Source organism: Gloeobacter kilaueensis JS1, from assembly GCF_000484535.1.
GTDB classification, from domain to species: Bacteria; Cyanobacteriota; Cyanobacteriia; order Gloeobacterales; family Gloeobacteraceae; genus Gloeobacter; species Gloeobacter kilaueensis.
Map to the genome: position 1 here is coordinate 1,126,597 of NC_022600.1, position 111,411 is coordinate 1,238,007.

At 61.0% G+C, this 111,411-nt stretch carries 111 protein-coding genes and 1 pseudogene (2 of these 112 cut by a window edge); 57 read left to right on the plus strand and 55 right to left on the minus strand.

Annotation, left to right across the window (positions count from 1 at the left end):
- The 6 genes in view from GKIL_RS05370 to GKIL_RS05395 are tightly spaced (at most 58 nt apart) and all read right to left on the minus strand, a layout consistent with a single transcriptional unit that may run on beyond the window.
- On the minus strand, positions 1-1,462 hold the 5' portion of the coding sequence (locus GKIL_RS05370; RefSeq protein ID WP_023172417.1) for a sensor histidine kinase. The gene continues 23 nt to the left of window position 1, outside the view; 1,462 of the gene's 1,485 nt are visible here — the first part of the coding sequence; it begins with the start codon at positions 1,460-1,462; its stop codon lies off the left edge, out of view.
- Complete coding sequence (locus GKIL_RS05375) at positions 1,449-3,203, minus strand: ATP-binding protein (protein ID WP_023172418.1); 1,755 nt, start codon at positions 3,201-3,203, stop codon at positions 1,449-1,451. Before GKIL_RS05375 ends, GKIL_RS05370 begins: the two co-directional genes overlap by 14 nt.
- Positions 3,190-4,218 carry an ATP-binding SpoIIE family protein phosphatase gene (locus GKIL_RS05380; protein ID WP_023172419.1) on the minus strand — a complete coding sequence of 343 codons (1,029 nt, stop codon included), beginning with the start codon at positions 4,216-4,218 and terminating at the stop codon, positions 3,190-3,192. The genes GKIL_RS05375 and GKIL_RS05380 overlap by 14 nt, the downstream gene beginning before the upstream one ends.
- Positions 4,219-4,276: 58 nt before the next feature.
- The gene (locus tag GKIL_RS05385) at positions 4,277-4,681 is read right to left on the minus strand and encodes an anti-sigma regulatory factor (protein ID WP_023172420.1); all 405 of its coding nucleotides are present in this window, start codon (positions 4,679-4,681) and stop codon (positions 4,277-4,279) included.
- Positions 4,662-5,078, minus strand: a complete 417-nt coding sequence (locus GKIL_RS05390) for an STAS domain-containing protein (RefSeq protein WP_023172422.1) — start codon at positions 5,076-5,078, stop codon at positions 4,662-4,664. The genes GKIL_RS05385 and GKIL_RS05390 overlap by 20 nt, the downstream gene beginning before the upstream one ends.
- Positions 5,071-5,940, minus strand: coding sequence for an STAS domain-containing protein (locus GKIL_RS05395; RefSeq protein WP_023172423.1), 870 nt, complete (start codon positions 5,938-5,940; stop codon positions 5,071-5,073). Before GKIL_RS05395 ends, GKIL_RS05390 begins: the two co-directional genes overlap by 8 nt.
- Positions 5,941-6,087: 147 nt before the next feature.
- On the opposite strand from GKIL_RS05395, the gene GKIL_RS05400 reads away from it, so the two are divergent.
- The 4 genes from GKIL_RS05400 (at position 6,088) to GKIL_RS05415 (ending at position 10,317) form a co-directional block, all read left to right on the plus strand.
- Entirely contained in the window at positions 6,088-6,813 is a 726-nt protein-coding gene (locus tag GKIL_RS05400; RefSeq protein ID WP_023172424.1) for an esterase/lipase family protein, read from the plus strand.
- A gap of 121 nt (positions 6,814-6,934) precedes the next feature.
- Entirely contained in the window at positions 6,935-7,885 is a 951-nt protein-coding gene (locus GKIL_RS05405; protein ID WP_023172425.1) for a 30S ribosomal protein S1, read from the plus strand.
- A gap of 44 nt (positions 7,886-7,929) precedes the next feature.
- On the plus strand, positions 7,930-9,639 hold the full coding sequence (gene ribBA, locus GKIL_RS05410; RefSeq protein WP_023172426.1) for a bifunctional 3,4-dihydroxy-2-butanone-4-phosphate synthase/GTP cyclohydrolase II: 1,710 nt from the start codon (positions 7,930-7,932) through the stop codon (positions 9,637-9,639).
- 54 nt (positions 9,640-9,693) lie between these two features.
- The gene (locus tag GKIL_RS05415) at positions 9,694-10,317 is read left to right on the plus strand and encodes a pentapeptide repeat-containing protein (RefSeq protein WP_023172427.1); all 624 of its coding nucleotides are present in this window, start codon (positions 9,694-9,696) and stop codon (positions 10,315-10,317) included.
- 8 nt (positions 10,318-10,325) lie between these two features.
- Here GKIL_RS05415 and GKIL_RS05420 read toward each other — a convergent pair whose 3' ends face one another.
- The 4 genes from GKIL_RS05420 to GKIL_RS05435 are packed head-to-tail and all read right to left on the minus strand — an operon-like array spanning position 10,326 to position 12,136.
- Positions 10,326-10,547, minus strand: a complete 222-nt coding sequence (locus tag GKIL_RS05420) for a hypothetical protein (RefSeq protein ID WP_023172428.1) — start codon at positions 10,545-10,547, stop codon at positions 10,326-10,328.
- A gap of 56 nt (positions 10,548-10,603) precedes the next feature.
- Positions 10,604-11,254: a YqiA/YcfP family alpha/beta fold hydrolase gene (locus GKIL_RS05425; protein ID WP_023172429.1), complete on the minus strand. Its 651-nt coding sequence runs from the start codon at positions 11,252-11,254 to the stop codon at positions 10,604-10,606.
- Positions 11,255-11,257: 3 nt separating this feature from the next.
- Complete coding sequence (locus tag GKIL_RS05430) at positions 11,258-11,770, minus strand: DUF2808 domain-containing protein (protein WP_023172430.1); 513 nt, start codon at positions 11,768-11,770, stop codon at positions 11,258-11,260.
- A gap of 27 nt (positions 11,771-11,797) precedes the next feature.
- Entirely contained in the window at positions 11,798-12,136 is a 339-nt protein-coding gene (locus GKIL_RS05435; protein ID WP_023172431.1) for a hypothetical protein, read from the minus strand.
- A 112-nt stretch (positions 12,137-12,248) separates the two neighbouring features.
- Here GKIL_RS05435 and GKIL_RS05440 point away from each other — a divergent pair, with 112 nt between their 5' ends.
- The 4 genes from GKIL_RS05440 (at position 12,249) to ribD (ending at position 16,769) form a co-directional block, all read left to right on the plus strand.
- Positions 12,249-13,424, plus strand: a complete 1,176-nt coding sequence (locus GKIL_RS05440; protein WP_023172432.1) for a 5-(carboxyamino)imidazole ribonucleotide synthase — start codon at positions 12,249-12,251, stop codon at positions 13,422-13,424.
- A gap of 11 nt (positions 13,425-13,435) precedes the next feature.
- Entirely contained in the window at positions 13,436-13,948 is a 513-nt protein-coding gene (purE, locus tag GKIL_RS05445; RefSeq protein WP_041243748.1) for a 5-(carboxyamino)imidazole ribonucleotide mutase, read from the plus strand.
- A gap of 100 nt (positions 13,949-14,048) precedes the next feature.
- The gene (locus GKIL_RS22350) at positions 14,049-15,623 is read left to right on the plus strand and encodes a Kelch repeat-containing protein (protein ID WP_023172434.1); all 1,575 of its coding nucleotides are present in this window, start codon (positions 14,049-14,051) and stop codon (positions 15,621-15,623) included.
- A 60-nt stretch (positions 15,624-15,683) separates the two neighbouring features.
- Entirely contained in the window at positions 15,684-16,769 is a 1,086-nt protein-coding gene (gene ribD / locus GKIL_RS05455; RefSeq protein WP_023172435.1) for a bifunctional diaminohydroxyphosphoribosylaminopyrimidine deaminase/5-amino-6-(5-phosphoribosylamino)uracil reductase RibD, read from the plus strand.
- A gap of 3 nt (positions 16,770-16,772) precedes the next feature.
- Here ribD and GKIL_RS05460 read toward each other — a convergent pair whose 3' ends face one another.
- The 8 genes from GKIL_RS05460 to GKIL_RS05495 all read right to left on the minus strand — a co-directional run bounded on the left by GKIL_RS05460 (position 16,773) and on the right by GKIL_RS05495 (position 25,646).
- Positions 16,773-16,955: a hypothetical protein gene (locus GKIL_RS05460; protein ID WP_023172436.1), complete on the minus strand. Its 183-nt coding sequence runs from the start codon at positions 16,953-16,955 to the stop codon at positions 16,773-16,775.
- Between the two features lie 84 nt (positions 16,956-17,039).
- On the minus strand, positions 17,040-19,244 hold the full coding sequence (locus GKIL_RS05465; protein WP_023172437.1) for an AAA family ATPase: 2,205 nt from the start codon (positions 19,242-19,244) through the stop codon (positions 17,040-17,042).
- 43 nt (positions 19,245-19,287) lie between these two features.
- Complete coding sequence (locus GKIL_RS05470) at positions 19,288-20,340, minus strand: ABC transporter ATP-binding protein (protein WP_051382683.1); 1,053 nt, start codon at positions 20,338-20,340, stop codon at positions 19,288-19,290.
- Complete coding sequence (locus tag GKIL_RS05475; protein WP_023172439.1) at positions 20,324-21,307, minus strand: ABC transporter ATP-binding protein; 984 nt, start codon at positions 21,305-21,307, stop codon at positions 20,324-20,326. Before GKIL_RS05475 ends, GKIL_RS05470 begins: the two co-directional genes overlap by 17 nt.
- Positions 21,308-21,324: 17 nt before the next feature.
- Complete coding sequence (locus GKIL_RS05480; RefSeq protein ID WP_023172440.1) at positions 21,325-22,230, minus strand: ABC transporter permease; 906 nt, start codon at positions 22,228-22,230, stop codon at positions 21,325-21,327.
- A gap of 6 nt (positions 22,231-22,236) precedes the next feature.
- Entirely contained in the window at positions 22,237-23,157 is a 921-nt protein-coding gene (locus GKIL_RS05485; protein WP_023172441.1) for an ABC transporter permease, read from the minus strand.
- Between the two features lie 10 nt (positions 23,158-23,167).
- Complete coding sequence (locus GKIL_RS05490) at positions 23,168-24,829, minus strand: peptide ABC transporter substrate-binding protein (protein ID WP_081705175.1); 1,662 nt, start codon at positions 24,827-24,829, stop codon at positions 23,168-23,170.
- A complete protein-coding gene (locus GKIL_RS05495) occupies positions 24,810-25,646 on the minus strand; it encodes a cyanophycinase (RefSeq protein WP_023172443.1) in 837 nt (278 codons plus the stop codon). Before GKIL_RS05495 ends, GKIL_RS05490 begins: the two co-directional genes overlap by 20 nt.
- 126 nt (positions 25,647-25,772) lie before the next feature.
- Here GKIL_RS05495 and GKIL_RS05500 point away from each other — a divergent pair, with 126 nt between their 5' ends.
- Positions 25,773-26,477, plus strand: a complete 705-nt coding sequence (locus GKIL_RS05500) for a response regulator transcription factor (RefSeq protein WP_023172444.1) — start codon at positions 25,773-25,775, stop codon at positions 26,475-26,477.
- Between the two features lie 96 nt (positions 26,478-26,573).
- On the opposite strand, the gene GKIL_RS05505 is transcribed toward GKIL_RS05500, so the two are convergent.
- Positions 26,574-27,407: an SDR family oxidoreductase gene (locus GKIL_RS05505; RefSeq protein WP_023172445.1), complete on the minus strand. Its 834-nt coding sequence runs from the start codon at positions 27,405-27,407 to the stop codon at positions 26,574-26,576.
- Between the two features lie 107 nt (positions 27,408-27,514).
- Between GKIL_RS05505 and GKIL_RS22355 the strand changes: the two genes are divergently transcribed.
- Positions 27,515-27,985 carry a MarR family winged helix-turn-helix transcriptional regulator gene (locus GKIL_RS22355; protein WP_051382684.1) on the plus strand — a complete coding sequence of 157 codons (471 nt, stop codon included), beginning with the start codon at positions 27,515-27,517 and terminating at the stop codon, positions 27,983-27,985.
- Positions 27,986-27,987: 2 nt separating this feature from the next.
- Here the strand turns inward: GKIL_RS22355 and GKIL_RS05515 are convergent, their stop codons facing one another.
- A complete protein-coding gene (locus GKIL_RS05515; protein ID WP_023172447.1) occupies positions 27,988-29,112 on the minus strand; it encodes a polyamine ABC transporter substrate-binding protein in 1,125 nt (374 codons plus the stop codon).
- 51 nt (positions 29,113-29,163) lie between these two features.
- On the opposite strand from GKIL_RS05515, the gene GKIL_RS05520 reads away from it, so the two are divergent.
- Both GKIL_RS05520 and GKIL_RS05525 read left to right on the plus strand, forming a co-directional pair.
- Positions 29,164-30,132, plus strand: coding sequence for an NAD-dependent epimerase/dehydratase family protein (locus GKIL_RS05520; protein ID WP_023172448.1), 969 nt, complete (start codon positions 29,164-29,166; stop codon positions 30,130-30,132).
- Positions 30,132-30,983, plus strand: a complete 852-nt coding sequence (locus GKIL_RS05525) for a tyrosine-type recombinase/integrase (RefSeq protein ID WP_023172449.1) — start codon at positions 30,132-30,134, stop codon at positions 30,981-30,983. Before GKIL_RS05520 ends, GKIL_RS05525 begins: the two co-directional genes overlap by 1 nt.
- Here GKIL_RS05525 and GKIL_RS05530 read toward each other — a convergent pair.
- Entirely contained in the window at positions 30,966-31,634 is a 669-nt protein-coding gene (locus tag GKIL_RS05530; protein WP_023172450.1) for a transmembrane-type terpene cyclase, read from the minus strand. The genes GKIL_RS05525 and GKIL_RS05530 overlap by 18 nt on opposite strands.
- A 111-nt stretch (positions 31,635-31,745) precedes the next feature.
- Between GKIL_RS05530 and GKIL_RS05535 the strand changes: the two genes are divergently transcribed.
- From GKIL_RS05535 to GKIL_RS05550, 4 genes are all read left to right on the plus strand, one after another.
- Positions 31,746-32,009, plus strand: coding sequence for a YlxR family protein (locus GKIL_RS05535; protein ID WP_023172451.1), 264 nt, complete (start codon positions 31,746-31,748; stop codon positions 32,007-32,009).
- A 37-nt stretch (positions 32,010-32,046) separates the two neighbouring features.
- A complete protein-coding gene (infB, locus tag GKIL_RS05540) occupies positions 32,047-34,710 on the plus strand; it encodes a translation initiation factor IF-2 (RefSeq protein WP_023172452.1) in 2,664 nt (887 codons plus the stop codon).
- A gap of 121 nt (positions 34,711-34,831) precedes the next feature.
- The gene (locus tag GKIL_RS05545; RefSeq protein ID WP_023172453.1) at positions 34,832-37,018 is read left to right on the plus strand and encodes a TonB-dependent receptor; all 2,187 of its coding nucleotides are present in this window, start codon (positions 34,832-34,834) and stop codon (positions 37,016-37,018) included.
- Between the two features lie 32 nt (positions 37,019-37,050).
- Positions 37,051-37,377 (plus strand): PepSY domain-containing protein, encoded by a 327-nt coding sequence (locus GKIL_RS05550; protein WP_023172454.1) that lies wholly within the window; start codon positions 37,051-37,053, stop codon positions 37,375-37,377.
- 576 nt (positions 37,378-37,953) lie between these two features.
- Here GKIL_RS05550 and GKIL_RS05555 read toward each other — a convergent pair.
- On the minus strand, positions 37,954-38,274 hold the full coding sequence (locus tag GKIL_RS05555; RefSeq protein ID WP_023172456.1) for a hypothetical protein: 321 nt from the start codon (positions 38,272-38,274) through the stop codon (positions 37,954-37,956).
- Positions 38,275-38,601: 327 nt separating this feature from the next.
- Here GKIL_RS05555 and GKIL_RS05560 point away from each other — a divergent pair, with 327 nt between their 5' ends.
- Complete coding sequence (locus GKIL_RS05560; RefSeq protein ID WP_023172457.1) at positions 38,602-39,177, plus strand: Uma2 family endonuclease; 576 nt, start codon at positions 38,602-38,604, stop codon at positions 39,175-39,177.
- Positions 39,178-39,568: 391 nt separating this feature from the next.
- On the plus strand, positions 39,569-40,597 hold the full coding sequence (locus GKIL_RS05565) for an IS110 family RNA-guided transposase (protein WP_023171280.1): 1,029 nt from the start codon (positions 39,569-39,571) through the stop codon (positions 40,595-40,597).
- Positions 40,598-40,830: 233 nt separating this feature from the next.
- On the opposite strand, the gene GKIL_RS05570 is transcribed toward GKIL_RS05565, so the two are convergent.
- The 3 genes from GKIL_RS05570 to GKIL_RS05580 form a co-directional block, all read right to left on the minus strand.
- A complete protein-coding gene (locus GKIL_RS05570) occupies positions 40,831-41,241 on the minus strand; it encodes a nitrate reductase associated protein (protein WP_023172458.1) in 411 nt (136 codons plus the stop codon).
- Between the two features lie 48 nt (positions 41,242-41,289).
- On the minus strand, positions 41,290-42,480 hold the full coding sequence (locus GKIL_RS05575; protein WP_023172459.1) for a PstS family phosphate ABC transporter substrate-binding protein: 1,191 nt from the start codon (positions 42,478-42,480) through the stop codon (positions 41,290-41,292).
- 179 nt (positions 42,481-42,659) lie between these two features.
- Positions 42,660-43,223 carry a hypothetical protein gene (locus tag GKIL_RS05580; protein WP_023172460.1) on the minus strand — a complete coding sequence of 188 codons (564 nt, stop codon included), beginning with the start codon at positions 43,221-43,223 and terminating at the stop codon, positions 42,660-42,662.
- 81 nt (positions 43,224-43,304) lie between these two features.
- Between GKIL_RS05580 and GKIL_RS05585 the strand changes: the two genes are divergently transcribed.
- Positions 43,305-44,885, plus strand: a complete 1,581-nt coding sequence (locus GKIL_RS05585) for a metallophosphoesterase family protein (protein WP_023172461.1) — start codon at positions 43,305-43,307, stop codon at positions 44,883-44,885.
- A gap of 6 nt (positions 44,886-44,891) precedes the next feature.
- Here the strand turns inward: GKIL_RS05585 and bchB are convergent, their stop codons facing one another.
- The 3 genes from bchB to GKIL_RS05600 form a co-directional block, all read right to left on the minus strand.
- Positions 44,892-46,409: a ferredoxin:protochlorophyllide reductase (ATP-dependent) subunit B gene (gene bchB, locus GKIL_RS05590; RefSeq protein WP_023172462.1), complete on the minus strand. Its 1,518-nt coding sequence runs from the start codon at positions 46,407-46,409 to the stop codon at positions 44,892-44,894.
- Positions 46,410-46,475: 66 nt separating this feature from the next.
- Entirely contained in the window at positions 46,476-48,725 is a 2,250-nt protein-coding gene (locus GKIL_RS05595; protein WP_023172463.1) for a YncE family protein, read from the minus strand.
- A 47-nt stretch (positions 48,726-48,772) separates the two neighbouring features.
- On the minus strand, positions 48,773-49,870 hold the full coding sequence (locus GKIL_RS05600) for an AI-2E family transporter (RefSeq protein WP_023172464.1): 1,098 nt from the start codon (positions 49,868-49,870) through the stop codon (positions 48,773-48,775).
- Positions 49,871-50,052: 182 nt separating this feature from the next.
- Here GKIL_RS05600 and GKIL_RS05605 point away from each other — a divergent pair, with 182 nt between their 5' ends.
- Positions 50,053-50,955 carry a sigma-70 family RNA polymerase sigma factor gene (locus GKIL_RS05605; protein WP_051382925.1) on the plus strand — a complete coding sequence of 301 codons (903 nt, stop codon included), beginning with the start codon at positions 50,053-50,055 and terminating at the stop codon, positions 50,953-50,955.
- A 25-nt stretch (positions 50,956-50,980) separates the two neighbouring features.
- Here GKIL_RS05605 and GKIL_RS22360 read toward each other — a convergent pair whose 3' ends face one another.
- Positions 50,981-53,176, minus strand: a complete 2,196-nt coding sequence (locus tag GKIL_RS22360) for an FG-GAP repeat domain-containing protein (protein ID WP_023172466.1) — start codon at positions 53,174-53,176, stop codon at positions 50,981-50,983.
- 154 nt (positions 53,177-53,330) lie between these two features.
- Here GKIL_RS22360 and yabN point away from each other — a divergent pair, with 154 nt between their 5' ends.
- The gene (gene yabN, locus GKIL_RS05615) at positions 53,331-54,812 is read left to right on the plus strand and encodes a bifunctional methyltransferase/pyrophosphohydrolase YabN (RefSeq protein ID WP_023172467.1); all 1,482 of its coding nucleotides are present in this window, start codon (positions 53,331-53,333) and stop codon (positions 54,810-54,812) included.
- Between the two features lie 10 nt (positions 54,813-54,822).
- Here yabN and GKIL_RS05620 read toward each other — a convergent pair whose 3' ends face one another.
- Entirely contained in the window at positions 54,823-55,695 is an 873-nt protein-coding gene (locus GKIL_RS05620; RefSeq protein ID WP_023172468.1) for a Uma2 family endonuclease, read from the minus strand.
- A gap of 122 nt (positions 55,696-55,817) precedes the next feature.
- Between GKIL_RS05620 and GKIL_RS05625 the strand changes: the two genes are divergently transcribed.
- The 3 genes from GKIL_RS05625 (at position 55,818) to GKIL_RS05635 (ending at position 58,980) form a co-directional block, all read left to right on the plus strand.
- Positions 55,818-57,905, plus strand: a complete 2,088-nt coding sequence (locus GKIL_RS05625; RefSeq protein ID WP_023172469.1) for an AAA family ATPase — start codon at positions 55,818-55,820, stop codon at positions 57,903-57,905.
- Between the two features lie 109 nt (positions 57,906-58,014).
- A complete protein-coding gene (locus tag GKIL_RS05630; protein ID WP_023172470.1) occupies positions 58,015-58,623 on the plus strand; it encodes a ferritin-like domain-containing protein in 609 nt (202 codons plus the stop codon).
- Between the two features lie 6 nt (positions 58,624-58,629).
- A complete protein-coding gene (locus tag GKIL_RS05635; RefSeq protein ID WP_023172471.1) occupies positions 58,630-58,980 on the plus strand; it encodes a cupredoxin domain-containing protein in 351 nt (116 codons plus the stop codon).
- Between the two features lie 13 nt (positions 58,981-58,993).
- On the opposite strand, the gene GKIL_RS05640 is transcribed toward GKIL_RS05635, so the two are convergent.
- Positions 58,994-60,190 carry a M20 metallopeptidase family protein gene (locus GKIL_RS05640; RefSeq protein WP_023172472.1) on the minus strand — a complete coding sequence of 399 codons (1,197 nt, stop codon included), beginning with the start codon at positions 60,188-60,190 and terminating at the stop codon, positions 58,994-58,996.
- Between the two features lie 143 nt (positions 60,191-60,333).
- Here GKIL_RS05640 and GKIL_RS05645 point away from each other — a divergent pair, with 143 nt between their 5' ends.
- From GKIL_RS05645 to GKIL_RS05655, 3 genes are all read left to right on the plus strand, one after another.
- Positions 60,334-61,428 (plus strand): mandelate racemase/muconate lactonizing enzyme family protein, encoded by a 1,095-nt coding sequence (locus tag GKIL_RS05645; RefSeq protein ID WP_023172473.1) that lies wholly within the window; start codon positions 60,334-60,336, stop codon positions 61,426-61,428.
- A 163-nt stretch (positions 61,429-61,591) separates the two neighbouring features.
- Entirely contained in the window at positions 61,592-61,852 is a 261-nt protein-coding gene (locus GKIL_RS05650; protein ID WP_023172474.1) for a type II toxin-antitoxin system ParD family antitoxin, read from the plus strand.
- Entirely contained in the window at positions 61,852-62,166 is a 315-nt protein-coding gene (locus tag GKIL_RS05655) for a type II toxin-antitoxin system RelE/ParE family toxin (RefSeq protein WP_023172476.1), read from the plus strand. Before GKIL_RS05650 ends, GKIL_RS05655 begins: the two co-directional genes overlap by 1 nt.
- Before the next feature lie 91 nt (positions 62,167-62,257).
- Here GKIL_RS05655 and nfi read toward each other — a convergent pair whose 3' ends face one another.
- The gene (gene nfi, locus GKIL_RS05660) at positions 62,258-62,959 is read right to left on the minus strand and encodes a deoxyribonuclease V (RefSeq protein ID WP_023172477.1); all 702 of its coding nucleotides are present in this window, start codon (positions 62,957-62,959) and stop codon (positions 62,258-62,260) included.
- Between the two features lie 340 nt (positions 62,960-63,299).
- Between nfi and GKIL_RS24575 the strand changes: the two genes are divergently transcribed.
- Positions 63,300-63,449, plus strand: coding sequence for a sugar kinase (locus tag GKIL_RS24575; RefSeq protein WP_023172478.1), 150 nt, complete (start codon positions 63,300-63,302; stop codon positions 63,447-63,449).
- A 126-nt stretch (positions 63,450-63,575) separates the two neighbouring features.
- On the opposite strand, the gene GKIL_RS05665 is transcribed toward GKIL_RS24575, so the two are convergent.
- Entirely contained in the window at positions 63,576-64,715 is a 1,140-nt protein-coding gene (locus GKIL_RS05665; RefSeq protein ID WP_023172479.1) for an RNA-guided endonuclease InsQ/TnpB family protein, read from the minus strand.
- Between the two features lie 612 nt (positions 64,716-65,327).
- Here GKIL_RS05665 and GKIL_RS05675 point away from each other — a divergent pair.
- Positions 65,328-65,648, plus strand: coding sequence for a hypothetical protein (locus GKIL_RS05675; RefSeq protein WP_023172481.1), 321 nt, complete (start codon positions 65,328-65,330; stop codon positions 65,646-65,648).
- A 71-nt stretch (positions 65,649-65,719) separates the two neighbouring features.
- The gene (locus tag GKIL_RS05680; protein ID WP_023172482.1) at positions 65,720-66,655 is read left to right on the plus strand and encodes a carbohydrate kinase family protein; all 936 of its coding nucleotides are present in this window, start codon (positions 65,720-65,722) and stop codon (positions 66,653-66,655) included.
- Positions 66,656-66,659: 4 nt separating this feature from the next.
- On the opposite strand, the gene GKIL_RS05685 is transcribed toward GKIL_RS05680, so the two are convergent.
- Positions 66,660-67,703, minus strand: a complete 1,044-nt coding sequence (locus GKIL_RS05685) for a DUF6745 domain-containing protein (protein WP_023172483.1) — start codon at positions 67,701-67,703, stop codon at positions 66,660-66,662.
- 150 nt (positions 67,704-67,853) lie between these two features.
- Here GKIL_RS05685 and GKIL_RS05690 point away from each other — a divergent pair, with 150 nt between their 5' ends.
- A complete protein-coding gene (locus GKIL_RS05690; RefSeq protein ID WP_023172484.1) occupies positions 67,854-69,047 on the plus strand; it encodes a pyridoxal phosphate-dependent aminotransferase in 1,194 nt (397 codons plus the stop codon).
- A gap of 23 nt (positions 69,048-69,070) precedes the next feature.
- A pseudogene (locus tag GKIL_RS05695) lies at positions 69,071-69,902 on the plus strand (NADPH-dependent oxidoreductase).
- A gap of 272 nt (positions 69,903-70,174) precedes the next feature.
- On the opposite strand, the gene mtnB reads toward GKIL_RS05695, so the two are convergent.
- Entirely contained in the window at positions 70,175-70,819 is a 645-nt protein-coding gene (gene mtnB, locus GKIL_RS05700; RefSeq protein ID WP_023172486.1) for a methylthioribulose 1-phosphate dehydratase, read from the minus strand.
- Positions 70,820-70,862: 43 nt separating this feature from the next.
- On the minus strand, positions 70,863-71,384 hold the full coding sequence (locus GKIL_RS05705; RefSeq protein ID WP_023172487.1) for a cupin domain-containing protein: 522 nt from the start codon (positions 71,382-71,384) through the stop codon (positions 70,863-70,865).
- Between the two features lie 138 nt (positions 71,385-71,522).
- Between GKIL_RS05705 and msrA the strand changes: the two genes are divergently transcribed.
- Both msrA and GKIL_RS05715 read left to right on the plus strand, forming a co-directional pair.
- The gene (gene msrA, locus GKIL_RS05710; protein ID WP_023172489.1) at positions 71,523-72,191 is read left to right on the plus strand and encodes a peptide-methionine (S)-S-oxide reductase MsrA; all 669 of its coding nucleotides are present in this window, start codon (positions 71,523-71,525) and stop codon (positions 72,189-72,191) included.
- A gap of 6 nt (positions 72,192-72,197) precedes the next feature.
- Positions 72,198-72,731: a hypothetical protein gene (locus tag GKIL_RS05715; protein ID WP_023172491.1), complete on the plus strand. Its 534-nt coding sequence runs from the start codon at positions 72,198-72,200 to the stop codon at positions 72,729-72,731.
- 50 nt (positions 72,732-72,781) lie between these two features.
- Here GKIL_RS05715 and GKIL_RS05720 read toward each other — a convergent pair whose 3' ends face one another.
- From GKIL_RS05720 to GKIL_RS05735, 4 genes are all read right to left on the minus strand, one after another.
- Complete coding sequence (locus GKIL_RS05720; RefSeq protein WP_023172493.1) at positions 72,782-73,159, minus strand: DUF1257 domain-containing protein; 378 nt, start codon at positions 73,157-73,159, stop codon at positions 72,782-72,784.
- Positions 73,160-73,281: 122 nt separating this feature from the next.
- Positions 73,282-74,799, minus strand: coding sequence for a stress-responsive protein Ycf46 (ycf46, locus tag GKIL_RS05725; RefSeq protein WP_023172495.1), 1,518 nt, complete (start codon positions 74,797-74,799; stop codon positions 73,282-73,284).
- A 27-nt stretch (positions 74,800-74,826) separates the two neighbouring features.
- Complete coding sequence (locus GKIL_RS05730) at positions 74,827-75,147, minus strand: slr0373 family blue light stress response protein (RefSeq protein ID WP_023172497.1); 321 nt, start codon at positions 75,145-75,147, stop codon at positions 74,827-74,829.
- 114 nt (positions 75,148-75,261) lie between these two features.
- Positions 75,262-76,077 (minus strand): Tab2/Atab2 family RNA-binding protein, encoded by an 816-nt coding sequence (locus GKIL_RS05735; RefSeq protein WP_023172499.1) that lies wholly within the window; start codon positions 76,075-76,077, stop codon positions 75,262-75,264.
- Between the two features lie 103 nt (positions 76,078-76,180).
- Here GKIL_RS05735 and GKIL_RS05740 point away from each other — a divergent pair, with 103 nt between their 5' ends.
- From GKIL_RS05740 to GKIL_RS05770, 7 genes are all read left to right on the plus strand, one after another.
- On the plus strand, positions 76,181-76,960 hold the full coding sequence (locus GKIL_RS05740) for a class II aldolase/adducin family protein (RefSeq protein WP_023172501.1): 780 nt from the start codon (positions 76,181-76,183) through the stop codon (positions 76,958-76,960).
- 3 nt (positions 76,961-76,963) lie between these two features.
- Complete coding sequence (gene tsaB, locus GKIL_RS05745) at positions 76,964-77,584, plus strand: tRNA (adenosine(37)-N6)-threonylcarbamoyltransferase complex dimerization subunit type 1 TsaB (RefSeq protein ID WP_023172503.1); 621 nt, start codon at positions 76,964-76,966, stop codon at positions 77,582-77,584.
- Positions 77,585-77,838: 254 nt separating this feature from the next.
- Positions 77,839-79,287: a hypothetical protein gene (locus tag GKIL_RS05750; protein WP_023172505.1), complete on the plus strand. Its 1,449-nt coding sequence runs from the start codon at positions 77,839-77,841 to the stop codon at positions 79,285-79,287.
- A 15-nt stretch (positions 79,288-79,302) separates the two neighbouring features.
- Positions 79,303-79,569: a hypothetical protein gene (locus GKIL_RS05755; protein WP_023172507.1), complete on the plus strand. Its 267-nt coding sequence runs from the start codon at positions 79,303-79,305 to the stop codon at positions 79,567-79,569.
- 550 nt (positions 79,570-80,119) lie between these two features.
- Entirely contained in the window at positions 80,120-80,623 is a 504-nt protein-coding gene (locus GKIL_RS05760; RefSeq protein WP_023172509.1) for a hypothetical protein, read from the plus strand.
- 425 nt (positions 80,624-81,048) lie between these two features.
- Complete coding sequence (locus tag GKIL_RS05765) at positions 81,049-81,969, plus strand: hypothetical protein (RefSeq protein WP_144080327.1); 921 nt, start codon at positions 81,049-81,051, stop codon at positions 81,967-81,969.
- Positions 81,970-81,983: 14 nt separating this feature from the next.
- Positions 81,984-83,564, plus strand: a complete 1,581-nt coding sequence (locus GKIL_RS05770) for a S53 family peptidase (RefSeq protein ID WP_023172514.1) — start codon at positions 81,984-81,986, stop codon at positions 83,562-83,564.
- Here the strand turns inward: GKIL_RS05770 and GKIL_RS05775 are convergent.
- The 4 genes from GKIL_RS05775 to GKIL_RS05790 form a co-directional block, all read right to left on the minus strand.
- Complete coding sequence (locus GKIL_RS05775; RefSeq protein ID WP_023172515.1) at positions 83,561-84,754, minus strand: NAD(P)/FAD-dependent oxidoreductase; 1,194 nt, start codon at positions 84,752-84,754, stop codon at positions 83,561-83,563. The genes GKIL_RS05770 and GKIL_RS05775 overlap by 4 nt on opposite strands.
- A 55-nt stretch (positions 84,755-84,809) precedes the next feature.
- Entirely contained in the window at positions 84,810-85,334 is a 525-nt protein-coding gene (locus GKIL_RS05780; RefSeq protein WP_023172516.1) for a pentapeptide repeat-containing protein, read from the minus strand.
- A gap of 147 nt (positions 85,335-85,481) precedes the next feature.
- Positions 85,482-86,075, minus strand: coding sequence for a recombination mediator RecR (gene recR, locus GKIL_RS05785; protein WP_023172517.1), 594 nt, complete (start codon positions 86,073-86,075; stop codon positions 85,482-85,484).
- Between the two features lie 19 nt (positions 86,076-86,094).
- Positions 86,095-86,427: a YbaB/EbfC family nucleoid-associated protein gene (locus GKIL_RS05790; protein WP_023172518.1), complete on the minus strand. Its 333-nt coding sequence runs from the start codon at positions 86,425-86,427 to the stop codon at positions 86,095-86,097.
- A gap of 177 nt (positions 86,428-86,604) precedes the next feature.
- Here GKIL_RS05790 and GKIL_RS05795 point away from each other — a divergent pair, with 177 nt between their 5' ends.
- The 5 genes from GKIL_RS05795 (at position 86,605) to GKIL_RS23380 (ending at position 91,544) form a co-directional block, all read left to right on the plus strand.
- The gene (locus GKIL_RS05795) at positions 86,605-88,104 is read left to right on the plus strand and encodes a cyanophycinase (protein WP_023172519.1); all 1,500 of its coding nucleotides are present in this window, start codon (positions 86,605-86,607) and stop codon (positions 88,102-88,104) included.
- 200 nt (positions 88,105-88,304) lie between these two features.
- Positions 88,305-88,715: a preQ(1) synthase gene (gene queF / locus GKIL_RS05800; protein WP_023172520.1), complete on the plus strand. Its 411-nt coding sequence runs from the start codon at positions 88,305-88,307 to the stop codon at positions 88,713-88,715.
- 3 nt (positions 88,716-88,718) lie between these two features.
- Positions 88,719-90,596 carry an excinuclease ABC subunit UvrC gene (gene uvrC, locus GKIL_RS05805; protein WP_023172521.1) on the plus strand — a complete coding sequence of 626 codons (1,878 nt, stop codon included), beginning with the start codon at positions 88,719-88,721 and terminating at the stop codon, positions 90,594-90,596.
- Between the two features lie 217 nt (positions 90,597-90,813).
- Positions 90,814-91,113, plus strand: a complete 300-nt coding sequence (locus GKIL_RS22365; protein WP_187293893.1) for a hypothetical protein — start codon at positions 90,814-90,816, stop codon at positions 91,111-91,113.
- A gap of 107 nt (positions 91,114-91,220) precedes the next feature.
- On the plus strand, positions 91,221-91,544 hold the full coding sequence (locus GKIL_RS23380; protein WP_023172523.1) for an HNH endonuclease: 324 nt from the start codon (positions 91,221-91,223) through the stop codon (positions 91,542-91,544).
- A 113-nt stretch (positions 91,545-91,657) separates the two neighbouring features.
- Here GKIL_RS23380 and GKIL_RS05820 read toward each other — a convergent pair whose 3' ends face one another.
- The 4 genes from GKIL_RS05820 to GKIL_RS05835 all read right to left on the minus strand — a co-directional run bounded on the left by GKIL_RS05820 (position 91,658) and on the right by GKIL_RS05835 (position 94,378).
- Entirely contained in the window at positions 91,658-92,296 is a 639-nt protein-coding gene (locus GKIL_RS05820; RefSeq protein ID WP_023172524.1) for a Uma2 family endonuclease, read from the minus strand.
- A gap of 10 nt (positions 92,297-92,306) precedes the next feature.
- The gene (locus tag GKIL_RS05825; protein ID WP_023172525.1) at positions 92,307-92,519 is read right to left on the minus strand and encodes a hypothetical protein; all 213 of its coding nucleotides are present in this window, start codon (positions 92,517-92,519) and stop codon (positions 92,307-92,309) included.
- Positions 92,520-92,781: 262 nt separating this feature from the next.
- Complete coding sequence (gene tgt, locus GKIL_RS05830) at positions 92,782-93,918, minus strand: tRNA guanosine(34) transglycosylase Tgt (RefSeq protein WP_051382690.1); 1,137 nt, start codon at positions 93,916-93,918, stop codon at positions 92,782-92,784.
- Positions 93,908-94,378: a hypothetical protein gene (locus tag GKIL_RS05835; protein ID WP_023172527.1), complete on the minus strand. Its 471-nt coding sequence runs from the start codon at positions 94,376-94,378 to the stop codon at positions 93,908-93,910. The genes tgt and GKIL_RS05835 overlap by 11 nt, the downstream gene beginning before the upstream one ends.
- 216 nt (positions 94,379-94,594) lie before the next feature.
- Between GKIL_RS05835 and plsX the strand changes: the two genes are divergently transcribed.
- Positions 94,595-95,587 (plus strand): phosphate acyltransferase PlsX, encoded by a 993-nt coding sequence (gene plsX, locus GKIL_RS05840; protein WP_023172528.1) that lies wholly within the window; start codon positions 94,595-94,597, stop codon positions 95,585-95,587.
- Positions 95,588-95,894: 307 nt separating this feature from the next.
- Complete coding sequence (locus tag GKIL_RS05845; protein ID WP_023172529.1) at positions 95,895-98,294, plus strand: TonB family protein; 2,400 nt, start codon at positions 95,895-95,897, stop codon at positions 98,292-98,294.
- 4 nt (positions 98,295-98,298) lie between these two features.
- Here GKIL_RS05845 and cysK read toward each other — a convergent pair whose 3' ends face one another.
- Genes cysK through GKIL_RS05865 form a run of 4 tightly spaced genes read right to left on the minus strand, consistent with a single transcriptional unit; the run spans position 98,299 to position 101,575 of the window.
- On the minus strand, positions 98,299-99,264 hold the full coding sequence (cysK, locus tag GKIL_RS05850) for a cysteine synthase A (protein ID WP_023172530.1): 966 nt from the start codon (positions 99,262-99,264) through the stop codon (positions 98,299-98,301).
- 6 nt (positions 99,265-99,270) lie between these two features.
- Positions 99,271-99,696: an RrF2 family transcriptional regulator gene (locus tag GKIL_RS05855; protein WP_041244413.1), complete on the minus strand. Its 426-nt coding sequence runs from the start codon at positions 99,694-99,696 to the stop codon at positions 99,271-99,273.
- A gap of 45 nt (positions 99,697-99,741) precedes the next feature.
- Positions 99,742-100,590 carry an alpha/beta fold hydrolase gene (locus GKIL_RS05860; RefSeq protein ID WP_023172532.1) on the minus strand — a complete coding sequence of 283 codons (849 nt, stop codon included), beginning with the start codon at positions 100,588-100,590 and terminating at the stop codon, positions 99,742-99,744.
- Between the two features lie 46 nt (positions 100,591-100,636).
- A complete protein-coding gene (locus GKIL_RS05865; protein ID WP_023172533.1) occupies positions 100,637-101,575 on the minus strand; it encodes an NAD-dependent epimerase/dehydratase family protein in 939 nt (312 codons plus the stop codon).
- 148 nt (positions 101,576-101,723) lie between these two features.
- Here GKIL_RS05865 and GKIL_RS05870 point away from each other — a divergent pair, with 148 nt between their 5' ends.
- From GKIL_RS05870 to GKIL_RS05885, 4 genes are all read left to right on the plus strand, one after another.
- On the plus strand, positions 101,724-102,536 hold the full coding sequence (locus GKIL_RS05870) for a PHP domain-containing protein (protein WP_023172534.1): 813 nt from the start codon (positions 101,724-101,726) through the stop codon (positions 102,534-102,536).
- Between the two features lie 20 nt (positions 102,537-102,556).
- On the plus strand, positions 102,557-103,366 hold the full coding sequence (gene larE / locus GKIL_RS05875) for an ATP-dependent sacrificial sulfur transferase LarE (protein WP_245595901.1): 810 nt from the start codon (positions 102,557-102,559) through the stop codon (positions 103,364-103,366).
- Entirely contained in the window at positions 103,363-103,566 is a 204-nt protein-coding gene (locus GKIL_RS05880) for a DUF6737 family protein (protein WP_023172536.1), read from the plus strand. Before larE ends, GKIL_RS05880 begins: the two co-directional genes overlap by 4 nt.
- A 503-nt stretch (positions 103,567-104,069) precedes the next feature.
- The gene (locus tag GKIL_RS05885; RefSeq protein ID WP_023172538.1) at positions 104,070-104,717 is read left to right on the plus strand and encodes a Uma2 family endonuclease; all 648 of its coding nucleotides are present in this window, start codon (positions 104,070-104,072) and stop codon (positions 104,715-104,717) included.
- Positions 104,718-104,744: 27 nt separating this feature from the next.
- Here GKIL_RS05885 and plsY read toward each other — a convergent pair whose 3' ends face one another.
- Both plsY and GKIL_RS05895 read right to left on the minus strand, forming a co-directional pair.
- Positions 104,745-105,359, minus strand: a complete 615-nt coding sequence (gene plsY, locus GKIL_RS05890) for a glycerol-3-phosphate 1-O-acyltransferase PlsY (protein WP_023172539.1) — start codon at positions 105,357-105,359, stop codon at positions 104,745-104,747.
- Entirely contained in the window at positions 105,356-105,754 is a 399-nt protein-coding gene (locus GKIL_RS05895) for a DUF3119 family protein (RefSeq protein ID WP_023172540.1), read from the minus strand. The genes plsY and GKIL_RS05895 overlap by 4 nt, the downstream gene beginning before the upstream one ends.
- Positions 105,755-105,848: 94 nt before the next feature.
- Between GKIL_RS05895 and GKIL_RS22370 the strand changes: the two genes are divergently transcribed.
- The 5 genes from GKIL_RS22370 to pth all read left to right on the plus strand — a co-directional run bounded on the left by GKIL_RS22370 (position 105,849) and on the right by pth (position 110,828).
- Positions 105,849-108,140 (plus strand): WD40 repeat domain-containing serine/threonine protein kinase, encoded by a 2,292-nt coding sequence (locus GKIL_RS22370; RefSeq protein WP_144080329.1) that lies wholly within the window; start codon positions 105,849-105,851, stop codon positions 108,138-108,140.
- Positions 108,137-108,667: a molybdopterin adenylyltransferase gene (gene mog, locus GKIL_RS05910; RefSeq protein ID WP_023172542.1), complete on the plus strand. Its 531-nt coding sequence runs from the start codon at positions 108,137-108,139 to the stop codon at positions 108,665-108,667. Before GKIL_RS22370 ends, mog begins: the two co-directional genes overlap by 4 nt.
- A 106-nt stretch (positions 108,668-108,773) precedes the next feature.
- Positions 108,774-109,736, plus strand: coding sequence for a TerB family tellurite resistance protein (locus GKIL_RS05915; protein WP_023172544.1), 963 nt, complete (start codon positions 108,774-108,776; stop codon positions 109,734-109,736).
- 63 nt (positions 109,737-109,799) lie between these two features.
- Positions 109,800-110,240: a peptide-methionine (R)-S-oxide reductase MsrB gene (gene msrB / locus GKIL_RS05920; RefSeq protein WP_051382926.1), complete on the plus strand. Its 441-nt coding sequence runs from the start codon at positions 109,800-109,802 to the stop codon at positions 110,238-110,240.
- Positions 110,241-110,249: 9 nt separating this feature from the next.
- Entirely contained in the window at positions 110,250-110,828 is a 579-nt protein-coding gene (pth, locus tag GKIL_RS05925) for an aminoacyl-tRNA hydrolase (protein WP_023172546.1), read from the plus strand.
- Positions 110,829-111,257: 429 nt separating this feature from the next.
- Here pth and GKIL_RS24580 read toward each other — a convergent pair whose 3' ends face one another.
- Positions 111,258-111,411, minus strand: the 3' portion of a protein-coding gene (locus GKIL_RS24580) for a hypothetical protein (protein WP_144080330.1). 119 nt of this gene lie beyond the right edge of the window; 154 of the gene's 273 nt are visible here — the last part of the coding sequence; the start codon falls outside the window, past its right edge; its stop codon occupies positions 111,258-111,260.

The window sequence follows — 111,411 nt, forward strand, 5'->3', positions numbered from 1 at the left end:
TCGTAAATGTCGAACCCTGGCCCTCCCCGGCACTCTCGGCGCGGACCTGTCCACCATGCAGCTCGACGATGTGCCGGACGATCGACAGTCCCAGTCCCAGCCCGCCGTGGAGCCTGGTGCTGCCGCTGTCTGCCTGGCGAAAGCGCTCAAAAACGTGGGGCAAAAAAGCACTCGAGATGCCCTGGCCGGTATCTGCCACCTGCAGGCGGACGTGTTCGCCGACGCGCCCGACCCCGATACTCATCTTTCCCCCCACTGGCGTAAATTTTACAGCGTTGGTGAGCAGGTTCCAGACCACCTGCTGCAGGCGGGTTGCATCCCCATTCAGCAGACTGTTCTCGCCAAAACAGGTCTCGATTGTGATTTTTTTGGCTTCGGCAGCGGCGCGCACCGACTCGATGGCAGCCAGGACCACCGGCAGGAGATCCATTGGTTGCAGCTGAACGCGCAGCTTGCCTGAGATGATTCGCGAGACGTCGAGCATGTCCTCGATCAGCTGCGACTGGAGCCGACCGTTGCGCTCGATCGCCTCCAGCGCCCGCTCAACATTCGCTTCGTTGGTACGACCGCGCCTGAGCAACTGGGCAAAGCCGATGATCGGGTTGAGGGGGGTGCGCAGTTCATGGCTGAGCATGGCTAAAAATTCGTCCTTGGCGCGGTTGGCCGCCTCCGCTGCCTCGCGGGCCGCCTGCTCGCGCTCCAACAGTTGCAGCCGCTCCTCATCGGCGCGCTTGATCAAGGAAATATCGGTGAGGATGGCCACAAAGCCAGTCCCGTGATTCTGTTCGTCCTGCACCCTTGTCAGGTTCAGCCGCCACCAGCGCTCCCCCGCCCGCCATTCCACCGCTTCGCCGCCCGCAAAGGGCCAGGGGAGAATCCCCTCGCGCAGGTCCAGTTTCTCCTGCAGCAGTTGTTCGTAGAACTGCCCAATAAGAGCTTCAGAAGACATTGCCAGGATCGTTCTCATCGCCTGGTTGCAGCGGATGAGAACGCCCTGGGTGGTGAGCAAACTGATGCCGTCGGCGATGGTATCGAAGGTGGTCTGCCACTGTCTGGCCTCGTTTTTGGCCGCTTCCTCCGCCTCGTGTACCCGCAGCAGGGAACGGACCGTCGCTACCAGTTCCCGTGGCTCGACCGGGCGCACCAGATATCCGTCAGCTCCCACCTCCAGACCCTGCACCTTGCTGTCGCTGCCGGTGCGGCTCGCCGTCAGGTGCAAAATTGGCAGCGAGCGCGTCAGCGGATTGGCGCGCAGACGGCGGCAAACCTCAAAGCCATCGATGTCGGGCAGATTGATGTCTAAGATCATCAGATCGCACCCGACTGCCCGTTCGAGTGCTTCGCTGCCACTTGCTGCCTCCTCCAGCCGGAAGCCCGCCTTCTCAAGAACGCGGCCCACTGCGTAGCGGTTGGCCGCGCTGTCGTCCACGTTTAAGATCGTGATCGCATCAACCGCTCTCATGACTGAAAGTCCTCAGCATCTGCAGTAGCCACTCGCGCTCGATTGGCTTGACGCAGAACCCGTCCGCTCCGAGAGCCACCGCTTTTTGGTGATTGTCCACAACTGTCGCAACCAGTACTGGTATCGTGCGGGTCGCCTCGTCTTCTTTGATTTGTTTGAGAAAGCCCCATGTATTTTCGTCCCCGAGCAGCACGTCGAGCAGAACAACGGCAGGCCGAGCATTATCGAGGACACGCTGCGCTTCTTTTAATGTAGGGGCGGGGTGCAAACTGTAGCTCGTTCCCAGTAGGTATTTTTGATAAAGCAGGAGGGTCTCAAGATTGTCTTCGATGGCGAGCACAAACGGTCCAGCCGGATTGCAGTCGCAGTCAGCGGCTGCAAGATCTCGCTCGCTGTCGTAGCACACCGGAATTTCGAGGTAAAAGGTCGAGCCCCGTCCGGGCGAGCTGCCCACCCAGACGCGCCCTTTTAGAAGTTGGGCGAGCTGGCGCGAGAGAGGTAAGCCCAGCCCGGTCCCCTTCGTCCGTTGCTGCAGAGGGCTATCGATCTGGGTGTATTCCTCGAAGATACGTTCTTGATCTTCAAAAAGAATGCCAATACCGGTATCCGCAACCGAGAAGACAACAGTAGCACTCGCTGCCGGGCCGGGCCGGGCGGTGACCCGCACCTCGCCCTGCTCGGTAAATTTTAAGGCGTTGGAAATAAAGTTTCGGAGGATCTGAGACACTTTGCCCTCGTCGGTGTAGAGCACCGGTAGACCGGGCAACTCCTCGAAGACAAGGTTGATCGCCGAATTGGGTGCAAGCAGCGGCTTGAGCATCCCGCGCAGAGCGCCGAACAGGCTCTCTACTTGAAATTCGCTCGGATGGACGCTCACCTTGCCCGCTTCGACCTTGGCCATGTCGAGCAGGTCGTTGACCAGATCCGAAAGCCCCTGGGCGGACTGCTGGATAAAGCTTACCTGCTTGTGCTGCTCCGGGGTGAGGTCGCCGTCCACGCGATCTAAAAGCAGCGCCGAGAGGCTCAAGATCGCATTGAGCGGCGTGCGAAACTCATGGCTCATGTTGGATAAAAACGCGGTCTTCAGTTCGTTGGCCCGAGCGAGGGAGTCCGCTTTTTCGTTGAGTTCGGTGTAGAGGGCGACCACCCCCCGGTTGGTGTCCTCCAGTTCGAGGTTCAATTCGAGCAATTCTGCCTGCCGCTCGCGCAACTCCTCCAGCGTGCTGAGCAATTCTCGGTTTTGCTGCTGGATCTCGCTGAACGGGTCGCGGGGCAGGTCGCGGGCGATCTTCTCGGCGATCTTTTCGATCCCTTCCGCTACCAGCCCATTTTGCCTGGGCAGGACTTTGCCCATGAGCACCACCGTTCCAGTCTTGCTGTCGGTGGTGATTTCAAAACGATCCATCAGGCGGCGAGCGCCCACAATCCCCAGACCCAGGCCGTTGCTCGTGCTGGGACGGCCCTCCAGCACCGCGTCAAGCTCGGCGATGCCAGGCCCCCGATCGCTCACCCGCACCAGCAAGGTGGCAGGAGGCTGCTCATCGAGTAAAAATTCGGCCCTGCCGCCGCCGCCGTACTCGAAGGCGTTGCGGGCAATCTCTGAAACTGCCGTGGCGATCCGGGTCTGCTCCTGGACGCTGAAGCCGAGCGCCTGCGCCACCTGGCGCGCCCGCTGGCGCACAAGGACCACATCCTGCTGAGAACGAATGCCGGCGCTCAAAATCGTTTTATTTTTTTTCATGCTCTTGCGCCTCCGGCTGCCAGACCAGCACCGTCGCATCGTCGCGGGTGCGTCCAAAGTCACGGTACAGGATACCTGCAATTAAGGCGGGATGCCTGAGAACCAGTCCACTGTAGCGTTCAAGCTGCCAGTGTGAACTGAGACCGTCGGTGTGCAGGATAAGCAGTGAACGCGGGCTCCAGGGGTAGTCGAACTGTTGAAAGCGCTCCGCCCGGTGTCCAAGGGTACCGTTATGGGAGATGAGCCCCCGTCTCTGCCTACCGGTGATGAGCGTCGCCCCAATGTTGCCGATCCCGGCAAAGCGCAGAATTTGCTGAGCCGGGTCGATTTCGACCGCCGCCGCTGCTGCTCCCCGCGTATGGCGCAAGGCCCCATGGACGGACTGCAGGGCAAAGACGGGGCTGGACCAGATGTGGCCCTCGAACGATTCGATCGCAGCGATAGCGGCCTTCTCAGCTAAAAGACCGTGACCCAGCCCATCGACCACCAGAACGCGGGTACAGCCGTCTTTTTCGAGGATGGCCCAACCGTCGCCGCAGGCTTTTTCTCCGGCCCGCGCCCGATGCACCACCCCCAGGCGAACGGTGAACGGGGGTCTTGCAGGAGTCTGCAACCAGAAGCGCGATAGCAGGGCTGTGCCCTGGTCGGGGCGAGAATAAATTTCAAGACTGTCCGATAGACGTGCGATCGCTCCCAGGCCGGTACCGCTGCTGCCCACTGTCGAGAAGCCATCGACCATACACTGCTCGACATTGCCCATTCCAGGACCGCTGTCGAGGGCCAGGATCTCAAGGCCACTATTACCGGAGCATGGAATAGATTGCAGCACGATCGCACCGCCGCCGCCATGCTTGAGAATGTTGCTTGCGGCCTCGGTGGCGATGAGGCCCACCCTGGCGCACACCAGCGGCGCAAAGTTGAGCCGCTCCGCCAGCGCCAGCGCCTGTCTGCGCGCTTCGCCGATCTGGCTCAATTCCTCGATCGAGACAGTACTCGAGGTGCTGATCGTTTTCATCCTTGCTCCCGATGCTGCGGGCAGTTCAACCAGCCAAGCGCCGGACTGTCCGCAGCGGTTATCGCCATCTGGTGATCGTTACCTGGGTTCCCTGGCCGGGATGAGAGGTGATTGCAAATTCGTCCACCAATCGCCTCGCGCCTCCCAGGCCGAGGCCCATGCCGCTACCGGTCGTGTATCCGTCTTTAAGCGCCAGATCGACGTTCGCAATGCCCGGTCCCTCGTCCTCGAAGCGCAGCCTCAGTCCAGCGCGCGCGCCCTCCATCAGGCTTTCAAGAACACAGATGCCGCCGCCGCCGTGCTCGAAGGTGTTGCGCGCCAGTTCGCTCGCTGCTGTCACCAGCTTGGTCTGATCCACAATACTGAAGCGCAGGCGCACGCTCCAGTGGCGCACAATCTGACGCACCCGCACGATGTCGCCTGACTGACGGATGGCTATCTTCTCACTCCCCTCGACGATCATGGCGGCTCTCCGCAGGCGGGGAGGTGCCGAGGGCGGCATGCAAAAGCGCGATGCCCCGCTCGAGATTGAGGGCTGTGCGGATGCCGGGTAGCGGCAGGCCCAGCTCCACCAGGGTAATCGCGACGGCAGGCTGCATTCCGACGACGACTGTCTGAGCGTCGAGAACGCGGGACAACTGGGCAATGTTGCCCAAAATCCGGCCAATAAAAGAATCGACGATATCGAGGGCGGTGATGTCAATCAAGACGCCCTTTGCCCTGGTCGCGCTGATGCGCTGGGTCAATTCTTCCTGCAGTCTTATCGCCAGCCTGTCGTGCATATCGACCTGGATGGTGACGAGCAAAAATTCGCCCATCCTTAAGATCGGAATGCGCTCGGCCAGCCCTCCCTCATCCATGGTCGCTGGCCGGGCAGATCTTGAGGTTGCTACGCGCCAGGGCGACGGCAAAAGCGTCCGCGAGCACCGCCTTGGTAGTCACGCTGCTCAAATCCAGACCCAGGTGAATAATTGTCTGAGCAATTTGCGGTCGAATGCCGCTGATGATGCACTCGGTGCCCATCAGGCGAGCGGCGGCGACGGTTTTGAGCAGGTACTGCGCTACCTGGGTATCCACCGTCGGCACACCGGTGATGTCGATGATCACAAACTGCGCACTGGTCTCGACGATCTGTTGCAGGAGCGACTCCATCACCTCCTGGGTGCGGGAGCTGTCGAGGGTACCGACAAGCGGCAGAGCGAGGATTCCCCGCCACAGCTGCACCACCGGCGTAGATAGCTCAAGCATTTCTTGCTGCTGGCGAGTGATCACCGCCTCGCGCTCAAGTTGAAAGACCTCCGTCGTCCAGAGCGCCAGCTTGTCGATCAAGGCGGTCGATGACCAGATCGTTTCGACTAAAGCGCCGGCGTCTTCACCGTAGGCGCGGCGCAGATTCTCAAACAGCGGCTGCTTGAATGAAAGAACAAAAGTGGCGATGGCCATCGGTGTAAAGCCCTGCTCCAGGCGGCTTGCTACGATATCCCGCAGAAAATCGCGCAATGCGTCCCAGGCAGCGGTCTTGAAATCTGCGGAATAGTCGCTGTTGAGCGTCCCGCTAAGAAGCTGCACAAATTCTGTGCATTGCTCGGTCAATTCAGCCCTGCCGATCAGGCCGTTCTGCCAGACTTTAAGGGCACTTTGCTCCTCGATCCAATCATCGACGAGCTTCTGCCTGTTCTCTATCAACACGGTCAGCAGCCGGTTCTCGCCCGTTGAACCCATCTTCGATCCCCTGCGCGCAATGGACCAGAATCCATTTACTACACCGACGCTCTCCACGTTCACGGCAAAATGAGGGTAGAGACCTCTTTTTTAGTATGGCGAGAAAATCGAAAATCAGGCGCTGTCTGGAGGGGGTCTGAGCCGATAATGGGTCTGCAAGTCGAAACTTTGCTCATCCAGATGAATAAGCACCTGCCCACTGTGATCGTGCCCGGTTATCTCGCCTCGGCAGGCGAGTACGCTCAGCTGGCTCGCGATCTTGAGGCGGCGGGTTTTCCGGCTCTTGTGGTGCCCATCCAGTGGTACGGCTGGCTGCCGACTCTGGGCGACAGGCCGATGACGCCGGTCTTAAAGCTGCTCAAAGGTGCAATCGACCTGGCGCTTACCCGCTATCCTGCAGCGGACCGGGTGAATATCGTCGCCCACTCCGCCGGGGGCTGGATCAGCAGGCTGCTTTTAGGTGACAAAGAGTACGCCGGTCGCACCTGGGCGGAGCGGGAGCGGGTGGCCTCGCTCATCACCCTGGGCACGCCCCACCTGAGCATGGAGAAGTACACCGTCAAGAACATGACCTTCGTCAACTCCCAATATCCGGGAGCGTTCTACCGCGACAGTATCCGCTACGTCTGCGTCGCCGGCAGGGCGGTCTTCGGCAAAAAAGGCAGCTTCTGGGAGAACTTTACCTACCGCAGCTACGAACTCACCGTCGGGTGCGGCGAATGCTGGGGCGACGGCATCACCCCGGTCGAAGCGGCCCACCTGGAGGGGGCGACGAACCTGACGATCGAGGGCGTTCTGCACTCGCCGCGCAGCGGGCGCTACTGGTACGGCTCGCCCGAAGCGTTCAGTCAGTGGGTGGGACAACTCATCTAGCCGTACTTCCGCTTGCGCCGGCCTTCAGGTTTGTTTAAACTAGGTAGGTACTGTCGGTTTGGACAAAACCGGCTTTTTCTGTCTTTGTGCGTCCGCAAGCGTTGGAGGAACGTCTATTTTGATGGAACTTGGCATCCCAGCCCCTGCTGCTCCAGACATCGGTTTTACCCGCGACGACTTTGAAAAGCTGCTTTCGCAGTACGATTACCGCTTCAACCCCGGAGACATCGTCAAGGGAACGGTTTTTAGCCTGGAGCCGAGGGGCGCGCTGATCGACATCGGCGCAAAGACCGCCGCTTACCTGCCGCTGCAGGAGATGTCCATCAACCGCGTCGATGATCCCTCCGAAGTGCTGCACGAGGGCGACACACTCGACTTTTTCATTCTTTCCGACGAAAACGAAGAGGGCCAGCTCACCCTTTCGATCCGCCGCATCGAGTACATGAAGGCGTGGGAGCGGGTGCGCAAGCTCCAATCTGAAGATCAGACCGTGCGCGCCAAGATCTTTGCGGTCAACAGAGGCGGTGCCCTGGTCCGCATCGAGGGTCTGCGCGGCTTTATTCCAGGTTCGCACCTGAGTACGCGCGAACCCAAAGAAGAACTGATCGGCGAGGAGTTGCCCCTCAAGTTCCTCGAAGTTGACGAAGAGCGCAACCGCCTGGTGCTCTCGCACCGCCGCGCCCTGGTCGAGCGCCGCATGAACAAGCTCGAAGCCGGTCAGGTGGTGATTGGCCGCGTGCGGGGCATCAAGCCCTACGGCGCGTTCATCGATATCGGCGGTGTCTCGGGACTCCTGCACATCAGCGAGATCTCCCACGATCACATCGAGACGCCCCACTCGGTCTTCAACGTCGGCGACGAGGTCAAGGTGATGGTCATCGACCTCGATGCCGAGCGGGGCCGCATTTCGCTCTCGACCAAGCAGCTTGAGGAGACGCCGGGTCAGATGACCCAGGACAAGCAGGCGGTCTTCGACAATGCCGAGGTGATGGCTGAGAAGTATCGCCAGCAGATGGCTGCCAAGGCGGCGGGCGAAGAGATTTCGACCGCTGACGCGGAGCCGACGGACTGATCTCGAACTTCGACGCGGCCCAAAAACGTAGCGGACGTGTGGCAGTGGAGAAGAAGTTTCATACCGTTCCTGAAGTTCTCGAAGACCTGCGCACCGGCAAAGCGGTCGTCGTCGTCGATGATGAGAGCCGCGAAAACGAAGGGGATCTCATCTGCGCGGCCCAGTTTGCCACAGCCGAGATGGTCAATTTCATGGCCCGGCACGCCCGTGGTCTCATCTGCCTGGCGATGACTGCCGAGCGGCTCGACCAGTTGCAGTTGCCGCTCATGGTCAGCGAAAACACCGACCGCAACCAGACGGCCTTTACCGTCAGCATCGACGCCGGTCCCCATCTGGGGGTGAGCACCGGTATCTCCGCCGCCGACCGTTCCCGAACAATTCTGGCGGCGATCGATGCGCGCACCCGGCCCCTCGATCTCACCCGGCCCGGCCACATCTTTCCGATTCGGGCCCGCGAGGGCGGTGTGCTCAAGCGGGCCGGTCACACCGAAGCGGCGGTCGATCTCGCCCGCATGGCGGGTCTGTATCCCGCCGGGGTGATCTGTGAAATCCAGAACGCCGACGGTTCGATGTCGCGGCTGCCGGAACTTTTTGAGTATGCCCGCCACTTTGGTCTCAAGATTGTCACGATCGCCGAGATCATCGCCTACCGCCTGCAGACCGAGCGCTTCATCAGGCGCGAGACCCAGGCGATGCTGCCCACTGCCTTCGGCAACTTTGAGATCTTTGCCTACCGCGACACCCTCGACGGCAAAGAACACGTCGCCCTCGTCCGCCGTCCCCAGCAGGCCGCCTCCACCCTCTTCGACACCGGTGCGCCCTTCGCCGGTAGCGATGAGCCGGTGCTGGTGCGCGTCCACTCCGAGTGTCTCACCGGCGACACGTTCGGTTCGCTGCGCTGCGACTGCCGTCAGCAACTGCAGGCCGCCCTCAAGCTCATCGACCACCACGGCCAGGGCGTCGTCGTCTACCTCCGCCAGGAGGGCCGGGGCATCGGCCTCATCAACAAACTCAAAGCCTACGCCCTGCAGGATATGGGCCTCGATACGGTCGAGGCGAACGAGCGGCTGGGCTTTGCCGCCGACCTGCGCAGCTACGGCGTCGGTGCCCAGATCCTCAACGACCTGGGGGTGCGGCGCATGAAGCTCATCACCAACAACCCCCGCAAGATCGCCGGACTGAGCGGCTACAACCTCGAAGTGGTTGATCGCGTCCCCCTCATCATCGAAGAGAACGACTACAACTACACCTACCTCAACACCAAAGCCCAGAAGCTCGGCCACCTGCTGCCGAACGTGCGGCTGCTCACCCTTGGCCTGCTCTGGCCTGATGCACCCCTGCAGCCGCTGGCCCCGGAGCGTTCCAACCAGATCGAGGGGCTGCGCCACCTGTTCGCCCAGCACGATCTGTTGATTCAGGAGGAACGCCGCCCGGTGGCGAGTGCTGTCTTCGGCCCCGCCGCCCTCGTCGTCCACGTTGGCCTGCCGCCAGGAACGGTGTCCCTGCCCAACGAGTGGTACGCCGATCTGACCAGCCCCTGCCGCCGGGCGATCCTCGCGGCCCTCGAAGAGTTGGCCGTCACCAGTGCGCCCCGCGTCCTGCAATTTCTGGTGAGTTCCGGTGCTGATCCGCTCAACCACCTGAGTGAGAAGCTGCAGCACCGCGAAGCAGAACTTGACCACCTCTCCGAAATTCTCAAGGGCACACTTGAACCTGAAGTCGTTTATACCTTCGAGGCCACATCCCCTGCATAGAGAGCCCACCTGCGTTCTAAGACTTTTTTGAACTGAACTTGTGGGACAAATGCGATGCCGCCCGCCGAAGATACGCAGGAAGGGCCCGGACCCGACTGGAGTGGCAGGGACCTCGACGGCGCGGACCTGCGCTTCGCTCGACTGGCACGGGCGAACCTGCAGGAGGCGAGCCTGGTACGGGCCCGGCTTACCGCAGCGGATCTTCAAAGGAGCGACCTGCGCGGCGCACTGTTGCGTGAGGCGGATCTTTCTGGGGCGCTGCTCACCGGTGCCTGCCTGCAGCGGTGCGATTTGATTGGAGCTGAGCTGAGCTATGCCCACCTGCGGGGAGCAAACCTTGAGCAGGCCAGTTTGAGCGAAGCAGAACTGTACCGCGCCGATCTCGAAGGTGCCCGCCTGATCGAGGTCGGCCTCCACCAGACCAACCTCGATCAGGCCAACCTCAGAGGCTGCGATCTGCGTCAGGCCCAACTGTGGCGGACCAACCTGCATTCTGCCGATCTAACGAACGCGAACCTGGCGGGCGTAGAACTGGTTCTCTGCAACCTGCTCGCCGCAAACCTCAGCGGTGCGAACCTCGAAAATTGCCGACTCGATCAAAGTATTTTTAACCGCCAGACCGTCTTCCCAATGCGCTTCGACCCCCTGCAGGTCGGCGCTGTCCTCTTTGAGCAGTAGCCCCCACTTCAGGCGGTCTTGCTGGCCGGCAGACGATCAGATAGGGGCAGGTGCTCGATTGCCTCATCCAGATCCGAGCGAAATAGCGGGAAAAGCTCAAGTAGCCCGTCGATCGGGCAGGTTTCCCAGAGGAGCACTTCGGTCGCGTGCCACTGCGAGCGCCTGCCGCAGACCGGACAGTTCGTCTCCAGTTCAAGGCGGCGTGGATAATTGACAGGGCCGTGCAACATAAGCCCTTACCTCAGCGCGGACTATCCATCATCAAATTAAAAACGCATCTGCACCTCTACCGGGCGGTAGATATCTCGAAAGCGAGAAAGTCAGCGACCTGCTCCCAGATCTGGGGCAACACATCGCCCATCCCGTGATCGGTGTCAAAAAGCTGGAGCTGCACAAAGGGACGGCTCTCAGCAAAAGCACAGCTCAGTTCGCTCAGGGCCACCTCGTCGTGGCGACCGTGGAGAATCAAAGTCGGCACCGCTCGTGTGAGGCGCTCCTCGTCGTAGGCGAGGGCGTCATCGAGGATGTCGGCTTTGAGGTTGCACTCGCAGCGATAGGCGTGGTGCCAGAAGGCGAGCTTACCTGTGCGCTGCCACTGCTCGATCGCCTCTACGCCCAGGTGGAAGCAAAGACGTTCGCGGAAGCGAAAAGCCGGTGCCATCAGGATCAGCCGCTCGATGCGCGGGTCGTCTATCGCTGCGAGCACCGCAATAAGACCGCCCAGGCTGGAGCCAAATAGCCCAATCGGCCCCGCCAAACCCGCCAGGGTTCGATCGAGGACAGCCAGCTGGGAGCTGAAGGTGAGCGAGGTAAACGAAGGAGCGTTGAGATCCGGCAGCAGCAGCTCGTGCCCCAACTCAGCCAGTTGTTTTTGCAGAAAGCGGCCCTTGCGGGAGTGCGGACCGGAGGCAAAACCGTGCAGGTAGACAAAATGCACAACTTACTCGATCGAGATGGACCAGGTGCCGACGTAGCGGTAGATCGGGTTGGCCTCGGTGCCCAGGACGCGGGCGACGAGCTTGTAGATCCCGTCGGTGCTCGGGTTGAGCACCTGCGAGAAGACAAGCTGAATTTCTTCTTGGGCCGGGATCGGCTTAGCAAGCACGATCGTCACCGTCCGTTGATCGTTGTCCCATTCTGTTGACTCGACGGCGTAGGTTGCGCCGGAAGTGCGCGAAGCGACATCGATCGCCTTGAGATCAAAGCGGCCATCGAAGGCAGGGTCGGTGAGAATTTGAATTTGTTTGACCGCGACATTCTCAGGGCGCATCCAGAGGTAATAGCGATCGGAGGTGTAGTCGTGCTCGCGATTTTCGATCTTGTAGTTGAGGATGTACTCCGGCTCCTTGGCACAGCCAAAAAGACAGAATCCTGATTGGGCCGTCGCTGAGTGTCCGCTTCCTACCAGCAGCAAGCCGACGACGGCGATTCCTCCAAGCCAGCGCTTCAGCACCCTGCACTCCTCTACTATTACTGGCAGCTATTTTAGGTCATGTTCCGCTTCGAGCTGTTTGAAGCGCGCCTTGAGCGTCTCGTCGGCGCGAATGGAGATCGTCTCAAGATTGGCGATGCGCTCTTCAAGGGCGCGCAGGCGCGGGCCTCCCGGCAACGACTCGGTGGAGGGGGACGGAGCGGCTTTCCAGACAGCGTAAGTGGCGACGACCGCCCCGCCGACGACCGCCAGGGGCAACAGCACCGCGCCGCTGCCGGCGACGGCAATAATTGGAATGGAGATGCCCAACATGCCGGTGGCACAACCCCAGATCGCTCCGGTCGCCTTCAGGCGGGTGTCCTCTCGAGTGCCAGTTGCGTCATTCATTCGATTGCTCTGAATGCCTGTCATTTCAGTATAAAAGTCTAGCAGTGCCGATTCAGGCTGTCTGTGGCCGCCTGCGATTAAGATAAAGATCTTTGGTTTACGAATTTTGACGATGCAACCGGGAGCACTGGAGGTAGAGGCGGTCCAGCCATCGATCAGAAGGGTAGCAGGACTGCCCACCGTCGGTATCATCGGCGGTGGCCAGCTCGGTCGGATGCTCGCCCTGGCGGGCCACACGATGGGAATACGCAGCATCGTGCTCGATCCTGACCCGGCGAGCCCCGCTGCCCAGGTGGTGCCCATTGCGCTTACAGGTTCGCTCGCTGAGCTGGCCAGTCTGCGCGAGTTGGCCCGGCTCAGCGATCTGGTGACTTTCGAGAACGAATGGGTCGATCCAGCCCTGGTGCGGGCACTGGAGATCGAAGGTTACTCTGTCTGGCCTTCGAGCCAGACGCTCGGATACATCCAGGACAAATTTCACCAGCGCCGCCATCTCCAGCAGGCGGGCCTGCCGGTTCCCCGCTTTCGGGCGGTCGATCGCCTCGATCAGCTCGCCGACTGGCAACAATGGCCCCTGGTACTTAAAACCCGCCGCCAGGGCTACGACGGACACGGCGTTCGGATCGTCCCCACAGCCGCCCAACTGGCGGCAGCCTGGGAGGAACTGGCTGGCCAGCCGCTCATCGTCGAAGCCTTTGTCCCGTTTGAGCGCGAACTGGCGGTGATGGTCGCCCGTTCGGCCAGCGGCGAGGTACGCTCCTTCCCGGTGGTGGAGACCCGTCAGCAACAGCACGTCTGCCATACCGTGATCGCCCCGGCCCCGGTAAGCGCTGCGGTACACGAGCGCGCTGCGGCGATTGCCGTCGCTGCTATTGAGGCGATTGCCGGAGTGGGCATCTTTGGCGTCGAGTTGTTTGTCGAACCCGATGGCACAGTGACGATCAACGAACTCGCTCCCCGGCCCCACAACTCGGGCCACTACACGATCGATGCCTGCGACGTCAGCCAGTTTGAACAGCACCTGCGCGCTGTCCTCGGCTGGCCGCTGGCAGCAGCGACCATGCACAGCCCGGCAGCGGTGATGGTCAATATTCTTGCTCAGACGACGACAGAACAGGCGCAGCCGGATCTGGCCGCTGCCCTCGCTCTGCCGGGGGTGAAGGTGCATTGGTACGGCAAACACGCCGCCCGGCCCGGTCGCAAGCTGGGCCACCTGACGGCGGTGGCAGCGGACTGGCAGATCGCCCTCGAGCGCGCCCTGAGTGCGCGGCAGGTTTTAGGAGTCTAACGGTGCAAGCGATGAATCCGCTGGTGAGCATCATCATGGGCAGCGACTCGGACCTGCCGACGATGAAGGCTGCCGCCGAAGTGTGCGCCGAATTTAATGTGCCCTGCGAGGTGGCGATCGTCTCTGCCCACCGCACCCCCGAGCGGATGATCGAATTTGCCAGCACCGCCCATAGCCGGGGGATTCGGGTAATCGTCGCCGGCGCTGGGGGAGCCGCCCACCTGCCGGGAATGGTCGCATCGCTGACACCGCTGCCGGTGATCGGCGTGCCGGTGGCGATTACCGCCCTGGCAGGCGTCGATGCCCTCTATTCGATCGTGCAGATGCCCGCCGGTATTCCGGTGGCGACCGTGGCGATCGGCAACGCCAGAAACGCAGGTCTTTTAGCCGTGCGCATCCTGGCTACGAGCGATCGGCAGCTGCAGCAGCGCCTTGAAACGTATCGCGAAAGTTTGCGCGTCGCGGTTGAACAAAAGCAGGCCCGCCTGGAGCAGACCGGCTGGCAAGATTATCCCCTAGCCTGATATCAGCCTGCATTTTTTGTTCTCTCCCTTTATGCTGATGATCGCTGCGGGGCGAGTGTAGTAGGTTCGCTGCGCATCAATTTCTTACAGCGAATCTTCTATGAAAAAGTGGGCGATTGGGCTGGTCGTTGGCCTGGCAGGCGTGCAGTTATCCCTCACCCTCAGCCGACTGGGGGCTCAGGGCAATCCTTTCAGTCTCCAGGTGAATTTTGAGCCCGCTACCTCCGCTGTCCCGGCGAGCTATATCGCCGATACAGGGGCTGCCTACAGCACCAGTCGCGGCTACGGCTGGGTAAGCCAGGACAGCCTTTCTACCTCCACCCACACACCCATCGACATCTCACCCAACTCCCGCGACCGCAACCTCGCCTGGCTCGATCCGCGCCTGGGGACGCTGCTGCACATGCAGTACCCTCCTGACTACTCCAATAGCACCGCCGTCAAGACGCCCGCTGCCTGGGAGTACACCCTGCCCAACGGTACCTACAGCGTCAATGTCAGCGTCGGCGATCAGCCCTTCAGCCTGGGCTACGACAGTCAGCACACGATCAACGTCGAGGGTGTGAGCGCAATCAGCCAGTTTCAAGCGAGCGATGCCCAGCAGTACAAGCAGGCGCTCGTCAAGGCGACCGTCTCCGACGGCAAGCTCACGATCGACGCCGTCGATGGCTTCAACACCAAGATCAACTACCTGCAGGTGGCGAGCTGGCCCGGCTTTACGAGCGTTGGCTGGGGCTACGGCAAAGCCTCTCCGGTTCCGCGCCTGGAAGCGGACGGCGGCTTTGTCGGCGGCAAGCTGTACGTTTTTGGCGGTTACATCGACACGACCTTTTATCCAACCGCCCGCAGCGATGTCTACGACCCCACTACCGACAGCTGGAAGCAGATCGCCAACATGCCCGTACCCACCACCCACGCCGGTACGGCGATCGTTGGCAAGTACGTTTATCTGGCAGGAGGCTACTACGGCAATTCGAGCGGTGGCCAGACCTTTGCGACCACGAACGTCTGGCGCTACGACACGGCAGCAAACACCTGGACTTCGCTGCCGCCCTTGCCGGCAGCCCGTGGAGCTGGCGCACTGGCCGTGCTCGGACGGGAACTACACTTTTTTGGTGGAGCCGACATCAACCGCAGCGACAAGGCCGATCACTGGCTCTTGAGGCTGGATGGAGGCACGAGCTGGACGACGGCAGTAGCGCTGCCCAATGCGCGCAATCACCTGGGAGCGGTTGTTCTTGGGGGCAAAATCTACGCTGTCGGCGGCCAGCACGGCCAGGACAACGCAGCTGTCGCTCAGAACACGGTAAATATCTGGGATCCGGCGCTGCCCAACAGTTGGACGACGGCGGTCAGTTTGCCGACAGCTCTGTCCCATATTCTCGGCTCGACTTTCGTGCTGGACAATCGCCTGTTTGTGATCGGCGGGCAGCCCAATCCGTCCTCTGCTGCTGCTACGGTCCTTGCCTTCGATCCCCTCGGCAATAACTGGACAACGCTGACGCCGCTGCCGGATGGCCGTTATTCGGGCGTCGCTGGCAGCTTCAACGGTCAGATTTTTTACGCGACCGGCAGTTTGACTAACACGCTTTACAAGGGGCAGGTGGGCCAGGAAACAGCGGCGGCCTGGTTGGCCGCCCCCACGCACACCGCCGCGATCCAGCATCGTCACTGAGGCGAGCGGACGGCGATAAGCTGGTTCTGTAGTTGATAATCAGCGGTTTCCAGCCCAAAGATGAACGACGAACAGTGGATGGAGCGCTGCCTGGTGCTCGCGGAGCGCGCCTGGGGCCGAACCAGTCCCAATCCGCTGGTGGGCGCAGTGATCGTCAAAGAAGGGGTAGCAGTGGGAGAGGGCTTTCACCCAAAAGCCGGTGAACCCCACGCCGAGGTTTTTGCCCTGCGCGCCGCCGGGGACGAGGCCCGAGGCGCCACTCTCTACGTCAATCTCGAACCGTGCAACCATCGAGGCCGCACCCCTCCCTGCACCGAAGCAATTCTTGCCGGCGGTATCCGGCGGGTGGTCGTGGGGATGATCGACCCAAATCCGCTGGTCGCAGGCAGCGGCATCGAACGGCTGCGCAGTGCGGGGCTGGAGGTGACGGTGGGTGTACTGGCTGAGCGCTGCCAGAAGTTCAACGAAGTTTTCAGCCACTGGATCACGACGGGCCGCCCCTTTGGCGTCCTCAAGTACGCGATGACCCTCGACGGCAAGACAGCGACCCGCACCGGCCACAGTTTTTGGGTGAGTGGCGAGGCAGCCAGGGCGCGTGTGCATCGCCTGCGCGCCCTCTACGACGCCACGATCGTCGGTGGGAACACTGTCCGCCTCGACGACCCGCAGCTGACGGTCCGCCTTGCAGAAGGGCGCGACCCTCTGCGCGTCGTGCTCTCGCGCAGCCTGCAACTACCTGTGAGCGCCCGGCTGTGGCAGGAGCAGGACAAAGCTCCCACCCTCGTCTTCACCACCGCTGAGGCCGATCCGACCGTTCGCGCCCAGCTGGAGCGCCTCGGGGTAGAAGTGGAGGCGATGCCCGAGCTGACCCCCGCCGCTGTCCTTGCCGTGCTCGCCCGTCGCCGCTGCACCTCGGTGCTCTGGGAATGTGGCGGTACCCTTGCCTGGTCGGCCCTGCGCGACGGTTCGGTGCAGAAGGTGATGAGCTTTGTCGCCCCCGCTTTGATCGGAGGGGCGGCAGCCTTCACGCCCGTGGCAGGAGCGGGTTTTGAGAAAATGCACGAGGCAATCCGTTTGGAACGGCTGATCGCCGAACCGGTGGGCGCGGACTGGCTGCTGAGTGGGTATTTACCTTCTGGCGACTGAGTTTTATAGATCTGGGGGCAGTTCTGATTCAGGAGCACAGGCACTACCGTAGATGCGCTCCAGGCGCGAGACGGCAGCGCGGTGTAAAAACTGGTCGCCCCGCATGAAGAGGTACTTTATCTGGGATTCGTCCTGCTCGGGCTGATCGGGATTGCGGTCGTCGTTGCTGAAGTTCGGGTGGCTCATCTTCGTGAATGCTCATGAAGTTAGATTAAAAAAAGCACAGCCTGGGCCGAAGCGCAAGAGTGCTGCGATTTGAAGATGAACTGTTTAGGCGGGATGGGCGCTCAGATAGGCGGTCGTGCTGGTCCAGGGCTTGAGCTGGTGCAGCAACTTTTGGACGAAGAGGCGGTGAACCTGCTCAACCTGCTCAGGCGCGAGCAGGGCAGCAAGCCGGGTCGCATAGCTGCTCGGAGCGGCACTGAACCACCGCTCGATGACGCTGGCGCTGATTCGTAGTTCCGAATCGAAGGAAGCAGTGACGATCTGAGCCTGCCAGCCCGCCGCTTCGGCGATGGAGCGCAGATCGGCGGCCTGCCAGGCAAGCAGCGGGTCGCTGCGGTACAGTTCCTCCTCCGCGTCGATGAGCCGCCTGTAAAGTGCCTGCGGTAGCCAGCCGGGGTCAAACAACTGGTAGAGCCTCTGGCCCTGGGAGGGGAGGTTCTCGGCCAGGACGAGCCTACCGGCGGGGGCGATCAGCGCCTGCCAGTTCTGGAGAAGGCTCTGCCTGTCGTGTATCGATTTGAGGGCGTTGCGCCCGACGATGCGATCGAAGCGCAGGCCGGGGGTGTGGGCAGCGATTGCCTCGCTGAGACGGTCTACTTCTGCGACGAGCACGATTGGTCGGCCTGACGCACCGAGAGCCTGGGCCTGGTTGGTGAGAGCGGCAGCGTCGGCAGCACCCCCGGTGCAGGCGTAGACGCCCCCACCGGGGGTGCGGCGGATCGCCTCCCAGACGAGCAGACCGCTACCGGCTGCTACGTCCAGGATGACGTGGTGGCGCTCGGGTGCTGCCAGATCGAACAGGCGGTCGCGCAGTTGGCCCAACTGTTCGCCGGTCCGGCTGAGGGTGCGCTGCAGCCAGCGCTCGTCCGCCCGATCGAGGGGTGAGCCGGCGTACACCGGCTCGGTTGGGCTAGTAGTCTCAAGCAGGGCCGCCAGTTGGGCCTCGCGACGGCGGGCCACCGCCGATTGGATCTGGGCTTCGTAGCCTTGATCGCCGGGCTGATAAAAAAGCTGGCCCTGCAGGCTGGTGGGCAGGTACTGCTGTGCGACCCAGTGATCGCGGTAGGCGTGGGGATAGAGATACCCCTGGCCGTGGCCAAACCCTTCGCCGTCGCGGTTGCCGTCCCTGAGGGGGTTGGGAATATCGCTGGAGCGCTCGCGTTCCACCGCTGCGAGAGCGTCGAAGAAGGCCATCGTGCTGTTGGACTTGGCGGCGGTGGCAAGATAAAGCGTCGCCTGGGCCAGGGGATAGCGCCCCTCCGGCAGGCCGATGCGGTCAAACGATTCGGCGCAGGCAGCGACTACCGCCACTGCCTGGGGATCGGCAAGGCCCACGTCCTCGCTTGCCAGGATCAACAGCCGCCGGAAGATAAAGCGCGGATCTTCACCGGCGTAGATCATCCGTGCCAGCCAGTAGAGCGCCGCGTCCGGATCGGAGCCGCGCACGCTCTTGATAAAGGCGCTGATCGTATCGAAGTGGGCGTCCCCTTCTTTGTCGTAGAGGACCGCCCGGCGCTGGATCGACTCTTCGGCGACGGCAAGAGTGATTTCGATCGTCCCTTCGGCATCGGGGGGTGTCGTCTCGACGGCCAGTTCCAATGCGTTTAAGAGGGTGCGCGCATCGCCCCCGGCCACGTCCACCAGATGCTCCAGGGCGGCGGGTTCGAGCCTGACGCTCCGATGGCCGTAGCCGCGATCGAGATCGCTCAGCGCCTGGTGGGCGACGGCGCACAGATCCTCTGGCTCCAGCAGTTTGAGCTGAAACAGGCGCGAGCGGCTTACCAGTGCCTTGTTGACCTCGAAGTAGGGATTTTCGGTGGTTGCTCCCACCAGCACGATCGTGCCGTTCTCGACCCAGGGCAGCAGGGCATCCTGCTGGGCTTTGTTGAAGCGATGGACCTCGTCGATAAATAGAATCGTCCGCTGGCCGTCCTTGGTGCGGCGCTCCTGGGCCTCAGCAATCGCAGCGCGGATGTCTTTGACACCGGCGAGCACGGCGTTGATCGCGATGAAGTGGGCGCGGGTGGTGCCTGCGATGATGCGCGCCAGGGTGGTTTTGCCTGTGCCGGGCGGGCCGTAGAAGATAAGCGAGCTGAGCTGGTCAGCCTGGATCGCTCTTCTGAGTAGACGACCAGGGCCGATGATCTGCTGCTGGCCTGCAAATTCGTCGAGGGTGCGCGGACGCATCCGGTCTGCGAGCGGTGCCTCCGCCTCCTGCCTGCGCCTGCGCTGCTGCTCGAATAGATCCACGTGGGTCTGATACTCTGGCGGGACATGGACGCCTGAACATATCCTAACCTCCGACAGCTCTGGTTTCAGGCGGCGGAACCCTGCCGTGCTGGGGAGATTCGAGCAAAAAGCAGGCGGCTTTATGGCCATCGCCCGCGTCGATCAAGGCGGGTTCTTCGCTGCGGCAACGATCCATGACGCAGGGGCAGCGGGTATGGAAGCGGCAACCGGCAGGCGGGTTAATTGGGCTTGGCACATCGCCTGCAAGTACGATCCGGCGGCGGGTGCGCTCGATGGTCGGGTCGGGTACGGGAACGGCGGAGATGAGCGCCTGGGTGTAGGGGTGCAGGGGGCGGCGGTAGATGTCGCGGCTGGGGGCGATCTCGACCAGTTTGCCCAGGTACATCACCGCTGTCCGGTCGCTGATGTGGCGCACGGCCCGCAGGTCGTGGGAGATAAAGAGAGTCGTCAGGCCCAGATCGCGGCGCAGTTGGGCCAGCAGATTGAGAATCTGGGCCTGAATCGAGACGTCGAGGGCGGCGATCGGCTCGTCGGCGACGATAAATTCGGGCCGCCCCGCCAGGGCACGGGCGATACCGATGCGCTGGCGCTGGCCACCAGAAAACTCGTGGGGATAGCGCCGAATAAAGGCGGGGTTAAGGCCCACCGTCTGCATCAACTCCTGCACGCGGCGATCGAGGGCGGGCCTGGGCATCGGCTCGAAGAGGCGAATCGGCTCGGCGATGATACTGCCTGCGGTCAGGCGCGGGTTGAGCGAGGCGTAAGGATCTTGAAAGACCATCTGCAGGTGGCGGCGCACCGAGCGCAGCCGGGCGGCGCTCAAAGTCGTGAGGTCAGTGCCCCGGTAGGAGATCCGGCCTGCAGTAGCAGGGACCAGCTGCAGAATTGCCCGGCCCAGGGTCGATTTGCCGCAGCCCGATTCGCCCACCAGACCCAGCGTCTCCCCCGGCCAGATGTCGAGGCTGAGCCCGTCGATCGCCCGGATCACCTTTGGGGCTGCCTGGCCCACGAAGCGGTCGAGCCTGCCCGGTGAGCCGGCCTGAAAGTGAACTTTTAGATCCTCGATCGCAATCAGCGCTTCAGACACGGGTCTCACTCCGCAGGTTGAGCCAGCAGGCGGAGCGGTGGGCCGCCGCCACCGTCACCAGGCCGGGCGGCTCGCAGCAGCGCTCGAAGGCGTGGGCGCAGCGGGGCGAAAAGGCGCACCCGGCAGGCAATCTGCTCAGATCCGGCGGCAGGCCGGGAATCTGAAAAAGTTCGTCTCGATCTTGATTGGGGTCCGGCATCGAGCGCAGCAGGCCCTGGGTATACGGATGGGCTGGGGCGGCAAAAAGCGGGGCGGTCGGAGCCGATTCGACCAGCCTGCCCGCGTACATCACCGCCACCCGATCGGCCATGCCCGCCACCACCCCCAGGTCGTGGGTGATCAAGATCACGGCGGTGCCGAGGCGCGCTTTGAGGTCTTTGATCAGCTCCAGAATCTGGGCCTGGATCGTCACATCGAGGGCAGTGGTGGGTTCGTCGGCGATGAGCAGCTGAGGGTTGCAGCTGAGGGCCATGGCGATCATCACCCGCTGGCGCATTCCACCGGAGAACTGGTGCGGATAGTCGTCTACCCGGCCTGCCGCATCAGGGATGCCCACCAGTTCCAGCATCTCAATTGCCCGGTTGCGGGCCGCCCGGCGGCCCAGGCCCAGGTGCAATTCGGAGATCTCGCTGAGTTGCCGGGAGATGCGCAAAAAAGGATTGAGCGAACTCATCGGGTCCTGAAAGATCATCGCCACCCGTTTGCCCCGGATGCTCCGCATCTGCCGGTCGCTCAAGCGCAGAAGATCCTGGCCGTCGAAGATTACCTGACCGCCTTTGATCTGGCCGGGCGGCGTCGGGATGAGCCTGAGGATCGATAAACTGGTGACCGACTTGCCACTGCCGGATTCGCCGACGATGCCGAGCGTCTCGCCCGCCGCAAGGTCGAAGCTGACCCGATCGACCGCCTTTATCTCGCCCTCGCGGGTAAAAAATGACGTTTGCAGCTCGCGCACAGAAAGGAGTGGATCGCTCATGGCGGGTGGTTTTGGGCTCAGTCGGCCCGCGATTGGGGATCGAGGGCGTCGCGCAGGCCGTCGCCCAAAAAATTCAAGCTAAAGAGGGTCGCAGTCATCAGTAGCCCCGGAAAAAGCAGGTGCCAGGGGTAGACCGAGATCGCCCCCACCCCCTCCTGCACGAGGGTGCCCCAACTGGAGAGGGGCGGCTGGACCCCCAGGCCGAGAAAGCTCAAGAACGCCTCGGTGAGCATGACGCTCGGGATTGTAAGGGTCGTGTAGACGATCACCGGCCCCAGGGTGTTCGGAACGATGTGGCGAAAGATGATCTGCCCAGTGCCGACGCCGATGGCGCGGGCCGCCTCGACGAACTCGCGATTTTTGATCGAGAGCACCTGGCCGCGCACGATGCGGGCCATCGTGAGCCAGGAGATCGCCCCTAACATGCCAAAGAGCACGAACAGGTCTTTGCTGAAGAAGGCAAGCAGGACGATGATGAGAAAAATATCCGGCAGCGAGTAAAGAATATCGACAAACCGCATCATCGCCTCGTCCACCCTTCCCCCGAGGTAGCCTGCCACCGCCCCGTAGGTGACGCCGATAACCAGGCTCACCACCGAGGCGACCACCGCCACCAGAAGCGAGATCTGTCCCCCCACCAGCGAGCGGACCAGTAGATCCCGGCCCAACTGGTCGGTGCCGAACCAGTGGGCCGGGCCGGGCGGCTGGTAGACGGCGGCAGCGTCGGTGAGTTCGTAGGTGTAGCCCCAGGTAAGAGCGATGATCTTTGGCCCGAGCAGCACGGCGATCAAGATGATCGAAAAGACGATCCCGCTCGCTACCGCCAGTTTGTTGCGCAGTAGCCGCCGCCAGGCATCCTGCCAGAGGCTGCTGCCTTTTACGGGTTCAAATGGTGTTTCGACGGGGGAGGAGGACGTTTGCATGGGCGGTCACTTGTAGGCGATGCGCGGATCGATGAGCGCGTAGACGATATCGACGAGCAAGTTGAGCACGGTGAGCAGGCTTGCCACCACCAGGGTGACGCCGACGACGATAAAGCTGTCGCGGGCGTTGGCGGCCTCGATAAAAAAGTTACCGAGGCCGGGGATCAAAAACAGTTTTTCGACGACGATCGTGCCGCCGAGCAAAAAGGCGAGGGCCGGGCCGGAGTAGGAGACCACCGGCAGGATGCTGCCTTTGAGGGCGTGGCGCAGCAGAACCGTACTCTCGCTGAGCCCCTTGGCGCGGGCGGTGCGGATGTAGTCGGAGCGCAGCACCTCCACCAGACCGCTCCTGGTGAGCCGGGCGATGTAGGCGGTGTAGAGGGCGCTCAGGGTAAAAGCAGGCAAGATCAAGTGGGCGAGATCGCCCCAGCGGGCGGGGGGCAACAGATACAGCGACAGCGACAGGCCGATGACCAGAATCGGCCCCAGCACAAAGTTGGGAATCGAGACGCCGAGTACAGCCACCGCCATCGCCCCGTAATCGACCAGCGTGTTCTGGCGCAGGGCGGCGACGATGCCGATGCCCAGGCCGAGAACGAGGGCAATCAGGTAGGCCGTCGCCCCCAGGATCATCGAGTTGGGTAGACCCTGGGCGATCACGTCGGTGACGCTCCGATCGAGGTAGCGGGTAGAAGGCCCGAGATCGAAGTGAAAAAGTACCCGATTCATGTAATTGAAGTACTGCACCGGCAGGGGTTTGTCGAGGCCGTACTTCTGGTTGAGCCTTTCGATCACCGCCGGGGGATAGGCGCGCTCCTCGCTAAAAGGACCGCCGGGGGCCAGGCGGACCAAAAAAAAGCTGATCGTGATCACCGTAAGCAGAACGGGAATGGCGAGCAGCAGGCGTCTGAGGATGAATTTGAGCATGGCGGCAGGTTCAGGGTGTGGGGGCGATCGGATGCTGTTGCCAGTCGCGGTCGATCCAGACAAACTTGAAGGGATGCTGATCGAGCAGGTTCGGATACCAGCCTGCAACCCAGGGCTTTTTCATATAGCTCAGAGCATAAAAGTAGATCGGGATCACCGGCACCTGATCGAGCAGATAGCTTTCGGCGCGGGCCAGTAGCTGGTTGCGCCGTTCTTCGTTCGGCTCGGCGTTGGCCTGGGTCATCAGCCGGGTGTACTTTGGATCGGTCCAACCGGCGTGGTTGTTGAGCGTGTCCTCGCTCATCAGATCTAAAAAAGTGCTCGGATCGATGTAATCGCCCGTCCAGGCGTCGCGGGCCACATCGAAGTCGCGCCGCTCGCGCCGGGCCTGGAAGGTCTGCCATTCTTCGTTCTGCAACTCGACTTTGATGTGCAGTTGCTGCTTCCACATCTGCTGGACGGCCTGGGCGACGGTGCGGTGGACCTCGGCGGTGTTGAAGGCGATCGTTATTTTTGGGAACCCCCGGCCATCCGGATAGCCCGCCTGGGCGAGCAGACGGCGGGCCAGAGCGGGGTCGTAGCCCGGCCCGGTTGGCGGTCGGTAGCCCGGCACCCCCGGCGGCACAAAGGTCGTCGCCGCCACCTCGCCTCGACCGATAAATTCCTCGGCGATCGCCCGCTTGTCGATAGCGAGGTTCAGCGCCCGGCGGACCAGCACGTTGTCGAAGGGTTTGCGCCTGACGTTGAGATCGTAGTAGTAGTTCGTGAAGAATGCGCCCCCCTGGTAGTCCCGGTAGCGGCGCAACTGGCGGATGAGCGGGGCCGGCAGCGTGTTGCTGAAGAGGGCGTCAGCCTCACCGGCCCGGTAGAGATTGGCGTTCTGCGATTCTTCTTGAACCGGCAGGAGCACTACTTTGTCGAGTCTGACCTGGGCCCGGTCCCAGTAGGTCGGGCTTTTGGTGAGGACTACCTGGCTGTAGGGCGTCGCCTCGGCGATGCGAAAGGGGCCGTTGCCCACAAAATGATCCGGCTGGGTCCAGCGGTCGCCCCAGCGCTCGATCGCCCGGCGCGGCACGACCGTAAAGGCGTAGTGGGGCGTCATCTTGACAAAAAAAGCGGTGGGCCGCTCCATCTCGACGCGCAGGGTGTAGTCGTCCACCGCCCGCACCCCCAGGTCCGCCGGGGTGTACTTGCGCCCATCCGGACGCACCCGCCCCTCGGCGATCGCCTGGGCGTTTTTGACGTAGTACATCAAGTTGGCGTAGGGCGAGGCGGTGGCCGGATCGATGATCCGCCGCCAGCTCCAGACAAAATCGTGGGCTGTGACCGGTGTGCCGTCGCTGAAGCGGGCGTCGTGGCGCAGAAAAAAAGTCCAGACGCTCGCCGTCTTGTTGGTCCGCCAGCGCAGCGCTGTGGCCGGTCGGGGTGCGAGGGTCTTCGGGTCGTAGCCGGTCAACCCCTCGTAGACGCTACCGAAGATATGCTGCTCCGGGATACCGGCGGATTTGTGGGGATCGAACGAGCGCGGTTCCGGGCCGTTGCCTACATAAAGCACGTTTTCGGCAGGGGGAACCAGCCGACCAAAGTACAGCGCGTCGGCGGTCGAGGCGGTGCAACCGGCCAGGGCCAGGGCCGCGAGGGCGAGCACAATTTTAGAGGGTTTTGCGTTCACGGAGGTTGTAGCGCAGTCCCTGGGCCATCACCGACAGTCTGAAGCTGCCGACGCTGAGCGGTTGATACGCCTGGATCTCGTTGATTGTGTTGTAGATCAGTTCGCTGCCATCGACGATCGTGACCGTCCCCTCGCCGATCACCTCCAGCGTGCCTTCCGCGTGCAGAATGCAGGCTGTATTTTCATCGATGCCGATACCCAGACAATCGGGCCGGGCCGCCACCGCCGTCATCAGCCTGGGCAGACGATTGCGGTTGTGGAAGTGCTGATCGACAATTACATTCTTTAGAATCCCCAGCCCTTCGGAAAGTTCCACGATGTTGCGCTTGGGTGCCTCGCCGCTGTAGCCACGGGCGATCATGCAGGCACCCAGGGCTGACGCTCCGGCGCTCGTACCTGCGAGTACAAGCTGCCCTAGAATCGAGCCCTGTTGCATTGCCCGCGCCAGAGCGCTGTGGGCGATCAGGTTGCACAGCCGCACCTGATCGCCGCCGGTCATAAAGACACCGCTGCTGGCGCGCACCCGCTCGACAGTTTCTACGAGATCTGCCTCGAAGCGGCTTGTGATGTTGAGCACATCGACCTTTGCCGCCCCCATCTGCACGAAGACGAGCCGGTAGACCTCCGCTAAGATCTCGGGCATACTCGACGCGCTCGGAATGATCAAAATCCGGGCCTGGGGACCACCTGCAATCGTAAAAAAAGTTTTGAGGATGCTTTTTTCGCGTTCCTTGTCCTCTGCGCCACCGATGACGACGAGTGGACTGCCCTGCGGATAGATACGCGGCTGTTGATCGAGCGTCGGCAGCGGTTGCACCAAATGACCTTCACCTTCCGATTCAAATGCTGGTGGGCACCAGCATCTAGCCTACCCCAAGCTGGCGAGTCCCAGGCAGCGGGCTACGGTGGATGGTAGGATATTCTCGCCTGCAGAGGATCTCGAATGGAATCGACCGTGAACCGCCAGACCGTGCTGGTCGTCGATGACGCCGAACTGATCCGCGAGACGGTAGGTATGGCTCTTGGCGAAGAAGGCTACAGCGTCGTTCTGGCAGAAGATGGCCGTCAGGCGCTCGAACTGATGCGCAGCACCGACGAAGTCGATCTGATCGTGCTCGATCTGATGCTGCCCCACCTCAATGGCCTCGATCTGTGCCGGTTGTTGCGCCGCGAGGGCAACGGGGTGCCGATCTTGATGCTGACGGCCAAGGCCGCTGAAACTGACCGGGTGGTGGGTCTCGAAGTGGGTGCGGACGACTACCTGGCCAAGCCCTTCGGGATGCGCGAGCTGGTTGCCCGTTGCCGGGCGGTGCTGCGCCGCCATTCGCGCACCCAGGCGCTCGACGAGCACGCCACCCTGCGCTGCGGGGATCTCTGGATGAACACCCAGGAATGCCGGGTAAACGTGCGCGGTGTGGCGAGCGACCTGTCGCCCAAAGAATTTCGGTTGCTGGAACTCTTTATGCGCAACCCCCGCCGGGTCTGGTCGCGCGAACAGCTCATCGAGCGCGTCTGGGGACCAGATTTTATGGGCGACAGCAAGACCGTCGATGTGCATATCCGCTGGTTGCGCGAAAAGCTCGAAAAAGACCCGAGCCGCCCCGAGTACCTGGTGACGGTGCGGGGCTTCGGCTACCGCTTCGGCTGATTCTAGACCCGCGTACATAATCCAAAAAGAAGAACGCATCGCGTGTATTTGCTGGGCCCGTCAAAGTTTGTATCGAGCAACGACAAAACAGCGCGATCAGCGCCCCTGGTCGGCAACTGTCCTGGGGCTCCCGGCATGCATCCCCAGAGCAACACCGACCAGTCTCTGCCAGAGCCCGTCCGGCAGCAATCCGCGTAGCAGCAGGTACGGTCCGGGCTGGGCCGGGTAGCGCAACCGGGACGACCCGTCGGTGGCAGCCCGGTAGATCACCTTTGCCACCCCCTCGGGGCCGGGCAAGCGGTCATCCAGTTGCCGGGCCATCTCCTGAAAGCGCCGCAGCGGCCCTTCGTAGGCAGGGTGGGAGGCCCACTGCTGGGAGCGCGAGAGGAAGTCGGTTCGCGTGCCGCCGGGCTCCACCAGCTTGACCTGGATACCAAAAGGCAGCAGTTCGAAGCGCAGGGATTCCGATAGCCCTTCGACTGCAAACTTGGTGGCATGGTAGGCGCAGCCGAAGGGAAAAGCCAGCCGACCGCCGATCGAAGAAACGTTGACGATCGTGCCGCCCCGCTCGCGCAGCACCGGCAGCACCAGGCGAGTGACCGCAGCAAGACCAAAGACGTTCGTATGGAACTGATGCTCCAGTTGCTCCGGGGCAATGCCCTCCAGGGGCCCGTTCAAACCGTACCCCGCGTTGTTGACGAGTACGTCGATCGCGCCAAATTGTGCGACTACCTGCTCGACAGCACCGCCGATCGTCTGCTCGTCGGTAACGTCCAGCCGGGGTGTGACCACCTTTCCTGCCATCCGGGGAAATGTCAGCTCCCCCCGGCGCGAGGTCGCCGCCACATTCCAGCCCGCCCGCGCAAATACTTCAGCGGTTGCCCGACCGATCCCACTCGAACTTCCCGTGATCAGTACCGTCCTTGCCATCGCCAGAGCTTTAATCAAATTACGATTTTCATAATATACGAATTTCGTATAATTGGCGATAGGTCTGCCCGGTTGTCGCGGGGGTGAGCTTCCGGTATGGTGTGCCCATGTCGAGCATGGCGATCACCGAGGAGCAGCTCGTACTGCTCTACCAGTCAGTGCAGCAGCTGATCCGCAGCCTGAAGGTAGCCCAGCCCCAGGGGCGCGGAGGTGGGGAGGGTTTGAACCCGACCGACCAGCAGGCTCTGACCCTGATCGGCGAGAGCGGTCCATGCACCCTGGGCGAGGTCGCCGAGAGCCTGGGTGTGCCGCTCTCGACAGCCAGTAGTGCTGTCGAGCGGCTGGTGCAAAAAGGGCTGGTCGAGCGCAGTCGCGTCGCCTCGAATCGACGGATCGTCCGCCTTGCATTGACCGCTGCGGGCAAAGCGATGTTCGCCGAGGTAGCCCGCGAGCAGTTGCACCAGTGCCAGGCGATGCTGGAAGCCCTCGATGGACCGGAGCGCGAGGTCTTCATCGCTTTGATGGCCAAGATCGCAAGCCGGACCGCCCCGGCCCCCACCTTGAGAGCCGATTTGTGAGCTTACGAGCCGCCCTCGCCCTTGACCTCCGTCCAGGTGCGGTCCCAGAGGGGCGTCTCGCTGCCTTTGTCCTCGACGGGCTGGGCACGCTTTAAGAAGGCGGGGTCGGGGTTGGTGGCAGGAGAAGCCATATAGGCGCTGTAGAGCTTTGGCTCTGTTCGCCTGAGCAGTTCGAGGGCGGAGCGGTTCGGGTTGGAGTACGGGTACGCCTGGGTGATGAGAATACCTGCTTCCGGGCTCAGCGAAAAGTTGATGAACGCGAGGGCCGCCTCCTTGTGGCTTGCTCCCTTTGGAATCGCCCAGTTGTCGTGCCAGATGCCACACCCTTCTTGAGGACACAGATAGCGGATCGCCGGATCTTCGCGCTGGGCGAGGGCCGCCTCACCGTTCCAGACCATCCCGAGCCAGGCTTCGCCGGAAAGAAGGGCTGTCTTCGGGCTGTCGCTGTCGAAGAGCTTGATGTTGGGGCGCAGGCGCAGTAGCTTCGCCTGCGCTGCCCGAAGCTGGCTGGGGTCTTTGGTGTTCTTGTCGTAGCCCAGGCTCTGCAGGGCCATGCCCAGCACCTCGTACTCGTCGTCAAGGAGCACCACTTTGCCTTTGAAGGCCGGATCCCACAGATCCGCCCAGCGGGTAATCGGGCGCTGGAGTTTGCGGGTGTTGACAGCAAGACCCACCGTTCCCCACTGGTAGGGCACCGTAAAGCGATTACCCGGATCGTAGGGGGGGTTTTTGAAGCTTGAATCGATGTTTTTGAAGTTGGGCAATCTTGCCGGGTCGAGCGCCTCCAGTTGTTGCTGCTTTTTGAGAATATCGACGGTGTAATCGCTCACGATAATCAGGTCGTAGCCTTTGCCTCCGGCCTGCAACTTGGCGAGCAGTTCTTCGTTGGAGGAGAAGGTGTCGTAGTTGACCTTGATGCCGGTCTTGCTGGTAAATTCATCGAGCATTTTCGGAGGAATGTACTCCGACCAGGCGTAGAGGTTTAATTGTTTTTGGGCGGGCGAGCCGCTGGTGGAGCCGCAGGCGGTGAGGAGAGCGACCACCAGCAACAAAAGCAGAACGACGGGCGGGCGAAACAGGCGCAGCATCGGCAACAATCGAAGATTCTTGCCCAGACGATAGGCCATCTTGCTTGCTCCTGTACAGAGGGAAAGCTTCTGGGGCTGTAGGCTGGGAGCATGGCGACGCTGATTACCGGTGCATCGGGATTTTTAGGCAAACAGCTGGCGCTGCGCCTGCTCAAGGAGGGCCGGGCTGTCACCTACCTGGGCCGCCGGGCTGTAGGCGAGCTGGACCAGTGGGGGGCCACCTATATAAGTGGCGATATCACCGACGCCGGTGCCGTCGAGCGGGCGATGGCCGGAGTCAAGCGCGTCTTTCACCTGGCGGCCTGGTTTGACCTGGGCATCCGCGAACCTGAGAAGATGGAGCGCATCAACGTCGGCGGTACGCGCAACGTGCTCGGTGCCGCCCTTGCTCACAAAGTCGAGCGGGTGGTCTATTCGAGCACGGTCGGCATCTTTCATCCCACCAGCGGCATTGCCACCGAAAAGACGCCGGTGAGCGAAAAGCACCTCTCGCACTACACGCGCACCAAAGCCCAGGCCCACGCCGTCGCCCTCGAATTGTTTGCCCAGGGCTGTCCGGTGGTGATCGCCCTGCCGGGCTACGTCTACGGCCCGGCGAGCGACGGGCTTTTTGGCCGCCTGGTGCGTCAGTTTCTGGCGGGCGAACTGCCGGCGGTGGTGGGAGCGGAGCAGCGCTCGAGCTACGTCCACGTCGATGACGTCGTCGAAGGGCTGCTGCTTGTCGAGGCAAAGGGCGTTCCCGGCCAGTCCTACATCCTGGCGGGCGAGGCGATGAATCTGCGCGAATGGTTCAAGCTGGCCGCCGAAGTGAGCGCAAAAGCGGCCCCGGCCCTCGAGTTGCCGCTCTGGGCGCTCTACCCGGTCGCATTTTTTTCGGACTGGTTTTCGAGCATCGGCGGTCCCAATTCGGTGATCACCCGCGAGGCCCTCGACTACCTGCAGGGAGATCTGGTGGCCTCCGCAGCGCGGGCCGAACGGGAATTGCAGTGGCACTCCCGGCCCCTGGTTCCGGCGATGGCCGAGACAATCCGCTGGTATCAGGAGCATCCAGGATCTTGATGGAACTTCCCGAGGCGATCGAGCACTGGCTGGATAACCTGATTGCTTCCGGAGAGCTGGCGAGCAACACACTTCGAGCCTACCAGGGAGATCTCGATGATTTTGTACGCTTTGTCGAGAGCGAAAAAGCCGACTGGGCTACTCTCGACGCCGCTGCCGCCCAGAGCTTTGCCTGTGCCCTCAAGCAGCAACACCTGAGCACTGCCTCGATCGCCCGCAAACTGGCAGCGCTGCGCTCGTTCTACCGCCATGCCGGATCTCAAGGCTGGGTCGCGGGCGATCCTGCCGCCCGGATCCCCACTTTAAGTGCAGCGCTAGGCCGCAATCTGCCCCGCGTTCTGAGCGTCGCCGAGGTGACAGCCCTCATCGATGGCAGCCCCTCGCCCTTCGAGCGGGCTGTGCTCGAACTGCTCTACAGCGCCGGGCTCAAGGCCAACGAGCTGTGCGAGCTGCAGCGGGGGGATCTGTCGTTTGCCGAGGCGTACCTGTGTCTGAAAAGTAGCAGTGGCCGCGAGCGGGTCGTACCGCTCCTGGACACTACCCTCGAAGCGGTGAGCCGCTACCTGGAGACGCTGCCTGCTCCCCGACAGCCGCTTTTTAGCACTCCCCAGGGCCGTCCCCTCAACCGCTTTGCCCTTTATCGGCTGGTGCGCGAGGCGGCTGTCCGCGCCGGTATTGGCTGGCCGGTCACCCCCGATACCCTGCGCCATAGCCTGGCGGTCCACCTGCTCGAAGGGGGGGCGGACCTGGCTACAGTCCAGGAACTGTTGGGCCACGCCAGCATCGCCACCACCGAGATCTACAGCCGCCTTGCCCGCAACCGTGCGCCGCTTTCAGCGAAAGATCGCTGAGGCGACATTTTTGACTGCAGGCAGCCGCTCCCGGTGCTCCCGGCTTTGCTGGCGGAGATAAAAGACCAGACCGACGTAGAGCAGATCGAAGCCGAAGATGGCAACGAACATAAACGGCAGCACAAGCGAAGCTTTTGTGATCGGGGCAAAAAGATAAAAGGCGAGGGAGGCGCAGGCGGTGCCTGAAAGCTTGCAGACAGCGATCGTCAGCGACTGGCCGCGCAGCGAGCGGCGGCGGTAGAGCATGACGACAAACAGCACCGACATCAGCAGGTTCTGACCAAAGGCGGCGTAGGCACCGGCTGGATCGTGAAATTCGAGCGAGACGAAAAGCACCATGCAGAAGGCCGTTACGAGAACCAGCCCGGCAAAGCCATAGAGGGCTCCCTTGCGCAGATCGGCAAATTCTCGTGGCCCGTAGCGGACGAGCTGAAAGGCGATGAGCAGATCCAGAGCGAACCACAGAACATCGATCGTGCGCTGAAAGGGCTTGTGGGGCAAAACGAACGAGAAGATGAACTCCCAACTCAGATTGGCTGCGAGGGCCGCAAGCGGCATCCCGTAGGTCTTGTCAGCAAAACCCTGACGGATGATGAGCAGGTAGGTCGCAATCCAGAACAGGCCGGAGGCGAGCATCAGCAGTACGTACATGGAATGATTTTCCACTTCTCTACCAGCTAAAGCGCAAAGCAGCCGCAGGCCAGGCCAGCGACCGACAGCCCCCCGGATCTAGCATGGAAGAAGGGAGGCCAGGCCAGAGCGATGAAACATCAGCGCCGCTGCATCAGTTGCCGACGCCTGGACGATCGCGCCAGCTTCTGGCGGATTGTCCGGGTCCACCCCGGCTGGCAGATACAATTGAACAGGGGAATGGGTCGCTCGGCTTACCTGTGTCCCTGCGAGGAATGCCTGCGGCAGGCGCAGCGCAAAAATCGGCTGGCGCGGGCGCTCAAGGCGCGAGTAGATGAGACATTCTACGAGCTGTTGCGCTGCGAGTTGGCTAAGATCGCAAAGCCTGAGACATGAGCGACCGTTGCACCAGAATCTAGTGGAGGGCCAGTGTATGACCAATGCGAACATGCAAGGAAAAGTACGAATCTACGACCTGGCTCGCGACCTCAAACGGGACAACCGGGATGTGATGGCAGTATGCCAGCGTCTGGGTATTCCGCACAAGTCCCACAGCAGCACAATTTCCGAAGAAGAAGCCGAGCGCATCCGCGAAACTTTTCAGCGGGGTCTGCCCCCTGGTGGCAGCAAAAAAGAGAAGATCCAGCAGCAGGGAGCGGCCAATGCCAACAAACAACAAATTCTCGAAGTGCGTCGGCCCCCAGCCGGTTATCAGCCGGCTATCAAAGAGGTACCGGTGATCGCAGCTGTCAATCCTCCCCGGCCAGTGGTCATCGAGTCCCCAAGCCCTGTGCCGACCATCGTCGTCAGTGAGCCACCCACCCGGCCCCTCGTCGAGGAGCAGCCGCTGGCAGCCACAGCCTCCGTTCCTGAACTGGTCGCAGAACCCGCCATCGCCGAAAGCCCGGCCCCGGTTCTGGTGAACCCAGAAATCGTCGAGGCGGTACCGGAGGAAGCGCCAGTTCCCCAGCCAGTCGCGAGAGACACCGAAGCTCCCCGCCCCGCCCCGAGTCAACCTGTACGGCCCGCCGCCAATCCGCCTGCCGACAACAACCGGCGCGAGGAGCGCCGGGCAGCGCAGCCCGCTCAGCCGTCGGGACGCGCCGACAACCGCCGGGGTGGCCCGGTGATCAGTCCCAACCGGGGAGGCCAGAACCGACCAGTCGCCGCCCAACCCACAGCACCCAGCCCGAGTGCCGGACGCTCCGGCTCGGGGATCGCCAAAAAGGGCACCCAGGCCCGGCCCAATACCGGGCGACCGAACGGGCCGATGCGCCGTCGCGACGAGCGCGAAGTCCAGGTGAGCGAAGAGCAGCCAAAGCAGATCGTCTTGAACGGCAATATTTCCGTGCAGGATCTGGCAGCGCGGATGCATGTTCCGACCACCGAGATCATCAAGGCGCTCTTTATGAAGAGTGTGATGGTCAATATCAACCAGACCCTCGATCAGCCCACCGCCGAACTGGTGGCCCGCGAACTCGGCTTCGAGGTGCAGACCGAGCAGACTGTCACCCAGACCACCAGGACCGAAATGCTCGATCTCGAAGATATCGAAAGTCTTGAGCCGCGCCCGCCGGTGGTGACGATCATGGGCCACGTCGATCATGGCAAGACTTCGCTGCTCGATGCCGTCCGCTCAGCGCGGGTCGCCGAGGGCGAAGCCGGTGGCATCACCCAGCACATCGGTGCCTACCAGATACAGATTTCCGGTGAAGAGGGCGAGCGCAAGCTGACTTTTCTCGATACACCGGGCCACGAGGCGTTCACCGCCATGCGCGCTCGCGGTGCCAAAGTCACCGACATCACGGTGCTGGTGGTGGCCGCCGACGACGGTGTCAAACCCCAGACCGTCGAGGCGATCAACCACGCCAAGGCCGCCGGTGTTCCGATCGTCGTCGCGATCAACAAGATCGACAAACCCGACGCCAACCCCGACCGCGTCAAGCAGGAACTCACCGAGTACGAACTGGTGCCCGAGGAGTGGGGCGGCAAGACGGTGATGGTGCCGGTGAGCGCCAAGCAAAAGCTCAACCTCGATCTGCTCCTTGAGAACCTGCTGCTGGTAGCGGACTACGAACTGGACCTGCAGGCCAACCCCAACCGCGAAGCCAAAGGCACGATCATCGAGGCCAACCTCGACAAGTCGCGGGGTCCGGTCGCCACCGCTCTTGTGCAAAATGGCACCCTGCACCTGGGCGACATTCTGGTCGTGGGTGCCATCTACGGCAAGGTGCGCGCCCTCTACGACGATCGGGGCAACCGGGTCGATTCCGCTCCGCCCTCGACGCCTGTGCAGGTGCTGGGCCTCACCGAGGTGCCCCAGGCCGGTGACGAGTTCGAGGTCTACTCCGACGAGCGCGAGGCGAGGCGCATCGCCGACGAGCGCGCCCGCAAGCTGCGCGAAAGCCGGCTGCTGGAGCAGGCGGCGGCCCGCAGTGCCCGCGTCTCGCTCGGTTCCTTCTCTGCCAAGGCCAAAGAAGGCGAACTCAAAGAACTCAACATCATCCTGCGCGCCGACGTTCAAGGTTCGGTCGAGGCGATTCGCGCCTCGATCGAAAAGCTGCCCCAAAACAAGGTACAACTGCGCGTGCTCCAGGCGGCTCCCGGCGAAGTCTCCGAAACCGACATCGATCTGGCTGCTGCCTCCAACGCCGTCATCCTCGCCTTCAACACCACCTTTGCGAGTGGAGCGAGGCAGGCGGCGGAGCAGGCTGGGGTGGACGTGCGCGAGTACGACGTGATCTACAAGCTGCTCGAGGACGTGCAGCTGGCGATGGAAGGTCTGCTCGATCCAGAACTGATCGAGGAGCCGCTCGGTACCGCCGAGGTGCGCCAGGTCTTCCCCGTGGGCAAGGGCCAGGTGGCAGGCTGCTACGTGCGCGAGGGCAAATTGCTGCGCAACGCCCAGATGCGCGTGCGCCGGGGCAAGGATGTCGTCTTCGAGGGCCACATCGATTCGCTCAAGCGCTTCCGCGAGGATGCCAAAGAAGTGGCGACCGGCTTCGAGTGCGGCGTCGGCAGCGACAAGTTTGCCTCCTGGCAGGTGGGCGATCTGATCGACTGCTTCCGGATGGTCACCCAAAAGCGCACACTCTAACGGCTAACCGTGATTCAAGCCCGCGACGGGGAAGCCGTCGCGGGCTTCTTGGTCAAACCTTAACCTGGGCCGTCTACTGTGCTCTTGCAGCGACAGTGCAAGCGTACCGGAGGAGTGGGTTATGGGACGAAGGCAGTGGAGTGGGGTTTTACTTGTTCTGGGAGTTGGCCTGGGATCAAGACCGGCCCTTGCGGAGGTGTTACCGGCCAATCCACCCACCCAGTTCGAGTTGCGTCAGCACGAGGGAGCGGTTCTGCAAACTGCTCAAGCACTCGGCCAAATCCAGAGCGCCCAGCCTCCCGAGCCGTCCGCCGTTATCGGCAGCGGCTCGCTTTTAGAGGAGGTGAACGTGACTGCCAACCGCCGCGAGGCAGCGACGTTCCGCACCCCCGAGAGTTTGAGTGTGATCAGCCGCGATGAGATCGAGTCGATGCTGCCCCTCGCCCAGAACCTCACCGGCCTGCTGCATCTGGTGCCGGGGGTACAGACCGGGTTAGGCACCAGCCCCCTTGAGGCCAACGTCAGCATCCGTGGCCTCGGCGACGACCGCTCGCCCGTTCTCATCGACGGCGAGCGGCAGAACGTCTCCCAGGGTGAAATTCGCGAGGATCTCTTTTCGGTGGACCTGCGCGACATCGAGCGCGTCGAGATTTTGCGCGGCTCTGCCTCCGGCACCTACGGCTCGGATACGACTGGCGGCCTCATCAACATCATCACCCGCCAGCCAGGGGCCAATTCGTCCCCCAAACTCGAATACCAGGGCTACTTCGGCGGCTACTCTACCTACCACCAGGGCCTGCGCTTTACAGCGGGCGGTGACAAATTTTCCCTGGCCCTGAGCGGCACCTACCACAACACCGGCGACTACTTCGACGCGGCGGGCAACTTTGTGCCCAACCAGCAGGACTACCAGACCTACACCGGTCGGGTGTCGATCTTCCCGGACGCCGACAACCGGATCACCCTCAAGTACAGCGCCTACCGCTTTCACTCCGCCCTGCTCGCCATCTCCGACGTTCCAGAAGAAGCAGCCGGGCTGCCCCTCGCCTCCAAGGACCGCTTCGGCATCGAGTGGACCAGCCGCAACATCTTCGGTTCGACCACCGACTTAAAACTGAGCGCCTACTACAACCAGCTTTTTCAGAACTTCAGCCAGCAGGTCTTTGAAACCGACGCGGAGGGCGAGCGCGAACTGGTCTTCGGCAACACGAGCACGATCCGGATCAACACCGTCGGCACCAACTTTCAGTTGAGCACCCCGATTGGCAGCGCTCGGCTCACCTACGGCCTCGACTTCTTTCAAGAAAACGGCACCAACAGCACCCTCACCACCAGCGAGGACGAGGGCACAGGCGAGCAGCCCCTGGTGCCGGATGGCCGCCAGACGGGCCTGGCAGGGTATCTGTTTCTCGACTACCCGATTATCCCTGAGTTGCAGCTGAGCGCCGGGGTGCGCTACGACTCCTTCAAGAGCGAAGGTTTCCCGGTATCGTCTTTCTACGGCACCGGCACCAGCTTCAGTGGCCAGAGCATCGACGAATCGGCGGTAACGCCCAAGGTCGGCCTCGTCTGGAACTTCACCCCCGGCTTTCGTCTGCGGGCCAACTACAGCCAGGGCTTTCGCGTTCCCACGATCAAGGAGCGCTTCTTCCAGGGTTTTGCCGGACCCCTCAACGCCGAGATCGAGGACATCGTCATCGGCGGCGAGGCACCGCCCTTCATCATCCTCCAGGGCAATCCGAACCTCACCTCCGAGCGCACCACCTCCTGGGAGGTAGGCTTCGGAGGCAACCTGGGCCGCGCGTCCTTCGATGTCGTCTACTTCAACAATTCAGTAAGTGGCCTGCTCAATGCCCGCCAGATCGGCGAAGACGACGACGGCGTGCCGATCTTCCAGTTCGGCAACATCCAGAACGCCCGCATCCAGGGCATCGAAGTACAGAGCATCGTCCAGTTCGATCCCCAGTGGCGGCTCAGGGGCGTCTTCAGCTGGACCGATGCCATCGACTCAACCACCCGCCAGCAACTGGCGAGCGTCGTCCCTACCTTCGGTACCCTCCAACTGCGCTACCTCAGTCCAGGCGGCTGGCTCGCCCTGCTGCAGGCCCGCGCTGCCAGTTCCCGCATCGGGGCCGGGAGCTACGGCACCGTCGATCTCAACTTCGGCGTGCCGATCGGGGCGGGGCTGCAGCTCACCCTCACCGCCACCAACCTCTTCAACACCCTCTACCGCGAGTCGCTCATCGGCTTCAACGCCCCCGGCCCCCAGCTATTTGTCGGCTTGAGTACCCGCGACGGCGGCGAGTAATATCGGGAGCGGTCCTCTTTCTAGATGCATCTGTGAAAAAACTCTCCGCCCTGTTGCCGCTGCTGCTGGTGGTGCTGCCTGTGACCGCCCTGGCTCTGCCTCCCGGCGACCCGGACGATGCGATTCGCGCCGGTCTTAAAAGCGAGGTGCCCCTTGCTCCGAATCTCCAGGACGCCCACCTCACCTCACCGGCTCAAGTGCAGCAGATGATCGCCCGGCAGACCAGAGCGCCGATCACCCGCCTCGAACTGGAGATCAAAAACGGCTACCTCTTCTACGAAGTCGAAGCAGGGGGCAAAGAATTCTGGATCGACCCTGGCAGCAACCGTATTCTGCAGACCCTCAAGGCCCGACGGTAGATGCGGGAAGCAGGAGCGGTCGCATGCTTAACAAACAGCTTTTTCCACGTTCTCTCAGTTAGGAGCCAACTTTTAGAACTCAAAAGCTGTGCTATTTATGTTCAATAAAAGTGAATGTGGTTGAAGTTAATTGCATCACATCCAACACTCGTTGAGTATTGAGATAGCTTGAAATCATCCGTGAGAATTAGGTATTTGTCGTGTCAAATATGGATTATCGAAGAATCAGTAAGGCCAAACCTTGGAAAGTCAGTCCTGATTGAAAGTTCATGGCTCGATATGTATTGTTCTTCTAGATTTATCAGCAGGGTGGAAAATCTTTGGAAGTAGCTCTGCATATTTTCTATTGGCAATTGATTGGATAAATTGCTTACTTCTGTGAGGACATTTGGAGTTGTAATCAGTTTACTGAAAAGCGCAACTATCTTTACTAAAACTTCAAAACTGTTTTGGTCGAAAGTCGATAACCTTTTGTATTTCGTTATCAGTCTTCTATCATATGATCCAACAAATAGTAATAGAAGAATATTTGAGTCAATGAATAATCCTCTGGTGCCATACTTTTGTATTAGCTCGTCAATCATCAACCTTCCTGATTTTCATAGATTCAACCAGTCCCGTCTCTGCATCTACCGCAAATAACTTATATTCCCTCTTGATTTGTTGTTTCAATGCCTCAAAGATCGCACTCGCAGAGGAAGTCATGCCCGACACGTCTGCCAACTTACGAGTAAATCCGAGTGTGATTATCCATTTGGACATGTCTGGTGAAATTTCAACTTCCTCGACCAGAATGTCATAAATACGAATATCGCTGTACAACTCTTCTAAGCACTTGCGAGCTACTTGTACGGCCTCCTTAAGCGAAATTCTCTGGCCTTGATTTGCAATCTCCATGTCCATGTGCCCTTTATATTGTACTAATCAGTTTAGCTAAGCTGAATGACGGTTGCAGCCTTGCTGTAGCTTCTGCTTATAGGATGAGGTGCGCATCGACGAGCGCACCGGTAAAGTCTTCATCACCGGCTCTACTCGCCGCCTCGAATAGCAAGATTTCCTGCAGACAGCGATGTGCGAGCGGTGCTGGAGGAGGCACTGCGCCGCAAGCGGAGCCTGCAGTAACTTTTGGAAAGAAGCTGTAAACGATTCGTCGGCTTGAGTACCCGCAACGGCGGCGAGTAATATCGGGGGCAGCCCTCTTTCGAATAAAAAAGGGATCGAATCATGGTCGGAGCAACGGACAGGCTATTGACCCTACAAGAATTTCTGGCCCTGCCGAAGAGTGATGCCCGCTGGGAGTACGTAGCAGGACGAGCAGTTGCGAAGATGGCACCGAAATATCACTCCATCCGACTGCAGCGGGCACTAGAAGACTTGTTTGAGGCGTGGAGCATCGACCGGGGCCGGGCAGAGCGCGAATGGCTGACCGCGCTCGTCCGCGCAGGTGAGAACTGGGCACCGCTACCGGACTTTAGTTTTGTTTCCTTCGAGCGCTTGCCCCGCGAGTGGAACGAGAATGCCGCCTGTCCGGCCATTCCGGAACTGGTGGTAGAGGTGGTTTCACCGGGCCAATCTTTTGGCGAGTTGGCGAAGAAGGCCGAGGATTATCTTGCTGCCGGGGTGGACCGGGTGTGGATCATCGATCCCGTGGAACGTACACTCACCGTGTTCTTTGGCGATCTTGCCCCGCGCACATTTGCCGATGAGCAGCCGATCATCGACTCGCTTTTTCCTGGTCTGGAGTTTTCGGTGGCAGCGCTTTTCGGACGGGCGGGCCTGCCGGGGGCACCGTCCAGTTGAAGGAGGATAGTTATCGTCTCTGTGAGCTGGCAAGATGCCTGTTCTATCCAGCAGTTCTCAGTAGACGAAGGTCATTAAACGTCAGCTCTAAGCAGCCCTACGTCCCTTGCAGCAGAAGAAAAATAAGACGAGCCTGCAACTAACTTCACTTAGCCCCTCTGCAGCCCAGTTACAGTGAACCCCCCCTCGTATATTGCTATTGGTTCCAAGGTAGCGGTGAGGACTGTGCCCCCCCTTGCGGCTTTGACCGCGTGGAAGAGATTGTCCCCCGCTATCAAGGACCGGCAAAGCTGAACCGTATCGAGTGGCACTGACCACGTATCACGAGGCTAGACTTTTGCCGTCCTGCGGAACTTGCCTACCTCCTCTGAAGCTTCAACTGGAGACACTCATGCAGCGAGACGGTTCACAAAACGACTATCAGCTATTTGTCGGTATTGATGTGGCGGCACTCACTGTCACTGCCGCCTGGCTGCTCACCCACGCAAAGCCTACCGCTGCCATCACACTGCCCCAAACCCCCGAAGGACACTGCCAATTGGCCGAACGCTTACTCGCCGTCTGTCCCACCGCCGCTGAGGTGTTAGTGGTCATCGAAGCCACAGGCTCCTACTGGATGCGACTGGCCACATTTCTGGCGCTCAAAGGTTTTGCCGTCAGTGTGGTCAACCCCGCTCAGTCTCATTACTTTGCCAGGGCACTGCTCAAGCGTTCCAAAAGCGATGCGCTTGATGCCCAGACGCTTGCCCAACTCGCTGCCGCCCTGCAACCTGGTCTTTGGCAGCCGCCGCCTGAGATTTATTACCAACTCCAACAGCGCCTGCAGCATCGCGATGCCTTGCTGCAGCAACGCCAACAACTGCACAACCAGTTGCACGCTCTGCGGCAATTTCCGTTGGTGGTGGCGGCGGTACAAGCGAGTCTGGAGCAGTTGAGCCACACCTTCGATGAGCAGATTGCGCAGATGGAAGCTCAGCTAGAAGCGCTGCTCGCCCAAGACTCGCTTTGGCATCAAGCTGCAACCAAGCTGCGCACTATCAAAGGCATTGGGTCTGTCACCGCTGGGTGGGTGTTGGTGAGTACCCTCAACTTCGGCTGCTGTGCAACGGTGGAAGCGGCGGTGGCCTACGCGGGTCTCGCTCCCCGCTCCCACCGTAGCGGCACCAGCCTTCATAGACCAGAGCGCATCGGCCATGCAGGCAATGCCCGCTTACGCACGGCGCTGTATATGGCGAGCTTGAGTGCGATCCGCTGCAATCAGCAGATTAAAAGCTTTTACCAGCGGCTACGAGCAGCCGGTAAACCGGCAAAGGTAGCGCTTTGCGCTGCGGCTCGCAAACTCTTACACATTGCCTGGGCGGTTGTGAAAACAGACACGCCTTTCGATGCAGAGCACGGCAGGTTGGTTTGCTTGCAGTAGGGCGGAGGAAGAGAAGAAAGGAGGAGGCTGCTTGACTCTCAATACCGTATCTCTTCTCCTCTGCCCGGCGGGGCAGCCCCCCATTCGGGGGGCAGGAGGAGGAGAGCGGGGGGCAGGGGGGGTGTGGAGGGGTGGGGACCGTTTTAGCAAGTACCCAAAAACAAAAGAACGCCCCCTCCAAAGAATCTACTTCCCCCACTCCAGCCCAAAACCTGCTGCCTATTTAGCTTCGTCTACTTAGAAGACGAGAAGAGAGCAGCGAGGATTGCAGCGAGCAGCTCCGGCTTGTTGGCGGCCTTAATGCAGATGAAGCGCTCGAAGGGACTGAGAGCCTGCCAGCTTTGATCGTCGAGCCCACAGTGCGGTTCCAGTTGCCAGGGAGATGGATCGACGGCGATGGGCAGGAGGGGAAAGTCATAGCGAGTAGCCAGTGCGGCGAGGGTCGCCTGGAAGTGGGCCAGCGCCTCGGGACTGTCGCAGGGAAGGGCAACTAGCTGGGCCCGCTCGGCTGAACTCAGGAGTTGCCAGTGGCGCAGGCTCACCTTCGTCTTGCAGCTGTCGAGCTTGAAGCGCACGCCCATCGGCACGCACTCAAGGTCGGGCCAGAAATCTTTCTCGAAAAACTGCAACTGGTCAGGATCCATCGTGCCCCGTTTGAGAAGCCGATTTCAGCTTAGACGACAGGCGAGAGCCTACTGCTGAGAACTGCTGCCCTGGATCGGGATGAAGCCCTGCTTTTGCACCCACTGCTGGCCTTCGTCGCTCAGTAGCAGGTTGGTGTAGGCGGTGCCCGCCTGCTCGTCGAGGCGGCCATCGTGCTTGACAATCACGTAGAGGCGGCGGGTGATCGGATAGCTGCCACTCGTGAAGGCAGATTCGTTGATCCGTCCGCTGCGGTCGAATGGGGCGATGCGGGTGTTGTTTTTGATGAGGGGCAGGGGGTGAATACCGCGCTGGCCAACCACTTCAGCAGCGGTGGCGTAACCGATGCCGCCGGGGATGGCGCTCACCTTGCGCAGCGAGTCGGTGGTGTCCTGCACAAGGCGGACACTGCGGCCCAAACCTTTGCGGTTAAAGACGTGCTCGTTCATAAAATCGACCGTGCCACCGGCCCTGAGATCGCGGCTAAAGGGGACGATGGGCAGGTTTGGGCCGCCCACCTGCCGCCAGTTGGTCGCTCTACCGGTATAAATCTGCTCAAGCTGGACCAGCGAAAGGCCGCTGATCGAATTGGCTGGATTGACGTAGACAGCGATACCGTCGATGGCGACCGGCACCTGCTCCAGATCGATGCCCCGGCGCTCGGCGGCGGCGATCTCGGCTTCTTTGAGGGGACGGGAGGACTGGGCAAAGCTCAATTCGCCCAGCAGCAGCATCTCGATGCCGGTGCCGGAGCCAGGTTTTTGACCCAACGGGTCGGTGTAGCGCAACCGGAAACCAGGATGGGCCTGCTCGATCGCCTGCACCAGTCGCCCGGTGCGCAGCGGAGCGAAGGTCGTCGAGCCGCCGTAGTTGAAGATGCCCCGTGGAACGTTCGTTACATCGATAAAGCGCGTAAAGGTGCCGTCAGACTGCTCCGGTGGCTGGGTGTTGCCCCCGGAAGACGGTCTGGCAGCGGAGGTAAAAGCGGCCTGCTGCGGGGAGGACGGCTTTTGGTTCGTCGTCTGCACCCACCAGACTCCGCCTCCCACCGCCGCCAGAGCAGCGAGAACGAGCAGGAGCGGCAGGGGTTGCAGGCGGCCCCGCTGCAGGCTCACGGGAGCATTGGGCCGGGGCAGTGAGCAGATCCAGCAGGTGTCGGTGTAATTTTCGACCTCGGTGTGGGGCGGTACGCCCTCCCGGCCACCGGCACAGATCCAACGCTTGGGGGGAGCCTCGTTCATCGCTTGAATCCTCAGGATGCAATTGAAATTAGAGATAGCATTGCAACGCCATTGCCGCCCGATTGTTGAGCATCGGAAATAACCGGATGGTTCAGGATTCAGGCTGGAAACTGGCCTGTAAAAGTTAATTTTGCTTGCCCACACTCTGGTAGAGCCAGGGCGGGGGATTTATGCAATCTTTAGCTGTGCCCAAAAGCGGCGGCGACGATGAACAGATCGACTGCGAACATCAGCGCCACACAGACCAGCAGCGCCAGGTACATCCAGGGCTGGGCGAGGGGTTTGACCCGGCTGGTGTCGATGTCGGTCTGGGCTTCGAGGATGCGCAAAAAACGGGCAAAGCCGGCGATGCGCATCGGCAGCAGATAGCGCTCCCCCTGGCCAGTGAGCAGATAGTGAACCCGCCCACCCTGGCTGGTGGGGACTGAGCGAATCTCGCGGATGTCTTGCCAGGCGACTTTCCAGTGGCGGCCCATAAAACCCGGTACCCAGGCGCTGTAGCGGACGGTGACGCCCCCGGCGTCCGTCTCGACCCGCTGGCTCAGCAGGCCCGCCAGAGCGACCAGGCCAACTGCAATGCCTGCTCCCGTCAGCCACAGCGGTACTGGCGCGTGCAGGCGGGCCTGCAGAATCGGCAGCGGCAGCACCAGGCTCACCAGCAGCCCAAAAAGGGTGTAGCGAATCAGCGGCGAGATGCGAAAGGTGTCCTGGGGCGCAAGGGGCGGCGGTGGCGTGGTGCGCATGGGGTTCTGTAAACTTTCTTACAGGATAGCGGCCACTGACAAAACGCCCAAGCGGGCTGGCTGCAACCGCAGGGAGGGGGTGTGGATTTCGTCATCGACCCGCCGATCGCCGAGAAGATCGAGAAGATGAAGCAGCGCGTGCTCTGGCAGGAGCCCGCCCTGCTGGAGCGCGGCATCGATCAGACGCGCCTGGTGCTGGATGACGGCCAGGAGGACGCGACGCACTTTTCCTTTCTGGTCGTAGGCGACAGTGGGGCCGGTCCCTACCACGGCCAGAATCCCCAGCGGCGGATTGCTGAGCTGATGCTCTTTGAGCGCGACGATTGTCGCTTCGTGCTGCACACCGGCGATGTGATGTACCTGGTCGGTTCCGACGAGTACTATCCAAAAAACTTCATCGAGCCTTACCGCGAATTTCTCGTAGGCGGCGAGCAGCCCCGCAAGATCGCCTACGACCAGATGGTTTTCAACCAGCCTTTTTTGCCGGTGCCGGGCAACCACGACTACTACGACCTGCCCTTTCTGTACGGTCTGCTCGCCCAGACGATGCAACCGCTGCGGCAACTGTTGGGCTTCAAGCTCGACCTCGATGTGGGCTGGCGCGGCTCGGACCGGGGCCGGGTCTACGCGCGCGCCTTTCTCGATTATCTCAAGCACTACACGGGTGAGGCCGAGCTGGCCCATCACCTCGACACCCACTACACCGCCCAGACGGCGACAGGCCGCTGTCTGCGCTATCGTCCCGGTGCCTTCACGCGCCTGCCGAACCGCTACTACCAGTTTGAGGCGGGCGGCATTGACTTTTTTGCCCTCGACTCGAATACTTTTAACGCCCCACCGGCCCTGCCCACCAGCAGCGAGGGCCAGGCATTCCGCCGTCAGATCGAAAATAAGCTGGCCGAACTGGAGGAGCACAAGCAACAGCTCCTGGAGAGCAGCGAACGGCTCGATCCCGAGCAGATCGAGGACCGCGAGCCCCTGGAGGAACTGCGCGCCCGCATCGAGCAACTGGAGGAGGTGCGCATGGACCTCGAAAAGCAACTCACCGCCGTCGAGAACACCGCCGTCGATCTCGAACAGCTTGACTGGCTGGAGGAGCGCCTCGTCGCCTCCTGGCAGTCTCCCGAGGCGCGGGGTCGGATCATCTATCTGCACCATCCGCCCTACGTCACCGAGGTGACCAAGTGGAACCAGGCCCAGACCCTGGCGGTGCGCCGCCGCCTGCGGCGCGTCCTCGATGCGGTGGCCCGGCGCGTCGGTTCCCTATCCAAGGGCCGTCCCCTGGTGGATTTGATCTTTACGGGCCACGCCCACTGCTGCGAGTACCTGCGCACCGCCGACACCGGCCACGGCGATGCCCGCCTGCACCTGCTCATCTGCGGCGGCAGCGGCTTCAGCCTGCGCCGCCAGCGCCCGGAAGGCAGCGAACTCTCTGAGGAATTTCTCACCGATACCGGCAGCGAAGCGCGCACCGTCGCCCACTCACAGTTTTATATTGGCCGCAGTGGCCAGGGCAGCGGCAAGCGCCGCCCCTACTCGTTTTTGCGCGTCGATGTGGCTGCGGGCACACCGCCCCGCTTCCGCGTGCGCGCCTTTACCGCCGAGTATTACCGGGGGCGCTGGCGCTCCGAGCAGCTCCAGCCCTTTACGATCGGCGAGTAAGACTTTTCAGGCTCCGGCGGCTTCTTTGGCGGCGTACATCACTTCGAGGGTGATCTGGTTGCGGCCACTCTCGCGGGCAAACTTCTCGGTATTGCGCTTGACTTTGGAGCGCACAAAGCCGGGAATGCGGGCCAATTCGCGGGTGGCAGCCTCGTCCCACTCCAGTTCGGTGTCGGCGGTGAGGGTCTTGGTGACCACTTCTTTGGTGTCGTGGCCGCCGAAGACCTCCAGCAGGTGATCTTCCATGCCGAGGGTGAACGAGTTGTAGACCAGATCGGCGATCTGGTTGGTGCCCTCGTAGCCTAAGAAGGGCCGGTAGCCCACCGGAAAGTTCTGGATGTGGATGGGAGAAGAAATGACCCCGCAGGGGATGTCGAGGCGCTTACCGATGTGGCGCTCCATCTGGGTGCCGAAGATGGCAGCCGGCTCCGCCTGGGCAATCCGATCGCCGATCAGGGCGTGGTCGTCGCTGACAATCACCTCGTCGCACAACCCTTCGACCTGGGAGCGGAACCATTCGCCGTCGTACTTGCAAAAAGTACCGGCCCAGACGACGCGCACGCCCATCTCTTTGGCGAGAATGCGGGTAATCGCAGCAGCGTGCGTCCCGTCGCCGTAGACGACGGCGCGCTTGCCCTGCAGGTTCTGGCAGTCGATCGAGCGCGAGAACCAGGCGGCCTGGGAGACAAAGAGGGTCTGCTCGCGGATGAACTCTTCGTAATCGACGGCGACGCCACCGGCGGTGAGAATTTGCTGGATCGCCCGGATAAACTGGGCGGTCTGGATGACGCCCATCGGCGTGATATCGACGAAGGGCTGGTGGGCCACCGATTGCAGGTACTCGGCCACCGGGCGGCCCAACTCGCGGTAGGGCACGACGTTGAACCAGGCGGCGGGTAATCTTTGAATGTCGTGGACGCTGCAGCCTTCGGGGGCGACGACGTTGACGGCGATTCCCAGATCGCCCAGCAGTCTTGTCAATTCCCGGCAGTCGTGGTGGTTGTGAAAGCCTAAAGTTGAGATGCCGAGAATGTTGGCCGAGGGCTTCTCGCTGCGCGCCGGCAGGTTGCCTTTGCACTTTTCGATATAAAAGCGCACGATCTGCTCGAAGGTGATGTCGGCGGCGGTCAGTTCGTTGTGGCGGTAGTGGTTGACATCGGCTAGAAGCACGTCCGCCTTCGATTGCTCCTGGGCGCGGGCGACGAAGTTGCTCAGATCTTCTTGAAGAATCGATGACGTGCAGGTGGGGGTGAGCACGATCAGATCCGGCGCTTCTTCCTGGTCCTTGCGGACGATGTTGGTCACCACCTTGTCCTGGGAGCCGCGCCCGAGCACCTTGCGATCGACGACCGAAGCGGTGACCGGCGTAAAGTCGCGCTCGCGCTCGAGCATCGAGCGCATGACGTTGAAATAATCGTCCCCCAGGGGCGCGTGCATGATCGCATGAACGTTTTTAAACGAACTGGCGATGCGCAGCGTACCGATGTGGGCAGGACCGGCGTACATCCAGTAGGCGAGTTTCATGCGTTCTCTTTTGCGATGGGCTGCAAACAGCAGTGTGCCTCGATTTAACCCGCTCCGCAAGGGGAATTAGGAGCGCTTTTGTTCGCTGGCCGGTGCCTGGGCCTGCTTGAGGCCGATCTGCAACCGCTCGACGACCGCTTTGGCCGCCTGGCGCAGCGCCCCTCCTTCGGCTCCTTCGGCGATGTTGCGCACCTGGATGTCCTTCCAGAGCACCCGGCCCTGGCGGTCCACCAGCTCGAACTGCAGCACCACGTCCGCCGCCGCATTCTGCGAGAGGCCAAGCACACTGCCGGAGACGTAGGTCGAACTGCGCACCAGCCCGAGCATCACCGCATCGACCCCGAGGGCGCGCGCCAAAAGCTTTGGGTCGGTGGTGAGAATCTGGGCCGGTTCGATCCCCAGATCCGCCAGGCGCGAGAGCGCTTCGTCGGGGCCTTCTACCTGCCAGCCCAGCGCTTCGGCGAGGCGCGGTGCGATGAGTTGCCCGAGGCTCTCGGGGCTGTTGGTCGCATCGTTGAAGAGGGCCGAGTCTGGACCTAAAAGAGCGACCCGCCGCACATCCTTGAGGGCGTCGTTTTTGAGCAAGGGCGGCAGATCGGCTTTGAAGCCGTTCGCTTTGATCTCGTTGTAGACGCCGTTGGAAAATTTGTTGGCGATGTCGTGGGCGGTGATCACCATCGCATTTGCCAGCAGCACCGTGTCGGTCTTACCGGCAAAAAAAGCGCTGTCGGAGTTGACGACATCGCCCTTCCAGAGCGATTTGCCGCTTTGATCGAACGCTTCGGCCTTGCTGAAGACCTGGGGTGAAAAAAATTGTGGCACCAAAAAAGCGGCGATCGGGCTGATAAACGAGCTGAGCGCTTCGAGGTTGCGGTTGGGCATGTTCACCCTGAGCGGTGCCCCTACCAGGATGATGTCTGCCCCCAAAAGCGTCGCCACCTGGCGAATCGCCTCGGGATCGTTGCCCAGTTGCTCGCGAGCTAGATCGAGGCTCGCAAGCACCGACTTGACCTGAATCGGTGAGACGATCTCGTAGCGGCGCGTCCAGAGCAGATCGCCGCTAATCACATCGGCAATATTTGGGTAACGACCATAGCGAACTTCGCCCGTATCGAAGCCGACCACCGCCACCCTGGGCAGGCCCAGATTCTGGGTCGTCGAGACGGGCGAATCGGCCACCAGCAGGCGATTGGCTCCGCTTATCGCCTCAGTGAACTGGGCGATCGGAGGCAGGCGGTCCTTCTCGGGCTCCTTGAGGCTCTCGGCAGGAGTGTCGTTGCTCAACAGGTGGCTGCCGTCCCAGACGCGCAGCGTCGCCGGTTTGCCGCCTATCGCCGGGTGCAACGACCAGACGCGCTCGCCCTCGCCCATCGAGACATCGAGCGCCTGGGCGGCGAGGGGCTGCTCGGCCACCGCCACACCGTCGAGGGCGTCCCAGAGCACCAGCCTGCGGTTGGTCGCCACCCACAGGTGCCGATCGTCCGGGGTACTCAGCACACGCTGCAGCCGCTCGCCCTTCTGGTTTGCCTTTGCAAGCCGGATTCGGCGCACGACGCTGTTGGAGCGGGTGTTGACCACCAGCAGGCTCTCATCCGCCGCCGGGACAAAGAGCAAATTGCCGTCGCGGCTGGTGGCCATCTGGGGCCGGGTCGGATCGAAGGCGACGGCGAGCGGCTCGCCCACCGCTCCGGTAATCGGGTTGATCGAATAGAGGCGGCCCGCCGGCTCCGGCACCACTTCCACCGACGAAAGGTAGATGCGCAGGCCGTCGGCTGTGACCACCAGATCGCGGGGGTTGGCCACCTCTTTGATCGTGGCGAAGACCTGGACGCTTTTGGCCTGGGGGTCGATGCGGTAGAGGGTGACCACCTCCTCGTCGCGCACCCCCAGGTAAGCGGTGCGGGTGCGGGGGCTATAGCCGACGCCGATGAGGTGCCGACTGCGGGAAGTGGCCGGTTGCAGCACGGGAATGTCGGAACTGGCTTCTTTGAGGTTGGCCTCCACCACCGGGTCCGGCAGCGCCAACTGGCCTACCAGGCGGCCATCCGGTCCGATCAGGCTCACCGACGCATCGCCCGCCACCAGCAGGGTGCCGTCGGCTGTAAAAGCAGCGTTATGAAAGACGTTTGCCACCGGCACATTCAGCCGGACTGCCGCTTTGCCGGTGGTGAGATCTATTTTCTGGACCTGCTGGGCCTGGGGCACCAGCAAAAAGCCACCTGCCCCCCCAGGGAAGCCTGCTGCCCAAAGGGGACTCGCTTGCAGGAGCGCTCCACAGACGACGCCAATCCATGCTCTGGGCCAGAAGTCTCGCACTGCACAGCTCCTACCTCTGTAGCCCCAATCATAGCGGCTGTTTGCCTTCAGGGAGAATCGGTGCGATCCCCCCTGCCGGCGGTTGGTTCCGGCAGCGAGGGCAGGGCCGGAGGCGGTTCTGAATGATGGGCAACCAGCGACTCGTAGAGGCTTTTAATGACGCCGCTTACCGGGATGGCGAGCAGCACCCCCAGAAGACCCGAGACTTTTGCGCCGATGAGCAGAGCTCCAAAGATGAGCACCGGACTGAGGCCCGTGAAGTTGCCCAGGATGCGCGGGGCAATCACGTTGTCTTTGATTTGCTGGATGACCACCGAACCTATCAGCACCCATAGCGCCAGAAGCGGATTTTGAGTGACACAGATAATCACGACGACGCTGATCCCGAGGGTCGCTCCGATAAAGGGGATCAACTCCATTACCCCTACAAATAGGGCCAACAGCAGGGCAAAGGGCACCCCCACAAATAGATAAAAAGGCGTCAGACACAGCGACATAAAAAGCCCCAGGATCAGCTGGCCAGTAAAAAAACCCCGCAGGTTGTACTGGAGCGATTCGGAGAAGCGCTCGCGAATCCGTCCGGGCAAAAAGCCGATCAACTCCTGCCAGAGCTTGTGTCCCTCCAGCAGCATGTAAAAGGCGATGACCAGGATCAAGACAAAGTTGAGCACACCGGTGAAGGTGCCCAGCAAAAATTCGAGCGACTGGGGCGAGGTGAGCACCTGCAACTGCTGCTGCAGGCGACTGCCCATCTCACTGACGAGCTGATCGGTATCGACCGGCAAACCGAGCTTTCTCGCCCAGTTCAAAAATGCCTCCAGCTGCAGCGAACCGGAACGCACCAGATCCGGCAGCGAACGGACAAGTTGAACCGTCTGCTGGGAGACGAGGGGAGCGACGACCACCGCAAAAATGGCGACCACCAGCCCGGCCAGCGAATAGACGACAAAGGCTGCCGTCGAGCGCGGCAGGTACTTGCTTAAAAAAGCAACCGGATAGCTGAGCAAAAAGGCGATCAGCCCGGCGATCACAAAAATAGTTATAAACTCACGAAAATACTCCAGCACCTGCAAGGCGGCCCAGCTTCCGGCCACAAGCAACAGCCAGGTAATCAGCGATCGCTGCAGTGGAGTCAGTACAGGCATCGCCTCTATTGTTTCACAGCCGGCCCCGGCACCATACCCTCCCTGCGGATAGGAGTTTTACTTGTGGGTAGGTGAACATTGGTTGCATTCAGTTAAAAAACACGAAGAACTGTAGACTGTCCCTTTGTGTTCCCCCGATGATGTTGGTCACGGGGATCGCACTATGGCATGGGGTATCGGTCGTGGCAGATTCAGGACAGGGCAAGGCAGTTGAAGTTCGCAAAACCCGGCAGAGCGCAACATTCGAGCGAGACTCGGTTGGACTCTACCTGCAAGAAATTGGCCGCATTCCTCTGCTCAAGCCAGAAGAGGAAGTGATGCTGGCGCGGGCCATCTCCCAGGGCGGGCCGCGCGGCGAGTGGGCAAAGCGCAAGCTGGTGCAGGCCAACTTGCGGCTGGTGGTTTCGATCGCCAAGAAGTACCTCAACCGGGGTGTACCGTTTCTCGATCTGATTCAAGAAGGGTCGCTGGGGCTCATCCGGGCCGCCGAAAAGTTCGAGCACGAGCGCGGCTACAAGTTTTCGACCTACGCCTACTGGTGGATTCGCCAGGCAATCACAAGGGCGGTGGCCTCCCAGGCGCGCACGGTGCGGTTGCCGGTGCATCTGGTCGAAAAGATCAACCGCGTCAAGAAGGTACGCCGTTCCCTCGCTCAAGATCTGGGCCGCACGCCGAGCCAGGCGGAACTGGCCGAGGCGCTCGAATTGAGCGAGGACGATCTTGAGCACATCTTGCGGGCAGCCAGGCGGACGGTATCGCTCAACATCACCGTCGGCAAAGAAGAAGACACCGAGCTGATTCACCTCATCGAAGACAGCCAGACCGATCAGCCCGACGTCTACATCGACCGCGAATCGATGCGCGTCGAGGTGGGCGACCTGCTCGATCGGCACCTCACCCCCCGCGAGCGCGATATTTTGCAGTTGCGCTTCGGGTTGCGCGACGGCCAGCAGCGCACCCTCGATCAGGTGGGCAAGATGTTCGATCTCTCCCGCGAGCGCATCCGCCAGATCCAGGCCAAAGCCTTCCGCAAACTGCGCCGGGTGCGCCAGCGCCAGCGCCTCCAGGACTGGATTGGTATTTAGTCGTGGCTTAAGCGACGGTGACCGCTCAGGGACTGGTGTTCAGTAGCACCGAGACGTTGAGCGAGAATTCGTTAGCGGTGGCAAGATCCAAGCGCCTATCGCCGTCGAGGTCTGCGACTACGATCGCCCGCGAAGCGGCAGCCGCGACAGCAAAGCGTCCCGAGAGGGCAAATGTGCCCCGGCCATCGTTTGCAAGTACCACCGCCGCATTCGCTCCTCCGTCGGCCAGCACCAGATCCAGATCGCCGTCGCCGTCTAGATCTCCCTGGGCAATCGACTGCAGGTAATCCCCGATCTTGAGAGTGGTCTGGGGAGCAAAGGTGCCGTCGCCGTTGTTGAGCAGTACCGAGGCGGTGTTGGTGTTGGCACCGGCAATGTCGATATCGCCGTCGCCGTCGAAGTCTCCAGCCGTCAATTCGTTAGAGTTAGCAGAGAGGGTAGCGGCAGCGACAAAATTGCCACCACCAGTATTGGCAAACAGGTGGATGGTGCCAGGAACGCCCACGGCCAGATCGTTGTCGCCGTCGCCGTCGAAGTCGGCAATCGCCACCGCCTCGCTGTTGCCGCTGACGGCGAGCGAACGCACGGCAAAGTTGCCCGTGCCGTCGTTGGTGAGCAGATCGACGCGGTAGCTGCCCCTGTTGCCGACCACCAGATCGAGATCGCCGTCACCGTCAAGATCTCCCTGAGCAATCGTTACCAGGTTGTCTGCTACGGTCACAGAGATAGCAGGAGCGAAGCTGCCGCTGCCGTTGTTCTTTAAGATCGCAACCTGGCCATCGCCAGTCCCGGAGACGTTGCCAAAAGCGGCGACTGCCAGATCGGTGTCACCGTCGCCGTCGAGATCGCCCGCTGCAATGGCGTAGGGCCGATAGATATCAGCTTGAATCGAACTGGTGCTGAACTGGGCCGTACCGTTGTTGGTGAGGACCGAAACATCGTCTCTGTCGTTGCTGTACACCGAAAACTCAGTAGCGGCGAGCAGATCGTTGTCGCCGTCGCCGTCGATATCCCCGGCGGCGACCGCCACGGGCTGACCGACAGTGGCGAAGGTCCGGGCCGCAACCAGCGTGCCATTGCCATTGCCCCGGAGCACCACTGCGCTATTGGCGAACAGGTCCGTTACAGCCACGTCCAGTTTGCCGTCGCCGTTGAGATCCGCAGCCACCACCGAAAAAAGCGCGTCTCCAGCCGCACTGAGCGAGGGAGCGCCAAAACTACCCCTGCCGTTGTTCTTGAGCACCGATACGCTCTCAGAAAGACCGTTGGCTGTCACCACATCGAGGTCGCCGTCGCCGTCGAGATCGCCCAGAGTCAGAGCGTAGGGTGCCTCCGCGCCGACAGCGAAGTTCCGGCGCGCCGCAAAAGTGCCGTTTCCCTTATTGAGCAGGACGGAGATTGTTGCGTCGGTCTGGTTGACGGTGACTAGATCCAGATCGCCGTCGCCGTCGAGGTCGCCACTTTTGATCTCCAGCGGCTTGTCATCTACCGGCAGAGTCCGCGCTACAGTGAAGCTGCCGTTGCCGGAGTTGCGCAGGAGCGAGACGGTACTCGGTTCTGCCGGAACAAATTGATCGGCGTTGCTGGTGGCCAGGTCGATGTCGCCGTCGCGGTCAAAATCGCCCGCCACGATGTCCGCCGGGTAGTTGCCTGTCGCAAACAGCCGGGCCGTAGCAAAGGTACCGTTGCCGTTGCCCGTCAGCACCGAAATATTGTCGGAGGCCGAGTTGGCCGTAGCCAGATCGAGTTTGCCGTCGCCGTTGAGATCGGCGGCGACGATCGCGACGGGAATATTGCCGCCCACATCGAAGTTGCGCCGCAACCCAAACGTGCCATCCCCCCGGTTGAGGAGAATCGATACGGTGTTATACGAACCGCGCAAGGCAGGATTGGCGGTGGCGATATCGAGGTCGCCGTCACCGTCGAAATCTCCAAGGGTCGCTGTTACTGGGCTGTAACCGGTCTTGAAGGATTGGGCACTGAAGCTGCCACCGCTATTTTTGAGGACGGTAACGGTGTTGTACGGTATACCGTTGACCGTCACCAGATCGATGTCGCCGTCGCCGTCGAGGTCGCCTTTGGCGACGAACTCGGGCCCAGGTCCAGCCGAAAAAGAACTGGCCGCCGCAAAACTGATCTGAGCTGCCACTGGCCTTGCTCCCAGGCTGAGCGTTGCAGCCAGCCCCACCAACCAGTAGCGCCATCGAGGCGAGAAGACCATGACTTATTCTCCAAGCGCCGACCGAATTGTACCCGTCGGACAGCGACAAGCTATGCAGCCTGCAACACTCGAAGTGTTTTTGTCAGCTTCTGCAGACACTTGATTTTTTTCAAGCCGCTATCGGCTCCTTCTGCGATCAGGCTATGCTGCAGCCATGCAGCCAGCAATTACGATCGTCGGTCTTGGCCCCGGTGCGCCAGAGCATCTCACCCGGCAGGCTCTGGAGGCACTCCAAAGCGGCGTGCCGGTGTACCTGCGCACAGCGGTGCATCCAACCGTAGGTGCTTTAGCAGAACTGGATATTCCTTTTCACAGTTTCGACGCCTTCTACGAGGCCCACGACCGCTTCGAGGATGTCTACCGGGCGATCACGGGAGCAGTGCTTGAGGCGGCGGCAGCCCACGGGGCGGTGGTCTACGCCGTCCCCGGTCATCCGCTGGTGGCCGAGGCGACCGTCGAGGCACTGCTGGCCCATGAAGCAGACTACCGCATTGCGCTTGTGCCGGGACTCAGTTTCCTGGACGCTGCTAGCGCCGCCCTCAGACGCGATCCGACTGGAGACGGTGGGTGGCAATTGCTCGATGCGCTGCAGTTGCCCACCACGCTCAATCCCCGCCAGCCGCTGCTGATAAGCCAGATCTACTCGCACCACATCGCCTCTGAGATCAAGCTGCAGCTACTGGAGGTGTACCCAGAAAGCCACCCGATCAGACTGTTGCAGCGGCTGGGTACTAAAGAAGAGCGCATCGTCGAACTGCCCCTGGTCGAACTCGATCGCAGCCAACCTGTAGATCACCTGAGCTGCCTGTTCGTACCGCCTCTGACCGGCGAGCCGCCCGAATCTTACCCAATTACCCGAGCGATAAGCGAACTGGTGGAGGTGATTCGCCGCCTGCGCGATCCGGTAGATGGCTGCCCGTGGGATCTGGAGCAAACGCCCAAAAGCCTCTGCCGCTACATCGTCGAAGAAGCCTACGAAACCGTCGATGCGATCGAGTCGGAGGATGCGGATGCCATCTGCGAAGAACTGGGCGATCTGTTGCTGCAGGTGGTGCTGCAGGCGCAGATCTTCGGTGAGTCCGACGATTTTACCCTGGCTGAGATCGCCTCGGGACTCACCGCCAAGCTCATCCGCCGCCACCCGCACGTCTTTGGGGAAGTGAGTGCCAGCACCGCCGAGGAAGTGCATCGCAATTGGGAAGCGATCAAGGCCCAGGAAAAGGCCACTGCCCCGACTTTAAGCGCCAAGTTGCGCAAGATTGCCCGCCAACTCCCGGCCCTCGCCGCCACCGCCGAAATTTCAGCAAAAGTAGTCAAAGCCGGCTTCGAATGGCCGAATGCCGCCTCCCTCTGGGCCAAGCTCGAAGAGGAACTGGGCGAACTGCGCCAGGCCATCGCCCATGAGAGCAGCGAACGCCAGGCCGAGGAGTGGGGCGATGTGCTCTTTACTTTGATCAACGTCGCCCGCTGGCAAAAACTGGATCCCGAGGCTGCCCTGCGGGCAACCAACCGCCGCTTCCTGATGCGCTTTGAGCGGGTCGAAGCGTTGGCCGATCGCGAGCTATCCCACTACTCGATCGAAGAACTGGAAGCCCTCTGGCAGCAAGCCAAGCGCGAGTTAGCTGAGCACAGCTGATTTCTAGCGTTCAAGTATCCTCAGGCTCGATGCCCAATTGGCGCAAACGCTCAGCCAGTGCCGCCGCCCGTTGCTCGGCCTGTTCTTTTGCCTGGCGCTCTGCTTCAGCTTGTTGTTCGGCTTGCAGTCTGGCTTGATATTCCACTTCTGCCCGTTGCTCGGCCTGCAATCTGGCTTGATGTTCTGCTGCCGCCCGTTGCTCGGCCTGCAGTCTGGCTTGATGTTCCATTTCTGCGCGCTGCTGACCGGTTGGCAGCAACTCGCCTCGGGCGTTCCACCAGCGCAGCCAGGGCAATTCCATGTCGAGGTATTGCCCCTGCCAGATGCCCAGTTCTACCCCCAGCCGTTCGATAATGTAGCGGCCCTGCGGGTTCGGAGTCATCCGCCGGTAGCGGTTCAGAGCCAGCTCGTACATCTCGACGCTCGCTTTTTGCACCTCGTAGATGCCGTAGTAGGCAGGCCGGATCACCCGCTCGTAGATCCAGAATTTGCCCTGCCGGGGTGTGGGGTCGCGCTCTTCGAGGCCATCGCCCGAGACAAATTCAAGCACAATATAGGGCGGAACCAGTTCTTGCCAGAGAACGTAGGAGCGGCGGACCTGGCCGTTCAACGTTGCGGGCACATCGGGCACGTAGAACCAGTCCGGGGCAACAGCACCCCGCTCCGGCGGTTCGGGCAACTCGGGCAGGTGCCAGTAGATGCCGCAGTCCTGGCCGATGCAGTACTGACCGTCGGGATGAACAGCCTGCAGAACCGGTTCGAGGGAGTCGGTGAGCAGAAGGCTCTGGGGATGCTCTTGAAAATTTTTCACAAACGATCCGTCCGACTCGGGCAGTTGGGTGTGGTCCGGCAGTTGCGGACGGGTACTCGGTTGGGAAACCATCGCTCGGTGGATGAATGGGTGCCTCTATCGTATCTGTGGCTTACAGGGATGGTAGGGAAGTTGCAGCGTCGAGATAGCATGAACGACAATCGGCATAGCTTTCTAAAATCGGAGTCAGCCGGATGCACCTTGCCGATCGCTTGCGTCAGGCACGTCGCCGCCGCTTTGTCGGAAGGCAGGGCGAGTGTGAGCTTTTTCGCTCCGCAATCGCTGCTCAGGAACTGCCCTTCTGCGTCCTCTGGATCCATGGTCCCGGTGGCGTCGGCAAGACGACCCTGCTGCGCGAGTTTGCCAGCCTGGCTACGGGTGCGGGTATCCAGGTGCTCTACCTCGATGCCAAATACTTCGATCCGACACTTGAAGCGTTCGGTGCTGCCCTCGCTCAGGCGCTTGGCGAGGAGGGGCGCGATGCGTTCCTGAACCGCCTGGCCACCAGCGGCGAGCGCCTGGTGCTTTTAATTGACACCTACGAAGAGCTGAACGCCCTCGATCGCTGGTTGCGCAACACCTTTTTGCCGCAATTGCCGGGAGATGCCCTGACGGTACTGGCCGGTCGGAACGCTCCTGGCCGCGAGTGGCGCACCGACGCAGGCTGGCAGAGTCTACTCAAGATTGTCTCGCTGCGCAACTTCAACCGCGAGGAAAGCCGCACCTACCTCGCCGCCCAGCAGGTGCCTGCCGCCCGGCATCGCAGCGTGCTCGAATTTACCCACGGCCATCCGCTCGCTCTGTCCCTGGTCGCCGATGTCTACGCCCAGGGCCACACCGGTGAATTTGCCGCCGAGAACGAGCCGGATGTGATCAAGGTGCTCATCGAGTGCTTCGTGGCCGAGTTGCCGAGCCTGCTCCACCGCCAGGCGCTCGAAGCCTGCGTGCTCGTTCACATTACTACCGAGGCGCTGTTGAGCGAGTTGCTCGCCGTCGCCGATCCGTACCCGTACTTCGAGTGGCTGCGAGGATTGTCGTTTATCGAATCGACCCAGACGGGTCTATTTCCTCACGAACTAGCCCGCGAGGTGCTCTCTGCCGACCTGCGCTGGCGCAACCGCGACCGCTATATCGAGCTGCACAGCCGCGCCCGCCGCTACTACCACACTCGCCTGCAACAAGATAGCGGCGAGCGGCAGCAGGAGATGCTGTTCGACTACATCTACCTGCACCGCGACAACCCACTGGTGAAACCCCTCTTCGAGTGGCAGCACCCGACCCATATTGCGATCGAGCCGGTGCAGCCGGACGATCGGCCCCACCTGCTGGCGATGGTCGAGCAGTACGAGGGGATCGCCTCCGCCGCTCTTGCCGCTCACTGGCTCGACTGCCAGCCCCAGAGCGTACTGGTCTATCGGGATAGTGCGGCCCAGCCACTGGGCTTTTTGATGTCTCTCGCCCTGCACACCGCCACCGAAGCCGAGCGCAACCTCGATCCAGCGACGGAGCGAGCCTGGCGCTACCTGCAAAGCCATGCGCCGCTCAGGCCAGGGGAGGGAGCGACGTACTTTCGTTTCTGGATGACCCGCGAGCACTACCACTCACCATCGCCGGTGCAGAGTCTGCTACTCACCAGCATCGTTCGCCACTACCTGACGACCGCCGGGCTCGCCTTCAGCTTCTTTCCGGTGCGCAATCCCGAAATGTGGGCAAAGATGTCCGCCTACGCCGATTTGATTCGGATTGCCGAAGTCGATTTTACCGTCGGCGGGATCACCTACGGTATCTACGGCCACGACTGGCGGCTCACCCCACCGGCGGCCTGGCTGTCGCTGTTAGCCGAGCGGGAAGTGGCGATGTCAGCCGCTGTCCAGCCATCGGCACCGCCCACTCGGACGCCGGTACTGGTGCTGAGTGCCGAAGACTTTACCGCCGCTGTGCGCCAGGCACTGCGCGACTTTGCCAGGCCAGACCTGCTCCAACAGAACCCGCTTGTCCGTTCGCGGCTGGTGAGCGATCGGCTCGCTGCCGAACCGGGGAGCGAACCTGCTGCCCTTCTACAAAAACAGATCCTGGAGGCAGCGGCGCTCCTGCGCGATTCGCCCCGCGACCGCAAAGCCTATCTGGCTCTCGATCGCACCTACCTGCAACCAGCAGATAGCCAGGAGCAGGCAGCCGAAGTGCTCGACATGCCCTTCAGCACTTACCGCCGCCATCTGACTGCCGCTGTCGCCCGCGTGCGCGAAATCCTCTGGCAAAGAGAACTGCAGGGGCTTAGCTGAGCAGAACCTGGATAGAAAGTGACCAGTTTTTAGTCTGGTGGGCGGTGCTTTTTGAGTGGACGATGCAATTACAGTCCACCAGACAAGCAAGAATTCAGGAGATCGAAACATGGAGAACGAGACGCGCAACCCGTCGCGCCGGGCTGTCGTCCTGGCCGGGGCTGCCGGGACTTTGAGCCTGATAGCTGCCAGGGCCGGTTTCGCCGCCGAAAGTAGTGATCTGGCAATTTTGCAGGCAGCCCACGACCTCGAAAGCCAGGCAATCTGGGCTTACGGCGCGGCGGCGGGCAAACTGTCCCAGACCGAAGTCGGCAAAACCGTCCTCGCCCTCGCCCTGCGCAACCAGGCGGACCATAAAGCCCACCGCGAAGCCCTCGCCGGGGCGATCAAATCCCTCGGTGCCACCCCCACGCCGCCCCGGCCCAGCTACGACCTGTCCTCCTATCTCAAAGCCGGTGAGGGCGGACTCGACTCCGACGCCAATATCGCCAAACTGGCCCTCGCCCTCGAAGTAGACGCTGCCCTCGCCTACCAGTCGGCCTTCGGCAAGCTCAAGACCCCGGCGCTGCAGGCGGCGGCAGGCGGCATCCTGCCGGTAGAAGCGGGACACGCCACAGCGATCCGCGCGGTCTTCCACTCGCTGATGGCGAGTGTGGAGGCGGTACCGGCGGCGCTGCTCACCGCCAGCACCCGCAATGAATGGATATTGAGGGTCTAACTATCCATGCCTGCCATCCGCACCGCTGCCATCGCCATTGGTCTACTAGGTGGGCCACTGCTGCTCGCCCCCTGCACTGCCCGAGACCTCCCCAAACCCGTTACCAGTGCGACCGTCACGATCGAAGGCTTTCAGTTTCAACCGGCTAGCGTCCTCCTCAAGCAGGGCGGCTCGGTGACGTTCGTCAACAAGGACCCCGCCCCCCACACCGTCACCTCCGACTCAAAAGGGTTCGCAGGCATCAGCCGCCTGCTGGCCGACGAGCGCAAAACCCTCGTTCTCACCGCCCCCGGTGTCCAGAATTACCACTGCGACATCCACCCGAGCATGACGGGCACGATCACCGTCGTGAAGTAACCCCCCGGCCCTTCTAGCGATCCAGCGGCTGCTGCCAGAAGCGCTCCAGACAGCGCACGAATAGCTCCACCCCCAGCCCGAGCGCGCCTTCGTCGAAGTCGAAGCAGGGGTGGTGGTGGGGCTTATCGAGGCCCAGTTCCGGATTGGCCGAACCCAAAAAAAAGTAGCAGCCGGGAACCTTCTGCAGGAAAAAGGCCATGTCCTCGCCCCCCAGGGTCGTCTCAGGCCGCACCTGATCGGGGCCTAAAAATTCTTCGGCCACCGAGCGCACCAGCGCCGCTACCCGCTCGTCGTTGATTACACTCGGATAATGGCGGCGGTAGGCAAGCTCGTAGGTGGCACCGTGGGCCTGACAGATTCCGGCAATCACCTGCTCGATCCGAGCGGGCAGCACCTGGGCCAACTCCGGCGCAAAGCAGCGCACTGTCCCTTCCAGTTCGACTGTCTGGGCGATGATGTTGAAATTCGAGCCGCCGTGGAACTTGCCGACGGTGACCACCGCCGGCTCGAACGGATCGATGTTGCGAGCGACGATCGTCTGCAGGGCACTCACCACCTGGGCACCGACGACGATCGCATCGATCGTCTGGTGCGGGAGCGCCCCATGGCCGCCTTTGCCGGTAATCGTCACCTTAAATTGGGCGGTGTCGGCCATCGATGGACCCGCCTTAACGCCCAACTGGCCAATGGGCAGCGAATTCCATAGATGGAGGCCAATCATCGCCTCGACAGTTGGTGCCTCCAGCGCCCCCTCGGCAATCATCGGCAGCGCGCCGCCGGGACCTTCCTCGGCGGGCTGAAAGAGAAATTTGACCGTGCCGGGCAGTCGCTCGCGGTGCTGGGCGAGCAAAAAGGCCGTCCCCAGGGCAATCGTCACATGGCCATCGTGGCCGCAGGCGTGCATCACACCGGGCGTCTCGGAGGCATAATCGACGCCGTTGCGCTCGAGGATGGGTAGCGCGTCCATATCGGCCCGCACCGCCAGTACCGGACCTTCTGCCTGGCCCGTCACCGTCGCCACCACACCGGTCTTTGCCACTTCGCGCACGTCGATGCCCCAGCTGGTGAGCTTTTGAACGATAAAGCGATGGGTGGCCCGCTCCTGAAAACCGAGTTCCGGAAAACGGTGCAGGTGCCGCCGCCACTGCACCAGTTGCGGCTGCAGGGCGGCAATCGCCGGGCGAGGCAGGGGAGTGGTCGAAGTCGGCATGATACGCTTCCGTAGGTGAGGGACGAGAGAGGGTCAAAAACCTGCAACCGGACTGTCCGGTGGACTTTCGCCCCTACACACGTTCACTGTATGCCAGCAAAGTTGTCGATGGAAAGAAAGAACTGCGCCGCCGGGAGTGACGAATGCTGATCGAAGCGGCGCTGGCCTGGGTGGAGGATTTTCCCTTAAGCCGCCCCTACACGATTGCCTTCAAGCAGGTGGACCGGGTTCAAAACGTGATCGTAGCCCTGCGCACCGCTTCTGGCCTTGTGGGCCACGGAGCCGCTGCTCCAGAAGCACACGTCACCGGCGAAACCCAGCAGGCATGTGAGACTGCCCTGTTAGACGGTGCCCTCGACTGGCTGGTAGGCTGCGACATTCGCGATCTAGCTGCCCTCACGCGCCAGGCCGCTAAGCGAATGGCAGCCCAACCGGCGGCGCGGGCCGCTATCGAGTCTGCCCTTTACGATCTATTGGCCCAGTATCTGGGCATTCCCCTCGTTCGCCTTCTGGGCCAGGTGCATACTGCGCTGCCCACATCGATCACGATCGGCATCAAGTCCCTGACCGAGACGCTTAGCGAGGCAGACGAGTACCTGGGGCGGGGCTTTCGCATCCTCAAAGTGAAGCTGGGCCACGATCTAGAACAAGACATCGAGCGGCTTTTTCGCCTGCGCGAACGGGTTGGAACTTCCATTCCCCTGCGAGTCGATCCCAACCAGGGCTACAGCAGCGCTGAACTTGAACTGTTCGTCCAGCGCACCGCTACCCTCGATCTCGAATTTATCGAGCAGCCTGTAGCCGCCCACCTGGCCGAATCTCTGCGCACCCTCCCCGACGCGATCCGCTCCCAGATTGCCCTCGACGAGAGCCTGCTCGACGCCCACGACGCCTTGAGGTGGCTCACTCCTCCCGCCGCCTGCGGCATCTTCAACATCAAATTGATGAAGTGCGGCGGCATCACTCCAGCCCTGCAGATCGCCCACCTGGCGGAGCTGGCGGGCATTGCTCTTATGTGGGGCTGCATGGACGAGAGCCTCATCAGCATCACCGCTGCCCTTCATACTGCCCTCGCCTGCCCGGCCACCCGCTACCTCGACCTCGACGGCAGCCTCGATCTGGCCCGCGACATCGCCACCGGCGGATTCATCCTCAAAGACGGCTTTCTCTCAGTGCCCGACACGCCGGGCCTGGGCGTGCAGCTCAGCTATTCTCAGGACGCCGACCTGCGCACCTGATTGCTAAATAGATGCGCCTGCCGGGTCGGCTCCGGCAGCCGGAACCCAGGAGGAATGATCTGTAGCGCTGATTTGTTACGCTATTCCCTGATCTATGCCATTTTATGTTATCTCTTGCTATTTTGTGACATTCGTGTGACGATAGTGCAATAGGAGGTGCCTCATGCAAAGCATGAACATTTCTTTACCTGAACCTCTCAAACAGTTTGTCGATAGACAGATTGCCCAAGGGCGCTATAGCAGCGTCAGCGAATATATCCGCGAACTGATCCGCGCCGATGAAAAACGCAAGGCAGAAGAACAACTTGAAGCCAAGCTGCTGCAGGGGCTTAACAGTCCCGAAATCGAGCTGACAGCGGCGGATTGGAGCAGCATTCGTCAGGCGGCTTTAGCAAAGCTAGAAGCACGCAAGAAACAGCGCTGATGCCGAGGATCGTTCAGCGCGTAGCAGCCAGAGACGATCTTATCGAGCATTTTGTTTATCTTGCTGAAAATGCTGGTCTGGATGTAGCTGAGCGTTTTCTAGCGAACGCAGAAATCAGCTTCAACGCTTTGGGAGAACAGCCCATGCTCGGCGTCGCCTTGGCTTTACGACATCCCGAGCTGATTGGCCTGCGAAAATGGCGCGTCAAGGACTTTGATAATTATCTTATCTTTTACCAACCGCGCCTGGATTGTGTGTCAATTGTGCGTGTGCTACATGGGGCGCAGGATTGGTTGCGTGTGTTGGAGACTTGACGGGGTGACAGAAGACTTAGGAAGTAAGTTGCAGGAGCACTGGAGTTCTTTGGCCCTGGTGGTATTGCTTCACCCACCTTCAGCCTATCGTTCAAAGCATGGCTCTACGCACCTGATTGCTGAATAGATGCGCCTGCCGGGTTGGTTCCGGCAGCCTATAGCCCCGCCCACAGCGCAGCACCCAATCGACGGCACTTTCAAGGTCTAGGCGGTGACCCACCGAGACGTAGAGCGGCTGCACCCGGTCCCGCGTGCGCACGACCTGGCCAATCACCCGATTCTTCCAGAGCAGATCCGTCTTTGAGCCCGCCTGCTCCCCCAAATTCCCAGCCGGATGACCGACCAGAATCGACTTGGCACAGCCGATCGCAGGCAGATCCAACAGCAAACCCAGATGGGAAGCGATGCCCAGATGGCGCGGATGGGCGTAACCCTGGCCATCGACAAGCAGCAGATCCGGTCGCTTCTCGAGCTGGGCGATGGCCTTTAAGATAGGCGGCGCTTCTCGAAAACTGAGCAAGCCCGGAACATACGGAAAATTGACCACCTCGCTCACCGAGCGCCGCTCGCCGACATCCAGACTCGGATATTCCAGCACCACGACCACTGCGTGAACTGGACTTTCCGGCAGGCGGGGATTAAAGCTCACATCCACCCCCGCTATCCGATGAACGTCTACTAACTTGCCTTCCCGCACCACCTGGGAAGCCAGTTGCTTCTGCAGTTCGATTGCCTGCTGAGGCGTTACGTCCCACCTGTGTAGGGGCAAATGGTGATCAGTTTCAGAATTCATCACCTGAATAACTCGTGTCAGATCAACTCTAGAACAAGAAAGATTTGCCTGAGCCTGCCCGCCAGGCTTCCACTGCTTTGCCTTCTATAAGCTCTATTTCACCTTCTCGGCGTTAATGGTGGGATCTCATTCATCCCCGGCAGCTGGAGCTACCAGTATCAGCACATCTTTATCCAGCAGGTCACCAATACTGTGACCAGGAGGTAGCTCCAATCGACCATCCTTGTTCACATGGGCACGAATCATGTTCCCTATTGTAGGCTGCCAGGAGCGAGCAAGCGGCAAAACAACCGGCAACGATGATAGGTGGTACACCGACAGAGGATTAAGGCAGCTTGCGATGACGATTTTGTGTACCGGTGCGGCGGTCGTCGATGTGCTGGTGAGTGTGCCTGAGACGATACCTGAGCCAGGCAGCAGTGCGCTGGTGGAGACGATCGCTCTGGCGGCGGGCGGTTGTGGGGTCAATACTTGCCGCCTGCGGCGGTAAAACAAAAACGTGCTCCTTGGGATAAGTTGCAGCTTCTCAGTTTTGCAGGTGCGAATTTTTGGGCAGGAAAAACTGGAAATCTTCTGGATGCAGGGAGACAGAACGTGGAGTGACACTCTGCACGCCCTAAAGGGCGACAGCTTCTTGGGCAAACCCGACCATTGTCGAGCTTGACGCCCAAAGGCTCTGGCCAAGCCTCAAAATATTCCGAGCAGCGTTCTCATCGCGGTCCATCGACAGTCCACAACTGCACTCCACCCACCGCTGGGCAAGAGTTAAATGCTCGAACACTGCACCGCAGCAGGAGCAGGTCTTGGACGTGTAGGCCGGGCTGACCAGACTGACTACGCGATTGGCACTTGCAGCCGAATGCGCGAGTCGTTGGGTGAAGTAGCCCCAACCCGCATCCAGGATGCTCTTACTGAGATGTCGGTTGCGCACCATGTTCGTGATGCGCAAATCCTCCAGGGCAATCCGGTCGTACCTGCTTATCAAGCGGTACGCCAGCTTATCGAGGAAGTCTTTACGGCGGCCCACAATCCGGGCGTGCTGTTTCTGGAGCGCCAGCACAGCCTTCTTGCGACCCGTGCCACCTTTAAGTTTGCGAGCCACCGAACGCTGGAGCACTCGCAGTTTGGATTGTTCACTTCGGTACCAGCGAGGATTCTCCTCGTGCTGGCCATCGCTGGTAGCAATCAAGCTGTTGATGCCCAGGTCCACGCCCACCTCTTTGCCGGTAGCAGCTACCTGAGCAGTCTGGACTTCGCAAGCAAACGACCCAAACCACTGTCCGGCTTTGTAGGCGATGCGGAGGGTCTTGATGGTACCCACAAGCGGGCGATGCCAACGAACGGCTAGCCGCCCTACCCCAAACAGTTTCAGACGACGACCATCGAGCTTGAACCCATTGCCCAATTCTTTGAGGCCAAAAGAGCGGAAGCGATTGCGCCCTTTGAATCGAGGGTATCCGGGAGTCTCACCAGCTTTTGCTCTGCGGAAGAAAGCACCGAAAGCCTTGTCGATGTCTGCGACCACCACTTGCAAAACGTGGCTGTGAACCTTTGCAGCGAAAGCATGAGATTTGCGGTATTGTTTGACCCGACGCAATTGCTGAACCTTGGTAATTGTCTGGCCTTGTAGTTGATAGGCCATCTTGCGTTCTTCCAGACAGAGGTTGTAGAACCTGCGGCACGTCTCTAGCGTAGCGACCAGGGATTTGGCCTGAGACTTGGTGGGGTAAAGACGGTATTGGAAGGTTTTAATCATATTAGTATTGTAACACCAAAATCAACGGCTAAAACCTGGAAGCGCCTCACCACGGGGACTAAAGTCCCGTGGCTTGCGGCGGGCTAAAGCCCTTTATCTGTCAGAGGTGGGGTATGGGGGAGAGTTGCTGGGGGGGCGCAGGAGGAAACTGGCCTCGCCAGAACGAGCGAGTTGATGTCTCGGTTGTCCGTCAGGTCGATGCTCTGCACTGCGGACCAGCCTGTGCCGAGATGTTGTTGCGCAAGCGGGGCATATTGCACGTTGATCAGCAAGCAATCGGATCGGTTTGTGGGGTACCAGTCTGGCCGACGAGCCTGGCCCAAACCATGCAGCAGTTGGCTTCTGCCTCCGGGCAATGGACGGGAGGGTGGGCTGTCGGCACGGGATTGACGCCACAGGCAGTCTTCGAGATTCTGTGTGCAACGGGAGCTTGGGCAGCAATGTTATGGACCCCTGGGGAGCGCATCGGGCATATGGTCGTAGTGGACGGGCTAGAGCAAACAGGGGCTGTGTGCGTTCGTGACCCCTGGCCACCAGGCACTACCTACACCATGAGCCGCCGTGATTTTCTAGACTATTGGACAGAGCAGGCAATTTTCTGGAGGGCATAAGATGCGGGTGCAAGTCTTGTCGATCCATTCAGAGCCTGGCGCACATACTTTGAGTGCTGATCTCAAAGTTGAGGGGCTTTTGGGTCATCAGCCTGAACAGTGTAGTCGTTCCTTTCGCTTCGAGGTCGAAGCGGTGGAACTCAGTGGTCACACCCTGCACGTCTTCCACGGCGAGCCGGATTTCGAGCAGACCTTCTTGTTTGCCGAAGGAATCAAAGGGCCAATTTACAAGCTTGTCCATCGGGTGTTCGCTGGTGAGTCGGTGGCTTTCCCGGTAGTCTTGGATGACGCCTACCCGGCATCGCTGCAGGCGTCGAACTGAAAAATCTTGCAGGGCCAAATCGCTTTGAATCAGGGGCTGAAGGGTTTGTCATGGTTGAACAGTAGCCTGCAATGACCATCCTTTGTACAGGTGCGGCGGTCGTCGATGTGCTGGTGAGTGTGCCTGAGACGATGCCTGAGCCAGGCAGCAGTGCGCTGGTGGAGACAATCGCTCTGGCGGCGGGCGGTTGTGGGGTCAATACGGCAATTGCCCTGGCACGGCTCGGGGTGCCGGTTCAGTTTATGGCAGTGCTCGGGGCGGACGGGGCGGGCGATTTTCTGAGAGCCCAGCTTCGGGGGGCAGGAGTCGGACTGGAGTACTTTTGGCAATCTCGGCTGGTAGCGACCAAAAGTGCGGTGGTGTTGCTTGATTCTTCGGGGGAGCGCGCTTTTTTGCGCACGCGGGGGGGCGGGAACGCGATCGCTCCGGTGGATTTTTCTTACCTGGACTGGTCGCGCTTCAGCCACCTGCACATCGGTGGCAACTATTCGCTGCGGCGGTTGCTGGGGGTGGATCTGGCGGCTGTGCTCCGGCTGGCACGCAAATCGGGGGTCGTTACCAGTCTGGATACGGTCTGGAGCAGCGACGGCAACTGGGAAGTGCTGCTGCCGGCCCTCGGCGCAATCGATTATCTGTTGCCGAGCCTGGTAGAAGCCCAGGCCATCAGCGGCGAGCGGGTGCCAGAAAAGATCGCCCGCTGGTTCGTGGGGCACGGCTCGCGCACGGTCGTGCTCAAGCTCGGGGCGGAGGGCGCTTACTGCTATGCGCCGCAAATCGAAGTGTACCTGCCGGCGGCACCGGTACCGGGTGGACGGGTCATCGATACGACCGGGGCCGGGGACGCTTTTTGCGCCGGGTTTCTGGGGGCGCTGGTAGAAGGACACTCCCTTATCGAAGCGGTGCGCTGGGCGAATGCCTGGGGAGCCGTGGCGGTGAGCGGCCTCGGGGCGACGGGCGGGCTGGTCGATCGGCAGCAGTTGGAGACGGTCTTAAAGGCGCAGGACTGAGCGACTAGCCAGGACGCGAAGGGCGATCAACCCAGCGGGCGGCGGCCTGGGCTGTGTGAAAGTCGGGGGGCACGCGCCGGACCTGCGGGAGGTTCGGATCTGACCGGCTGGTGGCAAGCAGGTGGATCGCGTCGCTGTCGATGTTGTCGAGGCGCACCAGATGATAATCGCCCCAGCTATCGATCGTTTCAGAAGGAAGCCGCCCGTAGATCCGCTCGTAGCCGATGCCTTCGAGAAGAACCTGGCGGAGGCGCAGGTCGTCCTCTTCTAATAGCCAGTGCGGTTGCCAGTCGCAGGGAGGGATGCGGCCATAGGCGTCAGGCAGGGTAAAGCCGTGCCAGGAATACAGGCTCCAGCCATCGCCAAACTGAACGGCGGGTTTGCCCTCGGCGTGCAACCGCTCGTGGGCGTCGAAGTGCAGCTGCACGGGCCGCTCGCTCACCAGGCAGACCCGACGGTAAGGAAAGACCCAGCCGCAGTGCTGCACCACCTGGCGAAAGGCCGCCCAGGTGGCCCGGTGGTGCGGGCATTCGAGCACGCTGAAGCAAAAATCGAAGTAGCAGCACAGAGCTGCCCAGCCAGTGGGCGAGATGCTGTTGATCGAAAGACTCTGGACCTGCTCTTCGAGGGCAGCAACGAGCTGGTTTTCGAGGCTGCGCCACAGGCAGTTGGCCAGGTGTTTTTTGAGCACTTCCTCCAGATGATGGCGCGGCCCACGGCTGAATCGACGGCGCAGCTGCTGGCCCAGTGCGTCGCCGAGCGCCCAGCTCAGCCGCTGCCAGAGCAATCCCGCCTGGGGACTGATGCTGGAGCGAAAGATTGCGGTCTGGGTGGCCGCGTGGGGACTGGCACAAAAATGAATTGCAGGCTCCGGCAGCTCCGCCAGGGCGTAGGCAGCGCGGATTGCCGCTGTCGCTTCTTTGCGATCGAGCGACTTGCAACTTAAAGCGAACTGCCACCACTTCCGGCAGTACATCAAGATCAAGGCTTCGTGCTCAGGAGCGAGGCTGTCCAGCCGCAGCAACTGCCGGCCGCTGTCCTGGCTCATCGGAGGTGCTCGATTGGTGGGCATATCGTAGCACGGGTCGGTCCACTCCCTGGTCGTCCAGACCACACCGCTTTGGTCAGCACAGATACAAACTGGCATGTACGGTATCCTGATGAGGCTACCGTTGTTCTTGTTGCTGCAGGGCAATCTATGACTTCTGGCCAGAAAAAAAAGACGTCCTCAAAGGCTGATCAGTTTACCGAGTCGGTGATCCGCGAGATGAGCAGGCTGGCGGCGCGCCACGGTGCAATCAACCTTGCCCAGGGCTTTCCGGATTTTGCCTGCCCGATCGAATTGAAGCGGGCGGCCTGCGAGGCAGTCGAAGCCGACATCAACCAGTACGCCATCACCTGGGGCGACCAGCTTTTTCGCGAGGCGATCGCCCGCAAGGTGCAGTGGTACCTGGGCCTCGCAGTCGATCCCCAGACGCAGATTACGGTTACTTGCGGCTCGACGGAGGCGATGGCGGCGGTGATGCTGGCCACGGTCGATCCGGGCGACGAGGTGATCGTCTTTGAGCCTTTTTACGAAAATTATGGGCCGGATGCAATCCTGGCCGGGGCGATACCGCGCTACGTCCGCCTTTATCCGCCGGACTGGCGCTTCGACGAAGCGGAGCTGCGCCGGGCTTTTAATACCCGCACGCGGGCGATCATCGTCAACACCCCCCACAACCCGACCGGCAAGGTTTTCGACGCTGCGGAGCTGTCGCTCATCGCCGGTCTGTGCCGGCAGTGGGACGTGCTCGCCTTTACCGACGAGATCTACGAACATATTCTCTACGACGGCCACACCCACGTTGCACTGGCGACGTTGCCGGGTATGGCCGAGCGGACGATCACGATCAACGGCCTGTCTAAGACCTACAGCGTCACCGGCTGGCGGGTGGGCTACATCCTGGCCAGTCCGCCCCTCACAGCTGCCATCCGCAAGGTCCACGATTTTCTGACTGTCGGCGCTCCCGCCCCGCTGCAGCGGGCGGGCGTCGTCGCGATGCAACTGCCGCCTTCTTATTACAAAGAACTGGCCCAGCAGTACGCCCTCAAGCGCGACGCCCTGCTTGGTACCCTCGAAGAGGTGGGCCTGCCTTACTTTGCACCCCAGGGCGCTTACTATGTCTTCGCTGATATCGCGGGGAGCGAGCCAGGGGGCGATCTGGCCTTTACCCGCTACCTCATCGAGGAGGTGGGCGTGGCGGTGGTGCCAGGATCGAGCTTCTTTTCAAATCCGGTGGAGGGCCGCCGCTTCGTGCGCTTCTGCTTCAGCAAGACCAGTGCTACCCTGGCTGCAGCCCGCGAACGCTTGCTCACCATGGGGAGTGCCGCTCCCAGAAGCGTAATCTAAAAAACCGTACCAGCAAGGGCACGATGAACGAGGCAGAAAAGCGCCTGCAGGAGCGCTACGGCAAAAAACTGGGCGCACTTGCGGCTGAATTTCCCTGGAACAGCCAGCTATTGGACCTGCTCTCCCACCGCTCGGTGCGCGCCTACCTGCCGGATCCGCTCCCAGAAGGCACCCTCGACGTTCTCATCGCCGCTGCCCAATCGGCGGCCACTTCCTCCAATCTCCAGACCTGGAGCGTCGTCGCCGTCACCGACCCGGCTCGCAAGGAACGTCTCTCGGTGCTGGCCGCCAACCAGGCCCACATCCGCCAGTGCCCGCTGTTTCTCGTCTGGCTTGCGGATCTGGCCCGGCTGCGGCATACAGCCCAGCGCCTCGGTCTGCCGGAAGCTGGACTCGATTATCTTGAGATGTTTGTGATGGCGGTGGTCGATGCGGCGCTCGCCGCCCAGAATGCCGTCGTCGCTGCCGAATCGCTGGGCCTGGGCACAGTCTATATCGGCGCAATGCGCAATCGACCGGAGGAGGTGGCTGCTGAACTGCAGTTGCCGCCGGGCGTCTTTGCTGTCTTTGGCCTCTGCCTGGGCTACCCGGACCCGGCCCGGCCCGCTGCGACCAAGCCACGCCTGCCGGCTCGGGCCGTGCTCCAGCGCGAGACCTACGCCCCCCTCGAAAGCCAGGAGCCGGCGATCGAGGAGTACGACCAGACGATGAGAGCTTTCTACCAGCAGCAACAGATGGCCGTCGCCGACGATTGGAGCCATCATTCCGCCCGGCGCATCGCCGGTCCTGCTTCTTTAATCGGGCCGCGACCGGCTGCGGGCCGCCCTCGCCCAACTCGGCTTCGCGCTGCACTGATAAACCCTCCTCTTACCGCACAGGAAATTCCAGAGCCCGATGCCGGGCTCTTTTTGTTCGTTCTAAATAGTAAGACCCGCCCGCCTTGCAGTGGTGGGGAACCCAGAACCCCAGCGTGCGACAGACGGACGGGAGAAGTTGAACTGAAGCTGTGTTACTGACAGGCTAACACGCCGAACAGAGAAAGTACAGTAATTTGACCAATTTACCGTACTATAATTTGGCTTTCAGGCGCTGACCTCGTTCAGGCTGCCGCTAAAGCCAGTTACCTATCAACTTAAGGGACTTTCGGGAATGTCGAGGCCCGCGCCCCTGGCGGCAAGCTGATACTGAAAGATAAATTCCAGCAATTCGAGGTGCGTCGCCGCTGCTGCGATCGAGTTTCCCCAGACTGTGAGGCCGTGCTCGGCGATAAGAAGCGCCGGGATAGCGGGTGGCTGGGCAGCGAAGCGTTCTTTGATTTCGACGGCGATGCGGTTAACGTCGTCGTGGTTGGCAAAGACCGGTAGTCGAGCCTCTGCTGGGGCAACGGCCAGCCCCTTGAGCATTTCGAGCGGCGGCAGGTGCAGCGTACCTGCTCGGGCCAGCCCAGAGACGAGATTGTTGCTCACCGAATGGACGTGGAGGCAGGCGCGGGCTGCAGCAAAGCACCGGTAGAGCGTTCGGTGGATGGCCGTCTCCGCCGAGGGCCGATCCTCAAGATAAAAGCGCTCCAGCACCGTGCCTTCTAAATCGAGGCGCAGAAAGTCCTGCCGATCAAGCCTGCCCTTCGCTTTGCCGCTGGCGGTAATCCAGAAGCTGTCGTCGGTGATTCGAGCAGAAAGATTGCCCGCTGTACCGACCATCCAGCCTGCGGCGTAAAACTGGCGGGCGAGGGCGGCCAGCTCGTCGCGCAGATGGGCGGCTTCACTACTCATCGTCCAGTGTCTACCAGCAACAGACAATAATCGACAGCCACCATCATCGGCCCAGGCGCACCGGCGTCTGCGTGTAGACAGGCACCCAACCGGCGGTGCCACTGAAGTAGCGAACCGCCTTGATCCGTTTTTGGGCAGTGAGCCGAAACCAGTGCTCGGTCCCGGCTGGAACAGCAATGTAGTCCCCCGCCTCGACGGTCAGCTCGAACTGAACGCCGTCCGGGCGGACAAAACCAAAGCAGCCCTCGCCATCGACGATGTAGCGCACCTCGTCGTCGCTGTGGGTGTGGCAGCTCTCGAATCTGGCGGTGAGGGCGTCCAGGTTGGCCGTCTGTGGCTGCAGGACGATCAGATCCTGCTGGGGGGAAGCGAGTGCAAAGTCGTGCTCGAGGCTGGCCAGAAGCTGGGCCTTTTCGTCCTCCTCCAGCTCAATGCGGGAGGCAAGGGCGCTGGCCGCCGGGTTGATCGGTCGGTAGGCGAGCTGAACGCCGACCGTTCGCAGGGCATCTGCTATTCGTGCTGGATCGCGGGTGGTGCTGCCGTCCTCGAAGCGCAAGCCTGCCATGGGGGCCGCTCCTTCCAGACTGTACCTGGGCCCATTTTAGCGAGAGCGATCGTTCGTCTCTGTCCTCTGCGCACAGCGCGATCGATCCGCCGGCAGGTAAGCTGCGTATAGCAGTCAACTACTCTCGCTAAAAAGACAATGTTGATCATTTTTCGCCCGCTCGCCCGCGCCCTTTCTGTCCTGGGCCTGAGCGCCGCCGTGCTTGCCTGCCGTGCGGCTGCCGCCCCGGTGATCACCGAGCCCCAAAGCGATATTCCAGCAACCAGTCTCAAGGGCAAGCAGACCGCCGTGTTTGCCGGTGGCTGCTTCTGGGGCGTCGAGGCAGTTTTTGAGCACCTCAAGGGTGTGAGCGATGTCGTCTCCGGCTTCGCAGGCGGCGATGCGGCCAGCGCCCGTTACGAAACGGTGAGCGAGGGCAACTCCGGCCACGCCGAATCGGTCAAGATTACCTACGACCCGGCCCAGATCTCCTACGGCCAGCTTCTGAAGATTTTCTTCTTTGTCGCCCACGATCCGACCCAGCTCAACCGTCAGGGACCGGACACCGGTACACAGTACCGCTCGGCGATCTTTTTTGGTGACCCGCAGCAAAAGCGGGTGGCCCTCGCCTACATCGACCAGCTCACAAAAGCCCGCGCTTTTTCAGCGCCGATCGTCACCCAGGTGGCACCGCTGGGCGGGTTCTACCCGGCGGAGGCGTACCACCAGGACTTTATCGCCCACCACCCGAACTATCCCTACGTGGTGATCAACGACCTGCCGAAGCTGGCCCTGTTGCGCGAACAATTTCCCAAGTTATACAAATAAGCAGATATGTTCTCCAACCTCAAGCAAAAGCGGCTCGCCCACCAGGGCCGCGCCCCGTTTGACCAACCGTCCGAAGCGCCGGAGGTGCTCGAAGCCCGGCGCGCCCTCTACTTGAAGCGGGCGAAGCTCTACGAAAAGCACCGCAAGACGATCGTCTCGGTGCTGGAGAATTTTGGTGAGGCGCTTTTTATCGATGTGCCCTTCAAAGTCGAAGATTGCAGCCCGCTCACCCTCACCACCGGCGAGACTCTGACTTTTCGGGCGGTGCTCAAGGTAGTCAAAGGCAGCAAGCAACTGCACGCCCGCAGCCTCTTTGCCGAGGTCGTCTACGTCGAAGCGGACAGCGGCGGCGAAGGGTTCGATGTCTCCCTGGAGCCGAAGCTGGCCTGGGGGTCCAAGACACCCCTCGTGCATTCGCAAGCCGGCAAAGACGAACTGGTGCGGGCGCTTGAAACCCTGGCCGCCGAAAATCAGATGGCCAGACGCCAGTTCGGCGCTTCTTCTGCCAGAAGCTCGGATATTGCCACCCGTTTTTTGTAATCAAAAAAGCGGGCTAGTAAGCCCGCTTTGGGAACGCGATTGAGAAAGAATTAGCGGCCAATCGTCAGCCGGTAAGACCCATCGGTGCCGACGCTCTGAGCAACCACGGTATGGCCGGTGCGCTTGACTTCGGCAAGCGTCTTGTTGACGGCGTACTTCTGGTTGATCGAGTTGATCAGCTCGGTCTGGTTGTGCTTTTTAGCGACGCCCCAGAGATCGGCGATGAGATCAAAAGAACCATCGGAGTTGCGCGACCAGCCCAGGTCGTACTCGCCGTCGAGGGTGGCGACGATGTCGGCGCGGACGCGCTGTCCGTTATAGCCGCGTACATCGGCGGTGGTCTTGACGGTGATGCCGAGGTCGCGCAGCGAGGACTTGAGAATCTCGGAATCGGTGATCTTGGTGCGGAGAGTGCTGAAGTGAGACATGGATGTTTCCTCCTGAAGGAATTAACGATTAAGCGTTGATGTGGACCGACCGGATGCCGGTAACGAGTATGTTGAGCTGACGACTGGGATGACCACCTCCTGAATCAGTACCGTTGGGCAGATCAAAACTCCATGCGCTGGTATTCAGCGACCATGGCTGCAGCCGGGCGTGCCCTGTGCCTGGCCCATTCTCTGAGGGCAGTTACCTGCTCGGTCGCAGTGCGCGAGAGCGGCAACGTCGATTTAAGCGCCGCCAGGATATCGAACTGGGTAAATTCGCGATCCTGAGCGAAGGCGTCGTACATAGCAGCCACCAACCCCTGCTCGATCTCTGCGCCGGAGTAGCCTTCGCAGGCTCCGGCGAGCGATTCGATGTCGAAGCGGGCGATGTCCTCGCGCCGCTTGCCAAGGTGGATGCGGAAGATTTCTTTGCGCTCGTCGAAGTTGGGCAGATCGACGAAGAAGATCTCATCGAAGCGGCCCTTGCGCAAAAATTCGCTGGGCAGGCGCTCGACCCGGTTGGCGGTGGCCATGACGAAGACCGGCGAGGTCTTCTCCTGCATCCAGGTAAGAAAGGAACCGAAGATGCGCATCGAGGTGCCGCCGTCGGAGTCGGCGGAGCCGCCCGCCCCAGCAAACGCCTTGTCTACTTCGTCGATAAAGAGGATCACCGGCGAAATCGATTCGGCGACGCGTAGGGCGTTGCGCAGGTTGGCCTCCGATCGGCCCACCATCGAGCCGTCATAGACGCGACCGATGTCGAGCCGCAGAAGCGGCAACCCCCAGAGCCGGGCCGTCGTCTTGGCAATCAGCGACTTGCCGCAGCCGGGTACGCCCAGGATGAGCATTCCCTTGGGCTGGGGCAATCCGTACTGGCGGGCGCGCTCGGTAAAAGCGTCGGCGCGCTGGGAGAGCCAGCGCTTCAATTCGGCCAGGCCGCCCACCGAATCGATGGTGTCATCGACTTCGAGGTATTCGAGAATGCCGTTGCGCTTGATGATCTGCTTTTTCTCAGAGAGCACGACTTCTACTTCAGCTTCGGTCAGCCGCCCAGCGACGACTTCCGCCTTGCGGTAGACTTTGTCGGCCTCGTCCTTGGTGAGCCCCAGGGCCGCTTTGAGTAACTTCTCGCGCCCCTCGGTGCTGAGACGGCGGTTGCGGGTAAAATTGCCGTTGCTCTTGAGGTGGCTGTTGAGCACCTCGTCCAACTCGGTCATGTCCGGCAACGGAAACTCGACGACGACGACATCCTTCTCGAGTTCGACCGGGATGCGCTGCACCGGCGACATCAAGATAATCGTCTTGTTCATTCCCTTAAAGCCTGCAATCGCATCGCGCAGCCAGCGGGTGACGGCAGCGGATTCGATGAAGGCATGCAGGTCTTTGAAGATAAAGATGCCCGGCTCGCGCTGGCGGGCCACCCACTCGATCGCCGCCTCCGGTGAGACGGTGTTGTGCTGGGTGAGGGTGCGGGGTCTGCCGTACTCGACGATGCCGTGGGTCACGGTCCACAAAAAAATCTTGCGCGGTGGCCGCAGTTGGGAAATCGCAGCGATGGCCTGTTCCGCCCGTTCTTCCTCGGGGGTCAACAGATAAATAAGCGGGTAGTGGGCCTGGATGAGAACTTCGAGTTCGTGCATGGCGATTTACCACCTGGCCGAGAGAGATTAGCGCACCAAAGAATACTCTTCGCGCTCCTTTGCCGTGCCCTCACCCACAGGCGGATCCGGAAGGACGGCCTTGGTGCGGGGCAGGGTTTCAAGAGCGTCGGAGCGCAACACCAGCGAAGTGTGACACTCTGGACACTGATAGACGCGGTGGGCGTGACCGTGGCTGGCCTCGATCACCTCCGGGTGCGCCAGAAAAAACTGCAAAACCCGTTCGGCGATGACGGACATCGGCTCCTGCTTGATGGCAGCCGTGATCTTGAGCTGGTGGTGCAGTTCAGGATGCAGATAGAGCGTGACCTTGTGTTTGCTATCGTCCATTGGTGATCCCTTCATCGGGACGCGGCTAACTTGCGATGCCGCCCATCCTACAGGCCGCTGCCGCTATGACAGCAAGAACTTTACAAAAGTTAAGATGTTTCAGAAATTTGCCCGTCACAGGGGCGTCTGCAACAGCCAGAAGCCGGTGATTTCGTGGCCGCTCTGCTCGGGCCGCACGGCCAGAAAGTGCAGCCCGGTGCTTTGCTGGAGGCGTTCTTGAAACTGTTCGCCGCGCCGGCGCATCTCGGGGTCATTGAAGGTGGCAAGAATCCAGCGCTCGTCTAAGCCCGTCTCCAGCACAATGCCGTCGATCTGCGAGCGGGTGTACTGCAGGCTGACCGGTTCATGGACGCTCAGCCAACCGGCGATCGCCCGTGCCCGAGTCGCCGAGAACAGGAACACTCCCGGCACCGGTGCATCAATGGCAATGAGCGGCGCTTCGAGGTAGGAGATGGGCAGCTGGTGCAACTGGGCAATCTCGCTGCCCGGCAGGGCGCTGAAGCCCCAGCTATCGGCGAGCAGTTCATCGGGAAAAGGCTCGGGAACGGCCTTTTGCAGAGCAACGGCGGCAGGCAGAGGGCGGTAGTCCGGCCTCTGGGGATAAATATTCCGCTCGCGCTCGGCCCGCTGGCGCAGCACCGCGATTGTCCGGCGACTATGGCGAAGCGGAATGCCCAGTTCGCGGCAGGCCGGTAGAGCGAGGTTGTAAGTGGCGGTGCGAAAGCTGCCGATTTCGAGCGGCGGCCCGCCCTCGCGGGTCACCAGTGCGGCCAGTTGGGCCGTAAGCCAGTCCGTCGTCGCCTCCTTCGCCTCACAAAAGCGCGAGAGGAGCATCCGCCCGCTGGCGGTGCAGACCAGCAATTCCCACAGCCGCTGACCGGCAGCCCCGACCAGCGGACAGCGATAAAAATCCAGTTCCCAGGGCTCCACAGTGCAACAGTTCTTTGCGGGGGACAGCCGCCAGCCGTGACACAATTGTAGGAACCCGAGAGCAAAATGCCCGTCAGCTTTGCTCCTATCCGCCTCACCTGCCATGCAGACAGTGCCCCGCCTCCCTCCCGGCATTCCCGAGATGCCCGGTTTTAGCGACCCGCAAGCCGAGCGCCGCCACCTCAAAGAGCGCCTCGCCGCTGCCTTTCGCCTGTTTGCCCGCTACGGCTTCGACGAGGGCATCGCCGGTCATATCACCGTGCGCGACCCGGAGCGGCACGACCATTTCTGGGTCAACCCGTTTGGTGTCTACTTCGGCCATATCCGCGTGCGCGACCTGCTGCTGGTCAACTCCTCCGGTGAGATTGTCGCCGGCGATCGGCCCGTCAACGCTGCCGCCTTCGCCATCCACTCGCAGATCCACGCCGCCCGGCCCGATGTCGTTGCCTCCGCCCACTCCCACTCGCTTTTTGGCAAGAGCTGGTCCAGCCTCGGTCGTCTGCTCGACCCGCTCACCCAGGATGCCTGCGCCTTCTTCGAAGATCACGGCCTCTTTGCTGACTACACGGGTGTCGTCCTCGATCCAGCCGAAGGCGAGCGCATCGCCCGCGCCCTCGGTCGCCACAAGGCGGTGATCCTGCGCAACCACGGCCTGCTCACCGTCGGCAAAAGCGTCGATGAGGCGGCCTGGTGGTTCATCACCATGGACCGCTCCTGCCAGGCGCAACTGTTGGCCGAGGCAGCGGGCAAGCCCATCTCGATCGATCCGCTGCAGGCGCGCCTCGCCCACGATCAAATTGGCACCGCCCAGGCTGGCTGGTTCTGCTTTCAGCCGCTCTACGAGATGATCGTCCGCGAACAGCCGGATCTGCTCGAAGCCTAGAAGATGGCCCCCGGTCTTGCCCTGCACACCAGCACCGACATTCTGGGCCTCGGCCTCCAGATAGCCGATAAGCCGCGCATCCTCACCTTAAACGAAGGCCGTGCCCTCTCCGAGACCCTGCAGCTCAGGCTGGAGCAATTTCTGCCGCCTTACCGCTGGCGGGATCTAGTCTGGATCGCCGTCTGCATTGGCCCCGGCAGCTTCACTTCTACCCGGTTGGGGGTGATGACGGCGCGCACCCTCGCCCAGACCCTGGCCATTCCCCTTTTTGGCATCGACGCGCTGATTGCCCTCGCCGCTGCCCAGGACACCAGCAGTCCAATTGCCGTCCGGCTCGATGCCCGCCGGGGCGACTTCTACGCTGCCCTCTTCGAGCGCCGGGGTGCGGAAATTTCGATCCTGCGCCCCGCCGGGCTGGTCCTGGCAGCCGACTGGCCCGCCTGGCGCTCGAACCTGCCTGCGGGTTGTCTGCTCGTAGACGGCGAACAGAGCACCGATCCTCCCATCGCCGCCCTGAGCGAACTGGCCCACCACCGCTACGAGGCAGGCGAACGCCCTCACTGGCAGCAGGTAGAACCCCTCTACCTGCGCCCACCGCCCATTCATCCCGCTGCGCTTTCTTAAGTTGCTCTTTCCTGACCTGAAACGCCGTGCTCTCGTTGAAAAGTCTCAGAGTACTAGAAGAAAGTTGTTGATCTTGTTTGCGCCGATTGAGGCACCCAAAGGACTGGCCTGAAGAGGGCCATCCACCAATCAGGGGAAACAGGCTGACTGAGTTGCACTTTCTCCCATGCTTGGCTACATTGAGAAGCGTCCCTATATTCACGCATAGCACCCCTTCCACGGCTGTTCGCTTGCACTAACCTTCGAGGTGCCTCATGGACGAAGAGCAGGAGTACTTTGGTTCTGGAGGGGAATACGGCTACTCCGGTGGGGAGGATGAGCAGGTCGAGGAGCCGTCCGAGCTTGAGAATGAAGAGCAGCAGTACGGCGAAGAGAGCTATGCCGATCCTGGCACCTCTGCTGCCGGTGACGAGCAACCTACCTATGGGGAGACAACTGGCTATTCATTCGATGGGGCAGCGGATGACAGCGAGAGCTATTTTAACGACGGGAGCAATTACGATCCTGATTCCCAGAACCTGACTGATTCTACTCAAGACGCTGGGACATCTAATTTTGATTTCGATGGGCAAGAAGAGGGCTCAAGCTATCAGGATATTTCAAACTGGGATGACAGTAATTTCGGTGATGGAGCTGCTGCCTCTTCGTTTGATGGTTACTCCTACGCTGGGTCGGATGACAGTAAAAATTGGGATCAAGACAGTTCTAACTTCGCTCAGCAATTCGAGGGTTACTCGTATAGCGAAGCTGGAGATGGCAGTAATTGGGGCCAAGATACCTCCAACTTTGCTCAACCACAGGAAAACTTTTCTAATACAGCTTACAGTCAGTACGACTTTGGAACCGGTGACGGTCAGAATGATTCTGGTCAGAGTTTCGTAAACCCTGACCCAAATGACTACGAGGCTTTTATTGCTGCTACGGATGGTCAGAGCAACAGCACCGATGCATATGACAATTTTGCTCTCTACGGTCAGAACCCTGATCTTAACGATATGGCCAGAGGCTTCTTTGAAAACAGTTGGGAGCAGATAAATGCTAGAGAGCAAGATCTCGGAGAAGCGCTCGACTTAAAAATGTTTGGCGATAGTACCGCTGAACAGAAGGACGGAAGCACTGAACAGCCGGAGCAACCTGCATCATTAGATGAAGATTATGCAAATCTTCCACTTCCCAATGATCCAGAGATAAGGTCTATCGGTATTAATCCAAATCTGCCGAGCCCTCCTGTCGCTCCTGCAGGTCCACCAAGTCCACCGGAGCTACCACCACGCCAATGGGATCCGCGTCGTGGTGGTTATCGAGTACCTGGGCACCCTGAAGCTGGTGTCGAAGGTGTCCCAGAAAAGCAGCTCTACAACTATCCTTCCGAGCAGGAATGTAAGCAATTAAGCAAGGAAGAGAAAGCCCATCCAACTCCCGCAATCACGAAAAGGAATGCCGAAGATAACAAGCCCATTGAACAGACTTTTGGTACAGGAGTCGGTGGCGCACTGGGAACCATTGTTGGTGGCTTAGCTGGTAGCTTAGGTGGAATAGGTGGCGGTGTAATTGGAGGATTACTTGGTTTGGAAGCTGTTTTGAAGGGTCAGCGTGAAGAGGATGCACGCAACTACTGCCGTGAACACAACGGTCAACAAGCACCTTGGACAAAGACACCAGAGTCCCAACAGCCGACGAATTCAAATAAGCCTGCATCTTAATCATGGAGAAAAGATATGAGTACTATTGAGATGCTGCCGGTAATCGTTGTAAGAGCAATTTTGGGAGCCAGTATGGTCAGCTGTGCAATTGAGTTCGCTCGCCAGAAAGAGGGTTTAAGCTGGAGCCAGAAAAAAGCGGGAGTTGCTATTATTGCGATCATTGCATCAATGGCCTACGCCATGTGGGTCGATTACTTAGGGACTACTGTGTTTGTCATTGGGCTCGGTCTACTCCTAATACTTTTGTGGCCTCTCTATCGACTTATATGGTTCAAGAGGTAGTGCAGCACCCATACCAGGCTCTGCCCACTTAGTCACGTATAGAATATATGAGTGAAGTTTTTGTTTCAGTGCTCATTACCGCGCTCATTACAGGTTCCGTAGTTGGCTTGGCTCTGGAATCCGCAGCTGAGGTCAAGAATAGACTTAAGGTTGTGTCATATGGCCTTTTGCTGATTAGTACGCTTGGTGTCGGTTTATGGAGAGAGCCTTATGGTGCGAGTGCCTGCTTTATAGCAGCAACTGTGACAGCACTCATCCTCCGGCCTGTGTACACAAGAAAGCGCGAATGAACAGAGCGATGCGTGAACTCGTTACTGCACTCCTATCGGGAATTATTCCAGGCTGTATACTTGGGATCGCTTTCGAGTCTACTCGTCTGCCTCAAGGTAAGCAAAGGTTATTGCTTTATGCTGCCGGTTTGACTGCTACTGTTGTTCTTGGCCTCTGGCTACAACCCTATGGAACCATAGCTTGCTTGATAGTGACGCTGTTTTTGACACTCACTGTCTGGCCTATTTTCCGAGGACAATTGCTCAGGAAATAGCTCTTCATGAAAAATACTTTTTTTGGTAAATTACTGGTCGTCTGTGGACTGTTTTGCCTGCCGGTCATGGCCGCCGACTATCACAAGTGGGAGGACGGCGATCCGGTCCTGGTGGGTAAGCTCAACGCTGCCCGCCTGCGGTACGTGAACTACGCCGATGTTCCCGGCAACCGCGAAAATCTCAAAAAGATCTTCAAGGCTCTCGGCACACCGACCACGGTGCTCACGGTCAAGATGGTTCAGGAGCAAAACATGTCGGGCGATGTCGTCTTCAGTCAGGCGGACGGCCCCACCGCCCGGCACTACACCTGGAAATCGCGCACGTCCTACTGCACGCCAGTATCGATCACCGTCGGCAATCCCCGCGACCGCGATATCATCACCAAGATCGATCCGGGTCATTGTCTCAGCCCCGAGTACGCCAACGATCCGCAGACAGCAGAGCAGGTGGCCAATTACCCGATGTACGGCCTGCCCTGCACCCAGGTGCCGAACCTGTGCAAGCCGTAGCGGGACAGGAACGTATCATCTGTAACAGAATGTGAGAGCTTGTTGACAGGCAGGATAGCGCGTGCATCATGTACGTGTTCTCCGAAATTGAGCAGTCGAGCCCGTCTGACTCTGATAGAATCCTGGGCCTGCAGCGGATGATCTGGCGTTGTCATCGCCGATTCCCTCTGCCTGGTAGATAAGCGTTATGTTGCTGCGGGCAACTCACCCAATCGATGGCTACTGCTGCCCATTTCATTTTTGATAGTCTGTCTGCCCATTTTCAGGCTTGACAGTTACTGACTGAACAGAACGACTGGATTTTCTGCCGGTTAGAAACGGCGGGGCTGCATTTTTCGCGCTGCTGCTACAGGATCTGTCTGTAGCTTGTCAGTGGCTTTGCGCCTGTCGCTTATGAGCGGCTGGTTGACTTTATAGGAGAAAAAATGATGACACAATCACCGATGACGTCACCGACGGTGTTGCCGGGTTCAGCTGATAGAATCCTGGAGGAACTCGTCCTCCAGCGCCGCAAGGAAGTGGAATCTCTCCAGCGGCGGCAGGCCGAACAGCTCAAAGACCTCGAAGCCAGGGGCCAGAGCCAACTGCGGGCACTCAAAGAGCAGATGGGCGAGGCAAATATTCAAATGTTTGAAAAGATCGAGCACGCGGCGGTCAAAGAAGCCGAAAGGGCTTCACACCAGATCAAGGAGATAAAGGCCCGGCTCGCCGCCACCCGCCTGCCGACCGAGGCTCCGAGGGAAAACCCGATTCTCGACTACGGACGGGTGTTGCCGCGCACTGCCTGGTCTTTGACCCCCTACTACGCGACCCTGCACGGTTCGGATGGCAATGTCTACTGGCAGGGCTACAACCCCGGCAATTTCACGCTCTTCGACACCGCCTCCGGGGCGGGCAGCGGCATCTTCGGTACCGGTGCCGCCTCCTTCACGGTGTATCTCGACTGGTGGTTCGCCTTCCAGCCCAACGACTCGCGCTTCTTTAACTACACGGTCTACGTGCCCTACCACGGGTTCTACATCGTCTACGCCGACGACGGCTTCTTCTCCTCCAAAGAAGCGGCGATCCGCATGGATCTATGCACCCAGGGTTATCAGTACAACTGGAAGGCGCAATCCTGCACAAACGTGCTGGCGATCGACAGCCAGAACATCAACGTCAACGACCGCTTCGACGGCTGGCGCACGATCTACTACTCGGATCTGCTTGGCGGCACCGACACGGCCTACCTGCTGGTCTCCGCGTCGTTCTACGTCTACGCGCGCGGCGGTGGCTCCTTTGCGGAGCTGAACTTTGCCGACGGCAGCGCCAACTACATCGGCGTACCGGTGGTCTATGTCAGTTAGACAAGGAGAAGACGATGGAGTCCCATTTTGAAAAAGTTCCCCTTCCCCGCAGCGAGCGGATGCCGATTGCCGGTGCGCGCGCCCTCGGCGCGGTCGATCCGGGTGAACGGGTCGAGGTCAGCATCTATCTCAAGCCGAGGAGCACCGTTCCAACTGGCGGAGCCTTGAGCCGCGAGCAGTACGTCGCCTCCCAGGCTGCCCACCCGGACGATCTGGCCCGCGTCGAGGCGTTCGCCCACGAGCACGATCTGAGCGTCGTCGAGGTCGATGCCGCCCGCAGGCTGGTGGTGCTGGCCGGTACGGCTGCCGCTATGGCGGCGGCCTTCGATGTTCAGCTCGATCGCTTCGAGCACTCAGGTGTCACCTACCGGGGCCGCAGCGGACCGGTGTTCGTTCCAGCCAAACTGGCCTCGATCATCCAGGGTGTCTTTGGTCTTGACGACCGGCCCCAGGCCCAGCCTCGCCTGCGGCGCAGCCAACCGTTGCAGGTGACTGCCTCCTACACGCCGACCGAGCTGGCCCGCCTCTACAACTTTCCGACCGGGGGCAACGGCCAGGGCCAGTCGATCGCGATGATCGAACTGGGTGGCGGTTACAGGAGCCGCGATCTAAGAGCTTACTTTCAGCAACTGGGTATCCCCAAACCAAAAGTCGTGGGCGTATCGGTGGACGGCGGACACAACGCCCCGGTAGGCTCACCGGACAGCGCCGACGGTGAGGTGCTGCTCGATATCGAGGTGGCTGGTGCGGTCGCTCCCGGTGCCCGGATCGTCGTTTACTTTGCTCCAAATACCGATCGCGGCTTCCTCGATGCGGTGACGGCGGCCATCCACGACACCCGCCACGCACCCTCGGTGCTCTCGATCAGCTGGGGTGCCCCGGAGTCGGCCTGGACCCTCCAGGCGATGCAGGCGATGGACCAGGCTTTTCAGGCCGCCGCTGCCCTCGGCGTCACGGTCTTCTGCGCCGCCGGTGACCGGGGTTCGAGCGACGGGGTGGAAGACGGTCTGGCCCATGTCGATTTCCCCGCCTCCAGCCCCTTTGCTGTCGCCTGCGGTGGGACGCGGCTCGAATCGCAAAACGGCACACTGCTCAAAGAAATCGTCTGGAACGACGGCGAGGGCGGCGCTACCGGCGGCGGGGTGAGCGATGTTTTCGAGATACCCGTCTGGCAGAGCCAGACAGGCATCCTGCCTGCATCGATCAACCCGGACCATCACATCGGGCGCGGGCTGCCCGACATTGCCGGTGACGCAGACCCGGCGACAGGCTACCAGATCCGCGTGGACGGCCAGATGCTCGTCTTTGGCGGCACCAGCGCCGTCGCCCCCCTCTGGGCGGGTCTTATCGCCTTGATCAACCAGCAGCTAGGCACACCGGTCGGCTACCTCAACCCGCTTCTGTACCAGCAGCTCAGCCAGCAGTTGCGCAGCATCACCCTGGGCGACAACGGCGGCTACCAGGCTGGGCCAGGCTGGGATGCCTGCACGGGCCTGGGCGCACCCGATGGTTCTGCGCTGCTGAGCGCCCTGCAGAATCGACAGCCGGCTGAAGCGATCCAGGCGGCGCGCACCGAGACGGCTGAGGCGCGCTAGCGGGAAGCGCCGCTGCCTGAAAGCCAGCGCAGCACCGGCTGACTCGCCCAGTTGAGGGCGACTTTCAATCGGTGCTCGGCGGTGGGCATCCGGTAGAGGTAGACGAGCCTGCGGACCAAGTAAGCGAGGGGGCCGCTGAGGGGCCTGCCCAACAAGGAGGCAACGCCGCTGTCGATGCCCAGGCCCAGAAGCTGGCCCAGCGGGGCGTAGCGAAAGGCAAGCAAAGGCCGGTTGTTGAGGCTTGCCCAGAGGTTCCAGGCGCAAAAACCTGCCTGCTGAAAAGCGAGTTGCGCGCTCGCACCGAGAAACTTGCCAGAATCGTCCGCCGCAAAGGCCAGATCGCCCAGGGCGAATACCTCCGGATAGTCCACCAGTTGCAGCGTCGGCTGAATCGCGACGCGCCCGCCCGCTCCCTTCGCAACCTCCAGCTCACCAATCAAAGACGGCACGCCGGTACCGACGGTCCAGAGCACCACTTCGGCTGGAATCCATTCGCTGCCGGACCCGGCGTCGATTTCGAGGCCATCCGCCCCGACGCGCAAAATTTTTGTCCCAAGGCGCAGGCGCACCGAGCGCTCCTCCAGTTCAGCGCGCACCAGCTTGCGCTCCGCTGCCGAAAACTCGCCCAGGATCTCTTTTTCGCGGTCGAAGAGCACGATCGTGCCCTTTGTCTGCAGAGTATCGGCCAGCTTGCAGGCGAGTTCAACGCCGCTCGCCCCAGCACCAACCAGCGCAACGCGCAATGGGTCAGCTCCCGCTTCGAGGGCGGCTTTGAGCCGGGCAATCAGCGCCTGGGCGTCGGCCAGGGTACGAAAGGGCAGAGCGTGTTCTTTTGCTCCCGGCACGATCTCCACCGGTGTCTGGCCCCCGGCGGCGATCACGAGCCGGTCGTAGGCTTCTGCGGTGCCGCCCGCCAGTTTGACCTTACCGCCCGCCAGATCGAAGCCCACCACTTCCTGCTGCAAGAAACGGATACCCGTATTTTCGAGCAGTTCGTCGAAGCGGGGAGCCACCTCCCAGCTCTTCAGCTCACCGGAGACCAGCTCATAAAGGAGCGGTGCAAAGACGAAGTGCTCGGAGCGATCGATAAGCAAAATCTCTGGCCGCTCTCCCCCGAAGGAGTACTGCTCAAGAGTGAGAGCGGTAAACAACCCCGCAAATCCGCCGCCGACGATTACGATGCGCGCCATGACTGCCTTCGACACAAGACAGCTCCAGCATAACTGCCGGTTGCGGGGCGGGCCTCTATCTCAGCCTTGCGACGCGCAGCCCGGCAGGATCGATCTGCAGCTGCTCGATGTTCTGGCCCCGCAGGTCGGCCCCTTCGAGGCCCGCCCCGCGCAGGTCGGCTCCTGCAAGATCTGCCGCCTGCAGGTTGGCCGCCTGCAGTTGGGCTCCTCCCAGGTTGGCATCCTCCAGATCCGCGCTCGCCAGATTGGCCCCGGTCAAATTTGCGCCGCGCAGGTCGGCGTCCTCAAGAGATGCAGCGCGCAGGTCGGCCCCGGCCAGATTCGCTCCCTGAAAGTTGGCTCCCCTTAGAAGGGTGCTGGTTAACTTTGCGCCCTCGAGGTTGGCCCCCCGCAGGTCGGCTCCTGCAAGATCGATGCCGCGCAGATCCTGGTAGGCCAGTTGCGCCCCGCGATAATTTTTGACCCCTCCACCAGCCGGTGCGGTGGACATGTTTTGCAAAAACATTCTGGTAAGCGGTACCCAGACCTGCCACACCAGAACGACCCCGACCAGGGATCCGACGATCCAGTACCTGCGCATTCTGCCCCTCTCCTCACTGAGGATCCGCTCCAGTGTTGGGTAGGCCCGATCGAGCGGGCTTTAAGCACCCATGAGCGGATCCTGTTGCGCCGAGTATAGATGTGGACCTCTTTCTGGCGGTGCTATTTCACTTGCAGAGGGGGGAAATCAGATTTCGCGCCGCCCTTCGAGGGCGCGGGCTAAAGTCATCTCGTCGGCATACTCGAGATCGCCACCCACCGGCAGGCCAAAGGCGATGCGCGTCACCCGCGCCCCCAGCACCTTCAGATTTTTGCCCAAAAAAAGCGTGGTCATCTCGCCCTCGACACTCGGATTGATTGCAAGAATGACTTCTTTTATTTCTTCGGTGCCGACGCGGTTGAACAATTCTTTGATGCGCAACTGCTCTGGCCCGATGCCTTCCATCGGGTTGATCAGGCCGCCCAGCACATGGTAGAGGCCCTTGTACTCGCGGGTGCGCTCGATTGCCACCAGATCGCGCGGTTCGGCGACGACACAGATCTGCTCGAACTGGCGGCCCGTCTGGCTGCAGAGACTGCAGGGATCTTCGGCGGAGAGGTTGAAGCAGCGGCTGCAGACACCGATCTGCTCGGTCGCCTCGACAATTGCCTGCGCCAGTTGTCGCGCCTCGGGACGGGGGCGCTTGAGCAGATGAAAAGCGAGCCGCTGGGCGGTCTTGGGGCCGATGCCCGGCAGATGCTGCAACTCTTCGATCAATCTGGCCAGAGGCCGGGTGTACATAAGTATCTGGAGGATAAAGCTAGAAGCCGAGGCCAGGAATGCTCATGCCGCCGGTCAGGTCTTTGACTTTTTCTTGCATCAGCTCGGTGGACTTGTTGTAGGCGTCCTTGTAGGCGGTCAGGAGCAGATCTTCGACGACTTCTTTGCTTTCGGACAGAAGTTGGGGATCGATCGTGACGGCGGTCGGTGCCTGGTTGCCGCTCAGGACTACCTTGACGAGGCCACCACCGGCTACACCCTCGACGCTCAGGGCTGCCAGTTCGTCCTGGAGTTTGGCGCTATTTTCTTGAATCTGCTTGACGCGCTTGAGCGCCTCCTGAAACTGGCCCATCGGTCCAAAGCCCTTGCTCATCGTGCTCTCCTGATCGCTGATCCATTGTAATCAGCCCTTATGAACCTTTGTGGGCAGATGTACCGCCAAAGTCTACAGATCTTGAATTTCGGTAGCGTTTGGTTGCAAATGTAGCGCCTGTACTATTTGGCAAATACCTGGGTGCTGTATGGTTTCGTCCGTTTACAGGGGGTTGAGATGGTCAAGATTGTTATAAACCGGGCGCTGAGCTGGCTCTGGTTGCCGTTGATGCTGGTATGGGTGCAGGCAGCAGCAGCGGGGGTGATCGTCGCTGCTGGCGGCGGTGCGGAGGGCGACGTTGGCGACACCGGTTCCTGGTCTTACCGCCTCTATCGCAAGCTGGTGCAAAACGGCGATGTCACAGGCGATGGCCGCATCAAGGTCGTGATCCTCTCGACGGCGGACGAGGATAGCTTTTTGCCCGATTACTTCGTCTGGCTTGGGGCAAGCTCAGCTACCAATGTCAAAGTCGCCTCGCTCGCCGACGCCAACAACGCTGCCATCGTTGCTCCGCTCCAGGACGCAGATGTAGTCTTCATCAAAGGCGGCGATCAGGGCGTCTACTACGACGCCTGGAACGGTACGCTGCTCGAATCTTCGATCCGCACGGTTGTGGTTACGAGAGGCGGGGCGATCGGTGGCACCAGCGCCGGGGCGATGAGCCTGCCCCAGTACAGTTTCGCCGGTGGCCAGGATCTGATCTCGCTCGATGTGCTCACCGACGCGAAGACGCCCTACCTCAACGACGCCTCCGACGGCGGCAGCGGCATTCACACCGACTTTTTGGGCTTTGTTGCCAACGCGCTCATCGACACCCACTTCACCAAACGGGGCCGTCTGGGCCGCCTATTGGGCCTGCTCGGCAAAGCCGTCCAGGACAACAACGCCACCGGTATTCTCGCCATCGGCATCGAGGAGCAGACGGGCATCGCCGTTACGGGCACAAGCGCTGAAGTCGTAGGCACGGGCTCGGTCGATTTTATCCAGCAAACCGGAAGCACCGTCCTGCGCCGCGACAGCGGCAGGCCGCTCTACTACACCCACCTGCGCTTAGACCGGCTCACCGAGGGCTGGCAGTTCGATCTGTCTTCTAAGTTGCCCAACCTCTCCACCCGACCGGCGACGGCGGTGGCGGTGAGCTATCCAGGCGACGGCTCCGCCAATTCTGGCGCACTTACGATCCAGGGCGACTATCCGAGCGACGCCCAACAGTTTGCCCACACCGTCCTCTACGCCCCGGACGCCTACAGCGCGCCCACCGGCAGCGCTTCTCCCTACATCAAATCGAGTCTTGGCCTGATCGACGCCCAGAACACCGACAGTCGCGGCGCAATTCAGCAGTCGATTTTTCGGGCGCTCTACGACTACCCTTCCTACACTGGTTTTCTGGTCGCCTTCAGCGGTCAACTGGAGCGCACCTCCACTTCTCCTGACAATTTGCAGTTCAAGCGCAACACCGCCCAGAGCGGCAGTGAAGCTGCCACGATCGTGCTGGACGGCAAAGCCCTCACCTACAAGGATCTTTCCCCCTACGTCAGCCTCGAAGATAGCGGCAGCGGCACCCTCAAGGCAGCAGCCTTTGTCAACCTTGCCGTCGATGTGCTGGCAGAAAGCAACGCCACAAGCCGGGGTGCCACCTACAACACCCGCACCCACTCCGTGGTCGGCGGACCTTAAATTCGAAAAACCCTCATCCCTTTAAAAAGTTGGGGAAGTTACAGTTGCCCGTACCCCTATTGGGCCGAAACAGCGCGACGCAGAAAAGGCGGTGCTGCCTGGGGGTATCAAAACCAGCTACCAGTGCGTCCCAGTACAATAGAAGCTGGACTGGCAAAGCTTTCGACGGTCCTTTACTACCTCTTAGGAATCACGGATTTATGAGCGATCTGCCGGTGGCCTCGGGCACAGCCGAGGCGGTCAAGTACGGTGAACGGGCGATCGAGGAGGGCAGGCTCATCACCTTCCCCAACCCCCGCCCAGGCCGCGCCTACGACATTCATATCACCCTGCCGGAATTTACCTGCAAGTGCCCGTTCTCGGGCTATCCCGACTTTGCGACGATCTACCTCACCTACGTTCCCAACGAAAAGGTGGTCGAGCTGAAATCCCTCAAGCTCTACATCAACAACTTCCGCGACCGCTATATCTCCCACGAGGAGGCCGTCCACGTCATCCTCGACGACTTTGTGGAGGCAAGCAGCCCCCTGCGCGCCGCGATCAAGGGCGACTTTAATCCGCGCGGCAACGTTCATATGGTAGTCGAGGCCCGCTACGAGCGTCCGGTCTAGCCTATGCCCCCCCTCGTCGCCGACACCGAACGCTTAAAAGAACGCCTGGCGGAGTTGCCCGCCTCGCCCGGCGTCTACTTGATGCGCGACGAAGCGGGCGAGGTGCTCTACGTGGGCAAGGCTAAAAACCTCAAAAATCGGGTGCGCTCTTACTTTCAGCCTGGACACGAGCACTCGCCGCGCATTGCGATCATGGTGGGCAAGGTCTTCGACTACGAGCTGATTCTCACCGATACCGAAGCCGAAGCGCTCGTCCTCGAAGACAACTTGATCAAGTCCTACAGGCCGCGCTACAACGTTCTGCTCAAGGACGACAAGCAGTATCCCTACCTGTGCATCACCTGGTCGGAGGAGTATCCGCGCCTGTTTGTCACCCGCCGTCGCGGCTCCGGTAACCCGGAAGACCGCTACTTTGGCCCCTACACCGACGCCGGTGCCCTGCACACTACCCTCAGTCTGCTCAAAAAACTCTTTCCGCTCCGCCAGCGCAACAGCCCCGTCTTTAAGGACCGGCCCTGCATCAACCACGAGATGGGCCGTTGTCCAGGCATCTGCCAGCGGCTCATCTCCGCCGCCGAGTACCGCGCCACGATCCGCCAGATCCAGATGATCCTGCAGGGGCGAACATCGGAACTCATCGCCCAACTCGAAGAACAGATGCAGGCGGCAGCAGTGGCGCTCAACTTCGAGCACGCCGCCCGCCTGCGCGACCGCATCCACGGGCTCGAACAACTCGGTGCCCACCAAAAAATTACCGTCCCCGACAGCTCCGTCTCCCGCGACGCGATTGCCCTGGCCTCCGACGAATCCCTCGTCTCGATTCAGCTATTTCAGGTGCGCTCGGGCAAGCTGATCGGTCGGCTGGGCTTTACTGCAGCCACCGGCGAGGAACCGGGCCGGATCCTCCAGCGCGTCCTCGAAGAGCACTACCGCACCTCGACCGCCGAAGAGATTCCCCTCGAAATCCTCACCCAACATCCGCTGCCGGAACCTGAGATCTTGAGCGCCTGGCTCACCCCAAAAAAAGGCCGCAAAGTCGAGATTGCTGCTCCCCAGCGCCAGATCAAAGCAGAACTCGTCGAGATGGTCGCCAAGAATGCCGAGGCGGAACTGCAGCGGCTGGTGCGCTTCTCCCGCCGCCAGGAAAAAGGACTTCTGGCCCTAGCGGAGGCGCTGGAGCTGCCGAGCGTGCCCCGACGGATGGAATGCTACGACATCTCCCACATCCAGGGCACCGACACGGTGGCCTCGCGGGTGGTCTTTATCGACGGTGTGGCTGCCAAGCAGCACTACCGCCACTACAAGATCCGCGACCCGCGCATCCAGGCGGGCCGTCCCGACGACTTTGCTTCGATGGCCGAGGTGATCGCCCGCCGGTTTGCCCGCGCCGAGAGTGAACCTGAAACAGACCTGCCGGACCTGGTCGTGATCGACGGCGGCAAAGGCCAGCTCTCCGCTGCCCGCGCCGTCATGGAAGAACAGTCCTACAGCGACATCCCAACTATCGGCCTTGCCAAGCGCCTCGAAGAAATCTTTTTGCCGGGCCGCTCAGAGCCCATCTTGCTCGACGAGGGCAACCCGGCTCTGCACCTGCTGCAGCGCATCCGCGACGAGGCCCACCGCTTTGCCATCACCTTCCACCGCGACCAGCGCGGCAAGCGGATGACCCACTCCAGCCTCGACGACATTCCCGGCGTCGGCCCCGCCAAGCGCAAGATCTTGCTCGACACCTTCCGCTCGGTGCCGGTACTGGAGCAGGCAAGCTTCGAGCAGATTGCGAAAACCCCCGGTATCGGACCGCGCCTCGCCCGGCAGGTCTACGACTACTTCCACGGCGAAACCGACGAGCCGGAGGCAATACTGGAGAGTCAGAACCGATGAGGCCCCTTTCTGCCCATCGGCTTTCTGAATGCTCCCTCTGTGTCAACAAGTACACTGAAGGTACAGCAGTATTTAGAGTGCAGAAATGTCACTTAGGGGAAAGAAGGTACGCGATCCATCCGAAAGCGCAACGACGGAATGCGAGGAGATTGACGGACAAAAAAACAGTGCCTTGCACCTCCGACGTCTCCCCAGGCGCGGCTTAGAACTGGCTGCTGTGGTACTCAAGTATCGCGACGGTAACTGGTCATCTTCGTCCGCTGTACCGTCTGGATTGCCGCTTGGCCCTGTAAAAAAACTTAGCGAACAAGAGCTTCAAAAACTGGCAAAGAGCAAAATGCCTGCTGCTCAGCAAAGGTGGTTACATATTCTGTTGACGAAACAGGCAGAAGAAACACTTACCCAAAGCGAGAAGCAGGTACTACAGAAGTTGCACAGACTCTACACCCAGGGAACGATCCGCAAGTCCGAAGCCCTGGCAGAACTGAAAAGGCGCGAACTTCAGCAGCCGAACTGAGTGTGGGTAGGGCTAAGATTTCTTCATCTGTAGAGGCCCAAGTGCGAGCGCGGGACAAAAACCGCTGCGCTTACTGTAAAGCTGAAGAGCGATACGTTTATGCAACAATGCACATAGAGCATATCGTGCCTGTCAGTAAGGGAGGGCCGGATGATCTGGGCAACCTCTGCTTATCCTGCAGCTGGTGCAACCTCTCAAAAGCAGCAAAAATAGATGAAAAAGATCCACAGACCGAAAACACAGAGCGCTTATTTCACCCGGTCGAGCAGGTCTGGTCAGAGCATTTCGAGTGGAAGTTAGAGGACAAAGCGACGATCGTGGGAAGAACACCGACGGGCCGGGCTACTGTCGCAGCCTTAAAGATGAATCGTACCGAAGCTCTAACTGTACGGCGCAACTGGCTTGAAGCAGGTTGGTACCCGCCGCCGTAGCTTTCCAGATAAGGACACTGCAGCAGGTTGAACGCGGTGTAGCCAGGGTCTCACAGGTGTTCAAGCAAAGGGATCAACTGCTGAATACCGGAGGGATGCTCGAAATTCAAGCGTCAGGGCAAGAGCCGCTCACGTAGCCAGAATCGAAAAGCTTTGACAAGTGCGGTGTCGTTTTCTTCGCTATGTTGCTGAAGAAATTGAGCAAGTTCCGATAGATTCAAAAAAGAAAATGCTGCACTGTATTCTATTTCTTGATAAGCAATCTTTGCAGGATCAAGACAATAGGCAATCAGCGAACCGTTCCGGTAGCGCCAGACCTCCGGAACACCCATCGCAGCGTAGACGCCCAGACGATCGAGAGAACTACTCGTGACATCGATCTCGATGACGAGATCGGGGGCGGGCTCGTCAGGGAGACTGACCTGCGTTTTTCCTGCCACCGCCTCTGCGCTTTGAATGTAAAAACATTCGTCCGGTTGCAGCCCCCGATCGAGATCCTGGCGTTTGAGCGTCGTCGAACCGGCTGCAACCAGGGCCAGATCCAGCTCTTCGGTGAGCGCAGCGACGATGCGAGCGAGGCGCTTTTTGAGACGCTCGTGGTTGAATGACGGGCTCACCAGCTCCAGATTTCCCCGGTCGTAGGTGACACGGATCGGTCGCTCACCGACGATCGCGAGCAGGGATTGATAGTTCTCCCAGGTCGTGCCGGTGAGGAGAAAGGCTTGGGGCTGCGTAACTGAAAGAGTACCCATTGGCGGTAGCTCAACTGCCCCGGTTCCAGACGGCGGCGCTGTAGCACGACCAGATGTGCATGATCCAGCCCAGGGTACCGAAGCTTACCACCCAGAGCAGGCCGCCCAGCACAAGATGCAAGAAGGCGGTCAAAAGACGACCCTGGGTAAGCTGGCCCAGGCCCGGTATAAAAAAGCTCAGTGCCGCAGCGAGGACGTTACCCGCACTTCCCTGTCCTGCCATCTTTCGCGCTCCAATGTCAGGCTTTCAATTCCAATGTAGCGACCCTGCGGGTCGATTGGGATGAACCATCACCCCGGTTTGGGAAAAATCGGACACAGAAAGACGACGGGCGGACGATTCGGTTTTGCAAGTAGAGAGGGAAGCAGTATGGAACTACTTCCCGGCAGGGTTGCACTTATCCCACCCCATCTTACTGAGTTTTCAAGCTTCGATACTCGTTTGAGCATATATAGTTTATGCTTATAAGATTCATTGTTTCTGTTTAACCTCGCTCTACTTCCGCTTCGGGCTGCAGGTAGGCGGCGAAGCGTTGGGTAAACGAGCCGTCGATGATAGCGGCGCGCAGTTCGGCGCTGAAGCGGCTGAGGGTGGCAATGTTGTGAATCGAAAGCAGGGTCATGGCGAGAATCTCGCCGCTGCGCACCAGATGGCTCAAATAGGCGCGGCTGAAGTGGCGGCAGGTGTAGCAGGGACAGTGGGTATCGAGGGGTGCAAAGTCGCGGCGGAACTGGGCGTTTTTGAGGTTGATGCGCCGATCGCCGGTGGCATTTATAAGTAGGGCGCTGCCGTGGCGGGCGACGCGGGTGGGCATGACGCAATCAAACAGATCGACGCCCACCGCCGCCGCCTGGGCAAGCTCGCGGAAAGTACCTACGCCCATCAAATAGCGCGGTTTGTGCTCCGGCAGCAGCGGGGCGGTGACGCGCACGACCTTTTCGATGAGCATCCCTGGTTCACCGACGCTCACCCCGCCGATGGCGTAGCCGGGCAGGTCGGCTGATGCGAGTACTTCGGCGCAGTGGGCGCGCAGATCGGGCCAGACGCCTCCTTGAACGATGCCAAAGAGAGCCTGATCGCTGCGGCGGTGGGCCGCCAGGCAGCGCTCGAACCAGTGCAATGTGCGCGTCACTGCCCGCTCGACTGCCGATCGCTCAGCCGGATAGGGCGGGCACTCGTCGAAGGCCATCGCCACGTCCGCCCCGAGGGCGTTCTGAACGGCCATCGCGTACTCGGGGGTAAAGCGCACCAGGCTGCCGCTTCTGGGTTCGCGAAAGGTTACCCCGTCATCGTCGATCGTCCGCAGGCTGCTCAGGCTGAAGACCTGAAATCCCCCTGAGTCGGTGAGGATCGGGCCGGGCCACTGCATGAAGTGGTGCAGGCCGCCCGCCTCAGCGACGATCTCAGCTCCTGGCTGCAGGCTGAGGTGGTAGGTGTTGGCCAGAATCATCTGGGCACCGGCCTCGACCAGTTGGGCGGGGGTGAGGGTCTTTACCGTCGCCTGGGTGCCCACCGGCATAAAGCAGGGGGTAGTCACAGGCCCGTGAAGCGTCTGGAAGGTAGCGGCTCGCGCCGCTCCCAGGCGGTGTTCGATGTGAAAACTAAATAAACTAGCCGTCAAGATCGTCGTCGTCGTCGTCCCAGTCCTCGCTCAGGCGCGAGGATTCGAGCAGGACTTCCTCGACGACCGAGCGCAGGCCGGTATTGAGGCGATGGCGAATCGTGTGGGTCGGCTCCTCGCTGTCGCGCTCTTCGAGCGGGTCGGTAGCCGGGATGAGCCGGACGATGCGCCCTTCTTGAATCAAGTTGAACTGGGGGCGCTCGTCGCTGGGCCAGTCGAGCCTGAGACAGTCGAAGCTGTTGACGTTGAGGTAGATGGTGCGGTTGGCGATCATCGTGGCACCGGCGGGATCGCTGAAGACTTCCATGATGTAGGCTTCACCGCAGCGGCGGACCTGACCGTCCTGGATGTCCATGTAGCTGACCCTGCCCAGATCTTCGAGGACTCGAATCATGTCTTGTTTGTTGACAACGAGCCCGACATCGACGATGCAGGGAGGTGCAGGCTGGTGCTTACTCATTCGTTTAGCCTCAGGAGGATCGTCGCCGGCAGAACCAGCGGTCCAAGCTTGTGCCCTACTGCACAGTATATCCAGAGGGCTCGGGAAAATGACAAATGATCGCCAACTTTTCGAGCAAGAGCGAAACGCGGTTCATTCCGTTACAGTGGTTTACGGAACCACGAGCGTCAAACCTCAAATAGTTGAGCAGGGGGAGTGAGCGGATGGGACGGAACCATGCGCATCGCAGTTGATGCGATGGGCGGAGATTACGCCCCGCAGGAGATCGTCGCCGGTGCCTTGCTGGCGCGTGCGCAGTTGGGAGTGGAGATTGTCCTGGTAGGCGACGCCCAGGCGGTGGCGCGCGAACTGAGAAAGCTCAACGCCGCCCAACTCGTCGAGATCATCGACGCCCCCGAGCAGGTGCGCATGGACGAGGAACCGACTGCCGTGCGCCGCAAGCGCAAATCCTCGATCGTGATCACGATGGATCTGGTCAAACAGGGCAAAGCCGATGCGGCGGTGGCTGCCGGTAACACCGGAGCGGCGATGGCGGCGGCCCTGCTGCAGATTGGCCGCCTGGGAGGCATCGACCGGCCTGCGATCGGGGCGCTGTTACCGACTTTGAAGCTGGGCAAGCGGGTGCTGCTCCTTGATGCCGGGGCGAACACCGATTGCCGGGCGCGCTTTCTCGAACAGTTTGCCCTGATGGGTGCGCTCTACAGCCGCTACGCCCTCGGGGTCGAAAGACCGCAGGTGGGCCTGCTCAATATTGGCGAGGAGCGCGGCAAGGGCAACGAGACGGTAGCAGAAGCCTACGAATTGATTCACAAGAATCCGAACATCCCCTTTGCCGGGAACTGCGAGGGGCGCGATGTGATGACTGGCCAGTTCGATGTCGTCGTCTGCGATGGCTTCGTGGGCAATATCCTGCTCAAATTTGCCGAAGGGGTGGGCCTGGTGGCACTCCAGATTCTCAAAGAAGAACTACCCCGTGGCTTTACCGGCAAAATCGGCACCGCCGTCATGCAGGACAACCTGCGCCAGGTCAAGCAGCGCATGGACTACGCCGCCTACGGCGGTGGCTTGCTTTTGGGCATCAACGGCGTCTGCATCATCGCCCACGGTTCCTCAAAGGCCGAGGGCATCCTCAGCGCCATCCGACTTGCCAAGGAGGCGGTCGATAACCGCGTGCTCGAACGCATTCTGCAGCAATCAGGCAGCAATTGAACCTGAAAACCAGTCGCCCCTGCAGAAGAGGTCTGCAGGGGCGTCCCGGCGAATCTGGATATTCCGCAGTCTTGACTGCCGGAAGGAAACTCTCTAGAGAGCAGCAGCTCCGGCGCACAGCCGACTGTTTGCGGTCCGAAGATTCAGGCTACTATCAGGTATACTCATCGGCACCACCTCCCTCTCCCTATCTGGTGAGTGTAAAGTTCTCCAACACTATAACTGACTGGCCCTGCAGGTGCAACCCCCTTCATAAATTACCGCTCGTAGGGCATGATTAGAGGCGGACATTTTTCAGCCGCCTTCCATGCGTTATCTTCTCGCTCTGGTATTTTCGCTTGCCCTATCCACGCTTCCCGTTGCCGCTCAAAGTAGTCTCGACGGCTGGCTTTCGAGCTTTCGAGCGAGGGTGGCCACCCAGTGGAAAGCGCCCACCAACCAGCAAAAGCCAGTCGTCCTGGAAGTGCGGATCAACCGCGCCGGTCTGATCCGGGGTTTGAGCTTGACCACTTCCTCCGGCGACACCGAGGTGGACAAGGCGGCAGCCGATGCCGTGCGCAGCGCCGTTCCTTTTAATCCCCTGCCGGAGGAGTCGGAGGTGCTGCAGGCGCAGGTGGAGCTGACCCTGGCACCGGGAGCCACACCCGCTGCCACTGTCCAGCCGCGAAATGTGTTTTTGGGAGTAGAGACCAGCCGGATTCCTGCCCAGGATGGCAAGCCCGAAAAAGTCTACGTGAGCGGTGCCACCTGTCCGTCCGCTGAGCAGGCAAAGCTCAGGCCAAACGATCGGATCGTTGCCCTGGCAGGTCAGCCCGTCAAAGCAGGCAGCGACATCCGTACCATTCTCGTAACCCACAAACCCCACGAGACGATCACTGTCCGCATCGAGCGCAACGACGCTGAATTTGACCTGCCCCTGCAACTGTGCGGCGTAGAAGTGCATCTTCCGGTTCTGCAACCGGAGCCTATCCCAGCAAAGCTGACAAAACTCGAAGCGCTGCCGCCCTCCAACCTGCTCAAAGCCGAGCAGGTCTTTGGCTGGGGCAACGTGCTCGGGGCAGACCTCCAGCAGGGAACGCTCGCGGTTGTCGTTGGAGCGCAGCCCGGCGAAGAGGTGCTGAAGGCAGCGAGTACGAAGCTCTTCGAGCAGGTCCGATCCGGCGATGTCCGCAACCTGCAGGTTCAGGTCGAGACCGCCGACAGTGAGCGCGCCTGGCAGGCAAAAACAGATGGCACGGCGATCGCGATTACCAGACACCCGCCGGACTGGCAGAGTGCGCCCCTGCGCCTCAAGGCCGGAACTGTTTTACCGGTGCGCCTGGACATCCAGAACATCAAAGATATACGCCAGGGAGACACCATCGCCGTCACCGGCAAGATTCTCGACGACGTGCTCGATCGCAACGGCGTCCCCCTGGTGCGCTCCGGAACAGTCGTGGCCGGCAAGATGGTCACCACCCCGCCCTTCGGTCACCGGCTGGTCCTCGAAACAATCGGCAAAGCCAAAACACCGATCAGCGCCGAATCGGAGGTCTTACCGGCGCGGGAAGTGCTCCTGGATCGCAGCGGTTCCGTCAAGGCTGCCTTTGCCTCGTTGCTCTACGGCGGCCAGGTCGTCGGCGTCTCGATCAAGCAGCCCCTCAGCTTCCAGCCCGATCCGCCGGAGCGGGTTTTGAAATTGCCCGCTCCCGCTGAGGATGTGGGTGCTGCAGTCGCCCAACCGACGGCGAAGCGCGGACTCGAACTGTACAACGAGGGCGTCGCAGCGGCATCCCGGCAAGATTGGAATAAAGCGATCGACACTTTCAAGCTCTCGCTGGCAAACTTTCCCTCGCGCAACGCCCGCGAAGCTCTGGGCTGGAGCTACGAGCGGCGGGCCGAAAAATTGCTCAACCTCGACAACGTTCCGCCGGCAATCGGAGATCTTGAGCGCGCCGTTCACCTGCAGGCCAAAGTATCCAATAGCCTGCTGCTGCTGGCGAGCGCCTATCAGGCCCTCATCGACGAAGCGGGTGCCTCGATCGGGGAGGATCAGCTCGCCTACTACCGCCACCACGCGACGATCTACGGTCTGGCGCTGCCGGACTACTCCAACCGCCTGGTGGGACTTTTTGCTCAAGAACCCGCCCCGGCACCGGCCCAGGGAGCGGATTACCTCGACAACGTTCTGTATCTATTTGGCAAGTCCGGAACGGCGACCCGGCAGGTGACGGTCCGCTTCGATCGCCAGCCGATCAAAGTCTATATAGCCGCTGCTCCGAGTCCCGAGTACGACGAGGCCACCTGGCGGGCCGTCAAAACCTGGGAAGAGTTGAGCGATGGCACCGTGCGCTTTGAGCGGGTGAATCAATCGACCGACGCCGATATTACCGTCGTCTACTCTTACTTTTTGCTCAGAGGGATCGCCGGATACACCGACTACGCTCTGAGCAGTTTCGACCCCCGCGCCTTCGGCAGCCGTATGGCCGCTCCCCTCGTCAACATCAACCTGTACTACCCGCTCAGACTGCGGCCCGAGGGGCGGTTAAAACTGTTTGGGGCAGTCGCTGCCCACGAATTCGGCCACGCCCTGGGGATGTATGGCCACAGCGACAGCATCGACGATCTGATGTATCCGAGCGTCCACGGTGCCACTGGACCCTCAGCCCGCGACATTGCGACCCTTAAGAAGCTTTACGAGCGCCGCGTCGATATCACCCGGCCCTGAGATGTCAGGTGCGGGCGGCAGTGGCAGGGGACTGGCCTTCGTTCTGGAAGAGCACCGTGCTCAAGTAGCGCTCGCCGAAACTGGGCTGGATGAAGACGATGAGCTTGCCGGTGTTCTCGGGCCGCTTTGCCACCTGCAGCGCTGCCCAGAGGGCCGCTCCGGTGGAGATGCCCGAGAGCAGTCCTTCTTCTTTGGCGAGGCGGCGGCTGTACTCGATCGACTTGTCGTCGGGAACAGCGATCACTTCATCGATCACATCCCGGCGCAGCACCTCGGGCACGAAGCCCGCCCCGATGCCCTGAATCAGGTGCATTCCCGGATTGCCGCCCGAGAGCACCGGGCTACCGGCGGGTTCGACGGCGATGATCTGCACGCCGGGCTTGCGCGCCTTCCAGACTTCGCCGACGCCCGTAATCGTGCCGCCCGTGCCGACCCCGGCAATAAAGATGTCCATCTGACCATCGGTGTCGCGCCAGAGTTCTTCGGCGGTCGTCTCGCGGTGGATCTTGGGGTTGGCCGGGTTGCGGAACTGCTGGGGCATAAAAGCGCCCGGTATCTCGCGGACAATCTGCTCGGCGCGGCGGATCGCCCCGCGCATTCCCTCGGAGCCGGGGGTGAGTTCGAGCTGGGCACCGTAGGCGCGCAGCAGGGCCCGGCGCTCACTGCTCATCGTCTCGGGCATGGCCAGGATGAGCCGGTAGCCCCGCGCCGCCGCCACCATCGCGAGGGCAATGCCGGTGTTGCCGGAGGTGGGTTCGACCAGGGTGGTCTTGCCGGGCAGAATCAGACCCTGCTTTTCGGCCTCATCGATCATCGAGACACCGATGCGGTCTTTGACCGAGGAGGCGGGATTGGCGCTTTCGAGCTTGACGACGATCCGGGCAAGCGCCCCTTCGGAAGCCGGGATGCGGTTGAGTTGCACCAGCGGCGTGCGGCCAATCAGTTCGGTAATGTCGTGGGCAATGTTCATGGCAATTTAGATGTAGTACATGACGGTGCTCTGGCGGCGGTCGTGCAGTTCGCAGAGCTTTTGCAGCGAATAGTTTTTGAGCACCTGCTCGGCAGCCTGGCGCGATTCGGCCCAGACATCGCGCACCAGCGCCGCCTCGATCGTGCAGTTACTCGGCACTTCCCTTTCTTCCTGCCCTTCGATGCACTGGACAATTTCAAGCAGGTTGATCGCAAAAGGCTCGCGGGCGAGCAGGTAACCGCCCCGCGCGCCGCGCTGCGACTTGACCAGGCCGTGGCGGCGCAGGTCAGCGAGCAGCTGCTCGAGGTAGCGGTCGGGAATGCACTGGCACTGGGCAATTTCTTTGATCTGCATCGGCTCACCCTTGTTGTGGCCCAGGGCCAGTTGCAACATCGCGAGCAATGCATATTCACTTTTAGCGGAAAGTTCCACAGCACACACCTTTGAAAGGCTCGTTCCCATCATACTCAATCTCCCCTACCCAGGTGGGGATTCGTCTGTTTCTGTCAAGAAGCGCTCGACAATCTGCTGGTAGTCGCGCTGGGCTTCGAGCATTGGAAAGTGGCCGGTGGCCGGGATCACTTCCAGCCGCAGCTGGGGATTCAGCTCGCTCGCCCGCCGCGCGCCTGTCGCCGGAATAATCTGATCGCGCTCGCCGCTAATCAGCAGTGTCGGTACCTGCAACTGGCGAAAGGCGTCCGGCATCTGGTAGGTGGCGTGTTTGCCGATCGAGCTGTAGAGCGTTCCCCTGGCAGCAGCACTGCTGGCGACGACATAATCTTCGAGAAACAAGCGCGCCCAACGATCTTCGAGCAGTTTATGGACAAAGCGGCGCTGAAAGGCGGTGCGGATTGGAGGAAGATGCACGATCCAGGCTGGGCGCAGGGCGATGACGATGTTGCTTGCCAGATAAAACGTCTCAAACAGCAGCATCTCGTACTCGAAGACGCCGGTGCAGGTGAGGATAAGGCGGCGCACGCGCTCGGGGAACAAATTGGCAAAGGCAAGGCCGATCGACGCACCCATCGAGTGGGCATTGAGGTCGATGCGCTCGAAACCGAGATGATCGATGAGGGCCAGGAGTTCGCGGCTGTAGGCTTCTAAAGAAAAGTCGCGCGAGGCGGTGGCGGTGAGGCGCGAGCGGCCAAAACCGCGCAGGTCGTAGCTCAGGCAGAGGGTTCTATTGGCACTGTCGGCAATGAGCGGCTCCCAGTAGCGCGAGGAGCCACACCAGCCATGTACGAAGACCCTCGGTACCTGGCCGGACCGGGCGGTGCCCTCCAGGGTATAAAAGTGTTCGGTGCCGTCGATGGTGACGTAGGGCATCGCAGTCGGTAGTTTTTTTCAGCTTAGGCGCTGCTTGCGGGCGCGCCTATTCCGCCAGGATACCGGCCAGGGTGCTGAAGGGCGTATTGAGGCCAAAGGTGGCGGGATTGATCGCGTTGTAGCGGAAGTGGCGCTGCTTGAAGTAGTAGTAATCCCAGGGACTCATCTGGATTTGGAAGATTTTGATGATCCACTCTGCCAGGCCCAGGGTCAACTCGAAGCGCACCGGTACGCGCTTACCAAAAAAGGCGCAGAACTGCTCGACACATTCGTTGAAGGTGATCGCCGGATTGCCCAGGACGAGTTCTTTGCTCTCCGTGTCGTGATCGAGCAGGTAGTGCGTCACCAGGGCAATATCGTGGGCGTGGATAAAGTGAAAGCTCGCATCTGTCTTAAAAAATCGGGCCACTCCCAGCCAGCGCGTCAATTTAGGAATGCCGGAGGAGACGTGGGAGACGGGCTTGTCCTTGCCCGCCGCCAGGATGAGCGCCGGAAAGAGCGTCGTGATCCGCTCGTAAACGTCCAGCTCGCTCAGCCGCTCATGACAGATAAATTTGGAGCGCACGTAGTCGGTGCCTTCTTGCCGGGCAAATTCGAGGGGCTTGTGATCGCCGTCGAGGATACTGCTGGTCGAAAAATAAAGAATCTTGCGGCAGCGCTCGCGGTTGACGGCATTCATGAGCGCCAGACTCTGGACGACGTTGACCTGATAGGTGATCTCAGCGCCGCCCCAGGAGGTGGCCATGTGAATGAGAAAGTCAGCTTCGTCGAGAAACGGCTGGTAGAGCGAGCGGTCCGCCAGATTCGCCTGGATAATCGTGACGCGGGGATGGTGGCGGATGCTGCTTTTGAGCTTGAGCGGATCTCTTAGAAGCAAAAACAGGTTGTATCGATCGTCTTCGACCAGGATATCGAGCAGGTACTGGCCCACACAACCGCTAGCCCCGGTAATGAAGACGTTCCTGCGCTGCGTCCCGCCGTTCAAGGGTTTCCAACCTCCCGAGCAGAGTGGTCTCTCGAATCTTAAATTATAGAAGGTTTTTCTGAACAGATTTTTCGACTTTCGTAGCCGCTGCTTCTCCGGCTTAAAGCGCATCTGTTAGCGTGGTGGTGTCGCTCCCTGGCTGTGCCGCATGATCGAACTGCACTGTCACACCACCTGTTCTGACGGCACGCTGACGCCGGGCGAACTGGTGGCGGCGGCGGCGGGAGCCGGTATTCAGGCCCTTGCAATTACCGATCACGACACCCTCACAGGTTGGGACGAGGCGCGTCTTGCCTGCGCGCAGTACGGCCTCGAACTGGTGCCGGGGGTCGAACTGAGCACTCTGCACAACGGCTGTTCCCTGCACGTCCTCGGTTTTTATCCGGATCAAGCGAAACTGACTCCTTTTCTTGAGGAGCGCCACGCCGCCCGCGTGCGCCGGGCGCGCAGCACCGTCGAGCGCCTTGCGGATCTGGGCTATCCCATCGAGATGCCCCGCGCCTCGACGCCGGGCCGCTTTCACATCGCCCGCGCCCTCAAGGAAGCCGGTTATATCAAAGACGAACAGCAAGCCTTTCAGCGCTGGATCGGCGAGGGCAAACCCGCCTACGTTCCCTACGAGCACCTGAGCGCTGCCGAGGGTATCGAGCGGCTGCGGGAGTGCGGCGCTGTCACCGTCTGGGCGCACCCGATGCTCTTTCGCGGCGGCAATGTCGAGGCCGTACTTCCTGTCCTCGTCGCCGCCGGGCTGCAGGGTCTCGAAGTCTACCACTGCGAGCACACCCCCCGCCAGAGTGCCCGCCTCGAGGTCCTCTGCCGCGAGTGGAGCCTCATCGCTACCGGCGGCAGTGACTTTCACGGCGACAACAAAGATGGCGTCAGCCTCAACATGCTCCGCCTTCCCCTCAGCCTGCTCGAACCGCTCAAGCGCCTCGCCAACCTCCCCACCGCCATTGCATGATCGACAAGCACGCCCGACTCATGGCGCTCCTTACTGGCTTTGAGCGCGTACTGGTCGCCTACTCCGGCGGCGTCGATAGCACCCTGGTGGCCAAGGTCGCCTTCGACGCGCTGGGCGATCGCGCCCTCGCCGTGACCGCCGCCTCCCCCGCTCTGATGGCCGAAGACCTCGAAGACGCCGTCCGCCAGGCCGTCGCCATCGGCATCCGCCACGAGATTATCGAAACTGCCGAACTGGACGATCCGAATTACAGCGCCAACCCGGCGAATCGCTGCTACTTTTGCAAGAGCGAACTGCACGGCAAACTGGTTCCCCTCGCCCAGAGTTGGGGCATCGAGACCGTCCTCGACGGAGCGAACCTCGACGATCTGGGCGACTACCGCCCCGGCTTTCAGGCCGCCCGCGAAAAAGGCGTCCGCTCGCCTCTCATCGAAGCGGGCTTCAGCAAGCTCGACGTGCGCGCACTGAGCCGCCGATTGGGTCTTTCCACCTGGGACAAACCGGCCATGCCCTGCCTCGCCTCGCGCTTTCCCTACGGCGAATCTATCGACCGCGAAAAACTCTTGCGCCTCGCTGCCGCCGAGCGCTTTATGCGCCGCCTGGGCGAGCGGGACTTTCGGGTCCGCTCCTCCGGCGACACCGCCCGCATCGAACTTGCCCCCGAGCGCATCAAAGAATTCGTCCTGCGCATCGACCTCGCCGAACTGGTGCGCGCCTTCCAGTCTTTTGGCTACAAGCTCGTCACCCTCGACCTCGAAGGCTACCGGAGCGGCAAACTCAACTCCGTCCTGCCGCCCGAGCAACTGCAGCGCTACACCCAAAAACCATGACCAGCAGCCCCTGGCGACACAAACCCTGGTGGTGCCAGCCGTGGTCGATTCTCCTCACCGGCTGTGGCTGGATTGGCATCACCTATTGGGGATTGGGCCTCTCCTTCTGGTGGATCCTCATCTCCGCCCCTGTCCTCGTCTGGATGATTTACTTTTTATTTGTCTGGCCCCGGCTGATGCGCCGCTCCTATCCTGACTGAGCCCATCGGACACGGCTCAATTCCAGGAACGGCGGCAATACAGTGGAACCGCAGCGGAGTACCGTAGCTACGCTGTAAGTACGTTTAAGTGGAAGGGGCACGTATGAGAACAAAGCTGATCAAGATCGGAAACTCGCGCGGCGTTCGGTTGCCCAGACCCTTGCTAGAAGAGGCGGGTCTCACCGACTATGTTGAGATCCTTGCCGCTCCAGGTGTTCTGACACGATGCTGAAGGTTTTGGACGTACTGCAAGCGATGTTCGCTCCATAAGTGTACAGAGCGCTGAGACTCGATGGACCTTGCTGGTACAGGCGTGGGTCGAATTGGACCATAGCCATTACAGGAACGCCCGGACGCCAGCATAATGTACTCATTGCTGGAGTACTGATACTTTGAAGTTACTCTCCATCCGCAATTTGATGGGCTTCAGGAAGCTCCAGTGGCAGGCGAACTGCAGAATATTCTTTCTGAACCTGCCTGATTTTGCCGGGAGATAGACACCGATGGTCAATATTCTGCCGACACCCCCAAATTTGATCACAGAGAGCTGGATACCAGCTTCCTGGGAAGGATTTCTGGCGATAGTGAACCGCCCCGAATTGGAACAGGCGAGGTGTTACTACGATGCCGGTTGGATGAGGGTTGAAACGGTGCCTATTGGATTTGCTCATGGACGCGATAACGCAGTGCTGGCGTCGGTCGTGAGCCTGTACGCAACCTTGAAGGATCTGCCGTTTTTATCTATGACCAACGGCAGTTTCCGCAAAGCCGGTGAACAAGAATGCCAGCCGGATCTCGCGTTTTATATCGGTGCGGAATTGCCGGATATCCCTCGGAGCAACAGTCCTGTCGATCTGAATCTGTACACTCCTCCTGCGCTGGTGATTGAAGTGGCTTCCACGACCCTGAGCGATGATCTGGGCCAGAAGCGCCTGCTGTACGAGCGGCTCGGAGTACGAGAGTACTGGGTAGTGAACGTCGAAGCTGCAGCGATTGTCGCCTTTGCCGTTGCGGATGGAGGTAGCCGTCAAATTCAGGTGTCGGCGGTATTGAGCGGCCTATTTTTGTCGGTGGTAGAAGAAGCACTGCGGCGCAGCCAGAGCGAGGATGACGGAGCTGTAAACCGCTGGCTGTTGCAGCAGTTCCGCTAAGAGGCTGCGTGCTGGGCGGGAATCATTTCAGCGGGCAGGAGAGGAGCTGCCGATTTTGGGCTCGGTGCCCTTAAGCAGGCGGGCAATGTTGCTGCGGTGCCGGAAGACGACGGAGAGGCCGCCGGCCAGGCCGAACAAAATAAAGGGCAATGAGGTGCCCCAGAGGTAAAAGCCAATCGGGGCGGCGAGGGCAGCGACGATCGAGGCGAAGGAGACGATCCGGGTGGCCCCGAAGCAGAGTCCCCAGATAGCAAAGAGGGTCAGCCCCACCTGCCACTGCAGCCCAAAGACGATGCCGATGCTCACCGCTACGGATTTGCCGCCGCGAAAGCCAAGCCAGATGGGCCAGCTGTGACCGACGATGGCCGCAAGTCCGGCTCCGACGATGGCCCAGCTTCCGTTGTCGCCCAATAGGGCGCGGGCCATCAGGATCGCTACCAGTCCTTTCAATACGTCGATGAGGAGGACGGCAATCGCCGGACCTTTGCCGAGGGTGCGCAGGACGTTGGTCGCCCCGGTTGAGCCGGAACCCTGCTCGCGGATGTCGATGCCCTTGAGGAGGCGGCCCGCCAGATAACCCGCCGGAAAGGAGCCAATCAAGTAGGCAAGCAGCCAGGTAGCGAGGATGAGAGGCCAGTTCATCGCCGCACCGTCTGGGGCAAGAATTGTTCGAGGTACAGGCGCAACTGCTGCTCGTCGAAGAGCATCGGGATGAAGTGGGGGCTGTAGACTTCGCGAAAGTAAAAAAGAATCGGCAGCCCCGGCCAGAAAATCTTCCAGCTCAGCCAGTCCTTGTAAGGAAAGCTCACCACCCGGCGGCGGTACTGCCAGACCTCGAAGGCTTCGGCGGCGAAGACAAGGCGCACCGTGGCGGTCTGAAAACCGAGAAACAGACCAAAGATCACAAGCAGCAGACCGATGCCCAGAATCCAGCGCACCGCCAGCAGGCCCAGGACGATCACCGCCAGGCTCAACCAGGGCCGGGGCGAGACGACGCGGGCGCTCGAAGGGGGCGGGGCAAAGGGGTCCGTGAACACAAGTCGGTGCGCGAACGGCTAGATTCATCGTACCGTGCGCCCAAGAGGCTCCCAGCCACGGTCGCGAATATCCCTAGGGTTCTGCCGATTTTGGATGAGAGTACCGGTCGCTGTTCAGCAGGCGGACTACAGTAGTGATCGTCCCGAGGTGCGCTCGATGGAATCGCCGCCCAAACCGCTTTCTGTAGGCTCACTGATCGACGGGCGCTACCGTCTGGTGCGCTTTATCGATGGCGGCGGCATGGGCAAGGTGTACGAGGCCGCCGATACGCGGCTGGCGGACAAGTCTGTCGCCATCAAGGTGCTGTTGCAGAATCTGGTGGGCGACGGCAAGCTCTTCGAGCAGTTGCACCGCCGCTTCGAGCAGGAAGCGCAGCTGTGTGCGCTATTGGCAAGCCAGCCCGGCATCATTCAGGTGAGCGACTTCGGTATCGACGATCAGCGGCCCTACCTGGTGATGGAGTACCTGGGAGCGCCGCCCCTGGGCCGCAGTCTCAAAGAAGTGATTCTCCACGAGGGGCCGCTTTCGCTGGAGCGGACCATCCGCCTCGCCGTCCAGATCTGCGAAAGTCTGCAATACGCCCACTCGGTGCGCACGCACCTGGGCGGCAGACAGATCATGGGCGTCGTCCACCGCGACATCAAGCCCAGCAACATCTTTGTCATGGACCGGGGCAGAGGAAACGAGTTCACCAAGATTCTTGACTTTGGCATCGCCAAGGCGGTGAGCGACGTCAGCCTCGCCCTCGGCACCAACATGGGCTTTATCGGTACCTGCGACTACGCTTCTCCCGAGCAGTTGCGCGGCGAAGACCTCGACGGGCGCACCGACATCTACTCGCTGGGCATCGTGCTCTACCAGATGCTCACCGGCCAGTTGCCGCTGCAGCCGCAGACCAACTCCTTTGCCGGCTGGTACCAGGCCCACAACCACGATCAGCCCACCGATCTGAGCAGCTTGAAGCTGGGTGAGGCGGTTCCTGCCGAAATTGCCAGGGCAATCATGAGTTGTCTTGCAAAAAATCCGGACCAGCGGCCCGCCTCGATGCAGGAGCTGAGCGAACGGTTGCAGGCGGGGCTGGTGGCACCGACGCACCTGCTCGTGGCACCGACGCACCAGCGCCCGCAGGTGGAAGCGGGTGAACCGGCGCGGGCCGACACGGTTTTTGCCGCCACGGCCACTTCGCCTAAAGCGGCGGCGGTGAAAGCCAGGGTGCAGAACCCACCGGAGCCGACGACGACTACAGGGCCGGGTTCACTGGCGCTCCTGCTGGGGGCGGGCCTCGGTCTGGCGGTCGTCGTGGGCGGTGGGGCGGCCCTTTTCTGGTCGTCCCGCTCCCAGGCTCCGCCGAAGCCACCCGCGCCAAAGCCTGCTGCAGCCTCGGTGAGCGAGGGCAACAGCGGCATTCAGGTGCAGCGCCTTGAGATCCATCGGCCCGAGAACGAAAAAGCGGCAGTCCATAAAAACCTGCCGCTTTTTGAGAGCGCCTCGCGGCTGGAGGGGCACACCCAACCGGTGAGCGCCCTGGCGGTAAGCGCCGACGGCACGAAACTTGCCAGCGGCGGCAGCGACCGCACCGTGCGGCTCTGGAATCTGGGCGACGGTACCGCCGGTTTGAGCCTGAGCGACAACCTCGACTCGGTGCGGTCGGTCGCCCTCGCCCGCAGCCGTCCGCTCGTGATAAGCGGCGGCAGTGACAGGAGCATCCGCCTCTGGGACGGCGAGAGCGGCCAGTTGCAGCGCACCCTGAACGGCTACTCCGGTGCAGTGCTCGCCGTCGCCGTCAGCCCCGACGAGCAGGTGATCGCCGGTGGCAGCGCCGATGGCACCGTCAAACTCTGGAACGCCGAGAGCGGTGAGCTACTGCGCACGTTGAGCGGCCACACCGACGCGGTGCGGGCCCTCGCCTTCAGTCCCGACGGCAAACTGCTCGCCACCGGCAGCGACGATCGCACCCTGCGGCTGTGGGAGGTAGCAGGCGGTGATGAGCCATTGCGCACGTTGAGCGGCCACGCCGGAGCGGTGCGCGCCATCGCCTTCAGTCTTGACGGCAGCCTGCTTGCTACCGGTAGCAGCGACGGCGCTGCCAGGCTCTGGGATCCCGCAAGCGGCAAATTGCTGCGCACGCTCTCCGAGCACGAGCGCGCCGTCAACGCCGTCGCCATCAGCCCCGACGGCAAACTGCTCGCCACCGGCAGCGACGATCGGACTGTCCGGCTCTGGCGGTTACCCACCGGGGAACTGGAGCAGACTTTTAAGCCCACTGGCCGCCCGATCAACGCCCTCGCCTTCAGCCCGGACGGAACGAGCCTGATCGTGGCCGGCGACGACCCGACGATCCGAATCTGGCGGCGCACTTCCAGCGACGCTTCTCTCAGCCCATGAGTACCATCAAGATCGGCGTCCTCACCGCCTCCGACCGGGCGAGCGCCGGGGTCTACGACGATCTTTCCGGCCCGGCGATTGTCGAGACGTTAAAGCGCTATCTCAAAAGCGAATGGCAGCCGGTCTATCGATTGATCAGCGACGATCGACCGACGATCGAGCGCGAACTCATTCAGCTCATCGATGGCGAGGGCTGCTGTCTGGTGGTCACCACCGGCGGCACCGGCCCTGCCCCCCGCGATGTCACCCCCGAGGCGACCGAGGCAGTCTGTGACAAGCTCCTGCCCGGTTTTGGCGAACTGATGCGCTCTGTCTCGCTCCGGTACGTTCCGACCGCCATTCTTTCAAGGCAGACCGCCGGTACGCGGGGCCGGGGGCTCATCATCAACCTGCCCGGCAAACCCAAGTCGATCCGCGAGTGCCTGGAGGCGGTCTTTCCGGCAGTGCCCTACTGCATCGACCTCATCGGCGGACCGTACCTGGAAGTCGATCCGGCGGTGATCCAGGCGTTTCGCCCCCGCTCGTAGCGCCGGGGGGGCGCAGCGGTTCGTCTGCGGGCGCACAGCACGGGGAGCCGGGAGGATGCCACAATCGGGACGGCACCCTAGCGATGGATATTTTGGAGATCGACCGATGAGCGTAACCCAGCAGGAGGCTCTCGCCAGCCTCAGGATTCTGGTTCGGATGGTGTGGGCGGACGGCGTGCTCAAAGACGAGGAGCGCCAGGCGCTTGCAGAAGCGCTCAAAGGCGTAGAACTGCCCGACGTCGATGTCGATGGCCTGCTCGCAGAGCAAAACCCGCTAGAAGAGCTGCTGGAGCAGGTGACCCACCCGGAGGCGCGCTCCGCCGTCTACGATTCGGCCTACACGATGGCCTACATCGACGGCGAGTGCAGCCCCGAAGAGCAGGCGCTGCTCGATCAGATCCGCGCTGCCTACGCCCTGCCCGAGACCAAGGTGCAGGCGGTGGCCGGAGCCCTGGCAGCCGTCCAGGCGGAGCCTGCTATTGCGGGCGAGGCCGTGAGCGACCCGGCGGAGCGCGAGGCGCAGGTGCGAAAACTCATCCTCAGCCAGGCGACGACGACGGCGGTGCTGGGCGCTTTTCCGGTCCCCGGTTTTTCGATCGCCTTCGATATTTTGATCGTCGTGCTGCAGGGGCTGATGGTCCTCAACATCGCCAGAATCTACGGCTTCGATCCAAACGAACCGAAGACCCGCGAGGTGCGCGCCCTCATCGTCGGCAACCTCGGGCTGGTCGGAGCGACGATCGCCGTGCGCAACCTGGCCAAATTTATTCCAGGAGCGGGCAGCGTCTTCGGCGGGGCGGCCACCTTCGCCACCACCTACGCCGCCGGAGAGGTCGCCAAAAAGTACTTCGCAGGCGGCGGCACCCTCGATGCGGCGAGCGTGCGCGAAGAATTAAAGCTGGCGCGCAAGGCAGGCGAGGCCGCCTACCAGCAGAACGCCGAGGCGATCGCCGCAAGAAAGCAGGCGCTTGAACCGCAGATGCAAAGCCTGGCAGCGGACCTCAAGGCGGGCCGCCTCACCGAGGCGGAGTACCAGCAAAAGGTGCAGGAACTGACCAGAAGCACCTGATAAGAAGCGATCTTTTCCCCGCACCTGCACGTAGTACAGATAGAGAGAGCACGGATGGTTCAGATGATCGAAAAAGTCGTCAAGACCGATGAACAGTGGCAGCAGCAGCTGACCCGCGAACAGTACCTCGTCACTCGCAAAAAGGGAACAGAGCGGCCCTTCTGCGGTGCCTTCTACGATCACAAGCAGCCGGGAATCTACACCTGCGTCTGCTGTGGGCTCCCTTTGTTCACCGCCGATGCCAAGTTCGATTCCGGCACGGGCTGGCCCAGCTTCTTCGCCCCGGTGAGCGCTGAAAATGTTCGTACCGAGACCGACACCAGCCACGGAATGCGCCGCACTGAGATTCTCTGTGCTCGCTGCGACGCCCACCTGGGCCACGTCTTTACCGATGGTCCCCGGCCCACAGGCTTGCGCTACTGCCTTAATTCGGTTGCCCTCGAATTTACTCCGACAGCACCGGAGCGGACCACCTCCACTAGCAGCGACCTGCCGGTGTCGTAAAAAGGGTTGATGGAACTGCGTCTTTTCGTCGGGCTGGGCAACCCCGGCCCCCAGTACGCCCTTACCCGCCACAACGCCGGATTTATGGCCGTCGATGCGCTGGCCCGCCGCTGGCACCTGGGCTGGACAGAAAAGAGCCGCTTCAAGGGATGGGTAGCCGAGGGGGCGGGGCCTGCCGGAAAGGCCCTGCTCCTCAAGCCCAACACCTACATGAACAGTTCCGGTCAGGCGGTGCGGACGCTCAGCGATTACTTTCGGATCGCCCCCGATCAGATCCTGGTGCTCTACGACGAGGTGGCCCTGCCCTTCGGCAAGATCCGGCTCCGGCTTGAAGGGTCCGCCGCCGGCCACAACGGCATCAAGTCGCTCATCGAACAGTTGGGCACCAGCCAGTTTGCCCGCCTGCGCATCGGCATCGGCACTGATCCACCCCCTGAGAACATGAGTGGCTACGTACTGGGCAAATTTGGCCCCGAGCAGAGCGAAAAATTGCCGGCAATCCTCGACGGCTGCGTCGAGGCGGTCGAGGCTGCCCTCAAGGACGGTTTTGAAAAGGCGATGAGTATCTTCAACGCAAAAAGTTATTAAGCAACGATTGTAAACACATGATTTGTCGAATCCTTGATGAACCAGAATATACTGCCGCAAATCTTTATGTAAGTCGATAAGAGAAAAGCGGCGCTGAATACACTCTACTTATTAAGATCTGGGAATTACCACTGGGCTGAGAGCAATCGACGATATAAGGGCCATAGCAGAACTATAGTTCCAGTAGCTATACCAACCACAAGTGCAGTGCCAAGTGGGTTGCAGATCACACTATAACTAGTAGCAAGGACACCCACAATCAAGGCAATAATTAAGACTGATTTGTACCACCTGATACCAGACTGTGCCCAAGCTATTTGAGAGGCAGCCAGTATAAAAGCGCCGTTAGCAACTGCCCATCCAATGAATTCAGGCTTAAGCAGGTTTGATGTCATGGCTATTTCGGAACCCAAGTTCAAGATTGAAAAGTCATTTAGCATCGGTAGAGACAAGCCATTTGTATAAGGGCAACGAGAGTATCAGAACAACAACAAACGCCCCCACAGCAATTGCTGTGCCTATAGGATTTAACGATACACTCCAGGTCGTTGCCAGCACCGCTACAACAAGAGCAGCAACAAAA

Excerpts from the sequence above, each read along its gene's own strand:
- GKIL_RS05375 (WP_023172418.1), bottom strand. The coding sequence starts at position 3,203 with ATGAAAAAAAATAAAACGATTTTGAGCGCCGGCATTCGTTCTCAGCAG.
- GKIL_RS05380 (WP_023172419.1), bottom strand. The coding sequence starts at position 4,218 with ATGAAAACGATCAGCACCTCGAGTACTGTCTCGATCGAGGAATTGAGC.
- GKIL_RS05385 (WP_023172420.1), bottom strand. The coding sequence starts at position 4,681 with ATGATCGTCGAGGGGAGTGAGAAGATAGCCATCCGTCAGTCAGGCGAC.
- GKIL_RS05390 (WP_023172422.1), bottom strand. The coding sequence starts at position 5,078 with ATGGATGAGGGAGGGCTGGCCGAGCGCATTCCGATCTTAAGGATGGGC.
- GKIL_RS05395 (WP_023172423.1), bottom strand. The coding sequence starts at position 5,940 with ATGGGTTCAACGGGCGAGAACCGGCTGCTGACCGTGTTGATAGAGAAC.
- GKIL_RS05400 (WP_023172424.1), top strand. The coding sequence starts at position 6,088 with ATGGGTCTGCAAGTCGAAACTTTGCTCATCCAGATGAATAAGCACCTG.
- GKIL_RS05405 (WP_023172425.1), top strand. The coding sequence starts at position 6,935 with ATGGAACTTGGCATCCCAGCCCCTGCTGCTCCAGACATCGGTTTTACC.
- GKIL_RS05415 (WP_023172427.1), top strand. The coding sequence starts at position 9,694 with ATGCCGCCCGCCGAAGATACGCAGGAAGGGCCCGGACCCGACTGGAGT.
- GKIL_RS05420 (WP_023172428.1), bottom strand. The coding sequence starts at position 10,547 with ATGTTGCACGGCCCTGTCAATTATCCACGCCGCCTTGAACTGGAGACG.
- GKIL_RS05435 (WP_023172431.1), bottom strand. The coding sequence starts at position 12,136 with ATGAATGACGCAACTGGCACTCGAGAGGACACCCGCCTGAAGGCGACC.
- GKIL_RS05440 (WP_023172432.1), top strand. The coding sequence starts at position 12,249 with ATGCAACCGGGAGCACTGGAGGTAGAGGCGGTCCAGCCATCGATCAGA.
- purE (WP_041243748.1), top strand. The coding sequence starts at position 13,436 with ATGAATCCGCTGGTGAGCATCATCATGGGCAGCGACTCGGACCTGCCG.
- GKIL_RS22350 (WP_023172434.1), top strand. The coding sequence starts at position 14,049 with ATGAAAAAGTGGGCGATTGGGCTGGTCGTTGGCCTGGCAGGCGTGCAG.
- ribD (WP_023172435.1), top strand. The coding sequence starts at position 15,684 with ATGAACGACGAACAGTGGATGGAGCGCTGCCTGGTGCTCGCGGAGCGC.
- GKIL_RS05460 (WP_023172436.1), bottom strand. The coding sequence starts at position 16,955 with ATGAGCCACCCGAACTTCAGCAACGACGACCGCAATCCCGATCAGCCC.
- GKIL_RS05475 (WP_023172439.1), bottom strand. The coding sequence starts at position 21,307 with ATGAGCGATCCACTCCTTTCTGTGCGCGAGCTGCAAACGTCATTTTTT.
- GKIL_RS05480 (WP_023172440.1), bottom strand. The coding sequence starts at position 22,230 with ATGCAAACGTCCTCCTCCCCCGTCGAAACACCATTTGAACCCGTAAAA.
- GKIL_RS05485 (WP_023172441.1), bottom strand. The coding sequence starts at position 23,157 with ATGCTCAAATTCATCCTCAGACGCCTGCTGCTCGCCATTCCCGTTCTG.
- GKIL_RS05500 (WP_023172444.1), top strand. The coding sequence starts at position 25,773 with ATGGAATCGACCGTGAACCGCCAGACCGTGCTGGTCGTCGATGACGCC.
- GKIL_RS05505 (WP_023172445.1), bottom strand. The coding sequence starts at position 27,407 with ATGGCAAGGACGGTACTGATCACGGGAAGTTCGAGTGGGATCGGTCGG.
- GKIL_RS22355 (WP_051382684.1), top strand. The coding sequence starts at position 27,515 with ATGTCGAGCATGGCGATCACCGAGGAGCAGCTCGTACTGCTCTACCAG.
- GKIL_RS05515 (WP_023172447.1), bottom strand. The coding sequence starts at position 29,112 with ATGGCCTATCGTCTGGGCAAGAATCTTCGATTGTTGCCGATGCTGCGC.
- GKIL_RS05520 (WP_023172448.1), top strand. The coding sequence starts at position 29,164 with ATGGCGACGCTGATTACCGGTGCATCGGGATTTTTAGGCAAACAGCTG.
- GKIL_RS05525 (WP_023172449.1), top strand. The coding sequence starts at position 30,132 with ATGGAACTTCCCGAGGCGATCGAGCACTGGCTGGATAACCTGATTGCT.
- GKIL_RS05530 (WP_023172450.1), bottom strand. The coding sequence starts at position 31,634 with ATGTACGTACTGCTGATGCTCGCCTCCGGCCTGTTCTGGATTGCGACC.
- GKIL_RS05535 (WP_023172451.1), top strand. The coding sequence starts at position 31,746 with ATGAAACATCAGCGCCGCTGCATCAGTTGCCGACGCCTGGACGATCGC.
- infB (WP_023172452.1), top strand. The coding sequence starts at position 32,047 with ATGACCAATGCGAACATGCAAGGAAAAGTACGAATCTACGACCTGGCT.
- GKIL_RS05545 (WP_023172453.1), top strand. The coding sequence starts at position 34,832 with ATGGGACGAAGGCAGTGGAGTGGGGTTTTACTTGTTCTGGGAGTTGGC.
- GKIL_RS05555 (WP_023172456.1), bottom strand. The coding sequence starts at position 38,274 with ATGGAGATTGCAAATCAAGGCCAGAGAATTTCGCTTAAGGAGGCCGTA.
- GKIL_RS05560 (WP_023172457.1), top strand. The coding sequence starts at position 38,602 with ATGGTCGGAGCAACGGACAGGCTATTGACCCTACAAGAATTTCTGGCC.
- GKIL_RS05565 (WP_023171280.1), top strand. The coding sequence starts at position 39,569 with ATGCAGCGAGACGGTTCACAAAACGACTATCAGCTATTTGTCGGTATT.
- GKIL_RS05570 (WP_023172458.1), bottom strand. The coding sequence starts at position 41,241 with ATGGATCCTGACCAGTTGCAGTTTTTCGAGAAAGATTTCTGGCCCGAC.
- GKIL_RS05575 (WP_023172459.1), bottom strand. The coding sequence starts at position 42,480 with ATGAACGAGGCTCCCCCCAAGCGTTGGATCTGTGCCGGTGGCCGGGAG.
- GKIL_RS05580 (WP_023172460.1), bottom strand. The coding sequence starts at position 43,223 with ATGCGCACCACGCCACCGCCGCCCCTTGCGCCCCAGGACACCTTTCGC.
- bchB (WP_023172462.1), bottom strand. The coding sequence starts at position 46,409 with ATGAAACTCGCCTACTGGATGTACGCCGGTCCTGCCCACATCGGTACG.
- GKIL_RS05600 (WP_023172464.1), bottom strand. The coding sequence starts at position 49,870 with ATGCCTGTACTGACTCCACTGCAGCGATCGCTGATTACCTGGCTGTTG.
- GKIL_RS22360 (WP_023172466.1), bottom strand. The coding sequence starts at position 53,176 with ATGGTCTTCTCGCCTCGATGGCGCTACTGGTTGGTGGGGCTGGCTGCA.
- yabN (WP_023172467.1), top strand. The coding sequence starts at position 53,331 with ATGCAGCCAGCAATTACGATCGTCGGTCTTGGCCCCGGTGCGCCAGAG.
- GKIL_RS05620 (WP_023172468.1), bottom strand. The coding sequence starts at position 55,695 with ATGGTTTCCCAACCGAGTACCCGTCCGCAACTGCCGGACCACACCCAA.
- GKIL_RS05625 (WP_023172469.1), top strand. The coding sequence starts at position 55,818 with ATGCACCTTGCCGATCGCTTGCGTCAGGCACGTCGCCGCCGCTTTGTC.
- GKIL_RS05630 (WP_023172470.1), top strand. The coding sequence starts at position 58,015 with ATGGAGAACGAGACGCGCAACCCGTCGCGCCGGGCTGTCGTCCTGGCC.
- GKIL_RS05635 (WP_023172471.1), top strand. The coding sequence starts at position 58,630 with ATGCCTGCCATCCGCACCGCTGCCATCGCCATTGGTCTACTAGGTGGG.
- GKIL_RS05640 (WP_023172472.1), bottom strand. The coding sequence starts at position 60,190 with ATGCCGACTTCGACCACTCCCCTGCCTCGCCCGGCGATTGCCGCCCTG.
- GKIL_RS05645 (WP_023172473.1), top strand. The coding sequence starts at position 60,334 with ATGCTGATCGAAGCGGCGCTGGCCTGGGTGGAGGATTTTCCCTTAAGC.
- GKIL_RS05650 (WP_023172474.1), top strand. The coding sequence starts at position 61,592 with ATGCAAAGCATGAACATTTCTTTACCTGAACCTCTCAAACAGTTTGTC.
- GKIL_RS05655 (WP_023172476.1), top strand. The coding sequence starts at position 61,852 with ATGCCGAGGATCGTTCAGCGCGTAGCAGCCAGAGACGATCTTATCGAG.
- nfi (WP_023172477.1), bottom strand. The coding sequence starts at position 62,959 with ATGAATTCTGAAACTGATCACCATTTGCCCCTACACAGGTGGGACGTA.
- GKIL_RS24575 (WP_023172478.1), top strand. The coding sequence starts at position 63,300 with ATGACGATTTTGTGTACCGGTGCGGCGGTCGTCGATGTGCTGGTGAGT.
- GKIL_RS05665 (WP_023172479.1), bottom strand. The coding sequence starts at position 64,715 with ATGATTAAAACCTTCCAATACCGTCTTTACCCCACCAAGTCTCAGGCC.
- GKIL_RS05675 (WP_023172481.1), top strand. The coding sequence starts at position 65,328 with ATGCGGGTGCAAGTCTTGTCGATCCATTCAGAGCCTGGCGCACATACT.
- GKIL_RS05680 (WP_023172482.1), top strand. The coding sequence starts at position 65,720 with ATGACCATCCTTTGTACAGGTGCGGCGGTCGTCGATGTGCTGGTGAGT.
- GKIL_RS05685 (WP_023172483.1), bottom strand. The coding sequence starts at position 67,703 with ATGAGCCAGGACAGCGGCCGGCAGTTGCTGCGGCTGGACAGCCTCGCT.
- GKIL_RS05690 (WP_023172484.1), top strand. The coding sequence starts at position 67,854 with ATGACTTCTGGCCAGAAAAAAAAGACGTCCTCAAAGGCTGATCAGTTT.
- mtnB (WP_023172486.1), bottom strand. The coding sequence starts at position 70,819 with ATGAGTAGTGAAGCCGCCCATCTGCGCGACGAGCTGGCCGCCCTCGCC.
- GKIL_RS05705 (WP_023172487.1), bottom strand. The coding sequence starts at position 71,384 with ATGGCAGGCTTGCGCTTCGAGGACGGCAGCACCACCCGCGATCCAGCA.
- msrA (WP_023172489.1), top strand. The coding sequence starts at position 71,523 with ATGTTGATCATTTTTCGCCCGCTCGCCCGCGCCCTTTCTGTCCTGGGC.
- GKIL_RS05715 (WP_023172491.1), top strand. The coding sequence starts at position 72,198 with ATGTTCTCCAACCTCAAGCAAAAGCGGCTCGCCCACCAGGGCCGCGCC.
- GKIL_RS05720 (WP_023172493.1), bottom strand. The coding sequence starts at position 73,159 with ATGTCTCACTTCAGCACTCTCCGCACCAAGATCACCGATTCCGAGATT.
- ycf46 (WP_023172495.1), bottom strand. The coding sequence starts at position 74,799 with ATGCACGAACTCGAAGTTCTCATCCAGGCCCACTACCCGCTTATTTAT.
- GKIL_RS05730 (WP_023172497.1), bottom strand. The coding sequence starts at position 75,147 with ATGGACGATAGCAAACACAAGGTCACGCTCTATCTGCATCCTGAACTG.
- GKIL_RS05740 (WP_023172501.1), top strand. The coding sequence starts at position 76,181 with ATGCAGACAGTGCCCCGCCTCCCTCCCGGCATTCCCGAGATGCCCGGT.
- tsaB (WP_023172503.1), top strand. The coding sequence starts at position 76,964 with ATGGCCCCCGGTCTTGCCCTGCACACCAGCACCGACATTCTGGGCCTC.
- GKIL_RS05750 (WP_023172505.1), top strand. The coding sequence starts at position 77,839 with ATGGACGAAGAGCAGGAGTACTTTGGTTCTGGAGGGGAATACGGCTAC.
- GKIL_RS05755 (WP_023172507.1), top strand. The coding sequence starts at position 79,303 with ATGAGTACTATTGAGATGCTGCCGGTAATCGTTGTAAGAGCAATTTTG.
- GKIL_RS05760 (WP_023172509.1), top strand. The coding sequence starts at position 80,120 with ATGAAAAATACTTTTTTTGGTAAATTACTGGTCGTCTGTGGACTGTTT.
- GKIL_RS05765 (WP_144080327.1), top strand. The coding sequence starts at position 81,049 with ATGATGACACAATCACCGATGACGTCACCGACGGTGTTGCCGGGTTCA.
- GKIL_RS05770 (WP_023172514.1), top strand. The coding sequence starts at position 81,984 with ATGGAGTCCCATTTTGAAAAAGTTCCCCTTCCCCGCAGCGAGCGGATG.
- GKIL_RS05775 (WP_023172515.1), bottom strand. The coding sequence starts at position 84,754 with ATGGCGCGCATCGTAATCGTCGGCGGCGGATTTGCGGGGTTGTTTACC.
- GKIL_RS05780 (WP_023172516.1), bottom strand. The coding sequence starts at position 85,334 with ATGCGCAGGTACTGGATCGTCGGATCCCTGGTCGGGGTCGTTCTGGTG.
- recR (WP_023172517.1), bottom strand. The coding sequence starts at position 86,075 with ATGTACACCCGGCCTCTGGCCAGATTGATCGAAGAGTTGCAGCATCTG.
- GKIL_RS05790 (WP_023172518.1), bottom strand. The coding sequence starts at position 86,427 with ATGAGCAAGGGCTTTGGACCGATGGGCCAGTTTCAGGAGGCGCTCAAG.
- GKIL_RS05795 (WP_023172519.1), top strand. The coding sequence starts at position 86,605 with ATGGTCAAGATTGTTATAAACCGGGCGCTGAGCTGGCTCTGGTTGCCG.
- queF (WP_023172520.1), top strand. The coding sequence starts at position 88,305 with ATGAGCGATCTGCCGGTGGCCTCGGGCACAGCCGAGGCGGTCAAGTAC.
- uvrC (WP_023172521.1), top strand. The coding sequence starts at position 88,719 with ATGCCCCCCCTCGTCGCCGACACCGAACGCTTAAAAGAACGCCTGGCG.
- GKIL_RS23380 (WP_023172523.1), top strand. The coding sequence starts at position 91,221 with ATGCACATAGAGCATATCGTGCCTGTCAGTAAGGGAGGGCCGGATGAT.
- GKIL_RS05820 (WP_023172524.1), bottom strand. The coding sequence starts at position 92,296 with ATGGGTACTCTTTCAGTTACGCAGCCCCAAGCCTTTCTCCTCACCGGC.
- GKIL_RS05825 (WP_023172525.1), bottom strand. The coding sequence starts at position 92,519 with ATGGCAGGACAGGGAAGTGCGGGTAACGTCCTCGCTGCGGCACTGAGC.
- GKIL_RS05835 (WP_023172527.1), bottom strand. The coding sequence starts at position 94,378 with ATGAGTAAGCACCAGCCTGCACCTCCCTGCATCGTCGATGTCGGGCTC.
- plsX (WP_023172528.1), top strand. The coding sequence starts at position 94,595 with ATGCGCATCGCAGTTGATGCGATGGGCGGAGATTACGCCCCGCAGGAG.
- GKIL_RS05845 (WP_023172529.1), top strand. The coding sequence starts at position 95,895 with ATGCGTTATCTTCTCGCTCTGGTATTTTCGCTTGCCCTATCCACGCTT.
- cysK (WP_023172530.1), bottom strand. The coding sequence starts at position 99,264 with ATGAACATTGCCCACGACATTACCGAACTGATTGGCCGCACGCCGCTG.
- GKIL_RS05860 (WP_023172532.1), bottom strand. The coding sequence starts at position 100,590 with ATGCCCTACGTCACCATCGACGGCACCGAACACTTTTATACCCTGGAG.
- GKIL_RS05870 (WP_023172534.1), top strand. The coding sequence starts at position 101,724 with ATGATCGAACTGCACTGTCACACCACCTGTTCTGACGGCACGCTGACG.
- larE (WP_245595901.1), top strand. The coding sequence starts at position 102,557 with ATGGCGCTCCTTACTGGCTTTGAGCGCGTACTGGTCGCCTACTCCGGC.
- GKIL_RS05880 (WP_023172536.1), top strand. The coding sequence starts at position 103,363 with ATGACCAGCAGCCCCTGGCGACACAAACCCTGGTGGTGCCAGCCGTGG.
- GKIL_RS05885 (WP_023172538.1), top strand. The coding sequence starts at position 104,070 with ATGGTCAATATTCTGCCGACACCCCCAAATTTGATCACAGAGAGCTGG.
- plsY (WP_023172539.1), bottom strand. The coding sequence starts at position 105,359 with ATGAACTGGCCTCTCATCCTCGCTACCTGGCTGCTTGCCTACTTGATT.
- GKIL_RS22370 (WP_144080329.1), top strand. The coding sequence starts at position 105,849 with ATGAGAGTACCGGTCGCTGTTCAGCAGGCGGACTACAGTAGTGATCGT.
- mog (WP_023172542.1), top strand. The coding sequence starts at position 108,137 with ATGAGTACCATCAAGATCGGCGTCCTCACCGCCTCCGACCGGGCGAGC.
- GKIL_RS05915 (WP_023172544.1), top strand. The coding sequence starts at position 108,774 with ATGAGCGTAACCCAGCAGGAGGCTCTCGCCAGCCTCAGGATTCTGGTT.
- msrB (WP_051382926.1), top strand. The coding sequence starts at position 109,800 with ATGATCGAAAAAGTCGTCAAGACCGATGAACAGTGGCAGCAGCAGCTG.
- pth (WP_023172546.1), top strand. The coding sequence starts at position 110,250 with ATGGAACTGCGTCTTTTCGTCGGGCTGGGCAACCCCGGCCCCCAGTAC.